We start from the raw sequence: 115,343 nt of genomic DNA, 5'->3' as shown, positions 1-115,343 counted from the left end.
CACCGTGCACCACGAAATCCACTTTACGGTGCAGGAAGGCCTGGACGCGATTCGCGATGTTATCTATCACATCGAAACCTACGACGTGACGACGATTCGCGCGTCAACGCCGATGTACCTGATGTCGCGCAAAATCAAAGCGATGGGCATCAAAATGGTGCTGTCTGGCGAAGGTTCTGACGAAGTATTTGGCGGCTACCTTTATTTCCATAAAGCGCCAAACGCCAAAGAGCTGCACGAAGAGACCGTACGCAAGCTGCAGGCGCTACATATGTTTGACTGCGCTCGCGCCAACAAAGCGATGTCCGCATGGGGCGTTGAAGCGCGCGTGCCGTTCCTGGATAAGAAATTCCTCGATGTGGCAATGCGTATCAACCCGCAGGACAAAATGTGCGGCAACGGTAAAATGGAAAAACATGTCCTGCGTGAATGTTTTGAATCTTACCTGCCGGCAAGCGTTGCCTGGCGCCAGAAAGAGCAGTTCTCTGATGGCGTCGGTTACAGCTGGATCGATACTTTAAAAGAAGTGGCCGCTGAACAAATTTCCGATCAGCAGCTGGAAACCGCCAGCTTCCGCTTCCCGTACAACACGCCATCATCGAAAGAAGCGTATCTGTACCGTGAGATCTTCGAAGAGCTGTTCCCGGTTCCAAGCGCGGCCGAATGCGTTCCTGGCGGCCCTTCCGTCGCATGCTCTTCAGCAAAAGCGATTGAGTGGGACGAATCTTTCAAAAAAATGAACGATCCGTCAGGACGCGCGGTTGGCGTACATCAGTCGGCCTACTAACCGGCGCGGTTTTCCAAACGGACTCTTCGGAGTCCGTTTTTGTTTTGTGCCTTATTTAAGCCGTTAAAAACGATAAATAACCAATAATTGCCGATTATTGCGCCACGCTGTTCGCAACCTAACCAAACAGTTACGTTCAGCCCATTTTCGATGAAAAAGGGGTTGACGCTTCAAGGCTCAATACGCATAATGCGCCCCGCAACGCCGATAAGGTAACGCGCAAAAAGATGGCTACGTAGCTCAGCTGGTTAGAGCACATCACTCATAATGATGGGGTCACAGGTTCAAATCCCGTCGTAGCCACCATCTTTTTTGCGGGAGTGGCGAAATTGGTAGACGCACCAGATTTAGGTTCTGGCGCCGCAAGGTGTGCGAGTTCAAGTCTCGCCTCCCGCACCATTTACTCTTTCGCGTTGGCAGTAAAAGATTTTTGTTGGGGTATCGCCAAGCGGTAAGGCACCGGTTTTTGATACCGGCATTCCCTGGTTCGAATCCAGGTACCCCAGCCATATTTTCGATGTTTGCGGTTCACCGCGACGGTATTGGGGTATCGCCAAGCGGTAAGGCACCGGTTTTTGATACCGGCATTCCCTGGTTCGAATCCAGGTACCCCAGCCATCGAAAATAGAGTAAGATTTTGGCTACGTAGCTCAGCTGGTTAGAGCACATCACTCATAATGATGGGGTCACAGGTTCGAATCCCGTCGTAGCCACCATACAAAGGAATTATTGATTCAGTTCGATAAATCCAAAAGAATTGTTGGGGTATCGCCAAGCGGTAAGGCTCTGGTTTCTGATACCAGCATTCCGAGGTTCGAATCCTCGTACCCCAGCCAATTTTAAAAGTCGCCCACGCTGTGCGCGCACTCGTTGGAGTATTTCCAGGCGCTAAGCCACCGGTTTGACCCCGGTACGAAATGGTCAACGTAAAATTGGGGTATCGCCAAGCGGTAAGGCACCGGATTCTGATTCCGGCATTCCGAGGTTCGAATCCTCGTACCCCAGCCAACAAAAGCAAAAAGCTCGCTTCGGCGGGCTTTTTGCTTTTTGGCGTTTACGCTATGCGCATCACCGTTCCGCACCCCGACCTCACCTTTGCAAGCCGGGGTCTTTCTCGTTACAAACCTAACGCATATTTCAACGCCTGGCGCTTTAATCCGCCGGCGCGCTCGGCCGCCATCAGCCCTAAATTTCGCAGCAAACGCACCGGCGGCAGGTCGTTGCTGAATCCGGCGTAAAACAGATCCATTCCCGACTGCATAATAAAGTTGTCCGCCTGACGCCGCGTCTGGTAGCGCTTAAGTACCGGCAGGCTGGCCCACTCCTCGCCGTGCGCTTTTGCTCTGCCAAGAATATCAAGCAGCGCATCGACATCGCGATAGCCGAGGTTCACCCCCTGCCCCGCCAGCGGATGAATGGTGTGCGCAGCATCGCCCACCAGCGCTAGCCCCGGCTTCACATACTGCAATGCGTGGCGGCGGGTGAGCGGGAAGGCGCCCGCGCTCAGCGGCGTAACCTCTCCCAGCCGCGACGGGAAGTGACGAGTAATTTCCTGCTGTAGCTGAGCCATGCTCATGCCCTGCAGCTGGCGGATCCGCGCCGGCGCGTCGTACCACACCAGCGAAGCCCAATGGTCAAACAGCGGTAAAAACGCGCGCGGCCCCGCTGGGGTGAACTGCTGCCAGGTACTGTCGCCGGGATCGCCCGCGCACTGTACGCTTATCAACATACAGGATTGCTGATACTGCCACGCGTGGATGCCGATTCCGGCCAGCTGCCGCACCTGCGAACTGGCGCCGTCCGCGCCCACCACCAGACGCGCATCGATCTGGCTGCCGTCAGTCAGCGTTAACGACGTGTACATTTCTTCGCGCCGCATCGCCTGGAGCGATATCCCCACCCGCAGCGATATGCGCTCATGGGCTTCCAGCGCCTGCCACAGGGCAAGCTGCAGGACGTTGTTTTCCACCATATAGCCCAGTTCAGGTAGCTTCAGCTCCGCAGCGTTGAAGACAACGTGGGCGCTTTCCCACTCCCAGGTCTCGAGCTGGCGGTAGGCATGGGCGCGCATTTTCCGCACGCTATCCCAGACGCCGAGGCCTCTCAGCAGCCCTACCGATGAGGCGCTGATTGCCGAAATACGCACGTCAGGTGGTGAAGAAGCATCAAAAGCCGGTGGCGCGTTTTTTTCAATAACCGTCACCGTAAAGCCCTGCTGCGCCAGGCCAAGCGCCAGGGCGCCGCCAACCATTCCGCCGCCGACGATAACGACATCTGTTGCATGAATTGTCATGGCTATTATCCTTAAACCCGAATCCCCTCAGTTTACCGGATTTTTATTCGGCTTGTGGTGATTACGGTCGTACTGGTCAGGGCGCGGTCAAAGCATTACAATACGCGCCCTGCAATCCTGGCTTTATATCCGTCACCCTTCACATTGCAGAGCAACATCCGGTGAAGACGCTGACTTTGGGTATACCTAATTAAGCATGAGCAAGTCGATGACAAAAAAACTCCATATTAAAACCTGGGGCTGTCAGATGAACGAATACGATTCATCAAAGATGGCCGATCTGCTGGATGCCACCCACGGGTATCAACTCACTGAAGTGGCGGAAGAAGCGGATGTGCTGCTGCTCAATACCTGCTCAATCCGTGAGAAGGCTCAGGAAAAAGTATTCCATCAGCTAGGACGCTGGAAGCTGCTGAAAGAGAAGAATCCCAATCTGATCATCGGCGTTGGCGGCTGCGTGGCTTCTCAGGAAGGCGACCATATTCGCCAACGCGCCCATTACGTCGATATTATTTTTGGGCCGCAGACCCTGCACCGTCTGCCGGAAATGATTAACTCGGTACGAGGCAACCGCAGCCCGGTCGTCGATATCAGCTTCCCGGAAATCGAAAAATTCGACCGCCTGCCGGAACCGCGCGCCGAAGGCCCAAGCGCCTTTGTTTCCATCATGGAAGGTTGCAACAAGTACTGCACCTACTGCGTGGTGCCTTACACCCGCGGCGAGGAAGTGAGCCGCCCAAGCGACGATATCCTGTTTGAAATCGCCCAACTGGCGGCGCAGGGCGTGCGTGAAGTCAACCTGCTCGGGCAGAACGTGAACGCCTGGCGCTGGGAAAACTACGACGGCACCACCGGCAGCTTTGCCGATCTGCTGCGTCTGGTTGCGGCGATCGACGGTATCGATCGGATCCGCTTTACCACCAGCCATCCGATCGAGTTCACCGACGATATCATCGAGGTTTACCGCGATACGCCAGAGCTGGTCAGCTTCCTGCACCTGCCGGTGCAGAGCGGTTCTGACCGCGTGCTGAACCTGATGGGCCGAACCCACACGGCGCTGGAATATAAAGCGATTATCCGCAAACTGCGCGCGGCGCGCCCGGATATTCAGATCAGCTCCGACTTTATCGTCGGCTTCCCTGGCGAAACCACGCAGGATTTCGAGCAGACCATGAAACTGATCGCCGATGTGAATTTCGATATGAGCTACAGCTTCATCTTCTCTGCGCGTCCGGGAACGCCGGCGGCCGACATGGTCGATGACGTACCGGAAGAAGATAAGAAGCAGCGTCTGTATATTCTGCAGGAGCGTATCAACCAGCAGGCGACGGCCTGGAGCCGGCGTATGCTCGGCACCGTGCAGCGCATTCTGGTGGAAGGCACTTCACGCAAGAGCATCATGGAGCTGTCTGGCCGCACCGAGAATAACCGCGTGGTGAACTTCGAAGGCTCGCCTGAGATGATCGGCAAGTTTGTCGACGTCGAAATCACCGACGTCTGGACAAACTCCCTGCGCGGTAAAGTGGTGCGCACCGAGGACGAAATGGGTCTGCGCATCGCGGAAACCCCGGAGTCGGTGATTGCCCGCACCCGTAAAGAAAACGATTTGGGCGTCGGTATCTACCAGCCATAATCCGTTCAGGCCTGCCGCTCCGGCAGGCCTTGTATTTCCTCTCCTCAACCCAATATCTACAGGGATGCTTGCGCCATATTCCGATGACATGAATAATTTCCTGACAGGCCATCTTCTGGCTACCTATGCATAAGAGGAACAGTTTGAACACAGACACTCGCGAAATCACCCTTGAGCCCGCAGACAACGCCCGTCTGCTGAGCCTATGCGGCCCGTTTGATGACAACATTAAACAGCTGGAACGCCGTCTCGGCATCGAGATTAACCGTCGTGACAACCACTTTAAACTGACCGGTCGACCGATTTGCGTCACCGCTGCGGCGGATATCCTGCGCAGTCTGTACGTCGACACCGCGCCAATGCGCGGCGAGATTCAGGATATTGAACCGGAACAAATTCATCTGGCGATTAAAGAAGCCCGCGTGCTTGAGCAAAGCGCCGAAAGCGTGCCGGACTACGGTAAGGCCATCAATATCAAAACCAAACGTGGCGTGATTAAGCCGCGTACGCCGAATCAGGCGCAGTACATCGCCAATATTCTCGACCACGACATTACCTTCGGCGTCGGCCCCGCCGGTACCGGGAAGACCTACCTGGCGGTCGCCGCCGCGGTGGACGCGCTGGAGCGTCAGGAGATCCGCCGTATTCTTCTGACCCGTCCGGCGGTTGAGGCCGGCGAAAAACTGGGCTTCCTGCCCGGCGATTTGAGCCAGAAAGTGGACCCGTACCTGCGACCGCTGTACGACGCGCTGTTTGAAATGCTCGGCTTCGAAAAAGTCGAAAAGTTGATTGAACGCAACGTGATTGAAGTCGCGCCGCTGGCCTATATGCGCGGCCGTACGCTGAACGACGCGTTTATCATTCTCGACGAAAGCCAGAACACCACCATTGAACAGATGAAAATGTTCCTGACCCGTATCGGCTTTAACTCTAAAGCGGTTATCACTGGCGACGTCACGCAGATTGACCTGCCGCGCAGCACCAAATCGGGCCTGCGCCACGCAATTGAAGTGCTGGCAGAAGTCGATGAGATTAGCTTCAACTTCTTCCACAGCGAAGACGTCGTGCGCCATCCGGTGGTTGCCCGTATCGTTAACGCCTATGAAGCCTGGGAAGAAGCAGACCAGAAACGTAAAGCAGAGCTGGCCGCCGAGCGCAAACGCGAAGCCCAGGAACAGGAGCATAAATGAGTCAGGTCATTCTCGATTTACAGCTGGCTTGCGAAGATAACGGCGGAATGCCGGATGAAGCCCTGTTTCAGCGCTGGGTCGATAGCGTTATCCCGCAGTTTCAGGAGGAGTCGGAGCTGACGATTCGTCTGGTTGATGAAGCGGAAAGCCACGAGCTGAACCTGACCTATCGCGGGAAGGATAAACCGACTAACGTGCTCTCTTTCCCGTTCGAAGCCCCGCTGGGCATCGAAATGCCGCTGCTTGGCGACCTGGTTATCTGCCGTCAGGTGGTTGAACAGGAAGCGAAAGAGCAAGGCAAACCGCTGGAAGCGCACTGGGCGCATATGGTGGTCCACGGTAGCCTGCATCTTTTGGGCTATGACCACATCATCGACGAAGAAGCGGAAGAGATGGAATCCCTCGAAACAGAGATAATGCTTGCTCTGGGCTATGAGGATCCGTACATTGCCGAGAAGGAATAACCCGTTGCCGGCTTTGCCGGCGACTGGCCGCTATGCCGGGCGCTGAGTATACGCGTGACGAGCGACTATTTAATCAACATGAGAACCCATACGACGCCATGAGCGACGACAATTCACACAGTAGCGACACAGTAAACAGCAAAAAGGGATTCTTCTCCCTGTTACTCAGCCAGCTCTTTCACGGTGAACCCAAAAATCGTGACGAACTGCTGGCGCTGATCCGTGATTCCGGGCAAAACGACCTTATCGACGAAGATACGCGCGATATGCTCGAAGGGGTAATGGATATCGCCGACCAGCGCGTCCGCGACATCATGATCCCCCGCTCGCAGATGATTACCCTGAAACGCAACCAGACGCTGGACGAGTGCCTCGATGTGATCATCGAATCCGCCCACTCGCGTTTCCCGGTGATCAGCGAAGATAAAGATCACATTGAAGGGATTCTGATGGCCAAAGATCTGCTGCCGTTTATGCGCAGCGATGCCGAAGCCTTCAGCATGGAAAAAGTGTTGCGCCCGGCGGTTGTCGTGCCTGAAAGCAAGCGGGTTGACCGCATGCTGAAGGAGTTCCGCTCCCAGCGTTATCATATGGCTATCGTTATCGATGAGTTTGGCGGCGTCTCGGGTCTGGTGACCATTGAAGACATCCTTGAGCTGATCGTCGGTGAAATCGAAGACGAATACGACGAAGAAGAAGATATCGACTTTCGTCAGCTAAGCCGCCATACGTGGACGGTGCGCGCGCTGGCTTCAATCGAAGACTTCAACGAAGCGTACGGCACCCACTTCAGCGATGAAGAGGTCGACACCATCGGCGGTCTGGTGATGCAGGCGTTTGGTCATCTGCCTGCCCGCGGCGAGTCTATCGACATTGATGGTTACCAATTCAAGGTCGCAATGGCTGACAGCCGACGTATTATTCAGGTACATGTAAAGCTTCCTGATGATGCCCCGCAGCCGAAGCTGGAAGACTAATCCAACGGGACGATTAACCTAAATGGTATTTGCCTCTCTTATTGAACGCCAGCGCGTACGCCTGCTGCTGGCGCTGTTATTCGGAGCCAGCGGAACGCTGGCTTTTTCACCTTATGACTTCTGGCCGGCGGCGATTATTTCGCTAATTGGCCTGCAGGGTTTAACGCTCAACCGCCGTCCTTTACAAAGCGCCGCGATTGGCTATTTCTGGGGACTCGGGCTATTCGGCTCGGGTATTAACTGGGTTTACGTGAGTATCGCGCAGTTCGGCGGCATGCCCGGTCCGGTTAACGTTTTCCTGGTGATTCTGCTGGCCGCGTATCTCTCCCTTTATACCGGGTTATTCGCCGGTATTCTTTCGCGCCTGTGGCCAAAAACCAGCTGGATACGCGTGACCATCGCCGCGCCGGTGGTCTGGCAAATCAGCGAATTTCTGCGCGGCTGGGTGCTCACCGGCTTCCCGTGGCTACAGTTCGGCTACAGTCAAATCGACGGCCCGCTTAAAGGCCTGGCGCCCGTGATGGGCGTTGAGGCGATTAACTTCCTGCTGATGCTCGTCAGCGGCCTGCTGGTACTCGCTATCGCGCAGCGTAGCTGGAAGCCGCTGATCGCCGCCGTCGTGTTGTTCGCCCTGCCCTTCCCGCTTCGCTATATTCAGTGGTATCAACCGCTGCCGGAACGCGCAACCACGGTTTCGCTGGTACAGGGCGATATCCCCCAGGCGATGAAATGGGACCAGAATCAGCTGCTCAACACCCTGAAAACCTATCTGGATCTCACCCAACCGCACATGGGTAAATCGCAGCTGATCGTCTGGCCGGAGTCCGCAATTCCCGATCTGGAAATCAATCAGCAGCGTTTCCTGAGCATGATGGACGATCTGATGCGGTCGAAAAACAGCGCGCTGATTACCGGTATCGTCGACGCGCGCCTGAACGCGCAGAATCGCTACGATACGTACAACACCATTATTACGCTGGGCAAAGATAACCCATACAGCTACGACTCAAAGAATCGCTACAACAAGAACCATCTGGTGCCGTTCGGTGAGTTTGTGCCGCTGGAATCAATTCTGCGTCCGCTGGCGCCGTTCTTCGATCTGCCGATGTCCTCTTTCAGCCGCGGGCCTTACGTGCAGCCGCAGCTGGTTGCGCATAATATGCGTCTGACGGCGGCTATATGCTATGAGATCATTCTTGGCGAGCAGGTGCGGGATAACTTCCGCCCGGATACGGATTTTCTGTTAACCATCTCTAATGACGCGTGGTTCGGCAAATCTATCGGTCCGTGGCAGCACTTCCAGATGGCGCGGATGCGCGCGCTGGAACTGGCCCGTCCGCTGCTGCGCAGTACCAATAACGGCATTACCGCGGTCATCGGCCCGCGCGGTGAAATACAGGAGATGATCCCGCAGTTCACCCGCGCCGTATTGACCACCAAAGTGACCCCGACTTCAGGGCTGACGCCGTACGCGCGTACGGGAAACTGGCCGCTGTGGGCGTTAACCGCGCTGTTTGGCTTTGCAGCGCTGCTGATGAGCCTGCGCCAGCGCCGTCGCTAATTGCTTCTCCCGCGGCGGCATTCGTCGCCGCGGTCACCTCTCCTTCTTGTCCATTTTGGCACGACCATTGCTTAATAAATTGATGTAGCAGCGCGATCCTTGAGGGTACAACCTGGTTGCACCACCACCGATCGCCATGCTGCGCTATTTTGGTGCAATGGGGGATTTTTGCCTTTAAATGGTGCGGTGCGCTTCGCAAAAATCAACAATATAAGAGCAAAATCTTTACATTAAGCCAAACTAAATGCTAACAAACACATACAAATGCTGCACGCAAAGACGGCAGCAATAAAAAGCACACACATTCACAATGGGTATCAATAGCGTCTGATGGCGCTGAGGATAAGGAGTCGGATATGCAATTACGTAAACTGGCCGCAGCAATGCTGGTCATGGGACTGACCGCCGGTGCGGCGCATGCAGAAGATGCGGCATCCACCGCTGGCCAGAGCACTCTGGATAAAATTGCCAAAAACGGCGTTATCGTCGTCGGTCACCGTGAATCATCCGTTCCGTTCTCTTACTATGACAACAAACAGCAGGTCGTCGGCTACTCTCAGGACTACTCGAACGCGATCGTTGATGCCATTAAGAAGAAGCTGAACAAACCGGATCTGCAGATCAAACTGATCCCGGTCACCTCACAAAACCGTATTCCGCTGCTGCAAAACGGCACTTATGATTTCGAATGCGGTTCCACCACCAACAACCTTGAACGTCAAAAACAGGCAGCGTTCTCCGACACCATTTTCGTTGTCGGTACCCGTCTGCTGGTGAAAAAAGGCGGCGCGATTAAAGATTTCCCGGATCTGAAGGATAAAGCCGTCGTCGTCACCTCCGGCACCACCTCGGAAATTCTGCTGCACAAGCTGAACGACGAGAAAAAAATGAATATGCGCATTATCAGCGCAAAAGATCACGGTGACTCCTTCCGTACTCTGGAAAGCGGTCGCGCGGTGGCCTTTATGATGGATGACGCTCTGCTGGCGGGTGAACGTGCGAAAGCGAAGAAACCGGATAACTGGGAGATTGTCGGTACCGCTCAGTCTCAGGAAGCCTATGGCTGCATGCTGCGCAAAGACGATCCGCAGTTCAAAACGCTGGTGGACGACACGGTTGCCCATGTTCAGACTTCCGGTGAAGCCGAAAAATGGTTCGATAAGTGGTTTAAAAATCCTATTCCGCCAAAGAATCTGAATATGAACTTTGAACTCTCTGACGAAATGAAAGCGCTGTTCAAATCACCTAACGACAAAGCTCTTAACTAATTAAAAAAACAAAGGGCGGGGAATCCTGCCCTCCCGATTGTTGCCACGGCGCGGACAGACTATACGGCGGCTGGTCGTTCCCCAGCGGCCGCGAATACCGAAACAGGCTGAGCAACAATCTTCGAGGGTAGCGCTGCTACCCTTTTTTTTCCAGGAGTCATTTATGTCAATAGACTGGAACTGGGGGATATTCCTGCAACAGGCCCCGTTCGGCAACACCACCTATTTAGGCTGGCTGTGGAGTGGTTTTCAGGTCACCGTCACCCTGTCGGTAACGGCCTGGATTATCGCGTTCTTTGTGGGGTCGCTCTTCGGTATTCTCCGTACGGTCCCGAACCGTCTGCTGTCAACTATCGGCACCTGTTACGTTGAGCTTTTTCGTAACGTTCCGCTTATCGTTCAATTTTTTACCTGGTATCTGGTGGTACCTGAACTGCTGCCGGAAAACATCGGTATGTGGTTTAAGTCCGAGCTGGATCCCAATATTCAGTTCTTCGTTTCCTCGATGCTGTGTCTGGGATTGTTTACCGCCGCGCGCGTCTGCGAACAGGTTCGCTCCGGCATCCAGTCCCTGCCGCGCGGGCAGAAAAACGCCGGGCTGGCGATGGGACTAACGCTACCGCAAACCTACCGCTACGTTCTGCTGCCCAACGCCTATCGCGTTATCGTGCCGCCGATGACCTCTGAAATGATGAACCTGGTGAAAAACTCGGCCATCGCCTCCACCATCGGACTGGCCGATATGGCCGCGCAGGCGGGCAAGCTACTGGATTACTCGGCCCATGCCTGGGAGTCGTTTACCGCTATCACCCTCGCCTACGTGTTTATCAACGCCGTTATTATGCTGATCATGTACGTGGTCGAACGTAAGGTCCGCCTGCCGGGCAATATGGGGGGTAAATAATGTACGATTTTGACTGGAGTTCCATTATTCCTTCCATGCCGTATCTGCTGGCTGGACTGGTTATTACCTTAAAAATTACCGTGACCGCGATTGTTATCGGGATTGTCTGGGGGACGATTCTGGCCGTCATGCGCCTGTCGAGCTTCCTGCCGCTGGCGTGGTTTGCCAAAACCTACGTTAACGTCTTCCGCTCCATTCCGCTGGTGATGGTACTGCTGTGGTTTTATCTGATTGTTCCGGGGTTCCTGCAGAACGTGCTTGGCCTGTCGCCGAAAACCGATATCCGCCTGATTTCAGCGATGATCGCTTTCTCCATGTTTGAAGCGGCGTATTACTCGGAAATTATTCGCGCCGGTATTCAGAGTATCTCTCGCGGCCAGTCCAGCGCTGCGCTGGCGCTGGGCATGACCCACTGGCAATCCATGAAGCTGGTGATTCTGCCGCAGGCCTTCCGCGCCATGGTACCGCTGCTGCTCACCCAGGGCATCGTGCTGTTCCAGGATACCTCGCTGGTCTACGTCCTGAGCCTGGCCGATTTCTTCCGTACCGCCTCCACTATCGGCGAACGTGATGGAACCCAGGTAGAAATGATCCTGTTCGCAGGCGCCGTATATTTTGTATTTAGTCTCAGCGCATCGCTGTTGGTCAGCTGGTTGAAGAAAAGGACTGTGTAATGATTACCCTGAAAAATGTTTCAAAATGGTATGGTCACTTTCAGGTGCTGACCGATTGCTCCACGGAAGTGAAAAAAGGCGAAGTGGTGGTGGTCTGCGGGCCATCAGGCTCGGGTAAATCCACGCTAATTAAAACCGTCAACGGTCTGGAGCCAATCCAGCAGGGTCAAATCATCGTCGACGGCACCACGGTTAACGATAAAAAGACCAATCTGGCTAAGCTGCGCTCGCGCGTCGGGATGGTATTCCAGCACTTCGAACTGTTCCCGCATTTGTCGATTATCGATAACCTGACGCTGGCGCAGGTTAAGGTGCTCAATCGCGATAAAGCCGCTTCACGCGCAAAAGGGCTCAAGCTGCTGGAACGCGTGGGACTTTCCGCTCATGCAGAAAAGTTTCCCGCTCAGCTCTCTGGCGGCCAGCAGCAGCGCGTGGCCATCGCTCGCGCATTGTGTATGGACCCCATCGCCATGCTGTTTGATGAACCCACTTCCGCGCTTGATCCAGAGATGATTAATGAAGTACTGGACGTGATGGTTGAACTGGCGAATGAAGGGATGACGATGATGGTGGTCACCCACGAAATGGGTTTTGCCCGCAAAGTAGCGAATCGGGTTATCTTTATGGATGAGGGGAAAATTGTCGAAGACGCGGATAAAGAAGCGTTTTTCGCTAACCCGCAATCAGAACGGGCGAAAGACTTCCTCGCCAAAATACTGCACTAAGCCTCCGGCGCGCACGCAAAGTGCGCGTCGTCCTTTTATTCCCCTTATCATATTGAATTATAATCACTCGCCCACGCTTAAATAACTGCCACCCATATATTCACACCCCATCGCTGATAATTCACAAGTTGAAATGACCAATTCAAATAAAATTCAGGATTAACATCGTAGCCTCGATAATCCTGCATCGCTAACATAGCACGACTATTTACGAGGACACTGAGTACTTAAAAAATTCGGTTTGGTATTTTATAAAAAATAAAATTCTTAAAATTGAAAACCACGAGCTGCTGGCGAGCTCATAACACCAGTCAGAACAAAACTCAATTTCCTTTACAAGGGCATCATTATCGAATGAAACAAATGGATATTGCTTCATGAAATACAACAATAACAAACTGTTAAACGCGCTTTTTCTTTACTTTATTTTTACTGCCTCCACGTTTGCGGATGTTGCCAACAACACTCATCAAACTGAACAGGATAAAGCTCGCCAGAGCGCATTAAAGCCCGAGCAGCAAGATTATCAATCATCGCGCACTGGCTCGCATAAATATAAACTTATTTTTCCGGTGGAGGAGACCTGCCGGTATATCAGCCACGTCAATATCATCTCCTCAAATGAAAAACTCACGCAACGTCTCCTGCGCAATATCGCCGTCCAGGCAGAAAAGAAATGTCTGGGTATTAAAGGCATTCGCCAACTCGCTACGGCATTACAAAATGAAATCATAGTCCAGGGGTATATTACTTCACTTATTGATATACCTTCACAGTCACTGGAAGATGGCGTTTTAGACATTACCCTCACCTACGGTAAGATAGGCAATATGATATGGTCTGCCGACAGCGGCGCCACGTCCAGCCTGTGGAATGCCATACCTACCGCCACGGGTGAGATCCTCAAACTAACCGACCTTGAGCAAGGGATGGCCAATCTGCAACGGCTACCCGGTTCGTCGGCGCAAATGAAAATCCAGCCAGGGAAAAACAACGCGGAAAGCGATATTCAGATAACGCGTAATCTGGCTAAAAAATGGCAGGTAAGCGCGTGGATGGATGATGCTGGCAGCCGGGAAAGCGGTCGCTATCAGTCCGGGGGTGCACTCTATCTCTATGATATGGCTACGCTTAACGATATTTTCTATGTCTCCGCCGGAGGCGACGTCGAATTTAATCAGCATAATGACGGCAACCACAATAGCAGCCTCTATTATTCGGTTCCTGTCGGGTACTGGTCGCTAAGCCTTTACGGCTCGCAGAGCGAATATCGTCAGCAATTTAAAGCCAACTATTCAACCACCGAATACAAAAGCGAAAACCGTTACGCCAGCGCGACGCTCTCGAGGCTGCTTTCCCATACGCGGCAGCAAAAAACTACCCTGGACGCCCGGATTGCAAAAAGCACGTCTCGTTACTATTTTGGCGGCAGCGAACTCAAGGTTATGCGCAAGCAGAACCCGGTTTGGGAATTGACCCTTCGCCAGCAGCGCTACTTCAATAAAAAAATCATCGATGCCAGCCTGGGCATTCAGCGCAGCTTGCCCTGGCTTAGCTCCATGCCAACCCTTGAGGAAAAAGCGGGTCTCTACAGCCCACTTTCGCGGGTGATACATGCTGATATTCAGGCATTTATGAAATTTGATATTACCGGCGATCGTTTCAGCTACGCGCCGCATATTAATGCTCAGTTTAGTCCCGATATTTTATCCACGGATAATAAATTTAATATCGGCAGCCGCTGGACGGTACGGGGTTTTGATGGAGAAAATTCGCTGTCCGGCAACCAAGGCTGGTACTGGCGTAATGATTTTATCTGGGATATGCCAACCCCGGATCGGCAATTATATTTTGGTCTGGATATTGGCCGCATCACCGGCAGTGAACAATATAGACAGGGTAAAGTTATTTCCGGCGCCGTAAGCGGGCTGCGCGGCCAGCTATTTTCCACGCAGTATGATTTTTTTATCGGTACGCCGTTCATTAAACCCGATCGTTTTCATAGCGATCCGCTCAACCTTGGTTTCTCGCTCAACTGGAGGTATTAACGTCGTTAAGTAAACTAATAAACATTCATCAACTTTTAGGCAATTTATTTAAAGGAATAAACGCAATGTTCAAATTTAAATTTACTTATGTCGCCCTGGCGGCAGCACTCAGTTCGTCTTACGTCTATGCCGATCCGACGGTCTGGACCCACTCATCCGGAGCTACCGTCGTTGATATTGAAACGCCTAACGCAGCGGGCGTTTCTCACAATATGTACCGTGACTTTAATGTCAGTAACAAGGGCATGATTCTCAACAATAGTTCCAGCGATCTTACTCACGACACCTTAGGCAATATCGCTAAAAACAATAATCTGGCTAATGGCGGCGCTTCGGTGATCCTCAATGAAGTGACCTCAAATAAATCCAGCTCGCTCAACGGATTTATTGAAGTCGCCGGTCAAAAAGCCGACGTTATCATCGCCAACCCGAACGGAATCTCCTGCTCAGGCTGTAGCTTTATTAACACCGATCGCGCGGTTTTAACCACCGGCCAGGTAAAGCTCAACGACAGTGGCGCGATTGACAGCTATACCATCTCCCAAGGTCAGATCACTATTGGGCAAAACGGGATGGATGCAACAAATAGCTATGCCGCCCTGCTGGCAAATGCTATTGCCATTAACGGTACCGTCAGCACTCCCAACGCGACGGTAGCCGCAGGAAACTTCACGCTTGACAACAATACAGGGCAAATGACCTCTGCGGGTAAAACGCCTACGGTACTACAGATGCTGATTCCGGAATACAGCATTGATATTAGCAATCTTGGCGGAATTAAAGCTAACAGCATCAGCATGATTGGCAACGACTTAGGTCTCGGCGTACGCAATAAAGGCGCGATTGTCGCCAATAGCACCCTGGCAATGACCAGCAGCGGCTTACTGACCAACGAAGGGTCAATCACCAGCAACGGCATGCTTACGCAAATCGTCGCCGCCGGTAACATTAAAAATTCGGGTAATATCTCGACAACAAACACGACCATTATCAACGGATTACAAACAGTTACCAACAACGGAACCATATCCAGCAGCAAACAGTTGATGGTCAGCGCCTCTGGAAATATCGAAAACAACGGCACCATCAAAAGCAGCACGGCATTAAGCGTAGCGACTAACGGCAACCTGAAAACGGCTTACGGCTCTAATCTTCTTTCTGATAATCAACTGCTAGTATCGGCTCTTGGCAGTATCGATAACGGCGGTTCAACCCGGGCGAAAAATACCAGCATTGCTTTTAGCGGTAGCTCGCTCAAGGTAACCGGTAACATTCACGGAACGGACAATCTCGTGATTCAATCGGTTAAAGATAGAGCGCTCTCATCCGGTGAAATCAGCAACTCGGGAACCTTAAAAGGGGGTAACGTCACCATCCAGACGAGCGGTACGCTGGCGTTAAACCGTGATAGCAAAATACTCGCCAGCAATATGCTGACAACCAACAGCAACTGGCTGAATAACGATGGGGGAACCGTTCGCGGCGATTCTGCGGTCTTAAACTTTAATAACAACGCGATGCAAAACAGCGGAGAAATTATTGGCGGGACCATCAACATTTCCACCCATTCAGATCTGGTAAATAAATGGCTTATGGAATCCTTTGGCGATTTCACCATTGATACCCACAATAAAGGCAACATTATCAACCGCGACAAAATCGTAGCTGGCGGAACGATGACCTTAAATGCAAAACAAGTGGTTAACGGCGGCTATAAATGCGGGTTCCTGAAACTGTTCACCTGCGATGCCGGCTTACTGAGCGGCAATAAACTGGTCCTGAATACTTCTCAGCGATATGCTTCTGAAGTGGGTGGCGAACAGTATTTCAAGTTAACGGAAGTTAACACCACCAAATAAATTATTAACCGCAAACCAGCCATCTTATTGAACTACACTCTGAAATGCCGGCGCTACCAGCGCCGGCATTTTATAAAATTGACATGAGCCGCTGAGTTTATCCGAGGCCCGGTATATTCAACTCCGGGCCTTATCGTTTATGGCTCAAATGGCCGACGCTGGAACTGATCGTGCCCGCATTTGGGGCAACGCGGCAGCACATCCGGCGTATACACCGGCAGATGGTAATGGCACTTCTCACACACCAGATTGCCGAGCCCGACCACTTCGCCGCTATGATAAACGCCGTGGTGGCTGAGGTCCTGGAACACTTCGCGCCACTCAAGCTGGGTTTTGTCGGTAATATCCGCCAGCTCCTGCCAAAGGCTCTCTTTGATCACCCGCATAAAGACGCTGTCCGTTAGCTCATCCTGGCTCTCTTCATAGCTGAGGGCGAACTCTTCCAGATCGCGTCTGACGGCGCGAATAACGTTGTCGATTTCACTCTGCGTTAACTCGCCGGACTGGCTAATCTTGACCCTGGCCTGCTCCACCAGCGCGTCTATATCGCGTTCTCCATTGCGTAACCGCTCGCTGAGCGTCGACACCAGCTCTCGGTAGAATTGAGCAACCTTGTTCATCTTTTCGCCTCCGGTGTGGTTAACTTCTTATAATGGTAGACGTTATCTGCGGATTGCTCTGCAAGCCAAGCCACAGAGTCGCGAAATTTTCTCTACCGCTTTCATCTCGGTAAGTGTGTGAAAGGCTGTTTTGACGTTGGCGTTTGGGCTATGCTATGCCGATCTGAAATAACACATCCATTGGCTACATTTTGTAGCTGTATTGAAAACAGGACCACTGGCTGCCATGCAAGAGCAATACCGCCCGGAAGAGATAGAATCAAAAGTCCAGCAACACTGGGACGAGAAGCGTACCTTTGAAGTTACCGAAGACGAGAGCAAAGAGAAGTATTACTGCCTGTCGATGCTTCCCTATCCTTCTGGTCGACTACACATGGGCCACGTGCGCAACTATACCATCGGTGACGTGATTTCCCGTTACCAGCGTATGTTGGGCAAAAATGTCCTGCAGCCTATCGGCTGGGATGCGTTTGGCCTACCTGCGGAAGGCGCAGCGGTGAAAAACAACACCGCGCCGGCCCCATGGACCTATGACAACATCGCCTACATGAAAAACCAGCTGAAGAAGCTGGGCTTCGGCTATGACTGGAGCCGTGAAGTGGCGACCTGCACCCCGGAATACTACCGCTGGGAGCAGAAGTTCTTTACCGAGCTGTATAAAAAAGGCCTGGTCTACAAAAAAACCTCCGCGGTGAACTGGTGCCCGAACGACCAGACCGTACTGGCGAACGAGCAGGTTATCGATGGCTGCTGCTGGCGCTGCGACACCAAAGTCGAGCGTAAAGAGATCCCGCAGTGGTTTATTAAAATCACCGCCTACGCTGACGAGCTGCTGAACGATCTGGATAACCTGGATCACTGGCCTGACACCGTTAAAACCATGCAGCGCAACTGGATCGGCCGCTCCGAAGGCGTCGAAATCTCCTTCGATGTGAACGACTACGCCGACAAGCTGACCGTCTACACCACCCGCCCGGACACCTTTATGGGCTGCACCTACCTTGCCGTCGCTGCGGGCCACCTGCTGGCGCAGCAGGCTGCCGCCAATAACCCCGCGCTGGCGACCTTTATCGACGAATGCCGCAATACCAAAGTTGCCGAAGCCGATATGGCGACCATGGAGAAAAAAGGCGTCGATACCGGCTACAAAGCCATTCACCCGCTGACCGGCGAAGCGATTCCGGTATGGGCGGCAAACTTTGTGCTGATGGAGTACGGCACCGGCGCGGTGATGGCCGTCCCGGGTCACGATCAGCGCGACTACGAATTTGCCAGCAAATACGGTCTGAACATCAAGCCGGTTATCCTGGCCGCCGATGGCTCAGAGCCCGACCTCTCCGAACAGGCGCTGACCGAAAAAGGCGTATTGTTTAACTCTGGCGAGTTCGACGGTCTGGATCACGAGGCGGGCTTTAATGCTATCGCCGATAAGCTCGCGTCTCTTGGCGTCGGCGAACGTAAAGTGAACTACCGCCTGCGCGACTGGGGCGTTTCCCGTCAGCGCTACTGGGGCGCGCCGATCCCAATGGTCACCCTTGAAGACGGCACCGTGATGCCGACGCCGGAAGATCAGCTGCCGGTTATTCTGCCGGAAGATGTCGTGATGGACGGGATCACCAGCCCAATTAAAGCCGATCCGGAGTGGGCGAAAACCACCGTTAACGGCCAGCCGGCGCTGCGCGAAACCGATACCTTTGACACCTTTATGGAGTCCTCCTGGTACTACGCGCGTTACACCTGCCCGCAGTACGACCAGGGTATGCTGGACCCGGAAGCGGCGAACTACTGGCTGCCTGTCGATATCTATATCGGCGGGATCGAACACGCCATTATGCACCTGCTCTATTTCCGCTTCTTCCACAAGCTGATGCGCGACGCGGGCATGGTGAACTCTGACGAACCGGCTAAACAGCTGCTTTGCCAGGGGATGGTGCTGGCGGATGCCTTCTACTACGTTGGCGAAAACGGCGAGCGTAACTGGGTGTCGCCGAAAGAAGCGACTACCGAGCGCGACGAGAAGGGCCGTATCGTTAAAGCCTTCGACCCACAGGGCCGCGAGCTGGTCTATACCGGCATGAGCAAGATGTCCAAGTCGAAAAACAACGGCATCGACCCGCAGGAAATGGTTGAACGCTACGGCGCGGACACCGTGCGTCTGTTTATGATGTTCGCTTCTCCGGCCGACATGACGCTTGAGTGGCAGGAATCCGGGGTGGAAGGTGCGAACCGCTTCCTGAAACGCGTCTGGAAACTGGTCTACGAACATACCTCCCAGGGCGAAGCCGCTGCGCTGGACGTTGCCAGCCTCAGCGAAGATCAAAAAGCGCTGCGTCGCGACGTGCATAAAACGATCGCGAAAGTGACCGATGATATCGGCCGTCGTCAGACCTTCAACACCGCGATTGCGGCGATTATGGAGCTGATGAACAAGCTGGCGAAAGCGCCGCAGGAAGGTGAACAGGATCGCGCGCTGATGCGTGAGGCCCTGCTGGCCGTGGTTCGTATGCTCAACCCGTTCACTCCGCATGCCAGCTTTACCTTGTGGCAGGAGCTGGGCGGCGAAGGCGATATTGACAACACGCCGTGGCCGGTCGCTGACGAAAGCGCGATGGTTGAAGACACCACTCTGGTCGTGGTCCAGGTAAATGGTAAAGTTCGTGGTAAAATTACCGTTGCGGTGGATGCAACCGAAGAGCAGGTTCGTGAGCGTGCGGGTCAGGAGCATCTGGTTGCGAAATATCTCGACGGTGTGACCGTACGTAAAGTGATCTACGTTCCGGGTAAACTGCTCAATCTGGTCGTTGGCTAAGCGCAGGAGGAAGCGTGCGATATCTGGCAACATTGTTGTTATCTCTGGCGGTGTTAATCACCGCCGGCTGTGGCTGGCACCTGCGTAGCACTACGCAGGTTCCGACCGCAATGAAAACCATGATCTTCCAGTCGGGCGATCCTAATGGTCCATTAAGTCGTGCCGTCCGTAATCAGCTGCGTCTGAACGGGGTTGAACTGGTCGATAGCAGTACGCTGCGCAAGGATATTCCTTCCCTGCGTCTGGAGACATCGTCCATTCAGAAAGATACGGCGTCTATTTTTCAGGACGGCCGTACTGCGGAATATCAGATGGTGATGACGGTAAACGCCAGCGTCCTGATCCCAGGTCATGATATCTATCCCATCACGACCAAAGTCTACCGCTCGTTCTTCGATAACCCGCAGGCGGCGTTAGCGAAAGATGCCGAGCAGGACATGATCGTTCAGGAAATGTACGACAAAGCGGCAGAGCAGCTGATCCGTAAGCTGCCGAGCGTACACGTTGCGGATGTCGAAGCCACCAAAGAGGATGAGAAGCCGGTCGCCACGACCCCAGCCGCTTCCACCTCCGGCAATCGCGTCTCCACCACGCTGGGTAACTGATGATTCGGTTGTACCCGGAACAGCTCCGCGCGCAGCTCACTGAAGGGCTGCGCGCGGCCTATCTGCTGCTTGGCAACGATCCGCTGCTGCTGCAGGAGAGCCAGGACGCCATCCGCGAAGCGGCCGCGACCCAGGGCTTTATCGAACACCACACCGCCACCGTTGATGCCAGTACCGACTGGCCCGCCCTCTTCTCGTTAAGTCAGGCCATGAGCCTGTTTTCCAGCCGCCAGACGCTGCTGCTGATCCTGCCCGATAATGGCCCTAATGCGGCAATTAACGAACAGCTTGCGACGCTCGTCGGCATGCTGCATGACGATTTACTGCTGATCGTTCGCGGTAATAAGCTAACGAAAGCGCAGGAGAACGCCGCGTGGATGACGGCGCTGACCAGCCGGGCGGTGCAGGTTAGCTGCCAGACGCCGGAATATGCCCAGCTGCCGCGCTGGCTCGCCGCGCGCGCAAAGCAGAATAATCTGCAGCTTGATGACGCGGCCAGCCAGCTGCTGTGCTACTGCTATGAGGGTAATCTGCTGGCGTTGGCCCAGGCTCTTGAGCGCCTTTCGCTGCTGTGGCCGGATGGTAAACTGACGCTGCCGCGGGTTGAGCAAGCCGTGAATGATGCTGCGCATTTCACACCTTATCACTGGGTGGATGCGCTGCTGGCCGGTAAAAGCAAGCGCGTTCTCCACGTTCTGCAACAGCTGCGTCTGGAAGGCAGCGAGCCGGCTATCCTGCTGCGCACCCTACAGCGCGAGCTGCTGCTGCTGGTCAACCTGAAGCGGCAATCGGCCCATACGCCGCTGCGTTCGCTGTTTGACAAGCATCGCGTATGGCAAAACCGCCGCCAGCTGGTCAGCGACGCGCTGGCACGCCTGAGCGCCGACCAGCTGCGTCAGGCCGTCACGTTGTTGACCCGCGCGGAGCTTACCTTCAAGCAGGATTACGGGCACTCCGTATGGCCCGAGCTGGAAAGTCTCTCTTTATTGCTCTGCCATAAAGCGCTGGCAGACGTTTTTATTGATGGTTGATATGACTCAGTTACAGGCGATGTACGGCGGCACCTTCGATCCGGTGCATTACGGTCACCTTAAACCGGTGGAAATTCTGGCCAACCTTATCGGCCTCAATAAAGTCACCATCGTGCCCAACAATGTGCCGCCGCACCGCCCGCAGCCCGAAGCCACCAGCGACCAACGCAGGCATATGCTGGCGCTGGCCATCGCGGATAAACCGCTGTTTATCCTCGACGATCGTGAGCTTAAGCGCGACACGCCGTCATATTCAGCGCAAACCCTACGCGAGTGGCGCCAGGAGCAAGGGCCACAGCGCCCCCTGGCGTTTATCATTGGCCAGGATTCGCTGCTCACCTTTACCACCTGGCACGAGTATGAAAGCATTCTTGATAACGTACATCTGATCGTTTGCCGACGCCCGGGTTATCCGCTGACCATGGCGTGCGAGCAGGATCAGCAGTGGCTGGACAAACATCTCACTCATGACGTCGAGCGGCTGCACAGCAGCCCGGCGGGCGTTATCTACCTGGCCGAAACGCCGCGGTTTGATATTTCTGCCACCCTGATTCGCCAGCGTCTTGAAGCTGGCGAGCCCTGCGCGGACATGCTGCCGGAAACCGTGCTCGACTATATCCATGAGCAGAAGCTCTACTGCTAGCCTTGCCACAAGGAGAGTCTTATAGACTCCTTTCGAGAGGGTCATCATGAAGTTATGGTTAGTTCGTCATGGCGAGACCGAGGCCAACGTCGCGGGCCTCTATAGCGGACATGCTCCCACAGCCTTAACCGAACGCGGAATCAGACAAGCGCAAACGCTGGGAAAGCGGCTGCAGGCCGTTCCTTTTCAGCGCGTGTTTTGCAGTGAACTTGAGCGCACCCAGCGTACGGCCAGCCTGCTGCTTGGCGACCGTGACGTCCCTCGCCAGTCCTTCGCCGAGCTCAATGAAATGTTCTTCGGCGACTGGGAAATGCGCCACCATCGCGATTTACAGCATGAAGATGCGGAAAACTACGCCGCGTGGTGCGCCGACTGGCAGCATGCGGCGCCCACTAACGGTGAAGGCTTTCAGGCGTTCGCCGAACGCGTCTCCGGCTTCACCGCCGCCCTCCCTCAGCACCGGGAACTTAGTCATCTGCTGATCGTCGGCCACCAGGGCGTGCTTAGCCTGTTAATCGCTCAACTTCTGAATATGCCGGATTCGGCGATGTGGCACTTCCCCATCGAGCACGGCGCGTGGAGCCTTGTCGATCTCCAGCCCGATTTCACTACCCTGCGCGTGCTGAATAGCCGGGCAGTTTGGCTGGCGGAAGAAGAATTGCGCGCAGACCATTGACAGGGCAAAGCAGGCTGTTATTCTCCGCAGCCAGGCTGCATTTACCATTTGAACTTTGCAGAAATTGTTTTACAAAAATGGCGATGCAATCATCGGCGATGGATGGGATGATAGCGGCCTTAACCGCCCATTTATCGACATTTATCCCGATTTTGCTACCAGTTCAGGTATACTGTCAGGCTGTTTATTATTATCACTCTTCACACACCCAGGGGGAACTCTTGCAGGGTAAAGCACTCCAGGATTTTGTTATCGACAAAATTGATGACCTGAAAGGTCAGGACATCGTTGCCATTGACGTTCATGGCAAATCTAGCATCACCGATTGCATGGTTATCTGCACAGGCACTTCTACGCGCCATGTTATGTCCATCGCCGACCACGTAGTGCAAGAGTCTCGCGCCGCCGGTATGCTGCCGCTGGGCGTTGAAGGCGAAGCCGCCGCGGACTGGATTGTCGTCGATCTCGGCGACGTTATGGTTCACGTCATGCAGGAAGAGAGCCGTCGTCTGTACGAGCTGGAAAAACTCTGGAGTTAACGCGTGAAGCTGCACCTGGTAGCCGTTGGCACCAAAATGCCGGACTGGGTTCAGACCGGCTTTAGCGAATATCTGCGCCGTTTTCCAAAAGATATGCCGTTCGAACTGGTGGAAATCCCCGCCGGAAAACGCGGCAAAAATGCCGACATCAAGCGAATTCTGGAAAAAGAAGGTGAAATGATGCTGGCGGCCGCAGGCAAAAACCGCATCGTCACCCTGGATATTCCGGGGAAACCATGGGATACGCCGCAGCTGGCGCGCGAACTGGAACGCTGGAAACAGGATGGCCGGGACGTCAGTCTGCTCATCGGCGGCCCGGAAGGCCTTTCACCCGCCTGCAAAGCGGCAGCGGAACAAAGTTGGTCGCTCTCAACGCTCACCTTACCTCACCCGCTGGTTCGCGTACTGGTGGCCGAGAGTCTGTATCGGGCGTGGAGCATTACCACCAACCACCCTTACCACCGTGAGTAATGATGACCAGGGTAGACTAAGCAGCGAATGAAATTACAGAATTCTTTCCGCGACTATACGGCTGAATCCTCGCTGTTCGTGCGCCGGGCGCTGGTCGCTTTTTTGGGGATTTTGCTGCTTACCGGCGTATTGATCGCCAATCTTTATAACGTGCAGATTGTGCGTTACACCGACTATCAAACGCGTTCAAACGAAAACCGCATCAAGCTGGTCCCTATTCCGCCAAGCCGCGGCATTATCTACGATCGCAACGGCACGCCGCTGGCGCTCAACCGCACGATTTACCAGCTGGAAATGATGCCGGAGAAGGTCGACAACGTTCAGCAAACGCTGGATGCGCTGCGCGACGTTATCGATCTCACCGATGACGATGTAGCGAACTTTAAAAAAGAGCGCGCCCGCTCCCACCGCTTTACCTCCATTCCGGTGAAAGTCAATCTCAGCGAAGTACAGGTCGCCCGTTTCGCGGTTAACCAGTACCGTTTTCCCGGCGTAGAAGTCAAAGGCTATAAGCGCCGCTACTATCCCTATAATTCAGCCCTGACCCACGTTATCGGCTACGTCTCCAAAATTAACGATAAAGACGTCGATCGCCTGGATAAAGAGGGAAAGCTGGCTAACTACGCCTCCACGCACGATATCGGCAAGCTGGGGATCGAACGCTATTACGAAGATGTCCTGCACGGGCAGACCGGCTATGAAGAAGTTGAAGTAAACAACCGCGGCCGGGTAATTCGCCAGCTGAAAGAGGTTCCGCCGCAGGCCGGGCGCGATATCTATTTAACGCTCGACCTGAAGCTACAGCAGTATATTGAAACGCTGCTGGCCGGCAGCCGCGCGGCGGTCGTGGTCACAGACCCGCGTACCGGCGCCATCCTCGCGCTGGTCTCGACGCCAAGCTACGACCCCAACCTGTTCGTTGATGGTATTTCCAGCAAAGACTACTCCGGGCTGCTTAACGATCCTAATACGCCGTTGGTCAACCGCGCGACCCAGGGCGTTTATCCACCAGCATCAACGGTTAAGCCTTACGTGGCCGTCTCGGCGCTCAGCGCCGGGGTTATTACCCGCAACACCAGCCTGTTTGACCCCGGCTGGTGGCAGCTTCCCGGCTCGGATAAACGCTACCGCGACTGGAAAAAGTGGGGCCACGGCCATCTGAACGTCACTAAAGCGCTGGAAGAGTCGGCCGATACTTACTTCTATCAGGTTGCCTACGATATGGGTATCGATCGCCTGTCGGAGTGGATGGGCAAATTCGGCTATGGCCACTATACCGGCGTTGACCTGGCGGAAGAGCGCTCCGGCAACATGCCGACCCGCGAATGGAAGCTCAAGCGCTTCAAGAAACCCTGGTACCAGGGCGATACCATTCCGGTCGGGATCGGACAGGGCTACTGGACCGCAACGCCTATCCAGATGAACAAGGCGCTGATGATCCTGATTAACGACGGTGTGGTTAAAGTGCCGCACCTGCTGCAGAGCACGGTGGAGGACGGCAAACCGGTGCCGTGGGTTCAGCCCCATGAACCGCCGGTCGGCGATATTCACTCTGGTTTTTGGGAAATCGCCAAAGACGGGATGTTTGGCGTCGCCAACCGCGGCAACGGTACCGCGCATAAATACTTCGCCAGCGCGCCGTATAAAATTGCGGCCAAATCGGGTACCGCTCAGGTCTTCGGCCTGAAAGCCAACGAGACCTATAACGCGCACAGAATCGCTGAACGCCTGCGTGACCATAAACTGATGACGGCGTTTGCCCCTTACAACAACCCCCAGGTTGCCGTGGCCATTATTCTTGAGAACGGCGGCGCAGGTCCGGCAGTCGGTACCATTATGCGTCAGATTCTCGATCATATAATGCTGGGCGATAACAACACCAACCTGCCGAGTGAAAACCCGGCGGTAACGGCTGGGGAGGATCAATAATGACTGATAATCCGAATAAAAAATCGCTATGGGATAAAATCCACCTCGACCCCACCATGCTGCTTATCCTGCTGGCGCTGCTGACCTATAGCGCGCTGGTTATCTGGAGCGCCAGCGGTCAGGACATGGGCATGATGGAGCGTAAAATCGGCCAGATCGCCATGGGGATTGTTATTATGATCGTCATGGCGCAAATTCCGCCGCGGGTCTATGAGGGCTGGGCGCCCTATCTCTATATATTCTGTATTATCCTGCTGGTGGCGGTTGATGCCTTCGGCGCCATCTCTAAAGGGGCGCAGCGCTGGCTGGATCTCGGCATCGTCCGCTTCCAGCCGTCGGAAATCGCCAAAATAGCCGTACCGCTGATGGTGGCGCGCTTTATCAACCGCGACGTTTGCCCGCCATCGCTGAAAAATACCGCTATCGCGCTGGTGCTGATTTTCCTGCCCACGCTGCTGGTCGCCGCGCAGCCGGACCTCGGGACCTCGATTCTGGTCGCCCTGTCCGGTCTATTCGTGCTCTTTCTGTCTGGTCTGAGCTGGCGTCTGATCGGTATCGCCGTGGTGCTGGTCGCCGCCTTTATTCCGATCCTCTGGTTCTTCCTGATGCATGATTATCAGCGCCAGCGCGTAATGATGCTGCTCGACCCGGAAACCGATCCGCTCGGCGCGGGGTACCACATTATTCAGTCAAAAATTGCCATCGGCTCCGGCGGGCTGCGCGGGAAAGGCTGGCTGCATGGAACCCAGTCGCAGCTGGAGTTTCTGCCTGAACGCCATACCGACTTTATCTTTGCCGTACTGGCGGAAGAGCTGGGGCTGATTGGCGTGCTGATCCTGCTGGCGCTCTATATTCTGCTTATCATGCGCGGGTTGTGGATTGCCGCCCAGGCGCAAACCACCTTTGGCCGGGTCATGGCCGGCGGTTTAATGTTGATTTTATTCGTTTATGTCTTCGTAAATATTGGTATGGTAAGTGGTATTTTACCGGTGGTGGGGGTACCTTTGCCGCTGGTCAGCTACGGGGGCTCTGCCCTAATCGTATTGATGGCCGGGTTTGGTATCGTTATGTCGATCCATACTCACAGAAAAATGTTGTCGAAAAGCGTGTAAGGGGTTCGCGATGCGTAAGCAATGGCTGGGGATCTGCATAGCAGCAGGGCTGCTGGCGGCATGTTCGGGTGAAGACGTTCAACAAAAAACGGTCAGCACTCCACAGCCGGCCGTTTGCAATGGCCCGACGGTGGAAATTAGCGGCGCCGATCCGCAGTATGAAACGCCTAACGCAACGGCGAATCAGGATTACGAACGCGATGGCAAAAGCTATAAAATCGTTCAGGATCCCTCTAACTTCACCCAGGCGGGCTTCGCAGCTATCTACGACGCCGAGCCTAACAGCAATCTGACCGCATCGGGTGAAGCGTTTGATCCCACGCAGCTTACCGCAGCCCACCCCACGCTGCCGATCCCAAGCTACGCGCGGATCACCAACCTGGCGAACGGCCGCATGATCGTAGTACGTATCAACGATCGCGGCCCCTACGGTAACGATCGCGTGATTTCACTGTCGCGCGCCTCAGCCGATCGCCTCAATACCTCGAATAACACCAAAGTGCGCATCGATCCGATCGTCGTCGCGCCGGACGGCTCGCTTTCCGGTCCGGGGATGGCATGTACGACAGTGGCCAAACAGACCTATGCCCTGCCTGCCCGCCCGAATCTTGACGGCGATAACAGCGCGGGGATGAGTCAACCCGCACAAACTGACGTGCACGCCATCAGTAACTCAACCCTGAAGCCGGAAGACACTACCGGCGCTCCGGTTAGCAGCGGCGGTTTCCTCGGCGCGCCGACGCCGCTGAATAACGGCGTGCTGGAAGGCAGCGAGCCTGTCGTGCAAACCGCGCCGGTTACCGCACCAGGCTCAGTACAAGGCAGCGTTGCGCCTGCCGTAGCCGCCACTGCCGCCGTGACGCCTGCCGCAGCGGCCAGCGCCGGCGGAGATTTCGTCGTGCAGGTCGGCGCCGTCAGCGATCAATCGCGCGCCCAGCAGTACCAGCAGCGTCTGAGCCAGCAATTTTCCGTCCCGGGCCGCGTCACGCAAAACGGCGCGGTATGGCGGATTCAGCTCGGCCCATTCAGCAGCAAAGCGCAGGCCAGCACGATCCAGCAGCGTCTGCAAAGCGAAGCTCAGCTGCAGTCATTTATTACTCGCGCCAACTAAAGGCATCGCACCCGCGTCCCCTGCTCGTTGCGCATGACAAAGTCATTAACAAAGTCGTGCGCAATGTCGGATGCTGGTTCGTAGTGCGTTTGTTATAGTAAGGCACTTTTTTAACTCCATCACGGATGCCGTTGTTCAGACCATGAAGACCTCTTTTACCGCTCGTTTACTCGTTACGGCGCTCTCCGTGGCAGCGCTGTCCTCCGCTGCCCGCGCCGATGACCTGAATATCAAAACTATGATCCCAGGCGCCCCGCAGATTGACGCCGAATCCTGGATTCTTATCGATTACAACTCAGGCAAAGTACTGGCAGAAAACAACGCCGACTCCCGCCGTGACCCGGCAAGTCTGACCAAGATGATGACCAGCTATGTGATTGGTCAGGCCATGAAGGCGGGCAAGTTTAAAGAGTCCGATCTGGTCACCGTGGGTAACGACGCATGGGCGACCGGCAACCCGGTCTTTAAAGGCTCCTCGTTGATGTTCCTTAAACCGGGTATGCAAGTGCCGGTTTCCCAGCTGATCCGCGGTATCAACCTGCAGTCCGGCAACGACGCCTGCGTGGCGATGGCCGACTACGTCGCCGGTAGCCAGGATGCCTTCGTCAGCCTGATGAACAACTACGTTAACGCCCTTGGCCTGAAAAACACCCACTTCCAGACCGTTCACGGCCTGGATGCCGATGGTCAGTTCAGCTCCGCGCGCGACATGGCGCTTATTGGCCAGGCGCTGGTGCGCGATGTCCCGAACGAATACACCATCTATAAAGAAAAAGAGTTTACCTTCAACGGTATTCGCCAGCTCAACCGCAACGGACTACTGTGGGACAACAGCCTGAACGTCGACGGGATTAAAACCGGCCATACCGACAAAGCGGGCTATAACCTCGTGGCTTCCGCAACCGAAGGCCAGATGCGCCTGATCTCCGCCGTAATGGGCGGCCGTACTTACAAAGGCCGCGAGTCCGAAAGCAAAAAGCTGCTGACCTGGGGCTTCCGCTTCTTCGAAACCGTTAACCCGATTAAAGCCGGTAAAGAGTTCGCCTCTGAACCCGCCTGGTTCGGCGATAGCGATCGCGCCTCTCTCGGCGTGGATAAAGACGTTTATCTGACTATCCCGCGCGGCCGCATGAAAGATCTGAAGGCCAGCTACGTGCTAAATAACGCCGAGCTGCATGCGCCGCTGCAGAAAAATCAGGTGGTCGGCACGATTAACTTCCAGCTGGATGGCAAAACGATCGATCAGCGCCCTCTGGTCGTACTGCAGGAAATCCCGGAAGGCAATTTCTTCGGCAAAATCATTGATTACATTAAGTTAATGTTCCATCACTGGTTTGGTTAAAAATCGACCACTTGAAAGTGTGATTTACATCCCCATATACTAGATATCCTGATAACTCCCACACGTCGTGGGAGTTATTATTTTTTGTTGTAACACCGGAGCTGACATGAAAACCAAACTTAACGAACTGCTTGAATTCCCTACTCCATTTACTTACAAAGTAATGGGACAGGCGTTGCCGGAGCTGGTTGACCAGGTGGTTGAAGTGGTACAGCGCCATGCACCAGGTGATTACTCTCCGACGGTAAAACCCAGCAGCAAAGGCAACTACCACTCAGTCTCTATTACCATCAATGCAACCCACATTGAGCAGGTAGAAACCCTGTATGAAGAACTGGGCAATATTGAAATCGTACGGATGGTGCTGTAAATCGATTCCCCCGCCCCGGCCCTGCGCCGGGTCTTTCTCGCTGTGATATACTCCCCCACTCAAATCATTCTCTCTCTGCGGAGACGTTGTTTTGCAGCACAATAAAATCCTCATCCGCCAGCTCGGCCTGCAACCTTACGAACCTGTCTCGCAGGCAATGCATGAGTTTACCGATAGTCGCGACGATGCCACCCTGGATGAAATCTGGCTGGTGGAGCATCATCCGGTGTTCACGCAGGGTCAGGCCGGAAAGGCTGAACATGTTCTGGTCCCCGGCGAGATACCGGTTATTCAGAGCGATCGCGGCGGACAGGTCACCTATCATGGCCCCGGACAGCAGGTGATGTACGTTCTGCTAAATCTTAAACGCCGCAAGCTGGGCGTGCGTGAGCTGGTGACTCTTTTAGAGCAAACTGTCGTTAACACCCTGGCGGAGTATGGTATTGAATCGCACCCGCGGGCAGACGCGCCCGGCGTCTACGTGGGCGAACAGAAGATCTGCTCTCTGGGTTTGCGCATCCGCAAAGGTTGCTCATTCCACGGTCTGGCGCTGAATATCAACATGGATCTGTCACCATTCCTCAGGATTAACCCATGCGGTTATGCCGGAATGGAGATGACGCAGATGCGCCAGTGGCGGCCTGATGCTCGTACGGATACCGTCGCGCCACGCCTCGCCGCCAATTTGCTGGCTTTACTGAACGATCCGCCGGCGGAATTTATTCAATCCCGCTAGCCATCACGTCCCGTGAGCGCGGGACGTCACATTTTTCCATCAGGCTGGATTAAGTCTTTATTTTTGCAATCAATTATCACTAATAAAATCATTGTGCCCGCTATAATGGTGCTAATCATCACTAGCGGAAATATAGAGTGGACGAAAATAACTCTCAGCCAGAACCAACCGAACGCCTTGACGATCGCCACGATCGACAGATGTTTCGCATTCTGCGTAATATTGATCTCAATTTACTCACTATTTTTGAAGCGGTTTACGTCCATAAAGGTATCGTCAACGCGGCCAAAATACTGAATATCACGCCCTCTGCGATTAGTCAGTCCATCAACAAACTGCGCGCCCTCTTCCCTGACCCGCTTTTTATCCGTAAGGGCCAGGGCGTGACGCCAACGGCTTATGCCTCGCATCTTCATAAGCATATTAGCCAGGGTATGGAAGCATTTCTCAACGCCCTGGATTTAACCGGAAATACCCGTAGCGAGCGGGTGATAACCGTGGCTACCTCGCCGGCCATTGGCGCGTTGATCATGCCGGTTATCACCAGACAGCTGCGGAGCGTCTTTCCCCAGATTTTGCTGCACAATGTCGCCATCACCGACGCGGCCAGCCAGTTAAACCAGCGTCAGGTTGACCTGCTGATTGACAGCTTCCCCCATAGCGGGCAGGCGATTACGCACCATGTGCTGTTTCAGGATAGCGTACATATCTTCTGCCGGGCAGGGCATCCGGCCCTGGCGCTGCCGGCAACCTCAGCAAACCTGAGTCAATATGAATTCGCGCTTCTGCAGCCTGAAGGCCAGCGCTATACGACCATCCTGCGCCACCTGCAGGAGCATCTCGGCGAACGTCGCTATGGGTTCAGCAGCTACAATCTGTTAACTCAGGCAGCCCTGGTCAACGACAGCGATATGCTGGGGCTAATCACGTCCGGAATGTTCTCGCTGGTCGAGAAGATTTGGCCCTTAAAAATGATCGATTTTCCGCCTCTACGGGAAGAAAGAATTGATATTGCGCTGCACTATAACAAGCTCAGCGCGCAGGAGCCCTTGTTGAAAGAGATCGTCGAGACGATTCGCCAGGCTTTTTAGTCGATAAAGCACGTGAGGGAAAAGCATAAAACAACAACTATTTTACAATTTGCCGGCCAGCAGGCTGCTTTATCCCCCGTATCAATGATATACTGCCTGCGTTTAATTCAAAAATAGTTGATAAATGCAACATTTACTTGAATTGATTCGCTTTCCTTCGTCACTCGCAACTGGAACACGCACGCTATGAGTAAACCCATTGTGATGGAACGCGGTGTTAAATACCGCGATGCCGATAAAATGGCCCTTATCCCGGTGAAAAACGTGGCAACTGAGCGTGAAGCTCTGCTCAGAAAACCGGAATGGATGAAAATCAAACTTCCGGCTGACTCGTCCCGTATCCAGGGGATCAAGGCAGCGATGCGTAAGAACGGCCTGCACTCCGTGTGCGAAGAAGCCTCTTGCCCCAACCTCGCGGAATGTTTTAACCACGGAACGGCAACCTTTATGATTCTGGGCGCCATCTGTACCCGCCGTTGCCCGTTCTGCGATGTTGCCCACGGTCGCCCGGTGACGCCGGACGCCAACGAGCCGCAGAAGCTGGCGCAAACCATCGCCGATATGGCGCTGCGCTATGTGGTGGTGACTTCCGTGGATCGTGACGATCTGCGCGATGGCGGCGCTCAGCACTTTGCCGACTGCATCAAAGCGATTCGTGAAAAAAGCCCGACGATTAAAATTGAAACCCTGGTACCGGACTTCCGCGGCCGTATGGATCGTGCGCTGGAAATCCTCCAGGCGACGCCGCCGGACGTGTTTAACCATAACCTGGAAAACGTGCCGCGCCTGTATCGCCAGGTACGCCCGGGCGCCGACTACAACTGGTCGCTGAAGCTGCTGGAACGCTTTAAAGAAGCGCATCCAGAGATCCCGACGAAATCAGGCCTGATGGTTGGTTTAGGCGAAACCAACGCTGAAATCGTTGAAGTGATGCGCGATCTGCGTCGCCACGGCGTCACCATGCTGACGTTAGGCCAGTATTTGCAGCCGAGCCGCCATCACCTGCCGGTACAGCGCTACGTGAGCCCGGATGAGTTCGAAGAGATGAAAGCCGAAGCGATGGCCATGGGCTTTACCCATGCTGCCTGCGGCCCGTTCGTTCGTTCGTCGTATCATGCCGACCTGCAGGCCAAAGGCATGGAAGTGAAGTAACCCCTCCGGCCGCGGCGTAATATTTTTCGCGCTGCGGCCCATCCTGCCGATGCATTCCATTACTCAGTAAAAAACCCGACGCGGTAACAGTTGGTTGCATCTTTTTCGGCGAAACTTCGTGCATATAACATAAAGAGGCCGCAGCGTTAACGCTGCGGCCTCTTTGCCGACGCGGTCTCCCCGTCGGAAGCGAGCCTCCTTCATCAGGAAACTCGTCGCGAATTACTCTTTATGAGAGAGCTTCTGTGCCGGCGCTTCTTCAGCACTGGTCTTCTTCGCACTGTCATCGTCATCGCTCATGGCTTTTTTAAAGCCTTTGATAGCCGAGCCCAGGTCTCCACCCAGCGTGCGTAACTTTTTGGTACCAAACACCAGGATAATCAGCGCTGCGACTACCAGCAGTTTGGTAATACTAATCTCACCCATAGCTAACCTTCTTCTCTAATACAAGCTGCGAATACGCCATCATACACGCATACAATTAACGGCTATTTGACGCGCGGACACAATAGCAATCTGTAACAAGGTGAATCAAGCCTTGTTTAAAAAAACGTCATAATAATTGCGGTGGCGCAAAGCGGCGATTGCGCAACACCGGCAGGCGCTCGCGTACCTGCTGAATATAATCAGCTGAAAGTTCGGCAAAAATCAACTGCGGCCGCTCTCCCGCCCCGGCAAGCGTTGTCCCTAAGGGGTCGATAATACGGCTTTGACCGATATTACGCGTCCCGCACTCTCCTGCGGCGACAATATAGCAGGTTGTATCCAGCGCCCGCGCCGCCAGCAGCGTCGCCCAGTGATGTTCCTTCAGCGGCCCTTTTACCCACGCGGCAGGCAACACTATGAGCTGCGCACCGCTGAGCGCTAACGACAGGGCCAGCTCAGGGAAACGTAAATCGTAGCAGGTCATCAACCCGACGCGCATCCCATCGACTTCGATTAGCGGCGGAATTTGCCGCCCGGCATCGACCAGCCTGGATTCCTGGATATTGAACGCATCATAGAGATGCAGTTTCTGGTATTGCGCCACAATCTTCCCCTGACGCAGGGCCACCAGCGTATTCGTCGCTCGACCTTCGCCGGAAGGGATATGCAGGGTCAGCACCGTCGTCAACGCGCTGTTTTCGCTCTCCGCCAGCAAGAGCTGTAAGAAGCCGCCATCCAGCTGCTGGGCGGATTTAACCGATAAATCCGCATCGTTATCGTCTCGCGCCAGCAACGCCTCAGGCAGAACCAGAAGCGACGCCCCCCGCTCCGCGGCCTGGCGCATCATGCTGACGCAGGTCTGCGCGTTTCCCGTCCAGTCCGGCATTACGGCAAATTGTCCGGCAGCAACAAACATCTTTTCTCTCCCATCAGGTTAGTCGTAGCCAGTGAGGTCTTTCGCGCGCTACACTCGAAGTTTAGTCTCGATCAATAAACAGGGAATGACCGTGTTGCAACTCCTTTTGGCTGTGTTTCTTGGCGGCGGCACCGGCAGCGTTTTGCGCTGGTGGCTGGGTATGAAGTTTAACCCCATGCATCATGCTATCCCCATTGGTACGCTCACCGCTAACCTGCTGGGCGCTTTTATTATCGGCGCAGGGCTGGCATGGTTTAATCGCCTGACGGATATCGATCCGATGTGGAAGCTGCTTATCACCACTGGCTTTTGCGGCGGGCTGACCACCTTCTCCACTTTCTCCGCCGAGGTGGTGTTTCTCCTGCAGCAGGGGCGCTTTAGCTGGGCGTTACTCAACGTACTCGTCAACTTATTAGGCTCATTTGCCATGACCGCCGCTGCGTTCTGGCTATTCTCTCATGCCGCCAGCCGCTAACCGCAGGCAAAAAAAAAACCCGCCATGAGCGGGTTTTTATATTCTACTGACGCGTTGCTTAGATAGGCATTACGTTTGCAGCAGAAGGGCCTTTGGCACCGTTAGTGATTTCGAACTCTACGCGCTGACCTTCAGCCAGAGTTTTGAAACCGTTGGACTGGATTGCAGAGAAATGTACGAATACATCTTTGCTGCCATCTTCCGGAGTAATGAAACCGAATCCTTTGGACTCATTAAACCACTTAACGTTACCTTTAATCTTAGACATCAAAATTACCTTTATATGAAAAAATCGACACTAATACTGTGTCGGGTATCAGTACACCAATTGTGGTACCTTTTGTCCAGCGCAACTTTGCTAAAAAGTGATAAAAGTCTCTATCTTTTTGTACCTCGTTCCCTTTAGTCTTTGTTTTTCCACAAGACAGTCCGCTTATCTCTTTTATGGCTATCAAAATTCGCATCAAAACTGAATGCGCGCCCAGGCAAAGTAAACGTTACCGTTGTTGTAGGTACCGGGTATATAGGTCATCTGGAACGTTGCCGGGCCGTAACCGATGGAAGCCAGGGGCAGCACGACCGGAATCGGGATATATTTCCAGTTATCACGCGCCGTCACGCCAAGCGTGTAGCCCAGACCAAGGTGGAAATTATCGTCCGCCAGCGGACGCCAGGTCTTCTCCCAGCCATAGCCGCCGATAGGCTCCCATTTGTTATAAGAGTCTTTAAACGCCATCAGATAGATGCCATGCCAGTTCCCTTTATCGTCCCAGCGCGAAACCCCGAAGCCGGCGCCCCACGGGCGTTCGTTATAGCGGTCCGTTTTCTCTTTATCGTAGGCGAAACGGGCATGCCAGGTCACCGCGGGGATATAAAGATCGTAGTGCTCAGGCTCATTCCACGTCTGCGAGACGTTATCGCTTAGCGTATTGTAGCCGTCGCGAAGCGTCGAGCTAAACGATGCGTTAGCGGAGGTGGATGATAGCAGCAGGCCCAGGCATCCAAGAAAAAATCCTATAAATCGACGTCGCATTAACACGTTCTCTTACCAGTATCATTTTTAAAGCGGAGTAAGATAGCAAAGATAAACTTAATACTACCTTAACGGAATTAGGCAAACTCTTGATTTGCCCGGTACAAAAAATCTGAAATCCCTCTCGCCTGACGTTTAACTATGCGGGCCTTGTACCGTCAGAGAGAGATTCTCATCGATTTATTGATTTGCATCAGCGAGTTTCGCCCGTTTTTTAGGCACATTCGCTCACTTAATTTTTCCTTCGCTTTATTTATCAGCAGATTCTTTGGGTTAATGGTTTAGGGGTAAAAGAATGCTTACGCTAGTAGAGATCCTGATTGGGATTGTGGTCATTGTGGGCGTCGCCCGCTACATCATTAAAGGCTATTCCGCCACCGGCGTGCTGTTCGTCGGTGGCTTAGTATTACTCATCGCCAGTGCGCTAATGGGGCATAAGATTTTACCTGGCGACGCAAAGAGCACCGGTTACTCCGCCACCGATATTGTTGAATATATCAAGATACTGCTTATGAGCCGCGGCGGCGACCTCGGCATGATGATCATGATGCTCTGCGGGTTCGCGACCTATATGACGCACATCGGCGCCAATGACATGGTGGTGAAGCTGGCGTCGAAACCGCTGCGCTTCATTAACTCACCCTATCTACTGATGATCGCCGCCTATTTCGTTGCCTGCCTGATGTCGCTGGCCGTCTCCTCGGCAACCGGTCTGGGGGTGCTGCTGATGGCGACGCTGTTCCCGGTCATGGTCAACGTTGGCATCAGCCGCGGTGCCGCCGCCGCTATTTGCGCCTCTCCGGCGGCGATTATTCTGTCCCCGACCTCCGGCGATGTCGTGCTGGCCGCTAAGGCCGCCGAAATGCCGCTGATTGACTTTGCCTTTAAAACCACGCTGCCTATCTCGATTGTCGCCATTATCTGCATGGCGATCGCTCACTTTTTCTGGCAGCGCTACCTGGATAAAAAAGAAAACGTCGCCCATGAAATGCTCGATGTAAACGAGATAACCACCACCGCTCCCGCCTTCTACGCCATTTTGCCGTTTACCCCGATAATCGGAGTACTGATTTTCGACGGCAAATGGGGCCCAGAGCTGCATATCATCACTATCCTTGTTCTCTGCATGCTGCTGGCGGCGGTTCTGGAATTCTGCCGCGGCTTTAACACCAAAAATGTGTTTAACGGCCTGGAGGCGGCGTATCGCGGCATGGCTGACGCGTTTGCCGGAGTGGTGATGCTGCTGGTTGCCGCCGGCGTCTTTGCTCAGGGGCTGAGTACCATTGGCTTTATTAACGGCCTGATCTCCATTGCGACTTCTTTCGGCTCCGCCAGTATTATTCTGATGCTGGTACTGGTCATTCTGACCATGCTGGCGGCGATGACCACAGGCTCTGGTAATGCCCCCTTCTATGCTTTCGTTGAGATGATCCCGAAGCTGGCGCACTCTTCCGGTATCAATCCGGCTTATCTTTCGATTCCGATGCTGCAGGCGTCTAACCTTGGCCGAACCATTTCGCCGGTATCCGGCGTGGTGGTCGCCGTCGCCGGGATGGCAAAAATTTCGCCGTTTGAGGTGGTAAAACGGACCTCTGTCCCTGTTCTGGTGGGTTTGTTAGTGGTGATTATCGCCACCGAAGTGCTGGTTCCCGGCAGCGCAATCCGCTAACGGTGAAACCCTGTGAAAAGGCGCCTGTTGGCGCCTTTTTTATGCTTTAATAACGCAATGTTATCAATGACCATTCGTCATCAGGAATAAAAATGTTCAGGAAGGATTTCGTCGCCATTGCCCTTTTGCTTAGCGCCGCCCAGGTCAGCGCGGATCCGCTGATCGCCACGCAATACGGTGATTTTGACCGCTACGTGCTGGCTCTCTCCTGGCAAACGGGGTTCTGCCAAAGTATGCAAGACCGAAACCGCGGCGAGCCGGAAGAGTGTCGCCTGCAGCAGGAACTCAGCAATAAAGCCGATTTCCTCACCGTTCACGGCCTGTGGCCGAGCCTGCCAAAATCCATTGCCGCGCGCGGAGTGGACGAGCGCCGCTGGATGCGTTTTGGCTGCGCGACCCGCCCTGTTCCCAACATGCCTGAAGCGAAAGCCGGGCAAAAATGTCGGGCGGCGGAAACCGGTCTATCGCTGGAAATGGCAAATAAACTTAACGGCGTCATGCCGGGTTCGGGCGGCAACTCATGCCTTGAACGTTATGAATACGCCAAGCATGGCGTTTGCTTTGGGTTTGATCCTGACAACTATTTCGGCGCCATGGTGCGCCTGAACGGCGAAATTAAGCAAGGGCCTCTTGGCGCTTTCCTGGCCAAACATTACGGGCAAACCGTTAGCCGGGATGACTTCAACGCCGCGGTCGCTCAGGCCTATGGAAAACAGAACGTTAAGGCGTTCAAGTTGACCTGCAACGGCAACCCCGCCTATCTGACAGAGATGCAAATCTCCATCAAAGCCGCGGCCATCAATGCCCCGTTATCCGCTAACTCACTCTTACCCCAGCCCCATCCGGGAAACTGCGGTAAGCAATTTCTGCTGGATAAAGCCGGCTAGGTTTTATACGACTTAGCTATCGTTCGTTAATGAATGTGCGTTTAATCACTTCAAACCACCAGCAAGTCTCAGTATGATGAGAGGACATTAACCCTTGCCATTTTCGGTGAGGGTTTTCTTTTACGGACAGGTTCCTGGATAACATGGAGTATGAGATGACCAGACCCGCAATCATCATTAATGAACTTGACGCAGAGCGCATTGACAGGCTGCTGGAACAGCCGGCTTTCGCCAACTCGCCGGTCGCGGACGCGCTAAATGACGAGCTTGACCGCGCGCAAATGCTGGCCCCTGAAGCCATGCCGCATGATGTTGTCAGCATGAATAGCCAGGTCAGGTTTCGCGATTTAACAACCGGCGAAGAGCGCATCCGCACCCTGGTTTTCCCGGCCCAGGTAACGGATAGCGCCACTCAGCTATCGGTTATGGCCCCGGTTGGCGCCGCCCTGCTGGGATTAAAAGTCGGCAGCGCGATCCACTGGGAATTACCGGGCGGCACCTCAACGCACCTTGAAGTGCTGGAACTGCTCTATCAGCCGGAAGCCGCTGGCGATTTCCACCGTTAACCCCCTTCCTGCCTGAGGCGTTTCACGCTTTATCCAGAGGATGTATCTACATCCTCTTTCTGAGCTTTTCACTCTTCACTTCTCATTTGACAAACTTTTACGCCGCACTCCAGCCGATCTGACAATTTTGCGACCTGAATGGCACAATACTTTCCTATAATGTGTTGATATAAAAGCAGACGAACAAGGAGGAATGCATATGTATAAAACAATCATTATGCCCGTTGATGTCTTTGAAATGGAGTTAAGCGATAAAGCCGTTCGCCATGCCGAGTTTTTAGCCCAGCAGGACGGGGTTATCCATCTTCTCCACGTACTACCCGGCTCATCAAGCTTCACGATGAGTCGTTTTACCGCCGACCTGCGCCGCTTTGAAGAGCACTTGCAGCACGAAGCAGAAACGCGCCTGAAAACGATGGCCGGACATTTCAGCATTGACCCGTCGCGAATCAAAATGCACGTCCGCTTTGGCAACGTGCGCGATATGGTCAATGAACTGGCCAATGAAATAAAAGCCGATGTGGTCGTGATTGGCTCCCGCAATCCTTCCATCAGCACGCACCTGCTGGGCTCCAACGCCTCAAGCGTGATTCGTCATGCCCATATTCCGGTGATGGTGGTCAGATAACTCCAGCGAGCTAAAAAAAAGAGGCTACCCAAGGGTAGCCTCTTTACTGTGCAGGTTGAGTCTTACTTTATTATGAATTATGCAGTTTTAGTGCGAATCAGGTAATCGAACGAGCTCAGCGACGCCTTCGCACCTTCGCCGGTGGCGATAATGATCTGTTTATACGGAACGGTCGTGCAGTCGCCGGCGGCGAAAACGCCCTTCACGTTGGTTTCACATTTCGCATCAATGATGATTTCACCCATGCGGTTGCGCTCAATCGCACCTTCCAGCCAGGTGGTATTCGGCAGCAGACCTATCTGAACGAAGATCCCCGCCAGCGCCACGTGGTGTTCATCGCCGCTCACCCGGTCGCGGTACTGCAGGCCGGTGACTTTGCTGCCGTCGCCCACCACTTCTGTGGTCTGCGCGTTAAGGATGATATCGACGTTTTTCAGGCTACGCACTTTATCCTGCAGAACCTGGTCGGCCTTCATTTCCGGCGCGAACTCCAGCAGAGTAACATGCTCAACAACGCCTGCCAGATCGATTGCCGCTTCCACACCGGAGTTACCGCCGCCGATCACCGCCACGCGCTTGCCTTTAAACAACGGGCCGTCGCAGTGCGGGCAGTAGGTTACGCCCTTGGTACGATACTGATCCTCACCCGGCACGTTCATGTTACGCCATTTCGCGCCGGTGGCAATGATCACGCTGCGCGCTTTCAGCACCGCGCCGGAGGCGGTTTCAATCTGATGCAGACCGCCTTCAACCGCCGCAGGGATCAGTTTTGAAGCGCTCTGGGAATCGATAACATCAACATCGTATTCGCTAACGTGCGCTTTTAATGCGCCAGCCAGTTTCTGGCCTTCCGTTTTAGGTACTGAGATATAGTTTTCGATATCCACGGTATCCAGCACCTGGCCGCCAAAACGCTCGCCCATCAGGCCGGTACGAATGCCTTTGCGCGCGGAGTAAACGGCTGCAGCTGCGCCGGACGGGCCGGAACCGACGATTAAGACATCGTAGGCTTCACGTTTATTCAGCTCTTCCGCCGCACGTTTTTCCGCACCGGTATCCACTTTAGCCACGATTTCAGTCAGCGTCATGCGGCCCTGACCAAATTCCTTACCGTTCATAAATACCGCCGGTACGCCCATCACGTTGCGTTCGGTGATTTCATTTTGATACGTTCCGCCGTCAATCGCCGTGTGCTTGATGCGCGGGTTCAGTACCGCCATCAGGTTCAGCGCCTGAACCACATCCGGGCAGTTATGGCATGAAAGCGAATAGTAGGTTTCGAATTCAAAATCGCCGTCGATATTGCGGATCTGCTCCAGCAGGGTCTGGGCTTCTTTTGACGGATGACCGCCGGTCCACAGCAGAGCCAGAACCAAAGAGGTGAATTCATGTCCCAGCGGAGAGCCAGCAAAGCGCGGCCCCTGGCTGGAGCCGGGGTTGGTAATCAGGAATGACGGCTTACGCACCGCCAGGCCGTTATCTTCTTTGAAGGTGACTTTATCTGAGAGTTCAGCAATTTCAGCCAGCAGTTCCCTGATTTCTGCCGATTTAGCGCCGTCATCCAGCGTGGCAATCAGCTCAACAGGTTTAGTCAGCTTCTCAAGATAAGCCTTGAGCTGGGTTTTCATGTTGGTGTCGAGCATTTTTATCTCCTGGGCTTAAAACATCATCATGCAAGCGGCCTTGTCCAGGCAGCCTGAATACGCTTGCATCATGATGTTGGAATAAAACGGGCGCCGGTGCGCCCATGACTGAAATAATTTCCAAAGTATTTCGCGTCAGAGCAAGGCGGCGAGCCTGAGAATCCCCGGGAGCTTACTGAAGTAAGCTCCCGGGGTGAGCAGGCGACGCCAACGCAGCTATGGCGTGAAAGACGATGGAAATTTAGATTTTGCCGACCAGGTCCAGGGATGGAGCCAGAGTCGCTTCGCCTTCTTTCCACTTAGCCGGGCAAACTTCGCCTGGGTGAGAAGCTACGTACTGAGCTGCTTTGATTTTGCGCAGCAGGTCAGACGCGTCGCGGCCGATACCTTCAGCGGTAACTTCGATAGCCTGGATAACACCCTGCGGGTCAACAACGAAGGTGGCGCGATCTGCCAGACCTTCATCTTCACGCATGTTGTCGAAGTTACGGGTCAGGGCGCCAGTCGGGTCGCCGATCATCGCGTATTTGATTTTGGCGATGGTTTCAGAGCTGCTGTGCCACGCTTTGTGGGTGAAGTGGGTGTCGGTAGAGACGGAGTACACGTCTACGCCCAGCTTCTGCAGTTCTTCGTAATGGTCTGCGACGTCGCCCAGTTCGGTCGGGCAAACGAAAGTGAAGTCAGCCGGGTAGAAGAAGAAGACGCTCCAGCGGCCTTCGGTATCTTTCTCGGTTACTTCGATGAATTCACCGTTTTTGAACGCCTGGTTTTTGAAAGGTTTGATTTTGGTATTAATTAAGGACATCTATACTTCCTCCGTGTTTTCGTTGAGGTCTAAGTTAACGAATTTTTCCTGACTCGACCAATGCGTTTGCATTATCGAATCAATAAGCGTTATCTAACAACCGGAACAAGACAACTTTGTGAACCTGTCAACGCGATGGCAAACTTCTGCCGCGTTTCGCATGATATGCGCTGAAAAGTAAAAAGGCCGCCCTCGCAGGCGGCCCCGTTACCTGAAACACCCGCAGGTAGGTTCAGCGCCAGTAGCTGGCAATGTGTTGCGCTCTACACCTTAATGTAACAGCTCAGCGATTACATCACCCGCTGAACGAAAGGGCAATCCATGCGTCTTCAGGTCTTACCTATGGCTGTAATAGGTTTTACCGCAGCCCTGGCTTTTATCATTGATTTTACAGGTCTTCACTAAATTGCCCCCTGTTCATACGGATCTGAATCCCCGGCTTCCGCGATGAGCTTCCTCCCGGCCGGCACATAGGAAGCGCCTTAATGACCCTCATCGGTTGATAAACGATACCGGCGTCAACGTCATAGCGGCAATTGACCCTATGATAACGAAAATAGGCTTCAACACGCGATTAGGCCGCAGATAAAGAAAAACTACAGATTATGAAGGAGGTAAAGTCAGACTTCATAAACGCCCTTCAGCCTTAGGCGTTGCGGTAAACAAAAGGATCTGGCGGAATGTACGACGGTGGTATATATTTAGATAAACTTAATGACGCCGAGAGTAATAAATAATAAAAAACAAATATTCACCCAGCAAATATGATGCGACCATATAATAATCTATTTTTCTTACCGCCAGCTTAACAGGACGTTGAAAATGGCTAATCTTTACGATCTCAAGAAATTCGATCTGAACCTACTCGTTATTTTTGAATGTATTTACCAGCACTTAAGCATCAGTAAAGCGGCGGAAACGCTATTTATTACCCCCTCTGCCGTCAGTCAATCACTCCAGCGTCTACGTAACCAGCTCAATGACCCGCTATTCGTTCGTTCAGGTAAAGGGATAACGCCGACTACGTTAGGCGTTAATCTGCATCATCATCTGGAAAAAAATCTAAATCAATTAGAACAAACTATTTATCTGACCAATCGTTCTGAATTAAAGAAACGTCTTGTGGTTTATGCCCCGCAGCTTTTTATTACCCCTAAAACAACCAATTTGCTTCATATGTTATTAAATGATTCAAACCTGTACGTTGAGCATCACGATCTGCTGGCATCAGGAGAGTCGGTAGAAAGCTTGTTATCCTACCGTAAAGCCGACCTGGTATTCAGCACTCTGCCGCTGTCATCGCGAGCCACCGTCTGTAAACGCATCCAGGAAATGGACATTTCGCTGGTGTGTAATGAAAACCATCCCAGGCTGGCATCACTGACCACGACGAAGGCCATACTGCAGGAACGATTTACTTATTACCTGTCTAACGATCAGGGAACTAAATCCTTTCAGAACCAGGCTGCCGGCATTCTTGCTGATAGAAAAATCGCTTTCAGTAGCGATTCATACACTGCCATACTTAATGTTATTCAACAAACTGATTTAATCGGTTTTGTGCCGACCTGTATTTTAGAATACATTAGCTTTCAAAATAAGTTTAAAATTATAGAGGCGCCGTTTAAGATCCCCGCCATCAACATTTACATGATTTACAACCGGGTAAATATAGACGATCCAAAGTTTGCAAAATTTATCGATGACTTCGAAAGAAATAACGCCATCGAATAATTAAAATAATTTCATTAAATTGATGAATAATAACCAACCTCTTGATTACAAAAAGAGTATGATATAAGTAAAAAGTATCTTTCGCATTAAAGGAATAATAGCTGTGTCTTTTATAAAACTTCCATTACCAGAGTCCGTTCTGCAGGCTAGCCAGCAAAGAATAGAGTGGGTAATGGAAAACTTCTCCCGTATTTGCGTCTCTTTTTCTGGCGGTAAAGATTCAACAACCATGCTGCATCTCACGGCGCAGCATGCCCGCCATACAGGCAAAAAGATTTGCGTCCTGTTTGTTGATTGGGAAGCGCAGTTTTCCTGCACCATTGCGCATTGCGAAAGGATGCGCGAAGAGTATCGCGACGTTATTGAGCAATTTTTCTGGGTGGCGTTGCCCCTCACCACGCAAAACTCGCTGACCCAATACAACCCCGAATGGCAGTGCTGGGAACCCGGTGCGAACTGGGTGCGCCAACCGCCGAAAGATGCGATTACCGATCCCGGCTATTTCCCGTTTTATCAATCGGGTATGAGCTTTGAAACGTTCGTCCGCGAATTTGCCGATTGGTTTTCGCAAAACCGTCCCGCGGCGGTTATGGTCGGCATCCGCGCCGATGAATCGCTTAATCGGTTTATCGCCATCTCCTCGCAGCGTAAGCTTCGCTTTGCCGACGATAAACCCTGGACCACCTCAGCGCCGGGCGGTCACGCGTGGTACATCTATCCTATCTACGACTGGAAAACCGCCGATATCTGGACCTGGTTTGGTAAAAGCGGCCTGTCCTATAACCCGCTCTATAACTTGATGTATCAGGCGGGCGTTCCGCTGCGCTATATGCGTATTTGCGAACCCTTTGGCCCGGAACAGCGCCAGGGGCTGTGGCTCTACCATGTGCTGGAGCCTGAACGCTGGGCTGCCATGTGCCAGCGCGTCAGCGGCGTCCACTGCGGCGGGGTCTATGCCGGTCACGATAATCAGTTCTACGGTCATCGGAAGCTGGATAAGCCGGAGCACCACACGTGGAAAAGCTATGCCCTGTTCTTGCTCGATAGCATGCCGGAGAAAACGGCGGAACACTATCGCAATAAAATCGCTGTTTATCTGCACTGGTACCAGAGGCGGGGAATGGCGGATATTCCGGATACCCAACCGGCGGATATTGGCTCCAAAGATATCCCCTCATGGCGGCGCATCTGCAAAGTTCTCCTGAACAATGATTACTGGTGCCGCCAGCTCTCTTTTAGTCCGACCAAATCTCATCAATATAAACGCTATCGCGAGCGTATGAATAAGAAGCGCCAGCAATGGGGAATACTATGCAACGACAATTAATCCAGGCTATTGAACGCTATCTGCAATCGCTGGAAGATGAAGAGGAAAAGATTACTGCGCTTAACGCCTTCCGCCAGACTCTGCATAAATATAGTCCCTTCAAATCACAACCGGTTGATTGCGTACTGTGGGTCAAACAGGAAAACGTTTTGCCTAATGATTACAACCCAAATAACCTTGCGCCGCCAGAAAAGCGCCTGTTGTTCACCTCGCTGGAAACGGACGGCTTCACGCAACCCGTGGTGGTGTTGAAACAGGAGCATGAGCGCTACGCCATTATCGATGGTTTTCATCGCCATGAGCTGGCCAGCGGCAAAGCGGCGCTGAAAAAACGGCTGAAAGGCTATCTGCCCATCGCCTGCCTGGAAAATAACGGCGCTAAGCGTGATTCTCTGATGGCCGCGACCATTCGCCACAACCGGGCGCGGGGGCGGCATCAGATTCATGCGATGTCGGAAATTGTCCAGGAACTGACGCATCTCGGCTGGTCCGACGCGAAAATCGGCAAAGAGTTAGGTATGGATTCAGACGAAGTATTGCGCCTGAAGCAAATCAACGGTCTGGTGGAGATGTTCGGCGACCGTCAATTTTCTCAGGCGTGGACCGTTAAATAACTACAGACGACACAAACGTTCCGCCGCAGCCAGCAGCGTTGCTGGCTGTTTGGCAAAGCACAGGCGTATCAGCTTATGCGGGAACGGATCGGCGCAGAACACCGACAGCGGGATCGCCGCGACGCCGATTTCAGTGGTTAACCAGCGGCAGAAGCTGACATCATCCAGATCCGAGACGGCGCTATAGTCCGCCAGCAGGAAGTAGGTCCCTTCGCAGGGCAAAATTTCCAGGCGGCTGGAACGCAGCGCATCAATAAACAGATCCCGCCGCTCGCGGTAAAACGCCGGAAGCTGCCGGTAATGCTCCGGTTCGCGACGCAGCATATCGGCAATCGCCAGCTGCGCGGGCGTATTGACGGCAAAAGTCAGATACTGATGCACTTTCCGCAGCTCGCCGCTAATGGCGGCAGGCGCCACGCAGTAGCCAACCTTCCAGCCGGTCATATGAAAGGTTTTGCCAAATGAAGAAACCGCTACCGCCCGTTCGCGCAGCTGCGGATGCGCCAGCACGCTGGCATGGCCTTCGGCGGCAAAGCAGATATGTTCATAAACTTCATCGCTAAGCACGTAGATTTCACGATCGGCAATCGCCTGCCATAGCGCGGCAAAATCTTCACGCAGCCACACCGTTGCTGACGGGTTGTGCGGCGTATTGAGGATAACCAGTCGGGTTTTGTCGCTGAGGCTCGCGGCGAACTGCTGCCAGTCAACGCGAAAATGTGGCGGCTGGAGGGCAATACGCTTCAGCACGCCGCCCGACAGCTCAATCGCCGGGGCATAGCTATCGTAGCTTGGGTCAAAGCAGATAACCTCGTCGCCGGCGCGCACCAGGGCGGTAATCGCCGCATACAGCGCTTCCGTCGCTCCGGCGGTCACGGTCACGTCGCTGTTGGCATCGGGACGGTAGCCGTACAGCTCTTCGGTTTTATCGACGATGGCTTCGCGCAGCGCGGCCACGCCGGTCATCGGCGCATACTGATTGGCCCCCTGCGCCACATGATATGCCAGTCGCTCCTGCAGATAGCGTGGGCCGTCGAAATCCGGAAACCCCTGCGACAGGTTAATCGCCTGATGCTGCTGGGCCAGGGCGCTCATTTGGCTAAAAATGGTCGTGCCCAGTGAGGGGAGTTTACTCTCAGGAATCAGTGGCTTATTGCTCATTCTTTTTGTACCGTTTGTGATGCTGTTGTTGAAGCCACTATAACACGATGTTAATATTTGGCAATCAAGACGCTTAGACGTCTAAATGATAACGTTATTTCGCTTATGATTGAAAAACCGCTATCAACACAACGCCACCGTCAGCACGACCTACCGTTCACTCTGGAGAACTCATGATCCGCGCTATCGTGACCGATATTGAAGGCACCACCAGCGACATTCGCTTCGTCCACAACGTTCTGTTCCCGTACGCCCGCGAACGCCTGGCCGGTTTCGTTACCGCTCAGCAGTTTGTCGAGCCGGTGAAGACCATTCTCGATAACCTGCGCGAAGAGATCGCCCAGCCGGCGGCTGGCGCCGAAGAACTTATTGCTACCCTCTTCGCCTTTATGGATGAAGACCGCAAATCGACCGCCCTCAAGGCGCTGCAGGGCATTATCTGGCGCGATGGCTACGTTCATGGCGACTTTACCGGCCACCTGTATCCGGATGTTCTGCCGGCGCTGGAAAAATGGAAGTCACAGGGTATTGATTTATATGTATATTCCTCAGGCTCCGTTGCTGCGCAGAAATTGTTATTTGGCTACAGCGATGAAGGTGATATTACTCATCTGTTCAACGGCTATTTCGATACCCTGGTAGGTGCCAAGCGTGAAGCGCAGTCCTACCGCAACATTGCTGAGCAACTGGGACAGCCTCCTGCCGCCATCCTGTTCCTGTCCGATATTCATCAGGAGCTGGATGCCGCGGAAGAGGCCGGTTTCCGCACCCTACAGCTGGTGCGCGGCGACCGCGACCCGGCCAGCCACCATCCGCAGGTTCAGCGTTTTGACGATATTCATCCGGAGCAGATCCCAGCATGAGCGCATTAACCATTTTTTCCGTGAAAGACCCGCAAAACTCGCTCTGGCACAGCACTAACGCCGAAGAGATCCAGCAGCAGCTCAACGCCAAAGGCGTCCGTTTTGAGCGCTGGCAGGCCGACCGTGATTTAGGCGCGGCGCCAACCGCAGAAACGGTTATTGCCGCCTATCAGCATGCGATTGATAAGCTGGTAGCAGAGAAAGGCTATCAGAGCTGGGACGTGATCAGCCTGCGCGCGGATAATCCGCAAAAAGAGGCGCTGCGGGAAAAGTTTCTCAACGAGCATACCCACGGGGAAGACGAAGTGCGCTTCTTCGTCGAGGGAGCCGGTCTGTTTTGCCTGCATATTGGCGATGAGGTGTTCCAGGTCCTGTGTGAGAAGAACGACCTGATTTCGGTTCCCGCGCATACGCCGCACTGGTTTGATATGGGTTCTGAGCCCAACTTCACCGCCATCCGCATCTTCGACAACCCGGAAGGCTGGATTGCCCAGTTTACCGGGGACGATATCGCCAGCGCCTACCCGCGGCTGGCGTAATGCCGCGACTCAACGGGTGAACAGGCTTATCACCACTCTCATGGCGTTTTCCCGGAGGCCGCGCGTGGCGCGCCTGTCCGGGCTAGCCGACCCGCAGACGGCGATGATCCTGTAGGCCGGGCAAGGCGGCCAGCTATCGCCCGGCGATTCCCTGCGTCTAAGCGCCAATAAACCTCGGCGGATCGAAAGCGGTCACCGGCGGCAGCGCCTCGCGCCATGGCTCAATTTCCACCCAGCAACTCTGGGCGCTACAGCCCTGCCCCAGGCGCGAACTGCCGCGATCCTCGGTGAGCACGTTGGGATTACCGTGCTTATCCAGCGATCCCTTTTCATTCGGATCCAACGGATCGTACCAGGCGCCGGTCGACATCTGCACCACCCCCGGCAAAATCTGCTCGCTCAGGTGCACGCCGGCGAGAATCGCGCCGCGGGCGTTATAAACCTTGACCACGCTGCCTTCGCGGATATCCCGCGCCTGCGCATCCTGCGGGTGCATCCACAGCGGTTCGCGTCCCTCAATTTTCGTCGCCCGGCTCACGCTGCCGTGATCGTACTGGCTATGCAGACGGGTGCGCGGCTGGCTGGAGAGCAGGTGCAGCGGCCAGCGCGCCGCTTCCTGCCGCTGCCGCTGCGCCTCCTGCTCATCCCACCACGGGTGGCCTGGGCACTCGCGATAGCCAAATCCGGCGATAGTTTCTGAAAAAAGCTCAATCTTGCCGGACGGCGTGGCGAGCGGATAGCGCTGCGGGTCGGCGCGAAAATCCGCCAGAAAGACCTGCGGTTTCTCCGGCGCGCTATACTCCAGCACTCCCTGCTGCCAGAACGCGTCAAACGACGGCAACGCGATCCCTTCTTCCTGCGCGCGCGGCCGCGACGCTTCGTAGATTTGCCGCAGCCACTGCCCGGCGTCGCGCCCCTCGCTAAAACGCTCAGCGAACCCCAGCCGTTCGGCGAGATCGCAGAAGATGGCGTAATCATCGCGCGCTTCGCCCACCGGCGGGATCTGCGCGCTCATGGCGATCATAAAGCCATCGTGACCGCCGCTGCCGATATCTTCCCGCTCCAGCGAAGTGGTGGCCGGCAAAACGATATCGGAAAATTTGGCCTGCGCGGTCCAGAACTGCTCATGTACCACTACCGTTTCCGGCCGCCGCCAGGCTTCGCACAGGCGGTTAAGATCCTGATGATGATGAAACGCATTGCCGCCCGCCCAGTAGACGAGACGAATATCGGGGTAGCGCAGATGCTGGCCGTCAAACTCGTACGCTTCGCCCGGATGCAGCAGCATATCGGAAAGACGCGCCACCGGAATCACACTGTTCACGGCGTTATCCCCGGCCGGAAGACGCGGCCCGGAAAAGGCCTTCCGCGCCGCCCCAGCCAGATTAGTACAGGCGTAGCCAAATCCTAATCCGCCGCCCGGCGTACCGATTTGCCCCAGCAGCGCGGTGAGCGCCACCGTCGCCCAGTAGGCCTGCTCGCCCTGGCGCGCCCGCTGAATCGACCACGAGATATTGACCATCGTGCGCAGGCTCGCCATCTCGCGCGCCAGCGCGGCAATCCGCTGCGCCTCAATACCGGTTATCGCCGCCGCCCATTCCGGCGTTTTTGCGACGCCATCGCGCTCCCCCATCAGGTAGGCGCGATAAGGCGCGAAGCCCACGGTATGGCTGGCGACAAAAGCGCTGTCGTAGAGGGATTCAGTAATCAGCACGTAGCAGAGCGCCAGCAGCAGCGCGGTGTCGGTCCCCGGACGAACCGCAAGCCACTCTGCGCTCTCCACGGCGCTCAGGTCATTGCGCACCGGGCTGATATTGATAAAGCGCGTCCCCTGCTCCTGCATCTTTTCCAGCCAGTATTTCAGCATATGATCGTTGGCGCCGCCGCCGTTGACCTGCGCATTACGCAGCGGCAGGCCGCCGAACGCGACGAACAGCTGACACTCGCGCGCCAGCTCGGAAAAGTGGGTATGCTGGCGGTGCAGCGGGCTCAGCGGACCGAGTATATGCGGCAGGATGCGCTCGCCCGCCGCGCTGCTGTAGGTATTGGTGCTGGCGGTATAGCCGCCAAAGCACTTAAGGAAGCGATGCAATTGGCTTTGCGCGTGATGGAAACGCCCGGCGCTGGCCCAGCCGTAGGAACCGCCGAAAATCGCTTCATTGCCGCAGCGCGCTTTGACCGAATTCAGTTCACGCGCCAGCAGATCGAGCGCCACCTCCCAGCTCACCTCCACAAACGGCTCTTTACCGCGCCCCTCGCGGGAAGCCGGGCCATTTTGCAGATAGCCGGCGCGCACCGCCGGACGGCGAATGCGCGTCTTGCTGGTGACCGCATCCGGGAGCGACTGCCCAATAGGTGAGGGATTTTTATCCCACGGCACCGGCGTCACCGCCTCAATGTTGCCGTCACGGGCCTGGACCTGCCAGGTCCCCCAGTGCATCACGGTCAGATTATGTTGTTTTTTCATAGTGCCTGTTGTTTGTCACCCGATAATGGTCGCTATAATAAATCGCCGGAACAATAAAAATAAAACATCGGCAGCCATACAATCCACTGCATCAAAGGCATTATCCATTAAGAATGACTCAAGGTTATTGCATAAAGCGATATATTAAAGAGCCACATTAATAATAATTAAGCAGCAATAGTGTATTGAATAAATAATACTGGCAAGCAAATTAAACCCACAAAATAAAAATGGATAAAGCCGCATCATGAAATATTTTCAGGTTGCCGATGACAAATTTAAGTTTTCCTCAGGCAAATCTGCGATATAACATTGTTGATATAACTTAGACATATTTTGTATTTGAGGTTGCGTGGCGGTTATTGTCATGCTACTGCTCCGCAGCCACCTCCATCACAGGACCATAATAACAATGTCGCAGAAAATGAAATTATTGCCCATCGCGCTGGGCCTGCTCTCGCTTGCCTCCGTTAACGCTCTGGCGGCAGAGGCGTTATCGCTTCAGGGAAAAACCATCGGCGTCGCCGTGGTCGGCACGCAGCACTTCTGGGATCGTGAAGCCTATAAGGGTGCGACCGAAGAGGTAGAGAAACTGGGTGGTAAAGCGATCGGCGTCGACGGCGGCCGCGATAACCAGGTTCATGCGAATAATCACGATATTTTACTGTCGCGTAAGGTTGATGCGGTAATTAGCATTCTGGGCGACAGCGCCGTTGAGCCTAAATTCAAAGCGCTACGCGATGCCGGCATTCCGGTATTTACCGTAGACCACGTTTCGAAATATTCGGTCAATAACACCACCTCAGATAACTACACTTTAGGGTCAACCATTGGTCGTTATATGGCCGATGAACTGGGCGGCAAAGGCAACGTCGCGGTATTTAATGCATTCTCCAGCTCCCTGCGTATTTGCGGCATTCGTTACGACCAGTGGAAATATGTCCTTAAAGATTACCCGGATATTCATATTATTCAGCCGGAGCTGGCCGAACAGTTTGCCAACTCCCCGGAAGACGCGCGGAAGAAAACCCTCGAACTGCTGAGCCAGTACCCGAAAGGTAAGCTCGACGCAATTCACGTGGCCTGCTGGGATCAGCCGGCAATCGGTATTGTTCAGGCGCTGGAAGAGACCGGACGCGATAAAGACGTGAAAGTCACCGCCATCGACGCCGGCCCGGAAACCCTGGAGATCATGGCCGAACCGGGCAGCCCGTTCGTCGCCAACGTCGCCCAGCAGCCGCACCTGATTGGCCAGACCTCCGCCGATAACGTCGCGCGCTACTTCGACAAACAGAAGCTGCCGCTGCAAACCTTTATTCCGGTAGTCCCGGTGAAAGGCCCGCAGGAGGCGAAAGCGGTCTACAAACAGCTGGGATATGGCGAACTGCAGTGATCACTCAATCCTCCGGCGGGACGAACCCCGCCGCTGGCCTGGCGATGAACCAGATCAGCAAAAGCTTTGCCAACGTGACTGCATTAAATGCGGTCACGCTGCTTCTGAACCCCGGTGAAATTCACGGCCTGATCGGCGAGAACGGCGCGGGAAAATCGACGCTGATAAAAATCCTCGCTGGCGTCTACCGGGCCGATAGCGGCAACGCCACGCTGGACGGCGCGCCGCTGCCGCTCGGCAATCCCGCGGCGATTGAAGCGCTGGGCATCCGCGTTATTCACCAGGAGCTCAACCTGATCCCGCACTTTACCGTGGCGGAATCGGTGTTCCTCGGCCAGGAGTATCGCACCCGCTGGGGTGCGCTGGACCGACGGCGAATGAACGCCGCCACCCAGGCGTTTTTTCGCGACAGCTGGCAGTTGGACATCAATCCCCGCCGCCTGATCCGCGACCTCAGTCTCGCCGAGCGCAAGCTGGTGCAAATCGCCAGGGCGCTGATCGACGGCGCGGCAAAGCTGGTGGTCTTCGATGAGCCCACCGCGCCGCTGGAGGCGCAGGAAGCCAGCCTGGTCTCCTCAGCGATTCTGCGCCTTCGCGAGCAGGGGATCGCGATCCTCTATATTTCCCACTATCTCAACGAAATCGCCGCCCTTTGCGATCGCGGTACGGTGCTGCGTAACGGCGAGGTCGTCGGCTATCCCGACCGGGACCTCCTGCAGAATACCGACGCGCTGATTAAAATGATGGTCGGTCGCGACATTGAACAGCTCTATACCCCTCGCCAGAGCAGCGCGCATCAGGTCGATGCCGCCGCGCCGGTGCTATCGGTTCGCCATCTCAGCGACGGTCAGCAGCTGCACGATATTAGCTTTGATATTCAGCCGGGAGAGATCGTCGGCGTCGCCGGGCTGCTGGGCGCCGGGCGTGACGTGCTGGTCGATCTGCTTTACGGGCTGCGCCGCCCCCGCAGCGGCACGATAAGTATCGACGGCCAGGCGAAGCGGCTGCGGACGCCGTATCAGGCGACCCGCGCCGGACTGGCGCTGGTGCCGCGCGACCGTCGCCATCAGGGGCTGATTCTCCCCTTCTCCACCGCCGACAATATCAATCTGGCTTCGCTACCGGAAACCGCCACTTTCGGCTGGGAGCATCGCGGCAAAGCGCTGGATAAAGCGCGCGGCTGGATCGAACAGCTCGCCATCCGCCCCGGCCGTCCGGAACTGCCGGTACGTTTTATGAGCGGCGGCAACCAGCAAAAGGCGATTCTCGCCCGCTGGCTGGGCACCGATGCGCGGCTTTTCATTCTCGATGAACCCACCCTCGGGGTGGATATCGGCGCGCGCAGCGATATCTATCAGCGTACCCGCGAGCTGGCGGATCGCGGTCGCGGCGTGCTGGTCTCATCCAGCGACGCGCCGGAGCTGCTGGGCCTTTGCGACCGCATCCTGGTGATGTGGCGCGGCGAGCTGGTGGCCAACCTCCCGACCCGCGGGCTGACGCTGGACGCGCTGCTGGTGACGATTAACGGTGGACAGGAACAACAGGTATGAGTGCAGGTATCCAGCGCCGCCCCCTTCCGGGCATCACGACGCTTATCGAAAAATTTCCCCTGATTCTCTTTTTTGCGCTGCTGGTCTGGCTCAGCCTGCAGTCGCCTTTCTTTTTAAGCTGGCAAAATATCAGCATGATGCTGGTGCAGAGCGTGCCGCTGGCGATCCTCTGCTTTGGCCTGGTCTGCGTGATTGCCGTCGGCGGCGATGATGTGGTCTCCGGCGGCATCGACCTGTCGCTGCCCGCCATCGCGGTGCTCGGCGTCGCGCTGCTCAGCCTCGGCATGGCCGAGTGGAACACCCCGTACCTGGCGCTGTTTTTACTGCTGATTGCCGTGAGCCTGGCCTGCGGCGCGGTCAACGCTACGCTGGTGCTGGCGGCGGGTCTGCCGCCGCTGCTGGCGACCCTGTCAACCTCGGTGGCCTTCACCGGGCTGACCGACCTGCTGACCGGACAGCGGCGCATCGCGGTGAACGACCCGCTGATGGTGGCTTTTCGCGATAACGATCTCTTCGGCATTCCCTTGCCGCTGATCTACCTGCTGGCAGTCTTCGCGTTGTTTCAGTTTTTGCTCCACCACTCCCGCTTCGGCCAGCATTTACAGGCGGTGGGCGGTAACCGCGATATGGCGCAGATGAGCGGGCTCAACGTCCGCCGTTTGACCATTATCGTCTGGCTGCTGGCGGGCATCGCCGCCGGCCTGGCGATTTTGCCGCTGCTCAGCCAGGGCTCCGGCAGCAGCAGCGGCACGGCGACGCCGCTGCTGCTGGAAACCGTCCTCGCTACCTTTATCGGCGCGGCGTTTTCGCGGCGTCGGGTGGTCTCCATCTGGGGGGCGCTGCTCGGCGCGGTACTGGTCAATGCGCTCTCGAACGGGCTCGGCCTGCTGGGGGTGAATATTTTCTGGATGGGCGCGATCAAAGGCGGCCTGATCCTCGTGGTGCTGGCGGCGTCGGCGGTCAGACATAAAGGAGGCAACTGATGAGCCAGATGACGCTCAAGACCCCATCAACGAGTCAAACCGGCAGCAGCCCGCTGGCGTGGCTTTCCCGGGCGGGATTCGGCGGGATTACCCTGCTGGCGATTGCCCTGTTCGGCTGGGCGAACCCGGTATTTTTGACCTTCGATAACTGGGCCAATCTGCTGCAGGGCAGCGCGATTTTGCTGATCGTGGCGATGGCAATGACCCTTATCGTTAGCGCCGGGGCGATTGACCTCTCCGTCGGCGTCGCGCTTGATTTCGGCGCCGCCTTTGCGCTGGTGGCGCTCAAAACCTGGCACCTGCCGTGGCAGGCGGCGGTGGGCTGCGCGCTGCTCGGCGGGGTGATTATCGGCCTGCTGAACGCCTTCCTGATCCTGGTCTGCCAGATTCGCCCGTTCCTCGCCACCCTCGGCACCTGGTTTATCGCCAGCAGCGCCGAACGCATCTATACCGACGGCGGCGGCTCTATCTCCTACCGCCGGATGGCGCCGGAGTATCACGATCTGGCGGTCGGCAATATCGCCGGTATTCCAACGCCGGTGGTGATTGTGCTGGCGCTGTGGCTGGCGGCCTGGCTGATGACCGAACGCACGCTGTTCGGCAAATACGTACGCGCTATCGGCCAGAACGGCGAAGCGGCGCGGATCGCCGGGATCCGCGATCGCCGGACCATGCTATGGGTGCTGGTGGCGGCCTCCGCGCTGTGCGCCGTCGGCGGCGTCATTCTCTCCGCCAACCTGCGCCAGTTTACGCCGCTGGCCGGCCAGGCCTACCTGATGGACGCCATCGCCGCGGTCTTTATCGGCACCGCCTTCAACCGGCTGGGTCGGGTCAGCATCGCCGGCACCCTCGGCGGGGTGCTATTTCTGGCGATCATCGATAACGGCCTGAACCTGATGGGGCTGAACTACCTGGTGAAAGACGCGCTGGTTGGCGTGATTCTGGTGGTGGCGCTGGCCCTCTCCTTCTGGCAGGCGCGTCTGCGCCAGACCCATCGTTAAGCGGAGCTCTCATGACAACCTTTGACGCCGTCTTTGTCGGCCTGACTATTCTTGATATCGCCGGTCGTCCGGTTATCGACATCCCGCCGCGCGGCGGGGTAGCCTTTATCGAACAAATCCGCCTTAACCCTGCCGGAACCGCCGCCGGGGCCAATATTAACGCCGCGAAGCTGGGCATTCGCACCGCCGCGGTGGCCTGCCTCGGCAAAGATGAAAAAGCCGATTTTATCCTCGCCAGCTACGCGCGCCTGGGGATCGACTGCTCGCTGATCCAGCGCACCGCGCAGCAGGAAACATCGGCGACGATCCTGCCCATCCGCCCCAACGGCGAGCGCCCGGCACTGCACTGTCGGGGGGCCTCCGATGCCCTTTTCGTCGGCGAAGAGGAGTTTGACGCGATCCTTGATTGCCGCTTTCTGCACCACGGCGGCAGCGGCCTGCTGGCGGCGATGGATGGCGGGCAAAGCGCGCTGCTGCTACAGGCGGCGAAAGCCCGCGGCGTCACCACCAGCTTTGATTTAATCGCCCCCGACGCGCGCACCCTGGATCTGCTGCGCCCGCTGCTGCCGTCGGTGGACTACTTTATGCCTTCCCTTGAAGAAGCGGCGTATCTCTCCGGGGAAACCCAGCCGGAAGCGATCGCCCGCTTCTTCTTTGCGCTTGGCGTCGGAACCTGCATTCTGAAGGACGGCGAGAACGGCTCCTGGCTGCTGACCCGCGACGGCGCCGTCGAGCATATCGCGCCGTACCGGGTCGATGCCGTAGATACCACCGGCTGCGGCGACAGCTACTGCGGCGGCTTTATTGCCGCGCTGGCCCGGGGGTTAAGCGTCAAAGCGGCGTGCGAGGTGGCTTCCGCCGTCGCCGCGCTGGTGGCGACCGGGATGGGATCGGATGCCGGCGTGGTGGACTGGCAGCATACGCAGGCGTTTATGGCGACCCACCGTCGCGGATAACAAGCTTCGCCGCCGCATTGCGCGGCGGCAAGCGCGGCTTAACGCCACTGATAGAGCAGCGGCTCTCCGGCGACATAGCGCTGGAGGTCGGCGGCAATCATCGCCGTATGCTTAGCAATGCTCTCCCGGGTCGCCCCGGCGATATGCGGAGTAATAATCACGTTATCAAACTCGGTGACAAACGGATGGTCGCGCCACAGCGGCTCGCGATGGTAGACATCCAGCGCCGCGCCGCCCAGCGGGCCGTGGCGCAGCGCGTGAATCAGCGCTTCTTCGTCCACCACCGCCGCGCGCGAGGTATTAATCAATAGCGCGCCCGGCTTCATGCTATTCAACAGCTGCGCGTTCACCAACCCATCGCTGTGCGGGCCACTGCTCAGATGCAGGCTCACGATATCCGCCTCGCGGAATAGCCCTTCAAGCGTCGTTTTCTGCAAACCCGGTTCGTTGATATCTTCGGCGGCGACAAACGGGTCCACCACCAGTACCGCCATGCCAAAGGCGCGGGCGATACGCGCCACCCGGCGGCCAATATTACCGTAACCGATCAGCCCCAGGGTTTTGTTGCGCAGCTCGCTGCCTTTAAACACTTCATAGGGGCTTTGCGGACTGACGTCCCACACCACATCGCGGCGCAGCCCGCTCTGGGTGGCCTGCGCGGCGTTCTCGGCGTGGGTAAATTCGCCGCGCTTTAGCGCCGCGTGCGATTGCGGAATATGCCGCGCCAGGCTCAGCATCAGCCCCAGCGTCAGCTCGGCGGCGGCGTCGGCGTTGCGCCCCGGCGTATAGAGCACGCGGATACCGCGCGCCTGGGCGGCTTTGGTATCGATGTTCACCGGATTGGCGCGCGTGCAGGCGATCACCTGTAAACGCGGGCAGGCGGCGATCACCGCTTCCGTCACCTCATCATAGCTGGTCACCAGCACCTCGGCGTCGTGGGCCAGTTCGATCAGCTGGCCTGCGCTCAGCTTCGGCTTGCCCAGCGCCCAGCCTTCCACCCGCAGTTCGCCCAGTTGCTGAAAAGCGCTGAGGTCGCCGGCGTGTTCGGCGGTAAAAACAATTTTCATATGCGTTATTCCTGAGAAATACGTTGAAGCGCCTCGCGGCGGGCCTGCCACACCGGGAGCATCTGCTCGCGCAGCAGGCGGTAAACCGGATAGAGCGCAGCGTAGCGGCTATGCGCCTGCGGATTGGGCCGATAGCGGGTCTGCTCCAGCGCCGGATAGCGGCTGAGGGCATCGACGCTGCGCGCCGCCAGAATCGCCGCGCCGCGCGCGCTAAGCTCGTTGAAAGGACTGGAAACCACCGTTCTGCCGGTACAGTCGGCAATCATTTGCAGCCAGGTCGCCGAAGCCGCGCCGCCGCCGGTCAGGTACAGTTCGCCGCCCTGCGGGTAGCCCTGAAGCGAGTCGACGATGGCGTAGGCCAGCCCTTCGAACACCGCCCGCTGCAGCTCCGCGCGGGTGGTGTGCTGGCTAATGCCGAAATAACCGGCCCGCGCCTCGGGGCTAAAGAACGGCGCGCGTTCGCCGTTGAGGTAGGGCTGCCAGAAGACGCCGCCGCTGCCCGGTTCGACGCTGGCGATATTCTGTTCCAGCTGCCGTAAATCCGGCTCCAGCGAGATTTGCTGCTGGAGCCAGTCGATGTTCGGCGTCCCGGCCTGCATCGGAAAAAGGTTAATAAAGCTGCCCGCTTCGGTGTGGGTGACGTAGCGCGTCCCCTCGTTGACCGACTGGCGACCGTGGCAGACGATACCGGTGCAGCAGGTGGTGCCGAGAATGGTGTAGATATCGCCGTCGTTGACCGCGCCGCAGCCCAGCGCCGCGCTGCAGACATCCAGCGCGCCGGCCGCCACCGGCGTGTCCGCAGGCAGCCCGGTGAGCGCCGCGACTTCTTCACGCAGCGCGCCCGCCTGCGCGTCCGGCGCCAGCAGCGGCGGGAACAGATGTTGTAAATCTGCCAGGCCCATCTCATTGAGCACCACCGTGGAGAGCTTCCCGCTCTGCTGATTCAGCAAAGAGGTGCTGGCATCGGTGAGATCCAGCGCCGCGACGCCGGTGAGGCGAAAGCGGATCCAGTCCTTGGCGAAAAACAGATAGCGGGCCGCCGCCAACCGCTCCGGCTGGTGATGCTTGAGCCAGCACAGCTGCATGCTGGTGTTGCAGGGCTGCAGGTGGGTGCCGGTATCGTCAAAGAAACGGCGGTCAAAGCCGGGGCGGCTGAGCAGTTCGCTCATCAGCTCGCGGCTGCGGGTGTCGCTCCACAGAATACCCGGCCCGACCGGTTCGCCTTCGGCGTCGCTGAGCCACACCCCTTCGCCCTGCCCGGCGAGGCCGATGGCGCGTAAACGCCCGTTTTGCAGCGCCGGATGCCGGGCGATATCGCGCAGAATCGCCACCACCGATTGCCATAGCTGGGCCATGTCCTGCTCGGCGTCACCGTTGGCCGACAGCCGCGGGCCGGTGTTCTGCGCCGCGCTGGCGCACGCCTGAAAGCGTTGATCAAACAGCACCGCTTTCACGCGCGAAGTGCCGATATCGATTCCGAGATAAAAATCCATGCCTGACCCGTTGGTGAAGAGAAATTTAGTCGCGTTCGTAGCGGCGGCGCATCAGCTCGCATTCGAAGAGAAACTCCAGTCCTTCCAGCTGGCGACGGGCCTCGTTAATGTCTTTGCCCCAGCAGGTCAGGCCGTGGCCGCGCAGCAGGAAGCCGTAGCGCAGCGGGTGGGTCTGGGCATAATCTTCAATACGCGCCGCCAGAGCGTCGATATCCTGGTCGTTATCAAAAATGGCGACCGGTACGGTGTCGAGATGGCTGTGCTGGCCGGTCAGGGTTTTCTGCATTTCATAGCCCTGCAGCGCCAGGGTGGCGCCTTTTTCAATCCGCGACAGCACGGTGGCGTTGACGGTATGCACGTGCAGAACCACGTTCGCCTCCGGGAACAGGCGATACACCAGGGTATGCAGGCCGGTTTCAGCGGAGGGTTTACGCCCGGAAGGCGCTGTGTTGCTGGCGATCTCCACCTGCAGGAAATCCTCCGTCGTCAGGCTGCCTTTATCGCGCCCCGACTCGCTGAGCCAGCACCAGGTCTCATCCTGACGCACCGACATATTGCCGCCGGTAGCCGGCGCCCAGCCTTTCGCGCCGATCCAGTGACAGGTGGTGACCAGTTGCGCGAGTCTTTCTTGCCACATAGCAGTTCCTTAGTTTAGCGATATTATATTTAGCCGTCTAAATGGCTATTCACCCGATACTAACATCGCCAGCGCAAGCGAACAATATTTCAGGAAAGACTTACTTTGATAATGGTTATATCAGAAAAGAATATGAAATTACGGTTTTTAACAACAATACAACTGAGCATTTTCATGGCACCAAAATTACCGGCTGCGGGCGGTCAAAAAGATGGGGGATCGTGCCACCGGAAAACGGCGCAAAATTGGCCGCATTTGTCGATTTAGCCCTCCCCGCAGTTCGCGCCACCCGACAGGAATGCGCGCGCAATAGCGCAATCCCCCTGCTCCACGGCGGTGCAAAACACGTCACTGTGCACACATTTATGGCAAACATCGGCTAAATAACGCCATTTTATGTGCACACTGCCCACCCCATTGTGTTACCCCTGCCCCGCTTTTTCTGGCACACCTCTTGCTACCCCTCAGTGATCGCTTTTCGGATAGCCACTCAGAGGTTCCACCATGTCAAACAGCAATGATTTTCCGCTCGTCGAAGCGCCCGCCTCCGGGCGTAAAGGCGTATTTTCCATCTCGATGGTTCTGTTCAGCTTTACCTTTTTTACCGGCACCATGTTCGCGGGCGGCAAGCTTGGCGTCTCTTTCTCCATCGTTAACCTGCTGTGGATTGCGGTAATCGGTAACTTTTTGCTGGCCCTGTACGCCGCGTCGCTCGGCTGGATCGCCGCGCGCAGCGGGCTGAATACCGTGCTGATGGGCCGTTTTTGCTTCGGTGAAATCGGCAGCAAGCTCGCCGATTTTATTCTCGGCTTCGCCGAGCTGGGCTGGTACGCCTGGGGCACCGCGACGGTCGCCATCTCGCTGGTCAAAATCCTCGCCCTGCCTGAGGCGACGACCATTCCGCTGATGATCCTGTTCGGCATCCTGTTCTGCGTCACCGCGCTGGTGGGCTATAAGGGGCTGGATGCGCTGTCGCGCGTGTCGGTACCGCTGATGTTTATTCTGCTGGTGGTGTCGATGTATCTCGCCGCCCATCATGCCGGCGGCTGGCAGGCGATGACCCAAATCGAACCGGGCGAAACCATGACCTGGTCGGCGGCCATCACCATGGTATTCGGCACCTTTGCCAGCGGCGCGACCCAGGCGACCAACTGGACGCGGCTGGCCAACTCCAGCCGTACCGCCATCGTCGCCAGCATGAGCAGCTTCCTGATCGGCAACGGGCTGATGATTATCGCCGGCGCCTGGTGCGCCATCGTCTACCAGCAGGCCGATATCGTCGAGGTGCTGATTCTGCAGGGGCTGTCGGTCGCCGCGGTGGTGATGCTGTGCCTCAACCTGCTGACGATTCAGGGGCCGACGATCTATAACGTCTCGGCCGCCGCCTGTCATCTGCTGCGCAGCGAGCGTCGCCGCACCCTGACCGTGGTCGCCGCCGGCGTCGGGATTTTGCTGGCCATTGGCGGTATGTATGAAATGCTGATCCCTTTCCTGGTGCTGCTGGGCAGCATCATTCCGCCCATCGGCGGCGTTATCCTCGCCGACTACTGGTTTTATCGCGGCGGCCGCTATCCGCTGCTGCACACCGCCCGTTTGCCGCGTTTTAACTGGCTGGGGCTGGGCGCCTACGCCGTGGGCGCGGTGGTGGCTTACCTGTCGCCGTGGATCGCCCCGCTGGTTGGCATTAGCGTGTCCGCGCTGGCCTATATCGCGCTGACTCGCCTGAGTAAACGCCAGCCCGCCGCTGATTCGGTCGCGGAGCAGTAGCCATGAGCCTGACGGTCGGCGAAATCCTCGCCCTGGAGGGGCTCTCCGCCATGCGCCTGCGCGCCGGTAAACAGGGGCTGCAGCTGGCGGTTCGCTGGTACTACGTGGCGGAAAATGAAAATATCGCCGAATGGATCATGGGCGGGGAGCTGGTGTTTATCACCGGGATCAACCATCCCCGCGATGAAGACAACCTGATCCATTTGCTGATGGAGGGCAAGCAGCGCGGGATCGCCGGCATGGTGATCCTCACCGGCGACGTCTTTATTCAGGCGATCCCGCCGCGCCTGATCGCGCTGGCCGACGCGCTGGGCATTCCGCTAATCGAACAGCCCTATCTGCTGAAGATGGTGATCGTGACCGAACGCATCGGTACCGCGCTGGTGCGCAGCGAAAACGCCCTGCAATCGCAGCGCGATATTCTGCTGCAGCTGTTAACCGGCGACTATCCCGACCTGCAAATTCTGCATCAGCGCGCGCTCCACCAGCAGTTGGATTTTACCCGCCCGCTGCGGGTGGCGGCGCTGCGCCTTGAGGGGATACCGCGTCTGTTTCGCCAGTTTCCGCCGGAGCAGGCCGAAGCCTGGCTGCAGCAGGCCCGCCGCACCGTGCGCCAGCGTCTGCAGCAACAGCTCAATCAGCAGGGCAATCCCTACCCTCTGGTCGAACGCAGCAATATGTTTCTCTTCCTCCTCCCGGATGAAGACGGCGAGTTTTATCAGCAGAAAACCTGGCTCCAGGCGTGGCTGATTGCGCTAGCGGAGAGCGAAGACGGGCTTTCGCTGCTGTGCGGCCTTTCGGCGCCGGTGCAGCAGTTGCAGGGATATCAGCGCGCGCTGTCGCAGGCGCGCCAGGCGCTGGACCTCAGCGATAACCTGCGTCCGGCCCAGCGCATCAGCGACTACCAGCAGCTGGGGTTTATCAAGCTGCTCTCCGCCGTTAGCGACCCCGCCCTGCTGAGCGATTTTATGCACGACACCCTCGGCTGCCTGATTGAGCCGGATCGCAAAAGCCCCTGGCTGCTGCTGGAGACGCTGGAAACGCTGCTTCAGGAGAGCGGCAACGTGGTCAGGGCCGCCGAGCGGCTGGGCATTCACCGCAACACGCTGCATCAGCGTATTCAACGTATTGAAAAGCTGACCGGCTATCCGGTCAGCCATCCGCAATTTCATCTCAACGCCTCGGTCGCCTTAGCGATCTGGCGTATGTCGCAAAACCATTTACGGGAACAACCATGAAAATTATCAACGCGCGCCTGCGCCATCAAGAAGCGCTCTATACCCTCGACTTACAGGACGGCGTGATTAAAAGCATCAGCGCGCAGGCCGCGGCGCAGACGGCTGAAGCCAGCGATATCGATGCCCAACAAAAGCTGGTTATCCCGCCATTCGTCGAGCCGCATATCCATCTTGACGCCACCCTGACGGCGGGCGAGCCGGAGTGGAACATGAGCGGCACCCTGTTTGAGGGTATCGCCCGCTGGAGCCAGCGCAAAGCGAGCGTCACCGTCGAAGATACGCGCCAGCGGGCGCTGAAAACCATCGGCATGCTGCGCGACAACGGCGTGCAGCACGTGCGTACCCACATTGATGTCACCGACCCTTCCCTGACCGCGCTTGAGGCGATGCTGAGGGTGAAAAAAGAGGCGGCCCATCTTATCGATCTGCAGATCGTCGCCTTTCCGCAGGAGGGCATTGAGTCCTTTCCCGGCGGACGCGAACTGATGACCCGCGCCATCGAAATGGGCGCCGACGTGGTGGGCGGCATTCCGCACTACGAAAACACCCGCGATAAGGGCGTCAGCTCGCTGGTTTTTCTGATGGATCTGGCCGAGCGCCACGGCTGCCTGGTGGACGTACACTGCGATGAAACCGACGACCCGCAGTCGCGCTTTCTGGAGGTACTGGCGGAAGAGGCCCGGGTGCGCGGCATGGGCGCGCAGGTCACCGCCAGCCATACCTGCGCCATGGGCTCCTACGATAACGCCTACTGCTCGAAGCTGTTCCGCCTGCTCAAAGCCTCGGGCATTAACTTTATCTCCTGCCCGACCGAAAGCATTCATCTGCAGGGGCGCTTCGACAGCTGGCCGAAACGCCGCGGCGTGACGCGGGTGGCGGAGCTGGACCGCGCCGGGATCAACGTCTGCTTCGCTCAGGACTCGATTCAGGACCCGTGGTATCCGCTGGGCAACGGCAACATCATGCGTATCCTCGACGCCGGGCTGCATATCTGCCATATGCTGGGATACGAAGATTTGCAGCGCTGCCTCGATCTGATTACCGAGAACAGCGCCCGCACCCTGTGCCTCGGCGACAACTACGGCATTGCCGAAGGACGCCCGGCGAACCTGCTGATCCTCGATGCGCAAGACGACTATGACGCGCTGCGCCGCCAGGCCAAAGTGCTGACCTCCATTCGACATGGCAAAGTTATTTTGCAGCGCCAGGCTGAGCAGATTCGCTACCCGGCATAAGCCTGACGTTGACGCGGCGCGCATCCCGCGTCAACCCGCTGCTCGCGCACGGATTTATGTGGTACCTTCTTACTACTTTTTCCGTGCCGGCCTTGGGCTCCAGCGTCGGCGCGGGCTCACTGAGAACAACCCGTACCCTGATACTATGAGCGAAAAAAAATGGATTAAGGCAGAGGACGTTGCCCGGCTCGCTGGCGTCTCCCGTTCCGCGGTTTCCCGTACCTTTACGCCCGGCGCATCGGTGGCGGAAAAAACCCGCCAGAAGGTCCTCGCCGCGGCGGAAACCCTGGGCTATCAGGTGAATATCATCGCCCGCACGATGAACACCGGCAGCAGCAACTTTATCGGCATCGTCACCGCCGGGTTTGATAACCCGTTCCGCAGCAAGCTGCTGTCGCCGCTGGTCCACCAGCTGGCGCTCAACGGTTTTATGCCGCTGCTGATGAACGCCGACGATCCGCAGCAGCTCGCCCCGTCGCTCAGGCAGCTGCTGAGCTATCACGTCGCGGGGGTCATTATCACCTCCGGGGCGCCGCCGCTGTCGCTGGCGGAGGAGTATCTGGAGCGAAAAATCCCGGTGACCCTTATCAACCGCCACGCCGAGCTGGCCGGCTGCGACCGCGTGTGCAGCGACAACGCGCAGGGGGCGAAACTGGTGGCCGAGCTGTTTGCCCAGCGCCAGTGGCGACAGGCCGGGTTTATCGGCGAAAGCCTGGATAACTTCAGCACCCGCCAGCGCTACGAAGCGTTTGTCGCCCACACCCAGGGCACGGAAGTTGCCGCGCACTTCTGCGACAGCGCCGGCTATCAGGCGGGGTTTGCCGCCGCCAGGCAGCTGCTCGCCGCGCATCCGCGGCTGCAGGCGCTGTTCTGCGCCACCGATATGCTGGCGCTCGGCGCGCTGGACGGCCTGCGGGCGGACAATCCCACGGCTTCGCTGCCCGCGATTATCGGCTTCGACGATATCCCGCAGGCGGACTGGCAGCCCTATCAGCTGACCACCGTGCAGCAGAATACCGCCCTGCTCGCCCACCATGCGGTGGATCTGCTGGTGACGAGGATCGCCAAATTCAGCCTGCCGTCACGCCACCGTGAAGTACCGGTGAAACTGATCGTTCGTCAAAGCGCGAAATGAAAAATTCATTTTATGCCGGAGCGATCACAGAATAATTTTTTTAATCCATCCACACTCATTTTGCCCTTCGGGGCTGTTTTTTTCAGGCAATTTGCACACGTGTGCAAAATAGGGAGTTATGATGAAATCACTGGAATCAAATGAACTGCAGGCCCGCTACCGTTTAGCCTGCGAGCTGGCGAAAGCCGGCGCTGAGCTGGCGTTCGAATACTATCAACAGCGCGACCGGCTGGCGGTGGATCATAAAGGCGACGACTTGCAGGACGTGGTCAGCGTCGCCGATAAGCGGGTCGAAGCGTTTGTTAAGCAGCGCATTATGGACGCCTTCCCGCAGGACGGTTTTCTCGGCGAGGAGAGCGGGACGCAGATGCCGGACGCGCGCGTGCTGTGGGTTGTCGATCCCATCGACGGCACCAGCTGTTTTCTCAACGGCCTGCACACCTGGTGCCTGTCGCTGGCCATCCTTGCCGACGGCGAACCGGTTATCGGCGTGGTGTACGACCCCAACCATCGCGAGCTGTTCCACGCCCTGAAAGGCCAGGGCGCATGGCTTAACGATGCGCCCATCGCGCCACATCCGGCGGCGACGGTCAAAGAGGGGGTGATGGGCGTCGGCACCTCGCACCGCGTGACGCCTGCGCTCTTTCTGCCCTTCCTTGATGCGCTGCTGAGCGACGGCGGGATGTTTATCCGCAACGGCTCCGGGGCGCTGATGAGCGCCTGGGCGGCGGCGGGCAGGCTTATCGGCTACTACGAACCGCATATGAACCCGTGGGACGGGCTGCCGGGGCTGGTGCTGATGCGCGAAGCGGGCGGCCTCAGCAATGACTATCTGACAAACGACGGGATTCGTCACGGCAACCCGCTGCTGCTGGCCAGCAAGACGCTCTACCCACAATTAAAAAACATGCTTTGTCACCCATTACCTTAACCGTATCGGGTCAGGCTTTATCTGATTATGTACTCTACACAACGACGATAAACCTCACGGACGAACCACACTAATCAGTCAGGCCTCCGACCTTCGGAGATACCATTATGTCTGGAAGAATTATCGCATTTTTTCGCGCTTCGCCGCCCAAAGCGGGCGGAGAGTTCGATGAACAGCGCTTTCGCAGCGTGCGCTGGCAAACCTTTATTACCATGACCCTGGCGTACGTCACCTTCTACGTTTGCCGGCTGTCGTTCACCGTCGCCAAAAGCGCGCTGGTGGAGCTCGGCATTACCCCGACGGAGCTGGGCATGATCGGCTCAACGCTGTTTTTCAGCTACGCCATCGGCAAGCTGGTCAACGGCTTTATCGCCGATCATGCCAACGTGGTGCGCTATATGAGTCTCGGGCTGCTGCTGAGCGCCGGGATGAACCTGATGATGGGGATGACCAGCAACGCCATGCTGCTGGCTATCTTCTGGGGGATCAACGGCTGGGCGCAGTCGATGGGCGTCGGCCCCTGCGTGGTATCGCTGGCGCGCTGGTACGGCTGTAAAGAACGAGGCACCTTTTACGCCATCTGGTCGACGGCGCATAACATCGGCGAAGCGATGACCTATATGGTGATCGCGGCGGTGATTGCCGGGTTCGGCTGGCAAATGGGCTACCTGTCGACCGCCGCGCTCGGCGCCGCCGGGGTGGTGCTGATGCTGTTGTTTATGCGCGACTCGCCGCAAAGCTGCGGCTTCCCGTCAATCAACGTGATTCGCGACGAACCGCTGGAAGAGACGGAAGCCCGCGGCTCGGTGTTTAAGAACCAGCTGCTGGCGCTGCGCAACCCGGCCCTGTGGACGCTGGCGCTGGCCTCGGCGTTTATGTATATCGACCGCTACGCGGTGAACTCATGGGGAATTTTCTTCCTCGAACAGGATAAAGCCTATTCTACCCTCGAGGCTTCCGGGATTATCGGGGTCAACGCCATCGCGGGTATCGCCGGAACCATTATCGCCGGGATGCTCTCCGACCGCTTCTTCCCGCGCAACCGCAGCGTGATGGCCGGCTTTATCAGCCTGCTCAACACCGCCGGCTTCGCGCTGATGCTCTGGTCGCCGCACGGCTACTACACCGATATTCTGGCGATGATTATCTTCGGCGCCACCATCGGGGCATTGACCTGCTTCCTCGGCGGATTGATCGCCGTCGATATTTCATCGCGTAAAGCGGCGGGCGCCGCGCTCGGCACTATCGGTATCGCCAGCTACGCGGGGGCGGGACTCGGCGAGTTTCTCACCGGCATCATCATCGATAAAACCTCGATGATCGAAAACGGCAAAACGCTGTATGACTTCAGTACGCTGTCGCTGTTTTGGGTAGGCACCGGCCTCGTGTCCGCGCTATTCTGTTTTACCACCGCTGCGATTGTCGCCAGGCGACACGCGATAGAACGTCAGACCTCATTCTCATCATAACTCTTTAACCGATAAGGAATATTTTATGATGCCTGTACGACATCAGGTTTTGCTACGCCTGCTGCTCGCCTGCGCCCTGCCGCTGCTGGCCGCGCCGGGGCACGCCGCCGCGCAGTTTGCGCTGGAAAAGGTGGTTGAACTCAGCCGCCACGGCATTCGTCCGCCGACGGAGGGCAACCGGGAGGCCATCGAAGCCGCGACCCAGCGCCCGTGGACGCAGTGGACCACCCGCGACGGTGAGCTCACCGGCCACGGCTATGCCGCCGTCGTCAATAAAGGGCGCGATGAAGGCGCGCGCTATCGCCAGCTCGGTCTGCTGACGGCGGGCTGTCCGGCGAACGGGGAGATTTACGTTCGCGCCAGCCCCCTGCAGCGCACGCGGGCCACCGCCCAGGCGCTGGTGGACGGCGCATTTCCCGGCTGCGGCGTGGTGATTCATCACGTCAGCGGCGACGCCGACCCGCTGTTTCAGACTGATAAATTTGCCGCCACGCAACCCGATCCCGCCCGCCAGCTGGCGGAAGTGAAGAAGAAGGCCGGCGATCTGGCCCAGCGTCGGCAGGCGCTGGCCCCGGCCATTCAGCTGCTGAAAAACGCGGTCTGCGTAGCCGACAAGCCCTGCCCGGTGTTTGATCTACCATGGCAGGTGGAGCAGAGCAAAAGCGGCAAAACGTCGATTAGCGGTCTGAGCGTAATGGCCAATATGGTCGAGACGCTGCGCCTGGGATGGAGCGAAAACCTGCCCCTCAGCCAGCTGGCGTGGGGCCATATTACCCGCGCCAGCCAGATCACCGCCCTACTGCCGCTGCTGACGGAAAACTACGATCTGAGCAACGACGTGTTTTATAGCGCGCAAAAACGCGGCTCGATTCTGCTCAACGCGATGCTGGAAGGGGTACAAGAAGGCGCCGCGCCGAACGTGCGTTGGCTGCTGCTGGTGGCGCACGATACCAATATCGCCATGGTGCGTACGCTGATGGATTTTAGCTGGCAGCTGCCGGGGTACAGCCGCGGCAACATCCCGCCGGGCAGCAGCCTGGTCCTCGAGCGCTGGCGCGATACCCACAGCGGGAAACGCTACCTGCGCGTCTACTTCCAGGCGCAAAGTCTGGACGATTTACGCCGCCTGCAAACGCCGGATAATCAGCATCCGATGCTGCGCCAGGAGTGGCGTCAGGCGGGCTGCCAGACCACCAACGTCGGAACGCTGTGCCCTTACCAGGCTGCGCTGACGGCGCTCGGCAAGCATATCGACCGGCAGTCCGCTCCGGCGGTAGAGATGGTGCTGCCATAAGTTGAAGGCGAAGCGAGGGAGATCGCTTCGCCTTTTTCGCTCAGGTTCAGGCCTTTTCTGGCTTGAACGCCCCGGCGGCGACCTGCTCCGGGGTCACCACGCCGCTATCCAGCACCCAGCCGCTGATTAACGATGCGGGCGTGACGTCGAACGCGGGATTGTAAACCGCGGCCTCTTTCGGCGCCCACTGTACCGCGCCAAAGCTGCCGGCGACGCCGGTCACTTCGGCGGCCGCCCGCTGCTCAATCGGAATCGCCGCGCCGTTCGGGCAATGGCGGTCCAGGGTGGTCTGCGGCGCGGCCACGTAAAACGGGATCTGATGATACTTCGCCAGCACCGCCAGCGAATAGGTGCCGATTTTATTGGCTACGTCGCCGTTGGCGGCAATACGGTCAGCGCCCACCCAAACCGCGTCGACCTGGCCCTGCGCCATCAGGCTGGCGGCCATCGAATCGGTAATCAGCCGGTACGGCACGCCCAGCTCACCCAGCTCCCAGGCGGTCAAACGTCCGCCCTGTAACAGCGGGCGCGTTTCATCCACCCAGACGTTGGCCACGTTTCCCTGCTGATGCGCCAGCGCAATCACCCCCAGCGCGGTGCCGACGCCCGCCGTCGCCAGACCGCCGGTATTGCAGTGGGTCAACAGGCGGCTGCCCGGCGTCACCAGCGCGCTGCCCGCCTCGGCGATGCTGGCGCAAAGCTGTTTATCTTCTGCGATCAGGCGCAGCGCCTCCGCTTCCAGCGCCTGCGGATAGCGCTCCTCCGCCAGCGCCAGCTTCATGCGGTCCAGATTATTCATCAGGTTTACCGCCGTCGGCCGCGCGGCGCGCAGCGTTTCCAGCGCCTGAGACAGCTCATCGCGGGTCAGACCACGCTGCGCCAGCAGCGCCAGCAGCAGGCTCGCCGACAGGCCAATCAGCGGCGCGCCGCGCACCCGCAGGGCGTGAATATGCTCCACCAGCAGCGCCACGTTATCCGCCGCCAGCCAGCGTTTTTCCTGCGGTAAGGCCTGCTGGTCAAGAATAAAGAGCTGATTTTCGCTTACCCGCAGGCTGGTGGTCTGTAGTGTCTGCATTTAGTTAAATCCCTGTTGCGTTGTTGTATCACATTGTGTCAGGATGGAATCCAGAAGTATAGACGTCTGAACGGCTTAATCAGAATTTTGAGGATCGAGGCAATGTCGCAATACCATACTTTCACGGCCAGCGATGCGGTGGCTTACGCCCAACAATTTGGCGGTATCGAAAACCCGTCAGAACTGGTGTCCGCGCAGGAAGTGGGCGATGGTAACCTCAACCTGGTATTTAAAATTTTCGATACCGAGGGCGTGAGCCGGATCATCGTCAAGCAGGCGCTGCCCTACGTGCGCTGCGTGGGTGAATCCTGGCCGCTGACCCTTGACCGCGCGCGCCTTGAGGCGCAAACCCTGGTGGCTCACTATCAGCACTGCCCGCAGCATACGGTGCAGATTGTGCATTTCGACCCCGAGCTGGCGGTAATGGTGATGGAAGACCTCTCCGATCACCGCATCTGGCGCGGCGAGCTGATTAACAACGTTTATTACCCGCGCGCCGCCGGCCAACTGGGGGAATACCTGGCCCAGGCGCTGTTCCACACCAGCGACTTTTATCTGCATCCTCACGAGAAAAAGGCCCAGGTGGCGCAGTTTATTAACCCCGAGATGTGCGAAATCACCGAGGACCTGTTCTTTAACGACCCGTATCAGGTTCACGAGCGCAACAGCTATCCAGCCGCGCTGGAGGCCGACGTCGCCGCCCTGCGCGACGATACGCAGCTGAAGCTGGCGGTGGCCGCGCTCAAGCACCGCTTCTTCTCCCATGCCGAAGCGCTGCTGCATGGCGATATCCACAGCGGCTCGATTTTCGTCGCCGAGGGCAGCTTTAAGGCCATCGACGCCGAGTTCGGCTTTTTCGGCCCGATAGGCTTCGATATCGGTACCGCCATCGGCAACCTGCTGCTCAACTACTGCGGTCTGCCAGGCCATCTGGGGATTCGCGATGCCGCCGCCGCTCGCGAACAGCGCCTCAGCGATATCCAGCAGTTCTGGACCACCTTCGCCGAGCGTTTTCAGGCGCTGGCGGCGGAGAAATCCCGCGATGCCGCGCTGGCCTGGCCCGGCTATGCCTCCGCGTTTCTGAAGAAAGTCTGGGCCGACGCGGTGGGCTTCTGCGGCACCGAGCTGATTCGCCGCAGCGTCGGACTGTCGCACGTGGCGGATATCGATACTATCCAGGACGAAGCCATGCGCCATGAATGCCTGCGCCACGCCATCACGCTGGGTAAAGCGCTTATTCTTATTGCCGACCGTCTCGATAATGTCGAAGAACTGATTGCGCGAATTCGTCAGTACGGTTGAATTCTCTATCCTGTCGTTCCCGGCTCGCGCTGCGCTTAGCCGGGCTACGGGTTCACCACCGTCTGTGATCCGGTAGCCCGGCTAAGGCGTTTACGCCGCGAGCCGGGAAGTAACAACCCACCATCCCCTACCCCAGATACTCAATCACCGACAGCCCGCCGTTATAGTCGGTGCTGTAGATTATGCCCTGCGCGTCAACGAACACGTCGCAGGACTGGATCACCCGCGGACGACCGGGCCGGGTATCCATCATCTTCGCCGGCGCGGCGGGCACCAGCGCCCCGGTTTCCACCGGTCGATAAGGGTTGGAGATATCGTAAGCGCGAACGCCCGCGTTCTGATAAGTGGCGAAAATCAGCGTTGAGCTGACAAAGCTGCCGGGGCGATTCTCATGCAGGTTATGCGGGCCAAAGTGCGCCCCTTTCGCCACGTAGTCAGCTTCATCCGGCTGCGGGAAAGTGGCGATACTCACCGGATTCGTCGGTTCGCGAATGTCGAACAGCCAGATCAGCTTCTCGCCGTCCTGCTGGTTATCCAATACCGCCTCATCGAGCACCACCAGCAGCTCCCGGTCCGGAAGCGGCAGCGCGGTGTGGGTACCGCCGCCAAACGGCGGACTCCAGTTACGGTGGCTAATCAGCTTCGGCTGCGCGCGGTCCTGCACATCGAGCAGCGTCAGGCCGCCGTCGCGCCAGCTACCGTAGGCGGTGTCGCCGGCGATAATCGCATGATGCAGCGCATAGCGCTTACCTTCCGGCCACTGCGGCGTTTCCCCCGTCGCCTGGTTCATTCCCGGCAGCCACCAGCGCCCGGCGACTTCCGGCTTACGCGGGTCGGCCAGGTCGATAGTCAGGAAAATATAGTCGCTAAAGCCGTCGATCAGCGCGGAAACGTAGGCCCAGCGTCCGCCGACGTACCAGATGCGGTGAATGCCGATGCCGTTAAGCGACAGGAAGCTGATTTCACGCGGTTTATCCGCAACCGAAATATCAAAAATCCGCAGCCCGGCGCTCCAGCCCTTATCCTCCACGTCGCTGACCGTCTCGCCCACCGAACGGGTGTAGTAAACCTTTTCGTCGGCAAAGCGGGCATCGGCGAACAGATCCCGGGCGTTGATCACCAGCAGCAGATCGTCGTGCGCCTGTAAATGAACGTTCCAGGTACCGGGCGGCGCGGCGATGTAATTGACCGTTCGCGGATTTTTCGGGTCGCGCACGTCCACCACGGAAAAGCCCTGTGAGACCATATGGCCGATATAGGCAAAACCACGATGGACCATCAGCTGGACGCCGTCCGGGCGTCCCCCCTGATCGCTATGTCCAATCAGCCGCATATTGCGGCTGTATTCTGGTGTGGGCAAAACACTCATTTGTTTTTCGCTTCCAGGGTAGCGAACCACGGGGCGATAAAGTCTTCGGTCTGGCCCCAGCCCGGGATAATTTTACCCAGCGAGGCGACGTTCACCGCCCCCGGCTGCGCCGCCAGCAGCGCCTGCGGGATCGCCGCCGCTTTAAAGTCGTAGGTCGCAGGCGTCGGTTCCCCGGCAATCTTATTGGCGATCAGGCGCACGTTGGTGGCGCCGATAAGCTTCGGATCCACCGCCACGCTCACCTTCCACGGGCTGCCGGATTCGCGCATCAGCTGCAGATCCTGGTTGGAAATATCGATGCTGTAGAGTTTGATCTCGGTGCGGCCGTTCTCTTTCAACGCTTTATACGCGCCCTGGCTGAAGGCGTCCCAGGTTCCCCAGATAGCATCAATTTTGCCTTTCGGATATTTCGCCAGGATCGCGCCGACCTTGTTGGCGGTATCGCCCTGCACGTCGGAAGAGACCGCGCCGATGGATTCCAGCTCTTTGATGCCGGGATTTTGTTTAAGCAGCGTCTGGTAGGCCGCCTGGCGGCGCTCCATCGGCGGGAAACCCGCGACCCACAGTTTGACGATATTGGCTTTGCCGTTGAAATCTTTTACCAGTTGGCCAAAGGAGAGTTCGGTCAGCGAAGCGTCATCCTGCTGGGTAACGGTAACGCCCGGGATCTCGCCGTTTACCGCGGTATCGAAGACCGATACTTTGATCCCGGCGTCCACCGCTTTTTTCACCAGCGCGGTGGCGTAGGGGTCGCGTCCCTGAGAAAGAATAATGCCGTCGTATTTCTGGCTAATCGCCTGGTTAACGAAGTCCTGGAATTTGGCGTCATCACCGTTGCTGAGGAAGGTGCTGATTTTAAACCCAAGCTTTTTCCCCTCCTGGATCGCCCCGGAGACAAACTGGGTGGTGTTATCGTCGGAGCCCAGATTGCGGATCACCGCGATGCGAATCGGCCCGCTATGTTCGGCAATCGCCGCCGGAAGCGGCGTCGGGATTTCAGCAAAGGCCGCCGCAGCGTTGAACAACCCCAGTGCGATGAGTGAAAACGTTATCTTTTTCATAGTGTTTACCCTGTAAAATATTAGGTGCGGCGCTGAAAATAGGTCAGTGCGAGCGCGCCAGCCAGCACCAGCCCTTTAATAATGTCCATTGCGTAGTACGGCACCGAGAGCATCACCAGGCCGTTGGAGAGCACGCCCAGGATCACCGCCCCCACTAGCGTACCGAGCGCGTTCGGTTTACCTGAACCGGCCAGCGAGAAGCCAATCCACGCCGCCGCCACCGCATCCATCAGGTAGCCGCCGCCGGCGTTCACCTGCGACGAGCCGATACGCGAAGCCAGCAAAATGCCGCCGAGCCCCGCCAGCAGGGAGGCGATCACGTATGCCGCCACCTTATAACGGGTGATCCGCAGGCCGGAGAGGCGCGCCGCTTCCGGGTTGCCGCCGATGGCGTACATCCGCCGCCCGTGGGTGGTAAAAGAGAGCGCCAGTTGAGCGATAACGGTCACCACCAGCATTATGATCACTATCGTCGGCACCTGCCCCAGCGAACCGAACGCCGCCGGGATCGCGCCTTCCGCCATATCGCCGCTCGGCAGCACCATATTTTCGGTAATTGACCCGCCGTAGCTGTAGGTCATCGCCACGCCCTGAATCACGAACAGGCTGGCAAGCGTCGCCAGCATGTCGGGAATACGCAGGATCACGATAAGAAACGCGTTAAACAGCCCCACTAAGGTACAGAGCGCCAGGGTGACAACAATCGCCTCGGTGGTGCCGAAGCCGTGCCAGACAAACAGCGAAATCACCAGCGCATTGGCCAGCGAGGCGGTGGAGCCTACGGACAAATCGAAGCCGCCGATGGTCAGCGATATCGACACGCCGATGGCGATCACCGTCACGATGGCGATGGAGCGCAGGATGTTGATGATGTTAAACGGGTCGAGGAAGTTGTCCGACGCGAGGCCAAAAACGGCGATCAGCAGGACGACGGTCAGCAACATGCCCCATTTGTAGAGAAAATCGAAAAATCGCTGACGGCCCGATACCGTCGCGTTCACTGCCAGGGCTTTACTCACGCTGCTGCTCCTCCGGTGGAGTAATAAAGAATGTTCTCTTCCCGGGCCTCTGCGCCCGGAATTTCCGCCACGATGCGCCCGTCCCACAGCACGCAGATGCGATCGCACAGCCCGACCAGCTCGGAGAATTCGCCCGAGGCGTAAATCACCCCTTTACCTTCCCGCGCCAGGCCGTCAATCACGTTGAAAAGATCCGTTTTGGCTTTGACATCGACCCCTTTGGTCGGCTCATCGAAAATCAGGACATTGGCGTTGCCGCGCAGCCATTTGCCAATCGCCACTTTTTGCTGATTGCCGCCGGAGAGACGGCGCAAGGTTTGCGCCGGACCCGATGTCCGTATCCCCACCCGGGCGATCACTTCTTCCGCCCACCGCCAGGCCTGACGATGGCCAAACAGGCTCCAGCGAGAGAAGCTGCTGTCGGCGCTAACCGCCAGGTTCATCGCCACCGGCTCTTCGATAAAAATACCCTCCTTGCGCCGCTCTTCCGGCACCAGCGCCAGACCGCGCGCCACCGAATCCGCCGGGTCGCGCGGTCGCCACGGCTGGCTGTTCAGCTCGCCGCGCGTCAACCGGCTTTTGCTGGCGCCAAACAGCGCCTTGCACAGCTCGGTTTTGCCGGCCCCCGCCAGCCCGGCGATCCCCAGAATCTCCCCCTTACGCAGGCGCAGCGAGATATCCTGCAGCAGCCCTTCGTCGTGCAGCCCTTCAACCTGTAACAGCACCTCATCGCTATGCGGCGGCCGCTTCGGCGGGAAGATATCGCTCAGCTCATGGCCGAGCATCTTTTCGACGATCTGCTCGCCGCTCAGATCGGCCATCGGCCCGCTCTCAATCAGACGACCGTCGCGCAGCACCGTCAGGGTGTCGCAAACCGCGTTTAATTCATGAATGCGGTGCGAGATAAACACGATGCCTATGCCCTGAAGCTGCAGGCGGCGCACCACCGCAAACAGGCGCTCGCTTTCGTGTTGATCCAGCGGCGCGGTCGGTTCATCAAGGATAAGAAAGCGGCAGTGATGCGACAGCGCGCGGGCCAGCAGAATTTGCTGTTTTTCCGCCAACGTGCAGCCGTCGATGGAGCGACGTACGTCGAGGCTGACGTCAAGCTGGGCCAGGGCCTCGCGCGCCAGCTGGCGCAGCCGTCCCCAGCGAAAAGCCAGCCCCGGTTCAGCCAGCCTGTCGAGCATGATGTTTTCCGCGATGCTCAGGCCCGGGACCAGCGCGACGTCAACCTCCTGCTGCACCAGGTGAATCCCCAGCTGTTTGGCGTCGCGCGGCGAGCGAATGCTGACCGGCTGATTGTTAATCACTACTTCGCCTTCGTAATGGGCGTGCGTGCCGCACAGCACCGCCATGAGCGTTGACTTACCCGCGCCGTTGGCGCCGGTGAGCGCGTGCACCGAGCCCCCCTTCAGGGTAAAAGACACGTTGCTCAGCGCCCGAAAGCCGGAAAAGGCCAGGCTAATATTTTGCATCTCAAGGCGATTGCCGGTCATCCCCTGCACCCTGTCGATTAATGTTCTGATTTAACGAATTTTTCATAGCCGCCCTTGACTGACAAATGCATAAAAGGCATAAGTTAAAGCGAAATAATATTAGCCATCCGGATGTCCAGACATAACATCGGGTTAGCGAAACAGCACAAGGACAGCATTGATGAGTCACAGCGATATCCGCGTGGTCCCCGGCCCCGCCAACTACTATTCCCATCCCGGCAGCCTTGCCCGGCTGCAGGATTTTTATAGCGAAGAACAGCTTTCACGCGCGGTGTGGGTGTACGGCGAGCGGGCTATCGCAGGCGCGCAGGCTTTTCTGCCGGCAGCGTTTAACGTTGCTGGCGCCAAAAAAATCGTATTTAAAGGCCACTGCAGCGAAAGCGACGTCAGCGAGCTGGCCCGCGCGTCCGGCGACGATCGGTCGGTGGTGATTGGCGTGGGCGGCGGCGCGCTGCTCGATACCGCCAAGGCGCTGGCCCGCCGCCTCGGCCTGCCGGTGGTGGCCATCCCGACCATCGCCGCCACCTGCGCGGCGTGGACGCCGCTGTCGGTGTGGTATAACGATGCCGGTCAGGCGCTGCAGTTTGAGATTTTCGACGACGCCAACTTCCTGGTGCTGGTGGAGCCGCGCATTATTCTTAACGCGCCGGCGGAATACCTGCTGGCGGGCATCGGCGATACGCTGGCGAAATGGTATGAAGCGGTGGTGCTGGCTCCGCAGCCGGAGACGCTGCCGCTCACCGTGCGCCTTGGCATCAACGGCGCGCTGGCGATCCGCGATGTGCTGCTGGACAGCAGCGAAACGGCGCTGGCTGACCAACAGCGCGGCGAGCTGACCCAGGCCTTCCGCGACGTGGTGGATGCGATTATCGCCGGCGGCGGTATGGTGGGGGGATTAGGCGAGCGCTATACCCGCGTCGCCGCCGCGCACGCGGTGCATAACGGGCTGACGGTACTGCCGCAGACCGAGAAGTATCTGCACGGGACCAAAGTCGCCTACGGCATTCTGGTCCAGAGCGCCCTGCTCGGCCAGGACGAGGTGCTGGCGCAGCTGGTGCAGGCGTATCAGCGCTTTAACCTGCCGACCACGCTGGCGGCGCTGGAGGTGGATATCTACAACCGCGAACAGCTGGATCAGGTGATTACCCATACCCTGCGCCCGGTAGAGTCCATCCATTTTCTGCCGGTTGAACTGAACGCCGAAACCCTGCGCGCCGCGTTTGAAAAAGTCGAACGTTTCGCCGGTTAATCCCCCGTTTTATTCGCCTCTGCCGCCCGGCGGAGGCGCTTTCGAGCCGCCTCGCAAAGCGGATGTTTCTGTCTTTATTCCGCATAAAATCTGCATTATCGTCTCCTATAAGATAATTTAAATTTACTTATAATCTTATTATTTACTTATAATGAGCTTTGACTTAAAGTGGAGGTCAGGATGATCGTTTTTTGGTCGAAAAGCGCAGAAAAACAGCTCGCCGCAATAGATTCCCGCTATCAGGAGAGAATCAAAGAAAAGCTACGCACCATGGATGATAAAAATGCGCCGGCTCCGGACATTAAAAACTCAAGCAGTCGGGATCCGAAGATCATTATCGATTGCGTGTCGGTGATTATCGCATCATCTTCACACAGTTTGAGGGGCTATCTGAAAGCTGCTATGTCGTAGCGATAAAACGAAGAACCTCAACAACCTATCTTCACGAGGAGGCAACGCCTTATGGCAGTGCAACTCATTAAGGACGACGAGGGCAACCCGCAGTATGTGGTGATCCCCTATAACGAATACTTCCAGATGCGTCTGAAAATGGCGGAATACGATGATGAAAAAGAGGAAGAGTGGGAAGACGTCCCCTACGAATCGGATGAATACGACGATATTCCCTTACCTGACAGCGTCTGCGACATCATGGATAAAGAGAAAGTCAGCCTGCAGGCGGCCTGGCGCATTTTGCGCGGCCTGTCGCAGCAGGAGGTGGCCGATAAGCTCGGAATTAGCCAGTCTGCGGTTTCCCAGCTAGAAGCTATCGACTCCCGCCCGCAAAAGCGCACCCGCGAAAAGCTGGCGGCGATATACGGCTGTACGCAGGAGCAGATCAGCCTGTATTTGCCGAAAGAGGGTTAGCAGCACTTCGCGCCGCCTTTGCCGCCGTAGCGCGCGTCCTGACGCTCGCGAAAAAACTCTTCGTAAGTCATCGGCGTTTGTTCGGGATGGGTCGCGCGGATGTGCTCCACGTAGTTGTCGTAATCCGGGACGCCGATCATCATTTTCGCCGCCTGGCCTAAATATTTTCCTGCTTTCGAAAGGGTATCAAACATTTTCAACTCTCATAATCGCCCCCCTTCTCTCAAAGAGGGGCGATAACGTGATGGCTTAGTGAGCGCGTTTCGCCTGGGTCACCAGGCTATCGGCATCAGCAGGCATCGCCTGGTACGGGGTCTCTTTCGCCGTCGGTTTGTCCTCTTTCAGCGCCGCCAGCGCGGTCTTAATCGAGAACAGCGCCAGCACCACGACCACCACCATAAAGAAGATGGTCAGCCCGGCATCCAGACGGTTGTTAAACACCAGCTGCGCCAGCTGCGACTCGGTGTACTGCGGCGGAATATTACCGCTGTCGATCATCGCCTGGAACTTGTTGGCAATCGCCAGGAAGCCGACTTTGGTGTCGGTGCTGAACGACTTCTGCCAGCCCGCGGTCAGGGTACAAATCAGCAGCCATGAGGTCGGCAGCAGCGCGACCCATGCATAGCGCTGGCGCTTCATCTTAAACAGTACCACCGCGCACAGCATCAGCGCCATCCCCGCCAGCATCTGGTTGGCAATACCAAACAGCGGCCACAGCGTGTTGATGCCGCCGAGCGGGTCAACTACGCCCTGATGCAGGAAGTAGCCCCACGCCAGCACGCACAGCGCCGTGGCGAGAAGGTTCGCCGGCAGCGAGCTGGTTTGCTTCAGCCCGGGGCTTATCACCCCCAGCAAATCCTGCAGCATAAAGCGCGCCGCGCGCGTACCGGCATCCACCGCGGTCAGGATAAATAGCGCCTCGAACAGAATGGCGAAGTGATACCAGAAGGAGACATCCATCAGGCCGCCCAGCGAACCGTGCAGAATGTAGGCCATGCCTACCGCCAGCGTCGGCGCGCCGCCCGCGCGGGAGATAATCGACTGCTCTCCCACTTCGTGAGCGATCTGGTTAAGGGTATCCGGCGTCACGGTAAAGCCCCAGCTGCTCACCACCTGCGCCGCCGACGCCACCACATCGGTCACGCCCGCCGGAGCCAGCACCGCCATCGGGCTGTTCATCGCGAAATAGACGCCCGGGTCGATAATACAGGCCGCCACCAGCGCCATAATCGCCACGAAGGACTCCATCAGCATGCCGCCGTAGCCGATAAAGCAGGCCTGGCCTTCATTGGCCAGCATCTTCGGCGTCGTGCCGGAGGCGATCAGGGCATGGAAGCCGGAAACCGCGCCGCAGGCGATGGTGATAAACAGGAACGGGAACAGGCTGCCGCTCCACACCGGGCCGGTGCCATCGATAAATTTGGTCAGCGCCGGCATCGTCAGCGTTGGGCGCATGATCAGGATACCGATCGCCAGGCCGACGATGGTGCCGATTTTCAGGAAGGTGGAGAGGTAGTCGCGCGGCGCCAGCAGCAGCCAGACCGGCAGCACGGCGGCGATAAAGCCGTAGCCCACCAGAATCCAGGTGAGCTGCACGCCGGTATAATCAAACCACGGCGCCCAGGTCGGGCTTTCCGCCACCCAGCCGCCGGAAATAATGGCGAACACCAGCATCACCAGGCCAATCACCGACACTTCGCCAATGCGCCCGGGGCGCAGATAGCGAATATAGATCCCCATGAAAATCGCCAGCGGGATGGTGAAGGCGACGGTGTAAGTCCCCCACGGGCTGTGGGTCAGCGCTTTCACCACAATCATCGCCAGTACCGCGAGGATAATCACCATGATCATAAAGCAGGCCACCAGCGCCAGCACGCCGGCGGTCGGGCCCATCTCCTCTTTCACCAGCTCGCCGAGCGAACGTCCGTCGCGACGGGTGGAGACGAACAGCACCATGAAGTCCTGTACCGCCCCGGCCAGCACCACGCCCGCAAGGATCCAGATCATTCCCGGCAGGTAGCCCATCTGCGCCGCCAGCACCGGGCCAACCAGCGGCCCCGCGCCGGCAATAGCGGCAAAATGGTGGCCGAACAGCACCTTCTTGTCGGTTGGAACATAGTCGAGGCCGTCGTTGTGACGCACCGCCGGGGTCATGCGCGTCGGGTCGACCGCCAGTACATTTTTGGCGATATAGAGGCCGTAGAAGCGATAGGCGATCAGATAGACGCAGACTGCCGCGACGACAATCCACAGCGCGTTGATCTGTTCACCCCGGTTTAGCGCGATATAGCCCAGGGCAAAGGCTCCGATAACGGAGAGCAGTGTCCAGATGAGGTATTTCCCTGAATTATTCATCATTGTGTTCCACTGGTAGGGTAATCAGGATGTTACAAGTTGTTTCTAGAACATAATGTGAATTTTAACAACTTTGAAACGTTGCAGATGTCGCCTGACGGCAAGGATTTATCTCACATTGCAAGCGAGATCACTTCTGGCAGGAAAAGAGATGAAAACGGGGAGGATAATCTGTAACTGCATCGCAGTCTGCTTCCCCGGAGGCGGCGCTTGACGCGCCTGTCCGGGCTACCGGTCCGCAGACGATGGTGAACCCGTAGCCCGGTCAGCGCAGCGCCACCGGGGAAGCACACCGCAGATGACGGTGAGTTGTCCGGAACCACAGACGGCGCGTTACCCGTAGCCCGGGTAAGCGCAGCGCCACCCGGGAACAGGCTATGCCTCAGCCGAGGACCGCCGTGCCCAGACGGCAGGTGCAGCAGCGTCGTCCCCGCTCGTCGAACACCGCAATTTCCCAGCTCTGGCCCTGACGCCCCAGGTGCAGCGGTCGGCACTCGCCGCGCACTTTGCCGCTGGAGACCGCCCGGTGATGGGTGGCGTTAAGTTCGGTCCCCACCACGCACTGGCCCTCTTCGGTCATCAACCATCCGGCCATTGAACCGAGGGTTTCCGCCAGCGCCGCGGAGGCGCCGCCGTGTAGCAGCCCGAACGGCTGATGGGTTCGCGCATCGACCGGCATTTCCGCCTCCAGCACGCCCTCTTCCAGCCGGGTATACACTATCCCCAGATGCGCCACCATCGTATTCGCGCTGGTCGCATTAAGCGCATCCAGCGTCAGCTGACGTTTCCAGGCCATTTATGCCCCCAGCGTCGAGCCGCCGTCCACCACGATATCCTGCAGCGTGATATGGCTGGCGTGAGCGGAGGCGAGAAACAGAATGGTATTGGCAATCTCCTGCGGACGGGCGATTTTGCCCAGCGGAATGCCCAGCTTAAACTGCTCGCCGAAACCGCGAATGCGCTGCTGTTCAGCGTCATCGCTGACCCACAGCGTGCGCTGCATATCGGTGTCAGTCGAGCCAGGAGAAACCAGATTACAGCGTACCCCGCTGCCCGCCAGCTCAAGGCCAACGGTCAGCGCCAGGCTCTTCAGCGCCGCCTTTGATGCGCCGTAGGCGCTCATGCCGATGCGCGGAGTATGCGCAGCATCGGAGGCCACCGTCACAATTGCCCCGCCTTTCTGGCGGCGAAACTGCGCCATCGTCTGCTGGAACAGGTTAAACGCCCCGCCGACGTTGACGGCGAAGGTCTGCTGCCAGTCTTCCTGGCTCAGCGCATCGGTCGCCCCCATCCGTAAAATGCCGGCGGCATTGACCAGCACATCCAGCCGTTCAATGCCAGCCAGCAGGCGGCCACATACCTGCGCCACCTGCCGCGCGTCGGCGACGTCCAGCGTCTCGGTGGCGAACGGATAGCTTTCACCGTCGAACGCCAGATCAAAGCCGGTTACCTGCGCGCCGGCCTCAACGAACGCCAGGGCGGTGGCGTAGCCGATCCCCTTGCCCGCCCCAGTGATCCACACGGTCTGGCCGTGAAAATCGAGTCCGTTCATTATTTCACCTCGCGGGACAGCAGCGCCCACCAGGCGTCGATAGTCGGGTTTTTCGCCAGCACCACGAAGTCGATATCGCCGTACACTTTACGCCAGCGCGCGGCGAGCGCCATCATACGCACCGAGTCGAGGCCGTAATCGATCAGGTTTTCATCGTCCATCGGCTCGTCGCTTTCATCCAGCAGCGGCAACACCAGCGCGCGCAGCGCCGCTTTTGACGCCGGCAGCGGCAGCAGCTCTTCGGTCATCACCACGCGACCGGAGCGGCCCGCCACGTAGTTGAGCGCCATCAGATGCTCTTCACGGCTGAAATCGGCCAGCGCATCGGCGACAAAGAACGGCTTAATATCGCGCATAAACGCATCGGTCGCAGTGGTCATACAGCCGATATGGGCGTAAACGCCGGTGATGATCAGCTGATCGCGCCCTGCCTCTTTCAGCATCTCCTCCAGCGGCGAGCGATGAAACGCGCTGTAGCGCCACTTCACCAGTACGGTGTCGCTGTCGTCCGGCGCGAGCGCGGCAATCACCTGCTGCTGTTCCGGCGAACGGGTCAGGCCCGGTCCCCACATATCGTTCAGCAGCGCGCGGTCTTCATCGCTCTGCTCTTTCGGCTGAGCGGTGTAAAAGACCGGAATATGGTTCTGTTTGCAGAACTCGCGCAGGGCGGCGATGTTGGCCACCACTCTCTCCATCATCGGGCTGTTTTCGCCCCAGAAGTTGAGGAAATACTCCTGCATATCGTGAATCAACAGCGCGGCGCGGGACGGCTCAAATGCCCAGTTCACTTTGTTCGCCGGGATATCGCTGGCTTCCGGCAGCGCGTAAGCCTGTAATTTTGGGATTGCCATTCTGTCTTCTCCTTCAGCCCAGCTTGCGTTCAGCCAGCCACTGACGTAATTGTTTTTTATCGACTTTGCCCACCGGCGTCAGCGGCAGCGCATCAACGCACTCCACGCGGTCCGGAAGTTTAAATTCTGCGACCCCTTGTTCACGCAGGAAGCGGCGCACCGCTACCGCGCGCAGAGGCTCCTTCACCACCAGATACGCACAGCTCTTCTCACCCAGCAGGCTGTCTTCCATGCTGACCAGCGCCGCGTGGATCGCCGCAGGATGACGCAGCAGCAGGTTTTCGATCTCTTCCGCCGCGATCTTCTCGCCGCCGCGGTTGATCTGATCTTTTTCCCGCCCCTGCACGGTGATATAGCCATCTTCATCGATCGAGATCAGATCGCCAGAGCAGTAGAAACCATCGGCATCAAAGGCTTCGGCATTATGCTGCGGGCTCTTGTAGTACCCGCGGAAGGTGTACGGCCCGCGGGTCATCAGGCGCCCGACTTCGCCGCGCGGCAGCGGATTACCATCGGCATCGGCCACCCACACTTCGTCATCCGGGCACATCGGGCAGCCCTGGGTGTTGATGATGCGCTCGGGGCTGTCGTTGAGGCGGGTATAGTTCACCAGCCCCTCCGCCATGCCGAAGACCTGCTGCAGCTGGCAGCCAATTTCCGCCGGAATGCGCGCGGCGAGGGTCGCTGAGAGGCGCGCTCCGCCCACCTGCAGCAGCCGCAGCGATTGCAGTTGAGCATTGCTGCCGGCGTCATGGATCTCCTGTAGCCACAGGCTGACCGCGGGGGGAACCAGCGAGGTCAGGTTGATCTGGTGCTTTTCGATCAGCGGGAAGCAGAGGGTCGCGCTCGGGTCGTGCGCTAACACCACCACGCCGCCGGCGAGGAACACGCCTAATGAACCCGGCGAGCTCATCGCGTAGTTGTGGGCGGCGGGAAGCGCGTTCAGGTAGCGCGTTTCGGCGCTTACGCCGCACAGCTCGTTGCTGCGGCGAATGCTGTAGTCGTAGTCGTTATGCGTACGTGGGATGAGCTTCGGCGTCCCGGTACTGCCGCCGGAAAGCTGGAAAAAAGCCACTTCGTCGGCAGGCGTCGGATGCGCAACGAAACTATCGTCAGCGCGCTCGATGGCCGCCGTCAGGCTCTGCTCGCCGTCGTCGTTCAGCAGCAGCGCCACGCGTACCGACGGATGCTGCGCAACAAAAGCGTTAAGAAAATCATCATCGGCAAACAGCGCATGTGCGCGGTCGGCAATCAGTAAGGCGGGTTCAATTTGCGCGGCGTAGGCGTTCAGCTCGCTACGCTGGTGGCTGAACAGCGCGTTGACCGGCGCCACGCCGATGCGCAGCAGCGCGAAAAAGGTAATATAGAATTCCGCGACGTTGCCCAGCTGCACCAGCGCCGTTTCGCCGCGCTTCAGGCCAAGACGCTGCAGCGAGGAAGCGAGGTTATCCACCAGGCGGTTGAATTCACGGTAGCTGTAGCTTTTGTCGCCGTCGATAATCGCCGGGGCGTCGTTTTCCGCATGACGGGTTATCAGTTGAGTTAATGGCAGATCCTGCCAGTAGCCTTTTTGCCGATAGCGGGCCGCGAACGCTTCCGGCCAGCGGGTAAATTCGATCATCATCGTCCCTTATTGCAAGCCGAATACGTTCAGCATGGTGGTCAGTTTGACGCCGGTTTCGCGCCACTCGCCCAACGGCGAAGAGGCCGGAACGATACCTGCGCCGGCAAATAGCCGCAGGGTGCTCTGCTGCAGGCGCGCGCAGCGGATGGTGACCACCCACTCGCCGTTGCCTTCGTCATCACACCAGCCGACAATGCCGCCGAATAGCTGGCGGTCGAACGGCTCCAGTTCGCCGATCAGGCGTTTCGCCGCCTGATGCGGGAAACCGCTCAGCGCCGGAGTCGGATGCAGCAGGCAGGCCAGCGACATGGCATTCTCGTTTGCCAGCGCGGTGCCCTGAATCTGCGTCGCCAGATGCCACAGGGTCGGCGTGGTGATCAGCTGCGGAGAGTCCGGCAGGGAGAGTTCGCTGCTGCGCGGCGCTAATACGGCCTTCATCGCCTGAGTCACCAGCTCATGTTCATGGCGATCTTTTTCCGACGCCAGCAGCCTGTGCCCCGCTTCACGATCCAGCACATCGTCCGGCTGGCGGCGGGCGGAACCGGCCAGCGGCAGAGAGCTGAAATGCGCGCCTTCTTTACGCAGCAGCAGCTCTGGGCTTGCGCCCAGCAGCACGCCGCCGTCTGAGAGCGGCACGTGGAAGTTAAAGCTGGCCGGATTCTGGGCGATCAGGCGCTCGAGCAGCGCCCCGCTATCGACCCGTTCGCGGGTGGTGATATCAATCAGGCGCGACAGGACCACCTTGTCCACTTCCGGCGTCGCGGTGAGGGCCGCCGCGCGCGCCACCATCGCCATAAAGGTGTCCTGCTCGGGGATCTCCCGGCGCTGCACGACATCCATCGGATTTTGCCCCGACGCATAGCGCGCGGAGTGCTGCTTTTCAGTGCGGGAGAACGCTGTCCAGCTCGCGGGGATAAACAGCTCGGAGGGCTCGCTGGTATCGAACGGAATGGCGCCGACCATCACCGGTCTGGCGATCCCGGCAGTGCGCGCCGCTTTAAAGGCGGCGGCCATTTTTTGCTGAAACTCTCCGTCCGGATCATCGCCGTCGGCGGCGGGATGAGAGAATCGGCTAAAGCAGCCAGCGGTGGTGAAACTGCGGTACGGCGACATAAAGAAGAAGCTTTCCGGCGGCAGGGTCATTTTTTTCTCCCGAACTTCCTCAGCCAAAGACGTTTCCATATCATCCTCCAAAAACGATAAAGATATTACGAATAATTATCATTTATATTTTGGTTGGCTAACCTAAAAGGTATTGCGCTTTATGTCAACCGTACAGGTAGCATGTTGTGCGACTTAAGCTTGCATCGACAGCGCACAAAGTTGAAAATGAGAAGCATTTATCACACATTGCAGGCAACGAGCGTTTTTCTGCAATCGCCCGGCGGCCCTTCGCCTGCGCGGGCCTACGGCAGCCTCGTCGCCTTGTGATGTCAGGGTTTTTGTCGGCCGGGTAAGGCGCAAGCCGCCACCCGGCGGAAACGCGAGCGCCATAGCGAGCACAGGTCTGTTATCAACCTCATTTATCACCACTCAATCAGGATGCGAATACGTGAATTTCTCCACCTTTTGCCGCCGTACCCTCCTCGCCAGCGGCCTGGCGATTTTAGGAATGAGCTCAGCGCTGGCGGCAGACTGGCCGCGCCAGATAACCGACAGCCGCGGAACCCATACGCTGGAAAGCCAGCCGCTGCGCATTGTCTCCACCAGCGTGACGCTGACCGGTTCGCTACTGGCGATTGACGCGCCGGTGGTGGCCAGCGGGGCCACCACGCCCAACAACCGCGTCGCCGATGGCCAGGGTTTTTTGCGGCAGTGGAGCGAGGTGGCGAAAGCGCGCAAGCTGGCGCGCCTCTATATCGGCGAACCGAGCGCTGAGGCCGTCGCCGCGCAAATGCCGGATTTGATTCTGATTAGCGCCACCGGCGGCGATTCGGCGATGACGCTCTACGACCAGCTTTCCACCATCGCCCCGACGCTTATCATTAACTACGATGATAAAAGCTGGCAGGCCCTGCTGACCCAATTGGGGAATATCACCGGCCATGAACAGCAGGCCGCTGAAAGAATCGCGGAGTTTGATAAAAAGCTGGCGGCGCTGAAAGAGCAGATGAAGCTGCCGCCGCAGCCGGTCACCGCGCTGGTCTACACCGCCGCGGCCCATAGCGCCAATATCTGGACCAAAGAATCCGCTCAGGGACAGCTGCTCGAACAGCTGGGCTTTACCCTCGCCGACCTGCCAGGCGGGCTGCATGCCAGCCAGAGCCAGGGAAAACGGCATGATATCGTGCAGCTGGGCGGGGAAAACTTAGCCGCCGGGCTTAACGGTCAGAGCCTGTTCCTGTTCGCCGGCGACCAAAAGGACGCCGACGCGATTAACGCCAACCCGCTGCTATCGCATCTGCCCGCCGTTGAAGGGAAACGCGTTTATCCGCTGGGGACGGAAACCTTCCGCCTGGATTACTACAGCGCCGTGCTGGTGCTGCAGCGTTTAGCAGCGCTCTTTGCCTAAGCCGATCTCCCGGGGCGGCGCCAGGCGCCTTGCCTGGGCTACCGGACCGCCGGGAAAGCCCAGCGGAGTTAACTTTCGCTGACCGCTTCCGGGCGCTGAAAGCGGCGCAGTTCGCGTAACAGCCCCACCAGCACCGCGCCCACAATCACCAGCGCCCAACCGCTGGCGCTCGCCGAGGCCACCGGCGTCAGGATCGCGCCCAGGCCGCCGAGCAGCGCCGCGCCTATCGCATCGCCGGTCACGTTCTGCGCGGTCCACAGACCGTTGATGCGCCCGAGCATATTTTCCGGGGTCTGGGTCTGAATCAGCGTATATTGCAGCAGCGAGCTTATCGCGCTTAGCCAGCCAAACAGCGCCAGACACAGCGCGCCCAGCTCCCACACCGGCATCAGGCTGAACAGCGCAATCGCCACAAACGAGCCGACGGTGGTCGCCAGCATCAGCACGCCCGGCTTCGCCGTCTGCGCCAGTTGCCCGCTGGTTAGTGCCCCGAATGCCGCGCCCAGTGGGATCGCAGCATAGAGCAGGCCAATCTGCGACGCCGACATCTGCCAGCTTCCGGCCAGCGCCGGATAGAGCACGCGCACCGCGCTGGCCATCGTCAGCAGACCGCCAAGCAGCGCGATGCCGCCGATAAGCGGGCTGTTAAACAGAAACTTCAGCCCCGCGTTCAGCGATTTCAGCGGGTGCTCGCGCGGCTGCGGCGGCGGCGCCAGCAGCGGTAAACGCAGCAGAGTCAGCGTGGTGATAAAGGTTCCCGCCGCCGCCAGACCGTAGTTCCAGGCCACGCCGCCGGTTGCCAGTAGCAGACCGCCGATCATCGGCGAAATCACCGAGCCCAGCCGCACCGTCAACATGGTGATCGCCCCGGCCTGCATCAGATTTTCCCGGCCAACCAGCGCCGGCGTCGCCGCCAGCAGCGCGGTCACGCCAATAGAGGCGAACAGACCGTCCCAGATACCGAGCAGATAGATGGCGATTAACGACGGCTCCGGCAGCATGGCGTTCAGGCACAGGCCGACGAAACCAATCCCGCAGGTGCCGCGCGCCAGCAGGATCAAACGCTTACGCTCATAGCGGTCGGCAAGCACGCCGCCGATCATCAAACCGACAAACATCGAAGCGCCGGTCAGGGTCACCGACAGCCCCACTTGCCAGGTTGAATGGGTCATCATCTGGATTTGCACCGGGATCGCCACGCCCAGCAGGCCAAGCGACAGGATTGAAATAAAGCGGGCGATAAAGACGGCGCGAAAGGCCGGGTGAGTTTTCAACAAGCTGAGATTCAGCAGCCAGGATTGTCGGTTCATGACAGCGCCTTGTTATTATTTTCCATACCATTTTTATGGGTGCACATGCTAACATAACTGAATAGAATCGATAACGATAATTACTATCATTATCATGCCAGGGATGTAAGCCATGTCGTGTTCCACGACCGCGGCGCGCGCCTTTGCCGTGCCGGGTCTTTTAATCGTTTTAATCATCGCCGTTGCGCTCAGCCTGCTGATCGGCGCCAAACCCCTACCGTTTAGCGTCGTCCTCGATGCCTTCACCGGCACCTGCCAGAGCGCCGATTGCACCATCGTCCTTGATGCCCGGCTGCCGCGAACCCTCGCCGGGCTGCTGGCCGGCGGCGCGCTGGGTCTGGCCGGCGCGCTGATGCAAACGCTGACCCGCAACCCGCTGGCGGACCCCGGGATCCTCGGCGTCAACTCCGGCGCCAGCTTCGCTATCGTGCTGGGCGCGGCGCTGTTTGGCCTTTCTTCGCCGCAGGAGCAGCTGCTGATGGCCTTTTGCGGCGCGTTCGGCGCCTCGCTGCTGGTCGCCTTTACCGGCAGCCAGGGCGGCGGCCAGCTCAGCCCCGTGCGCCTGACCCTCGCGGGGGTCGCCCTGGCGGCGGTGCTGGAAGGGCTTTCCAGCGGTATCGCGCTGCTTAATCCCGACGTCTATGACCAGCTGCGCTTCTGGCAGGCGGGTTCGCTCGACGTGCGCACCCTGCAAACCCTGAAAATTGTGCTGATCCCGGTGCTGATTGCCGGTCTGGTGACCCTGCTGCTGAGCCGGGCCTTAAACAGCCTGAGCCTCGGCAACGATACGGCCACCGCGCTCGGCAGCCGGGTCGCGCGGACTCAGCTTATTGGTCTGCTGGCGATTACCGTTCTGTGCGGTAGCGCCACGGCGGTGGTGGGGCCGATCGCCTTTATCGGCCTGATGATGCCGCATATGGCCCGCTGGCTGGTGGGCGCGGATCATCGCTGGTCGCTGCCGGTGACCCTACTGGCGACCCCCGCCCTGCTGCTGTTTGCCGACGTGCTGGGGCGCCTGCTGGTGCCCGGCGAACTGCGGGTTTCAGTGGTCAGCGCCTTTATTGGCGCGCCGGTGCTGATCTGGCTGGTGCGCCGCCAGCCGCGCGGAGGTGGCATGTGATTGCGCCTTCTCGTCGCCTGATATTGAGCTGTTTGCTACTGCTGGTCGCCAGCGTGCTGGTCTCCCTGTGGGGGCTGGGTAGCGGCCTGGTGCCGTTAAGCGTTGAGCAGGTTATCTCCGCGCTGCTCGGCGATGCGCCGCGTAACGTCACCCTAGTGGTGACCGAGTGGCGTCTGCCGCGCGTGCTGATGGCGCTGCTGATCGGCGCCGCCCTTGGCGTCAGCGGCGCGATTTTCCAGTCGTTGACCCGCAACCCGCTGGGCAGTCCGGACGTGATGGGGTTCAACACCGGGGCCTGGAGCGGCGTGCTGGTGGCGATGGTGATGTTCGGCCAGAACCTGGCGGCCATCGCCATGGCGGCAATGGTTGGCGGTATTCTCACCGCTCTGGTGGTCTGGCTGCTGGCGTGGCGCAACGGCATTGAGACCTTTCGCCTGATTATTATCGGCATCGGCGTGCGGGCCATGCTGGTGGCGTTCAATACCTGGCTGCTGCTGCGCGCTTCGCTGGAAACCGCCCTCTCCGCCGGGCTGTGGTATGCCGGTTCGCTTAACGGTCTGACCTGGGGGAAAACCTGGCCCTCCGCGCCGCTGATTCTCTTGATGCTGGCGTGCGGGGCGCTGCTGGCGCGGCGTATGCGGCTGCTGGAGATGGGCGACGATACCGCCTGCGCGCTGGGCGTGCGGGTTGAACGCTCGCGGCTGCTGCTGATGCTGGTCGGGGTGGTGCTGACCGCCGCCGCTACCGCCCTCGCCGGGCCGATTTCCTTTATCGCCCTCGTGGCCCCGCATATCGCGCGGCGCCTTAGCGGTACCGCCCGCTGGGGGCTGGCCCAGGCGGCGCTGTGCGGCGCCCTGCTGCTGGCGCTGTCTGACTACTGCGCGCAGCGTCTGTTTATGCCCTATCAGTTACCGGTGGGCGTGGTGACCGTCAGCATTGGCGGCCTCTACCTTATCGGGTTATTAATTCAGGAGTCCCGCAAAAAATGACCGCTGTCACCTCCCGTTTGCGCGGCGACCAGTTGACCCTGGCGTACGGCAAAAAAACCATCGCCGAATCGCTGAACGTCACCATTCCCGACGGCCACTTTACCGCCATTATTGGCCCCAACGGCTGCGGTAAATCGACGCTGCTGCGCACCCTGAGCCGCCTGATGACGCCCGCCAGCGGTCATGTTTATCTCGACGGCGAGCAGATCCAGCGTTACGCCAGTAAAGAGGTGGCAAAGCGCATCGGCCTGCTGGCGCAGAACGCCACCACGCCGGGGGATATAACGGTTCAGGAGCTGGTGGCCCGCGGGCGCTATCCGCACCAGCCGCTGTTTACCCGCTGGCGCAAAGAGGATGAAGAGGCGGTCAGCAGGGCGATGAAGGCCACCGGCATTACCGACCTCGCGCGGCAAAGCGTCGATACCCTCTCCGGCGGCCAGCGCCAGCGGGCGTGGATCGCCATGGTGCTGGCCCAGGAGACGGCGATTATGCTGCTCGATGAGCCTACCACCTGGCTGGATATCAGCCATCAGATCGATCTGCTTGAGCTGCTAAGCGAGCTGAATCAGCAGAAGGGCTATACGCTGGCGGCGGTGCTGCACGATCTGAACCAGGCCTGCCGCTACGCGACCCATTTGATTGCCCTGCGCGAGGGTAAAATCGTCGCCGAAGGCGCGCCGAAGGAGATCGTCAGCGCGGAGCTCATTGAAAAGATTTACGGTCTGCGCTGTACGATCATAGAGGATCCGGTGGCGCATACGCCGCTGGTGGTGCCGCTGGGTCGCCGATAGATATTCCCGGCTCGCGCTGCGCTTAGCCGGGCTGGCAGAAACGGTAGCCCGGGTAAGGCGTTTACGCCGCAACCCGGGAGTTTTTCTATCCTTCCCCGAGGATCTCCCTGACCACCGGGCCAATCGCCTCAAAGGCCTGCGGGGAGATAATATCCACGTGGGCGCAATCCTGGCTAAACACCTCCAGCTCGCCGACCCACGGCCCCCAGACCCTCTGCGGCTCCATCCCGGGCTGACGGGTTTTCTCCGCCACGAACAGCGTCGCCTTACCGTCAAACTTCGCGCTGTGCGCGGTGGTCAGCAGGCGCACCGCGTCGGCGTAGTTACCCTCGATAACGCTGAACAGCTCACCGGAAGCCTGCCCCTGCTGGGCGGCCAGAAACGCCTCGCGCTCGCGGGCGATCTCCGCCAGCACCTCAGGGTCCAGACCGTTGGCCTCTTTCTCCGCCCAGTTCTGCGTTTCCGGCGGCCAGGTATCCAGCAGGCCGAGAAACGCCACCGCTTCGCCGCGCTGGCGTAAGCGGGCGGCTATTCCCTGCGCCAGGGTGCCGCCGAGCGAATAGCCCAGCAGATAATAGGGGCCGTGGGGCTGCTGCGAAAGCAGGGTTTGCAGATGATGCTCGCAGACCGCATCCAGATCCGCCGCCGTCGCCATCGGCCCGTGCGGTCGCGGCGACTGAATGCCGACGATCGACCAACGCGGGCTTAAATAACGCGCCAGCACGCTGAACTGCCAGGCAAAACCGGAAGCTGGATGGAAGCAAAACAGCGTCGGGCCGTCGCTCTCGCGCAGCGGCAGGATCGCGTCGAAGCCCAGCCGTTGCGCCTGCTCATCGCTGAGATCCGATGCCAGCAGCGCGCTCAGCTTGCCGACGGTAGAAGCGACCATCACCTGCCCCGGCGTCACCTGGCGTTGCAGTTCGCGGCCGAGCGTCGCCGCCAGACGCATCGCCAGCAGCGAATGGCCGCCAAGGGCGAAGAAATCGGCGTCGATATCGTTCACCTCGCAGCCCAGCAGCTGGCTGAACGCCGAGGCGACGGTGGTTTCCACGCCCGGCTCCGGCGGACGACCGCGGCTTACGCGGCTCAGCGTCGGCAGCGGCAGCGCTTTGCGATCCAGCTTGCCGTTGGCGCTCAGCGGCAGCGCCGGCAGTTGAATCAGCACCACCGGCACCATATGCGGCGGCAGCTGTTCGCCAAGCCGCGCTTTAAGCGCCTCGGTATCCAGCGGCAGGCCGGATTCAGAAACCAGATAGCCCACCAGCTGGCGGGCATCGCCCCCGGTCGCCGCCGCCTGGTTGAAGACGCAGGCGTGAGCCACCGCCTGCGCAACGTCCGGCAGCGCCGACATTGCGCGATCAATTTCCCCGAGTTCGATCCGCTGGCCGCGGATTTTTAGCTGGTCGTCGCTGCGCCCGAGATACTCGACCGCGCCGTTATCCAGCCAGCGGGCAACGTCGCCGGTGCGGTACATGCGCTCGCCCGGCGCGTAAGGGTCGGCGATAAAGCGGCTGGCGGTTAAATCGGGGCGCCCGAGATAGCCCTGCGCCAGCTGAATGCCAGTCAGGTAGAGATCCCCCGCCACGCCCGGCGGTACCGGGCGCATCGATGCATCGAGGATGCGTAAGCCGGTATTCCACACCGGCCAGCCAATCGGCACGCTGGCGCCGGTTACCGCCGCCAGTTCAGGCCCGCAGGCCGGATACCAGCTGACGTCCACCGCCGCTTCCGTCGGGCCGTACAGGTTATGCAGCGGCGCGCCGGTCAGCTCCTCCCACTCCCGGCACAGCGCCGTCGGCAGCGCTTCGCCGCTGCAGAAGACCCGGCGCAGGGTATGGCACGAGGCGACGTTTTCCGTATTCAGCGAGGCGACAAACGCCGCCAGCATCGAGGGGACAAAGTGGGTGGTGGTCACGCCGTAGCGGGCGAAGAACTGCTGCATCGCCAGCGGATCGCGATGGGCCTCCGGCTCGGCCATCACCAGCTGCGCGCCGGCGATAAACGGCCACCAGAACTCCCAGACCGATACATCAAAGCTGCACGGCGTTTTCTGCGCCACCACATCATCGGCGGTGAGCGGATAGTGGTCCTGCATCCACAGCAGGCGGTTGACGATGGCGGTTTGCCCGACCATGACCCCTTTCGGTCGCCCCGTCGAGCCGGAGGTGAAGATGATATACGCGGTATGCTCCGGCTGCGAGAGCGCCAGCGGCGCGGCATCCGCCGCCGCCAGCGGGTGTTGATAGCACAGGCTTTCGAGGCCGGGGATATCGCTAAAGCGCGCCCGCTGATCTTCAGAGGTAATCAGCAGCGAGGGACGGGCGTCTTCCAGCATCATCCGCAGACGATCGTCGGGATAGCCGGTATCCAGCGGCAGCCACGCGGCGCCGGCTTCAACGATGCCGTGCAGCGCCAGGGTCAGGAATACCGAACGCGGCAGCGCCACCGCCACGCTATCGCCCGGCTTGACGCCCCGCGCGCGAAGCTGTTCAGCCAGCGCCACCACCTGCTGGCGCATCTCGCGGTAGCTAAACTGCCAGCGGCCGTCCGCCAGCGCCGGGGCATCCGGGGTTTTCGCCGCCTGTTCCGCCACCCGCGCGCTCAGGGTGGTGAGCGGCAGATCGACGGCGGTGGCGTTCACCCGCTGTAGCTGCTCCGCTTCCGCCGCCGATAGCATATTCACGTCGCCGCAGCGCAGGGCCGGATTATCGGCAAATTGCGCCAGCAGCGCGGAAAGTCGGGCGATATGGTTGCCCAGCGTCTGTTTATCGTAACGCTGCTTATTGGCCAGCACCTCCAGCGACAGGCCGCCGGCTTCATCCGGGAACAGCGCCAGCTCAAGGTCGTTGACCGGACCGGTCGCCAGGGTATGGGTAATCGCCTGTACGCCATCGATATCCAGCTGATAATCAAAAACTTTAATATTAAGCACCGGGCCAAACAGCGGTTCGTCGCCCGCCGCCTTGCCGCTGTCGCGGACAATCTGTTCGGCGTCATAGCGCTGATGGCGGCGCATTTTCTTCAGCTGTCCGGCAAGACGCGCGGCCAGCTCCGCCAGCGTTTCCCCGGCGTCAATGGTGACCGCCAGCGGCAGAACGTTGAGCACCGGACCGGTGGCGGTGAGCGCCGCGGAGCCCATACGACGCATAAAAATAAAGCCTGCGGCATACTCCGTTCGGCTGCACAGCCGTCCCAGCCACAGGGCGGTCAGCGCCAGAGCCAGGTCCGCGCGCTGGCACTGCGGCGCGCTTGCCGCCAGCCGGCTAAAGACGCCGGCATCCACCTCCAGCTTCATGCGCCAGATATCGCTGCTGGTCGCCCTTCCCGCCAGCGGCGCATCCGACAGCGAGGCCGGAGACGGCAGCGCCTGACGCTGCGCCTGCCAGAACGCTTTGTCGCGCTGCCAGGCATCGCTGCCGTAATAGCGCTGGTACTCTTCCACCACCTCGGCAAAGGGCGTAAACGGCGAGGCGGGCGTCTCTTCGCCGCGCTGCCAGGCGCGATAAATCGCGGCGATCTGGCGGGTAATGGCCGGGAAGCTGAAGCCATCGACCAGCAAATGGTGGTAACGCTGATACCAGTACCAGCGGTTATCGCCTACCCGCAGCAGCTGATGGCAGACCAGCGGATTACCGCCGTCCACCCGCAGATTCTGCCCGAGGTCGGCCTGCATCCTCGCCAGCGCGGCGGCGTGCGGGTCGCTCGCCGCGCGCAGATCCTGATAGTCCGGTTCGGCAAAAACGCGGCGTTCATCAACCCACTGCCAGGCTTCGCCGCTATCTTCACAAAAGCGCATGCTGAGGGTGTCGGCCTGAGAGAGCCCTGTGATAATCGCCCGCCCGAGCAGGACTGGGTCAATATCGCCGCGCAGCTCAACATAGTGGGCGACGCTCCATGCGCCGGGCAGCGTCGAGAGGCGCTCCGCCATCCAGATCCCCGGCTGCGCCGCAACCAGCGGTAAACGTGTGGTCATTATCGGCTCCTCAGGACGCATGGTGGGCGGGGGTCAAGGTAGACCAGTTCGCCGCCAGCCAGGCGTTGCACGCCTCTAACGACTGCGGCGGGCACTCTACCGACCAGCCTTGCGGCAGCGCGCAGTGGCGCGGCCACAGGCTGTACTGCTGCTGCTCATTGCGCAGGATGTAAAACTGCCCTTGTGGATTGTCGAAGGGATTACTGAATTGCATGTCAAATTCCTCGTAAAGCGCGCGTTGCTACTCGTCACGGCATAAAGGTTGCCACAGCTGGATGAGCCCCGCCGTCATCCCGCCGCGCCAGCACAGCGCATCATGCCCGCCATCAACCTGACGCCAGAAAATCGTCTGCTGTTCCAGATGCGCCAGCAGCGCCTGGTTGGCGCGAAAAATGATCGGCTCGCGAAGACCGGCTTCCAGCCAGATACGTAGCCCTTGCGGATGTAATTCGCCGCGGCTCAGGCGGTCAATCAGCAGGCCCGTCTGCGCGCCGCCGCGATGCGGCCACCAGTAGGAGCCGGACTGGCTGAGCACGCAGCCAAAGCGCCGGGGCCAGTAGAGGGCGGCGAACATCGCGGCCAGGCCGCCAAAGCTCTGGCCTGCCACCACGGTTCGGTCGGCGCGATCGCTGAAAGGTGCTAGTCGGTGAACCATTGGCAGCAGCTCTTCCTGTACCGCCAGCCAGAACGCGTCATTGCAGGGCAACTCTGCGGCCCGGTGCGGGTTATCAATCGCGTCAATCAGCAGATAAACCGCCGGCGGCAGCCGTTTTTCGCGGGTTAAGCCTGCCAGCGGCGACCATACCGGCATACTTTCGGCCCAGAACTGGCCGTCGAGCAGGATCGCCAGCGGGCGCTGCTGCGGCTGCGCGTCGCCGGTGGCGTAAACCCATATTCGTCTGCGGTTGCCGAGCCGCTGGCTGCGCCACTCAATGCAGATCGGAGGCTGATAAGGTTCTTCACCCAGCGCCCAGCCCGGCTGCTCCGGGGCTTCCGGCAGCTCCAGCGCGGAGACCGCGTGACCGCGCCCGCCCTTCCAGCTTTGCGGATTGAGCGGGTCGGCAATCGCCCGCGGCAGCAGCCTGCGCCAGCCTTCGCGCAGCAGCGCGCGGTCCGGGCCGTCGCCGTTAAAAAGCTGAGGAGAAAAGTCGTCGTCGCGCGCGGAAGGGATAAAGCAGTAGCTGCCGCGCCAGGTGGGAGAAAGCGTGGTTTGCCAGCGCCAGGCATCGGTGCCGGGAATGCGCTGCAGCGTTTGCGGCACGGCGTTTTTATGATGGTCAGTCACGCCGGTAATATAAATCCACACCCGGCGGGTTGCCGAAGACGCTTCGTCGCCCGCCGGATCGCGCCACCAGAAGGTCACCCGATACGCGTCGTCCACGGCCTCTATTTGCGGACCGGAGATAGTGCGCCACCAGTCGTCGCATCCTGTCTTATGCATTCCTTTTCAACCCTATGTTTATCGTGACATTTATCAACAAACGCATTAATAAACGCAATATTTATTGATAATATTATTGATAACTATTTTCATTTGCAATAGCGTATTAGCGCGCTGTGGGAAGCGCGTCTTTCAAAAATAAACATGTCAGAGAGGGCTCATTTAGCCAGCGACGGAATGCCTTTGCCCTCTACCGGCACTATTGATTCCGCCTCCCCTCCCGACGGGAAGGGCCTTTGGGGAAGGCGGCGACGAAAAGCAGGAATTACAATGAATAACAGGATCAAATCCCTGGCCTTGCTGGTCAATCTGGGAATCTACGGGGCTACCTTTCCGCTGAGCGCGGCGGAAACGGTCTCCGATAGCAAAGCCGCATCCGCTGATGAAACCATGGTCGTCACCGCCGCCGAGCAGAACCTGCAGGCCCCCGGCGTTTCAACCATTACCGCGGATGAAATTCGTAAACGCCCGCCCGCGCGCGACGTGTCGGAAATTATTCGTACCATGCCCGGCGTTAACCTGACCGGCAACTCCACCAGCGGCCAGCGCGGCAACAATCGCCAGATTGATATTCGCGGCATGGGCCCGGAAAACACCCTGATCCTGATTGACGGTAAGCCCGTGACCAGCCGCAACTCCGTACGTCTGGGCTGGCGCGGTGAGCGCGATACCCGCGGCGATACCTCATGGGTACCGCCGGAGCTGATCGAACGTATTGAAGTCATTCGCGGCCCGGCGGCCGCGCGCTACGGCAACGGCGCGGCGGGCGGCGTGGTCAATATCATCACCAAGAAGAGCGACGGCGAATGGCACGGTTCATGGAATACCTACATGAACGCCCCGGAGCATAAAGACGAAGGCTCGACTAAACGCACCAACTTTAGCCTCAGCGGCCCGCTGGGCGGCGATTTCAGCTTTCGCCTGCTGGGCAACCTCGACAAAACCCAGGCCGATGCCTGGGATATCAACGACGGACATCAGTCCGAGCGTACCGGCGCCTATGCCAATACCATGCCTGCCGGGCGCGAAGGGGTGAAAAATAAGAACATTAACGGCGTCGTACGCTGGGATTTCGCGCCGATGCAGTCGCTGGAGTTTGAATCCGGCTACAGCCGTCAGGGCAACCTCTACGCGGGCGATACGCAGAACACCAATACTAACGATCTGGTGAAAGAGAACTACGGTAAAGAGACGAACCGCCTCTATCGCCAGACTTACTCCGTCACCTGGAACGGCGGCTGGGATAACGGCGTGACCACCAGCAACTGGGCGCAGTACGAACGTACCCGTAATTCGCGTAAAGGCGAAGGTCTGGCGGGCGGCACGGAAGGTATCTTCAACAGCAACCAGTTCAGCGATATCGACCTCGCCGACGTGATGCTGCACAGCGAAGTCAGCATTCCTCTGGATCTGGTGTTCAACCAGAACCTGACGCTGGGCACCGAGTGGAATCAGCAGCGGATGAAGGATCTGGCGTCAAATACCCAGACCTTTATGGGCGGCGATATCGATGGCTATGACAGCACCGGCCGTAGCCCGTACTCGAAGGCCGAGATCTTCTCCCTGTTTGCCGAAGACAACGTGGAGCTGACCGACACCACCATGCTGACGCCGGCGCTGCGTTTCGATCATCACACGATCGTCGGCAACAACTGGAGCCCGTCGCTCAACCTGTCTCAGGGTCTGTGGGATGACTTCACGTTAAAAATGGGCATCGCCCGCGCCTACAAAGCGCCGAGCCTGTACCAAACCAACCCGAACTATATTCTCTATAGTAAAGGCCAGGGCTGCTACGCCAGCGGTAACGGCACCGGTTGCTACATGATGGGTAACGATGATCTGAAAGCCGAAACCAGCATCAACAAAGAGATTGGCCTTGAGTTTAAGCGCGATGGCTGGCTGGCGGGGGTGACCTGGTTCCGCAACGACTACCGCGATAAAATCGAAGCGGGCTACGCGCCGATTTCGCACACCGCGAAAGGTAACGTCAAAACCGATATCTATCAGTGGGAAAACGTGCCGAAAGCGGTGGTTGAAGGTCTGGAAGGCACCCTGAACGTGCCGGTCAGCGAAACGGTGAACTGGACCAATAACATCACCTATATGCTGCAAAGTAAAAACAAAGAGACCGGCGATCGTCTGTCGATTATTCCGGAATACACCCTGAACTCCACCCTGAGCTGGCAGATTCAGGAGGATATTTCCGTACAGTCGACCTTCACCTGGTACGGCAAGCAGCAGCCGAAGAAATATAACTACAAAGGTCAACCGGCGGTGGGTTCTGAAACGGACGAAGTCAGCCCGTACAGCATCGTTGGCCTGAGCGCCACCTGGGATGTGACCAAAAACGTCAGCCTGACCGGCGGCGTGAATAACGTCTTCGACAAGCGCCACTGGCGCGCGGGTAATGCGCAAACCACCGGTAGCCTGACCGATGTTTCGTATATGGCTGGCGCTGGCGCCAATACCTATAACGAATCAGGCCGCACCTGGTATCTGGGCGTCAATACCCACTTCTGATTGTCTGGCCGTTCCCTCCGCCCTCTTCTCCTGGAGGGCGGACGGGAGAATCTGTTAACATCGCCTGATGCACATCCAACACTCGATCATTCAACTTGCCGGTCACTCGCTGCAGCGGGTGGATTTCGACCCGTTGACCTTCCAGCCTGAAGACCTCCTCTGGCTCCCGCATCATGCCCGGTTAAGCGGCTGCGTCCGCAAGCGGCAGTCCGAGCATCTCGCCGGGCGTATCGCCGCGGTTTACGCGCTGCGGGAAGTGGGCGAAAAAGGCGTCCCTGCCATTGGCGACCAACGCCAGCCCCTGTGGCCGGCCCCGTGGTACGGCAGCATTAGCCACAGCGAACGCAGCGCGCTGGCGGTGGTCTCCGCCCGGCCGGTCGGCGTTGATATCGAACGAGTCATGGCGCCTTCGCTGGCGGCGGAGCTGGAAAGCAGCATCATCAATAGCGCGGAAAAAAAACGGCTGGACGCCAGCGGCCTGCCGCCTGAACTGGCGCTGACGCTGGCGTTTTCGGCGAAAGAAAGCGCGTTTAAGGCCAGCCATTCGGCTATCCAGGCCAGGATGGGTTTCAGCGATTTTGAAGTGACGTATATAAAGGAAGAAAATCTGCGGCTTCGGCTCTCCGCCGGGGAGTATCGGCTGCAATGGATTAAGGCCGGTGAATACGTCATCACGATCTGCGCGCCGTAAAAACATAACCCGCGCGGTAGCCGCACGGGTTATCGGTTTAAGGCGCCGTAAAATCAGCGCATTTTCTGCGCCAGTTCGGCGACGGAAGCGGCATCGAAACCGTGGTGTTTACGCAGCCAGCCGCGATCTGCCGCCGCCGCATACTCGCCATCCGGGATCCCCAGACGTTTGAGCGGGATTCCCGCGCCGGCTTCAGCCAGCACTTCCGCCACCAGGCTCCCAAGGCCGCCGTTGACGTTATGCTCCTCCACCGTTATCACCGCCTTGCACGGTTTCAGGGCCGCCAGCAGCGCGGCGGTATCGCAAGGACGAATGGACGGCACGCTCACCACTTTGGCCTGAATTCCCGCGTCGGCCAGCCTCTGCGCGGCATCGACGATTTCGTGCACCGTCGATCCGGTGGCGACCAGCGCGATATCTTCGCCTTCCCGCAGCGTGACGACCGCTCCCGGCACAAAGCGATAGCTTTCATCGTGCAGCTCCGGCAGCGCCTTACCGTCAAGACGAATATAGACCGGCCCCTGATAGCCGATGGCGTAATCGATAATCTGTCGACATTCGCGCGGCGAAGACGGGGCGAAAATCTGGATATTGCCGAAACCGCGCATCACCGCCAGGTCATCAATCGCGTGATGGGTGCTGGCCAGCGGGCCGTAGCTGGCGCCGGCGTTGAGGCCAAATAGCTTAACGTTGGTGTTGTTGTAGCAAACGTCGACTTTAATCTGCTCATTAGCGCGGGAAATCAGGAACGGCGCGGCGTTACAGGTAACCGCCACTTTCCCCCCCAGCGCCAGGCCCGCCGCCGTCCCGACCATGCTCTGCTCGGCGATGCCCACGTTCACCAGACGCCCGGGGAACTGTTTAATAAACGGCGCGATTTTGGCCGTTGAGGTGGAGTCAGCGACGACCGGCACCAGATCGACGCCGCGGTCAACCGCATCAATAAAGGCCTGAACCATCACGCTCGCCAGGTGTTCTGCATTACTCATCTTTCAGTTCCTCCAGTGCCAGTGCAATCTCTTCGCCTTTCGGTACCCGGTGGTGCCACTCCGGGCGCCCCTGAATAAAGGAAATACCGGCGCCTTTGGTGGTGTTGGCGATAACGACGTTCGGTTTACCTTCCTGCTTCAGCCCTTCCAGGGTCGCGACAACCGAGGCCATGTCGTTGCCCTGACATTCGGTGACCGTCATCCCGAAGGCCTTCCATTTGTCGGCCAGCGGATCGGTATTCATAATTTCGCGCGTCGGGCCCGCCAGCTGGAGATTGTTCTTGTCATTAATAATGATCAGGTTATCAAGGCCGTAGTGCGCCGCGGCCAGCGCCGCTTCCCAGTTACTGCCCTCCGCCAGTTCGCCATCGCCGGTAATTAAAAAGATGCGGCGGGTGCTGTTGCTTTTTTTTGCCGCCAGCGCCAGCCCCACCGCAACAGGCAAACCGTGGCCCAGCGCGCCGGTGTTGAGCTCAATGCCCGGCGTTTTCTGACGAACCGGGTGACCGGGAAGATGGGAATTGGCATGCTGATAGGTGTCCAGCCAGTCAACCGGGAAGAAGCCCGCCTCGGCCAGCACGCAGTAGTAGCAGCCCACCGCATGGCCTTTCGACTGGATGTAGATATCGCGCTGGTCATCAGCAAGGCGCTCCGGCGCGACGTTCAGAATGCGGAAATAGAGCGCGGTGAGCAGTTCAACCTGCGACAGGTCGGCGCCGGTGTGCCCACCCGCAGGGCTGTTGGCGTTCAATCTGACGATATGGCGACGTACGGCGCGGGCTTTGCGCTCGAGTGCCTGGACATCATAGCTATAGGGATTCATTTAATACCTCTGAATTTATTTTCAACTTGGAATATTTATTCCGTCAGGGACTAAAAAAACCAGACATCCCCAGGCAACGCATCGTAAGGCTTACGCCGCTGCATCATACTCAGGAACATTCTGCCTCCTTACCACCGGGCGTGACGTCACCCGGGCACTTTTCAGTTGACCTGAAATCGCTATGAATATATATTCAATATCGACTCTTTATTCAATTATGCGGCTACTGTTCTGTTTTTGTCCATAGCTGATTTTGAGGATTGGCGAAAGTTAGATATCCATCACACTTAACTGTCTTTTCTTTTCGCGTATGATAATGAGCTCTAAGATAATGGCTGCACGTAAATGATTTTCGGGGAAATATATGGCTAAGCAGGATGAACAACGGCTATTAGTTAAGATTGCCACGCTCTACTATCTCGAAGGACGAAAGCAGTCCGATATTGCTCAAATTCTCTCCCTTTCTCAGTCATTTATCTCCCGAGCGATCGCCCGCTGCCAAAAAGAGGGCGTGGTCAAAATCAGCGTTGTTCAGCCATCGAATATTTTCCTCAATCTTGAAAAGGGCCTCGAGGATCGCTACGGAATTAAGCAAGCCATCGTCGTGGATACCGAAGAAGACGCCAGCGATCACACCATCAAGCGCGCCATCGGTTCCGCCGCCGCCCACTATCTCGAAACGCGATTAAGACCAAAAGATCTGATTGGTGTCTCTTCGTGGAGTTCGACTATCCGCGCAATGGTTGATGAGGTCCACGCGCAAAACCTGAAGGCCAACGGCGTGATTCAACTGCTCGGCGGCGTGGGCCCAAATGGTAACGTGCAGGCGACTATCCTCACCCAGACTCTGGCGCAGCATCTGAACTGCGAAGCCTGGCTACTGCCTTCCCAGAGCATTGAAGGCTCCACTGAGGAGAAAAATCGCCTCGTGGCCAGCAAAGATGTCGCCGACGTCATTGCCCGCTTCGATGAAGTCGATATCGCCATCGTCGGCATTGGCATCCTTGAGCCTTCGCAGCTGCTCAAAACTTCCGGTAACTACTATCACGAAGATATGCTCCAGGTGCTGGCGGAACGCGGCGCCGTGGGCGACATCTGCCTGCACTACTACGATAAAAACGGCAGAGCGGTGTTACGCGATGATGAAGATCCTGTGATCGGCATGGCGCTGGAGAAGGTGAAAAAGTGTCCTAATGTGGTGGCCCTTGCCGGTGGCAGCGAGAAGGTCGCGGCTATCAAAGGCGCGCTTTCGGGCGGTTATATCGATGTTCTGATCACCGATTACCCAACGGCCAGACTGCTGATTGCCGGTTAATTTCCTCACTCAAACGCTTTCCCACAACCTTTACGCTTTCTCCGAAGCGTAAAGGTAACGCAAATAAAACATTATATTTCAATAACATAAAACCTTAAAATCACCTCATTCCCCATCCGTACCTGAACGCTTCGCCGATCGGATAAGTGTGATTGCCAGCACAATTGATAACTTTTCCAGTAGCCCGACGGGAAGTTTCTGGCTAAGGTATCAAATAAATAATCACTATCGAATATATATTCAGTGATTAAAAAAGTGAATACGAATTGTCACATCATGGCCTGCTAAGAAGCAATGCGATCAAGAGGAGTGCCTACCTTCCCCCTCCGCGCCAGGACGAAGTGTGACTCAGGAGACTACCTAATGCAGGCAACACGTAAAGAGTTCATCATTGCGCTGGATGAAGGCACCACCAATGCCAAAGCCGTCGTACTCGATAGCCGCGGCCAGGTCGTGGTGAAATTCTCTCAGCCGCTGGCGATCCAAACGCCGCGTGAAGGCTGGGTCGAGCAGTCGGGAGAAGTCCTGGTTGACGCTTCGCTGGAGGTTATCGCGAAAGCGGTAGCGCACGTTGGCGCAGAAAACGTCGCGGCATTAGCCATTAGCAACCAGCGCGAGACCGCGATCGGCTGGTATCGCCAGAGCGGTAAGCCAATCAACGCCGCGATCACCTGGCAGTGCAGCCGCAGCGCCGCGTTTTGCGATGAACTGCGCCACAGCGATAAAGAGCAGCAAATCAAGGCCGTGACCGGCCTGCCGATCGCGCCTCTGTTTTCGGCCTCGAAAATGCGCTGGCTGCTGGAATCCCTTCCTGAGGGGCGCGCGCTGGCTGAGCGCGGAGAAATCTGCCTCGGCACTATCGACAGCTGGCTGCTGTGGAACTTAACCCAGGGCGATGCGTTCTCCTGCGATTACTCCAATGCCGCGCGTACCCAGCTGCTGAACCTGCAAACCGGCCAGTGGGACGACGACATGCTGGCGCTGTTCCAGATCCCGCGCGCCGCGCTGCCGGAGATTAAACCCTCCAGCGGATTGTTTGGCTATACCCGGGGGTTGAACGCTATCCCTGACGGTATTCCGGTGATGGCGATGGTCGGAGATTCCCACGCCGCGCTGTTTGGTCACGCGCTGGGCGAACTCGGCTGCGTTAAGGCCACCTACGGTACGGGGTCATCGGTGATGGCGCCGGTAAAATCCGCACAGTGCGATATCGACGCGCTGGCCACCACCATCGCCTGGCACGACGGCGACAGCATCACTTACGGACTCGAAGGTAATATTCCGCATACCGGCGATGCCGTAGCGTGGATGGCGGACAGCACCGGCTTGAGCGAACTTTCCGATGCCGAACTGGCGCATGAACTCAACACCCTGCCCGCCTCCGTGGACTCCACGCTGGGCGTCTATTTTGTGCCGGCGTTAACCGGCCTGGGCGCCCCGTGGTGGGATGACAGCGCCCGCGGCGTGATTTGCGGCCTGAGCCGCGGCGTCAAGCGCGCCCATCTGATTCGCGCCGCGCTGGAATCCATTACCTATCAAATCGCCGATGTCGTGGTGGCGATGCGCCAGCAGGACGACTTCCACTTGACGGCGCTGATGGTCGACGGCGGCCCAACCAAAAATGACTGGTTAATGCAGTATCAGGCTGACCTGCTCGGCTGTCCGGTGATGCGCAGCGACGTTGCCGAGCTGTCGGCGATTGGCGCGGCCCTGCTCGCGCGCAAAGCCCTGAATCCCGGATCGGTGACCGACCTGAAAGCGTTTTTAACTGAACACAGCGAATTTATCCCCGATATGGCCCGCCACCAGCGCCTGCAGAAAAGATGGCAGGAGTGGCGCCATGCGGTGAACAGAACATTATGGAAACCGGCAACGTCCGCCTGACGCCCACCAGGGAATCGAACGCGTGACGCACCTTACTCATCAACAAAAGGAGACCCCCGGCCCATAAATTTGATTTACAGGCCTTACGTTGTTTCACCGTACCCGACAATAACAACCAAGAGAGAAAATTGTCATGAAATTACGTTTAACGCTTTTAACCGCTGCTACCCTGACCGCCTTTTCTTTCGCTGCCCAGGCGGCAGAAAAAGGCACCATCATGATCATGGTAAACTCGCTGGATAACCCCTATTACGCCTCTGAAGCCAAGGGCGCCAGCGAGAAAGCCAAAGAGCTGGGATATCAAACCACCATTTTGTCGCATGGCGAAGATGTCAAAAAACAGAATGAGCTGATCGATACCGCCATCGGTAAAAAAGTTCAGGGCATTATTCTGGATAACGCCGACTCCACCGCCAGCGTCGCCGCCATTGAAAAAGCGAAGAAAGCGGGTATTCCGGTGGTTTTAATCAACCGCGAAATTCCTGTCGATGATATTGCGCTGGAGCAAATTACCCATAATAACTTCCAGGCCGGTTCTGAAGTCGCCAACGTATTTGTCGAGAAAATGGCCGAGAAAGGAAAATACGCCGAGCTGACCTGTAACCTTGCGGATAATAACTGCGTGACCCGCTCTAAATCATTCCACCAGGTGATTGACCAGTACCCGGATATGGTCAGCGTCGCTAAACAGGACGCGAAAGGCACCTTAATCGACGGCAAACGCATTATGGACAGTATTCTGCAGGCGCATCCCGACGTTAAAGGCGTGATTTGCGGCAACGGTCCCGTCGCCCTCGGCGCCATTGCCGCACTGAAAGCGGCGAATCGCAACGACGTGGTGGTGGTCGGTATCGATGGCAGCAACGATGAACGCGACGCGGTCAAAGCCGGCACCCTGCAGGCCACCGTGATGCTTCAGGCGCAGGCCATCGCCGCTCAAGGGGTGACCGACCTCGATAACTACCTGCAAAAAGGCGAAAAACCGGCCAAGCAGCGCGTGATGTTCCGCGGCATTCTGATTACTCAGGACAATGCAGACAAAGTGCAGGACTTCAATATCAAATCCTGATTTCGGGTTGTTGCGCCCCTTGCGGGGCGCACAGGAGCGTATTATGTATAAAAAAATCTCGCTGATGCTGGTCGTTCTCGCGCTCGGAGGCTGTCGTATCGTCTCTCAGCAGGAACTGGCCGATCTTAAATCTCCGCCCAATCCGCATATGGCGGATATCGATCGGACATGGCAAGACCAGCTGGTTCCCCAGGTTGTGGCTAAAGCTCGCCCCGTCGCCGAGCTGATGACCGCCCTGCGCGCGGCGAAAGATATTGATAGCGCCTGCAAAGCGTTAGGCTATCGCGCTCAGGACGAAAACCCGTGCGTGTTTTACGTCAAAGTCGAAGGCAATATCAGCAAAATTGATTCCGCCTCGCGCAGCGGAAAAATGACGATTGAGGATACCCGCGGCGGCAACGTGGTGGTGCAAATTGGCCCGACGCTGCGCGGCACATTATTACGCGACGGCTATCAGGGCGCCAGCTATCAGGACTTTAACGATCAGGTGCTGTTTGGCGAATATAGCCGGAAGATTAACGAACACGCGGTAAAAATGATCCAGACGGCGCAGGTGAAAACCGGTGAAGCAGTCCAGGTGTACGGCGTATTCTCGGCCTGGGATATTCCACAGAACATTCCTGATATTACGCCAGCAAAAATTGTTCGTTTGGGAGGACAATAACATGCAGCGGCAAGAACTCGTCAATTCCCAACCAGTCGACTCTGAAGTTATTATCGAAACCCGCGAATTATCTCGCGTTTATCCGGGGGTTGTCGCCTTAGATAACGTGAATTACCGGGTCTATCGAAATAAAGTAAACGTTCTGATCGGTGAAAATGGTGCGGGTAAATCCACCATGATGAAAATGCTTGCTGGCGTTGAAACACCCTCCTCCGGTCAAATTATTCTTGATGGCGCGCCGGTGACCCTTAGCTCGACGCACCAGGCTGAAAAGCAGGGAATCAGCATCATATTTCAGGAATTAAATTTATTCCCAAATATGAACGTCATGGATAATATTTTTATGGCTAACGAATTCTTTCAAAAAGGGAAGATTAACGAAAAATATCAATATGAGTTAGCCAAATCATTACTGGAAAGGCTGGAACTTGATGTCGATCCCTACACCCAGCTCGGCGAATTAGGCATCGGCCATCAGCAGCTGGTGGAAATTGCGCGCGCGCTTTCAAAAGACACCCGGGTATTAATTATGGATGAACCCACTTCCGCGCTCAGCCAGTCGGAAGTCAAAATCCTGTTTAACGTCATTGAACAACTTAAACGCCGCGGCGTCACCATTATCTATATTTCCCACCGTCTGGAAGAGCTGATGGAAATTGGCGACCACATCACCATTTTCCGCGACGGACGCTTTATCAGCGAGCGCGAGGTCAGCGACGCCAGTATTCCGTGGATTATCGAACAGATGGTCGGCGATAAGAAAAAACATTTCGACTACCGGCCGGCGCCGAAAGGCGAAGCGGTACTTGCGGTTGAAGGTCTGACGGCGCTTCATTCCAGCGGCGGCTATAAGCTCAACGATGTGACCTTTACCTTAAGTAAGGGAGAGGTGATCGGCATCTATGGCCTGCTCGGCGCCGGGCGCACGGAGCTGTTTAAAGGCCTGGTCGGTCTGATGCCCTGCCAGGGCGGGAACGTCCATCTCAACGGCGAAAATATCGACAAGGCGCCGTTCCAGGCGCGGCTGAAAAAAGGGCTGGCGCTGGTGCCCGAAGACCGTCAGGGCGAAGGCGTGGTGCAGATGATGTCGATTCAATCGAATATGACCCTCTCTGATTTCAGCCTGCAGGGCTTTCGCCGGGCGTGGAAGTGGCTGAATCCGCAGAAAGAAATCGCCTGCGTCAAAGAGATGATTCGCGAACTGGCGATCAAGGTCAGCGACCCCGAGCTGCCCATCACCTCGCTCAGCGGCGGCAACCAACAGAAAGTGGTGCTTGGCAAAGCGTTGATGACGAAGCCGGAGGTGGTGTTTCTCGACGAGCCCACTCGCGGTATCGATGTCGGCGCGAAAACTGACGTTTATCACCTGATCGGCAAAATGGCCCAACAGGGTCTGGCGGTGATGTTCTCTTCATCGGAGCTGGATGAAGTGATGGCGCTGGCGGATCGCATCCTGGTGATGGCCGATGGCCGGATTACCGCCGATTTACCGCGTCATGCGGTAACCCGCGAAAAGTTAATCGCGGCTTCAACACCTCAAGATTAATCAGGCTGGAACCCATCATGAACCAGAAATATATGATTTATATGTACCTGCTGAAGGCCAGAACGTTCATCGCTCTGCTGCTGGTTATCGCGTTCTTCAGCGTGATGGTACCGAATTTCCTGACCACATCTAACCTGCTGATTATGACCCAGCACGTGGCCATCACCGGCCTGCTGGCCATCGGCATGACGCTGGTTATCCTGACGGGCGGTATCGATCTTTCCGTTGGCGCCGTGGCCGGCATCTGCGGCATGGTGGCCGGGGCGCTATTAACTAACGGCCTGCCCTTGTGGAACGGCAGCGTCATCTTTTTTAACGTGCCGGAAGTGATTCTGTGCGTCGCGCTTTTCGGCGTGCTGGTCGGCTTTGTGAACGGCGCGGTGATCACCCGCTTCGGCGTCGCGCCCTTTATCTGCACCCTGGGCATGATGTATGTCGCCAGGGGTTCAGCGCTGCTGTTCAACGACGGCAGCACCTACCCGAACCTTAACGGCATGGAAGCGCTGGGTAATACCGGTTTCTCCACCCTGGGATCCGGGACGCTGATGGGCATTTATCTGCCAATCTGGCTGATGATCGGCTTCCTGCTGCTGGGCTACTGGCTGACCACCAAAACCCCGCTGGGCCGCTATATCTACGCCATCGGCGGTAACGAATCCGCCGCTCGTCTGGCCGGCGTGCCTATCGTTAAGGCAAAAATCTTCGTCTACGCCTTCTCCGGCCTGTGCTCGGCGTTCGTTGGCCTTATCGTCGCCTCCCAGCTGCAAACCGCGCACCCGATGACCGGCAATATGTTCGAAATGGACGCCATCGGCGCCACCGTGCTCGGCGGAACCGCGCTGGCGGGCGGTCGCGGCCGGGTGACCGGCTCAATCATCGGCGCGTTCGTCATCGTCTTCCTCGCCGACGGCATGGTGATGATGGGGGTCAGCGATTTCTGGCAGATGGTCATTAAGGGCGTGGTTATCGTCACCGCCGTCGTCGTCGACCAGTTCCAGCAAAAACTGCAGAACAAAGTCATCCTGATGCGTCGTCATGAGGAGAAGCTGGCTGCGGCAGGCGCCACCAGTTAATCACGTCTTTATTACCCCGCCGGACGCTCTGCCGTCCGGCCTCTATAAGGGATGAAAAATATGCAAAGAAATTTCACACATAAAACGGTGGTTATCACCGGAGCCTGCCGCGGAATTGGCGCCGGTATTGCCGAGCGCTTTGCTCGCGACGGCGCGAATCTGGTGATGGTCTCTAACGCCGAGCGCGTTCATGAAACCGCGGAAACCCTGCGCCAGCGCTACCAGGCCGATATCCTGTCGTTACAGGTTGATGTCACCGATGAAGCGCAGGTGCAGTCGCTGTACGAGCAGGCGGCGGCGCGTTTCGGCGCCATCGACGTCTCTATCCAGAACGCGGGCGTGATCACCATCGACTATTACGATCGCATGCCGAAAGCCGACTTTGAAAAAGTGCTGGCGGTTAACACTACCGGCGTCTGGCTGTGCTGCCGCGAGGCCGCCAAATATATGGTCAAACAGAACCACGGCAGCCTGATCAACACCTCTTCCGGCCAGGGCCGCCAGGGGTTTATCTACACCCCGCACTATGCCGCCAGCAAAATGGGCGTGATCGGCATCACCCAGAGCCTGGCCCACGAGCTGGCGCCGTGGAATATCACCGTCAACGCCTTCTGTCCGGGCATTATCGAAAGCGAAATGTGGGATTACAACGACCGCGTCTGGGGCGAAATCCTCAGCACCGAGCAGAAACGCTACGGTAAGGGCGAGCTGATGGCGGAGTGGGTCGAAGGCATTCCGATGAAGCGCGCCGGTAAACCGGAAGACGTTGCCGGGCTGGTGGCGTTTCTCGCCTCCGACGATGCGCGCTACCTCACCGGACAGACCATCAATATCGACGGCGGCCTGATTATGTCGTAATGCGGTCCCCCGGGTTGCGGCTGATGCCTTACCCGGGCTTCCGGTCGGCACAATTTTGTAGCCCGGATAAGGCGTTTACGCCGCAATCCGGGTAAATAACAGATCAGCACCGTCTGGTAGCCCGGACAGGCGCAACGCGCCGCCTCCGGGAACGCCAACTCCGGGCATGCTAAAGAATATTTTTTAGAGAGTGATAACTATGATCGCAAAAGATTTCGCCCAACAGCTGTTTAATCTGCAGGACCGCGTGGCCTTTGTAACCGGCGCGGGCAGCGGCATCGGTCAAATGATTGCTTACGGCCTCGCCAGCGCGGGCGCTCGGGTCGTCTGCTTCGATCTCCGCGAAGACGGCGGCCTTGCCGAAACCGTCAAAAATATCGAAGCCATCGGCGGCGAGGCCTGTTTTTACACCGGCGATGTACGCCAGCTCAGCGACCTACGCGCTGGGGTGGCGTTGGCAAAAAGCCGCTTCGGCCGCCTTGATATCGCCGTCAACGCCGCCGGTATCGCCAACGCCAATCCGGCGCTGGAGATGGAAACCGAGCAGTGGCAGCGGGTAATCGATATTAACCTCACCGGCGTGTGGAACTCCTGTAAAGCGGAAGCCGAACTGATGCAGGAAACGGGCGGCGGTTCGATTATTAATATCGCCTCGATGTCCGGCATTATCGTTAACCGCGGCCTCGATCAGGCCCATTACAACTGCTCCAAGGCGGGCGTTATCCACCTGTCGAAAAGCCTGGCGATGGAGTGGATCGGCAAAGGGATTCGGGTCAACTCCATCAGCCCCGGCTATACCGCCACGCCGATGAACACCCGCCCTGAGATGGTTCATCAGACCCGCGAATTCGAAAGCCAGACGCCGATCCAGCGTATGGCGAAGGTTGAGGAGATGGCCGGCCCGGCGCTGTTCCTCGCCAGCGATGCCGCGTCGTTCTGTACCGGCGTTGACCTGGTGGTCGATGGTGGTTTTGTCTGCTGGTAGAACGGACCGAATGCCAGTATGGATGTCAATATACTGTCAGCGACCGGCGAAGCAGTATGCAGGGTGGCGGCGCGATTGTTTTAACCGGTCGATGTTCTCTCGCCGTCCATCCTGCCCCCATAAGCAGAAAAAAGGTGCCTTAAGGTTCCTTACCCAGCCTGCGGATAAGCGGGGATAGCTCCCCGCATACCGGCTACTTCTTCGTTTCGTAAGCGAGAACGGCCTTAAACTCCATACTACGTTCTTTGATGCTCAGCTCGCACAGCGAGTCGCGCACCATTAACGTCACTCCCAGCGCTGTCAGACACAGCACGATGATTGCCACCAGGGCGTATTTTGTCAGCATCTCGTTGCCTCCATGCGAAGAAGAGGCTACTATCCAACGTGCTAGGGTTGGATCGTGAGCCTCAGGTTGATGGGAACATCTCCTGGGGCTTCGTCTTTCTGAATCCTCACCTAAGCCTGAACGCAGAAAGCCTCAGGCACCCGCCGCCATCATACGCTTCCCTACGCTTTTCACTGTATACTTAACCAGCTCAATCCCTTTTTCAGAAAACGTTTAGACGGCCTACATTCCGGGGAAGGTCACGCTGTTGCCCGGCGCTTCGCGATGCAGATGAATAAAGTTCAGATGGCGCTCGTACTGGTCAAGAATATCGGTGATCACCTGCTCTTTGCTGTAGTCCATCAGGTCGTTGCCCTGACTCCCCTCCAGCAGGAAGGTCTCCAGACGATAGTAGGTCGACTTCCCGCTGCGCGCCCGGTAGGTAAAACCGGGAATGGAGTACTGCTGCGGCCAGATCTGATAAACAAAGTTCTGCTCGTCGCCCATATGCACCAGCAGGTCGAGATGGCCCAGGCTGTCCCCCTCTTCCGGAGGCAGACTTTTCAGCTCGACGTAAGCGCCGCGCAGCTTCAGCTCCTGCGCCACCTCTTCCATCGCCGGGAAGCACACCGTCTCCATCATCTGGCGGGTATAGCGCGTGCCGGGATAGTTCATCAGCCGCGACAGGCGCTTCTTCCAGCTCAGGCGATCCTGCACGCCCAGCGGTCGCGGGGCGGTGTCGCGGTTGGCGCTCTCGCGGCGATAATCCTCAACCTTCAGCGACTTATATAACCCCGCCATCACGAAGAAGATCACGAAGCTAAACGGCAGCCCCATAATCACCGTCGCGTTCTGCAGAGCGGAAATGCCGTTAGTCATCAGCATCCCCAGGGTCAGCAGGCCGATGACCACCGACCAGAAGATGCGCAGCCAGTTTGGCGCATCGCTGTTGATATCCTTCAGCTTCGAAGTGAAGTTACCCAGCACCAGCGCCCCGGAATCCGCGGAGGTCACGTAGAACAGCAGGCCGGTAATGGTGGCGACCGAAGCGCTAAAGGTAAACGCCGGATACTGCGCCAGCAGGTTATAGAAGCCGCGCTCCGGGTGGGCGACCGCCTCGGCGGCGAAGGCCGCATTGCCGTGGATGATTTCATACAGCGCGCTATTGCCGAACACCGACAGCCACAGCAGGGTAAAGGTGAACGGGATAATCAACGTTCCCACCACAAACTGACGAATGGTGCGTCCACGTGAAATACGCGCCAGGAACAGACCGACAAACGGCGACCACGCCACCCACCACGCCCAGAAGAACAGGGTCCAGTTGTTCATCCACTCGACCGGGCGATCGAAAGCGAAGCTGTTGAGGGTCATGCCCATAAAACGATTCACGTAGTCGCCAACGTTAAGCACCAGCGCGTTGAGCAGGAACTCGGTATCGCCCATAAACAGGATGAACAGGATTAGCCCAAGGGCCAGCACCACGTTAAGCTCGGAAAGAATACGGATGCCTTTATCCACCCCGGAGGTCACCGAGATGGTGGCGATTATCACCGACAGTACGATCAGCGCCGCTTTCGCCCCCAGCGAATCCGGAATATTGAACAGCACGCTGAGGCCGTAGTTAAGCTGTACCACGCCAATTCCGAGGGTAGTGGCGATACCGAAGATGGTGCCGATCACGGCGGCGATATCCACGCTGTGGCCAATCGGCCCATTAATCTTCTTGCCGAAGATCGGATAGAGCGCGGAGCGGATGGTCAGGGGTAAATTATAACGATAGCTAAAGTATCCCAGCGCCATCCCCATCAGGGCATACATCGACCATCCGGTCAGCCCGTAGTGAAACAGCGTCCACACCATCGCCTGGCGCGCCGCCTCCATGGTCTGCCCCGCCCCTTCCGGCGGCTGCATATACTGGGTCACCGGCTCGGCGACGGAGAAGAACATCAGGTCGATGCCGATACCGGCGGCGAACAGCATTGCCGCCCAGCTGAGCACGCTAAATTCCGGCTTCGAGTGCTCCGGCCCGAGCTTCACCGAACCGAAACGCGAGCAGGCGATGCACACCACAAACACGATATAGAGCGTCGCGGCCAGCAAATAGTACCAGCCGAAGGTGCGGGAAACCCAGTTCAGGGTGCGGCCAATCCAGGCCGCGGAAAAATCGCTGAAGAAGAGAGTCATCAGGGAAAACAACAAAATCAGTCCGGCGGAAGTGTAAAAAACCACCGGATTGATTTTGTCCTTTTCTCTGCTCGGCGAAAGGTCTGTCATCCATTCTCCTTACTGTTTTTGCAACTATTAGAACCAAAATCGGCAACAATTAAGACACATTTTATATTGAACGTCCAATCAAAAACCGCTTTAATAGATAAACAAAGCTGATGAATGGAGTCTGAGAAATGCCCAAACTGGGGATGCAACCGATACGGCAGCGGCAGCTGATTGACGCGACCCTGGCCGCCATCAATGAAGTGGGAATGCACGATGCCACCGTCGCGCAGATCGCCCGACGGGCTGGCGTATCGACCGGCATCATCAGCCACTATTTCAAGGATAAGAACGGGCTGCTGGAAGCGACGATGCGCGATATCACCGGCCAGCTGCGCCAGGCGGTGTTGAGCCGCCTGCACGCCCTGCCCGATGCCGGCCCGCGGGAACGCCTGCGCGCCATCGTGGCCGGCAACTTCGACGACAGCCAGATAAGCAGCGCGGCGATGAAGGCCTGGCTCGCCTTTTGGGCCAGCAGTATGCATCAGCCGATGCTCTATCGCCTGCAGCAGGTCAGCAGCCGACGACTGCTGTCGAATATCGTCTATGAATTCCAGCGCGCCCTGCCGCGCGAAGAGGCGCAGGAGGCCGGATACGGTCTCGCCGCGCTGATCGACGGGCTGTGGCTACGCGCGGCGCTGAGCGGTAAACCGCTGGATAAAGCCCGCGCAGAAACGCTCGCCGAGCACTTCATCAGCCAATATCTGCCACCGACTTCTCAATAATGGAGGACCCATGTCCCGAATGGCCGAACAGCAGCTTTACATCGACGGTGGTTATGTTTCCGCCACCAGCGGTAAAACCTTCGAGACGATTAACCCCGCTAACGGGGAAGTGCTGGCGACCGTCCAGGCCGCCGGCCGCGAAGACGTCGACCGGGCGGTAAAGAGCGCTCAAAAAGGGCAAAAAATCTGGGCGGCGATGAGCGCCATGGAACGTTCGCGCATTCTGCGTAAAGCGGTCGATATTCTGCGCGCTCGCAACGACGAACTGGCGCGTCTGGAAACTCTCGATACCGGCAAACCGCTGAGCGAAACCGCCGCCGTTGATATCGTCACCGGCGCAGATGTGCTGGAGTACTACGCGGGCCTGATCCCGGCGCTGGAAGGCAGCCAAATCCCGCTGCGCGACAGTTCATTCGTTTATACCCGCCGGGAACCGCTGGGGGTGGTCGCCGGGATCGGCGCCTGGAACTACCCGATCCAGATCGCCTTATGGAAATCGGCCCCGGCGCTGGCGGCCGGTAACGCGATGATCTTTAAACCGAGTGAAGTCACCCCGCTCACCGCCCTGAAGCTGGCGGAGATCTACCGCGAAGCGGGCCTGCCGGCGGGCGTATTTAACGTGCTACCGGGCACGGGCGCCGAAACCGGTCAGTATCTCACCGAGCATCCGGATATCGCCAAAATCTCCTTTACCGGCGGCGTCGCCAGCGGCAAAAAAGTGATGGCTAACGCCGCCGCTTCTTCACTGAAGGAAGTGACCATGGAGCTGGGCGGTAAATCGCCGCTGATCGTCTGCGAAGACGCCAGCCTCGACCTCGCCGCCGACATCGCGATGATGGCTAACTTCTACAGTTCAGGCCAGGTCTGCACCAACGGCACCCGGGTATTCGTTCCGACGCGCCTGAAAGCGGCGTTTGAAGAGAAAATCCTCGCCCGCGTGGCGCGTATCCGCCCCGGCGATCTGTTCGCTGAAAGCACCAACTTCGGGCCGCTGGTGAGTTTTCCGCACCGCGATAACGTGCTGCGCTACATCGAGACCGGTAAGCAAGAAGGCGCGCGCCTGCTGTGCGGCGGCGAAGCGCTGAAAGGCGAAGGCTTCGACCGCGGCGCGTGGGTCGCCC

At 57.8% G+C, this 115,343-nt stretch carries 102 protein-coding genes, 7 tRNA genes and 1 pseudogene (2 of these 110 only partly in view); 77 read left to right on the top strand and 33 right to left on the bottom strand.

Annotated features, from left to right (window positions below):
* The 8 genes from asnB to BWI76_RS08145 all read left to right on the top strand — a co-directional run.
* On the top strand, positions 1-787 hold the 3' end of the coding sequence (gene asnB / locus BWI76_RS08180) for an asparagine synthase B (protein ID WP_004130452.1). 875 nt of this gene lie to the left of the window's left edge; 787 of the gene's 1,662 nt are visible here — the last part of the coding sequence; its start codon lies off the left edge, out of view; the stop codon is at positions 785-787.
* A gap of 229 nt (positions 788-1,016) precedes the next feature.
* Positions 1,017-1,093 (top strand) — tRNA-Met (locus tag BWI76_RS08175).
* An 8-nt stretch (positions 1,094-1,101) separates the two neighbouring features.
* Positions 1,102-1,186 (top strand) — tRNA-Leu (locus tag BWI76_RS08170).
* Between the two features lie 35 nt (positions 1,187-1,221).
* Positions 1,222-1,296, top strand: a tRNA-Gln gene (locus BWI76_RS08165).
* 34 nt (positions 1,297-1,330) lie between these two features.
* A tRNA-Gln gene (locus BWI76_RS08160) sits at positions 1,331-1,405 on the top strand.
* A gap of 21 nt (positions 1,406-1,426) precedes the next feature.
* Positions 1,427-1,503: transfer RNA gene (locus BWI76_RS08155), tRNA-Met, on the top strand.
* A gap of 45 nt (positions 1,504-1,548) precedes the next feature.
* Positions 1,549-1,623: transfer RNA gene (locus tag BWI76_RS08150), tRNA-Gln, on the top strand.
* 97 nt (positions 1,624-1,720) lie between these two features.
* A tRNA-Gln gene (locus BWI76_RS08145) sits at positions 1,721-1,795 on the top strand.
* A 109-nt stretch (positions 1,796-1,904) separates the two neighbouring features.
* Here BWI76_RS08145 and ubiF read toward each other — a convergent pair.
* A complete protein-coding gene (ubiF, locus tag BWI76_RS08140) occupies positions 1,905-3,080 on the bottom strand; it encodes a 3-demethoxyubiquinol 3-hydroxylase (RefSeq protein WP_049085345.1) in 1,176 nt (391 codons plus the stop codon).
* Positions 3,081-3,288: 208 nt separating this feature from the next.
* Between ubiF and miaB the strand changes: the two genes are divergently transcribed.
* The 11 genes from miaB (at position 3,289) to BWI76_RS08085 (ending at position 16,383) form a co-directional block, all read left to right on the top strand.
* Positions 3,289-4,713 (top strand): tRNA (N6-isopentenyl adenosine(37)-C2)-methylthiotransferase MiaB, encoded by a 1,425-nt coding sequence (miaB, locus tag BWI76_RS08135; protein ID WP_064371446.1) that lies wholly within the window; start codon positions 3,289-3,291, stop codon positions 4,711-4,713.
* 143 nt (positions 4,714-4,856) lie between these two features.
* On the top strand, positions 4,857-5,903 hold the full coding sequence (locus BWI76_RS08130) for a PhoH family protein (protein ID WP_004134159.1): 1,047 nt from the start codon (positions 4,857-4,859) through the stop codon (positions 5,901-5,903).
* The gene (gene ybeY / locus BWI76_RS08125) at positions 5,900-6,367 is read left to right on the top strand and encodes an rRNA maturation RNase YbeY (RefSeq protein WP_049089698.1); all 468 of its coding nucleotides are present in this window, start codon (positions 5,900-5,902) and stop codon (positions 6,365-6,367) included. The genes BWI76_RS08130 and ybeY overlap by 4 nt, the downstream gene beginning before the upstream one ends.
* A gap of 98 nt (positions 6,368-6,465) precedes the next feature.
* Positions 6,466-7,344 (top strand): CNNM family magnesium/cobalt transport protein CorC, encoded by an 879-nt coding sequence (gene corC, locus BWI76_RS08120; protein WP_004130445.1) that lies wholly within the window; start codon positions 6,466-6,468, stop codon positions 7,342-7,344.
* A gap of 22 nt (positions 7,345-7,366) precedes the next feature.
* Entirely contained in the window at positions 7,367-8,905 is a 1,539-nt protein-coding gene (lnt, locus tag BWI76_RS08115; RefSeq protein ID WP_004134166.1) for an apolipoprotein N-acyltransferase, read from the top strand.
* Positions 8,906-9,261: 356 nt separating this feature from the next.
* Complete coding sequence (locus tag BWI76_RS08110; RefSeq protein ID WP_004134168.1) at positions 9,262-10,173, top strand: amino acid ABC transporter substrate-binding protein; 912 nt, start codon at positions 9,262-9,264, stop codon at positions 10,171-10,173.
* Positions 10,174-10,336: 163 nt separating this feature from the next.
* Complete coding sequence (locus tag BWI76_RS08105; protein ID WP_004111387.1) at positions 10,337-11,077, top strand: amino acid ABC transporter permease; 741 nt, start codon at positions 10,337-10,339, stop codon at positions 11,075-11,077.
* Positions 11,077-11,751 carry a glutamate/aspartate ABC transporter permease GltK gene (gltK, locus tag BWI76_RS08100; protein ID WP_004130439.1) on the top strand — a complete coding sequence of 225 codons (675 nt, stop codon included), beginning with the start codon at positions 11,077-11,079 and terminating at the stop codon, positions 11,749-11,751. The genes BWI76_RS08105 and gltK overlap by 1 nt, the downstream gene beginning before the upstream one ends.
* Entirely contained in the window at positions 11,751-12,476 is a 726-nt protein-coding gene (locus BWI76_RS08095) for an amino acid ABC transporter ATP-binding protein (RefSeq protein WP_004100186.1), read from the top strand. The genes gltK and BWI76_RS08095 overlap by 1 nt, the downstream gene beginning before the upstream one ends.
* A gap of 377 nt (positions 12,477-12,853) precedes the next feature.
* On the top strand, positions 12,854-14,524 hold the full coding sequence (locus BWI76_RS08090) for a ShlB/FhaC/HecB family hemolysin secretion/activation protein (protein WP_004134170.1): 1,671 nt from the start codon (positions 12,854-12,856) through the stop codon (positions 14,522-14,524).
* A gap of 65 nt (positions 14,525-14,589) precedes the next feature.
* Complete coding sequence (locus BWI76_RS08085) at positions 14,590-16,383, top strand: filamentous hemagglutinin N-terminal domain-containing protein (protein ID WP_004134172.1); 1,794 nt, start codon at positions 14,590-14,592, stop codon at positions 16,381-16,383.
* A 137-nt stretch (positions 16,384-16,520) separates the two neighbouring features.
* On the opposite strand, the gene BWI76_RS08080 is transcribed toward BWI76_RS08085, so the two are convergent.
* A complete protein-coding gene (locus BWI76_RS08080; protein WP_004134173.1) occupies positions 16,521-17,003 on the bottom strand; it encodes a zinc ribbon-containing protein in 483 nt (160 codons plus the stop codon).
* Between the two features lie 226 nt (positions 17,004-17,229).
* On the opposite strand from BWI76_RS08080, the gene leuS reads away from it, so the two are divergent.
* The 15 genes from leuS to lipA all read left to right on the top strand — a co-directional run bounded on the left by leuS (position 17,230) and on the right by lipA (position 32,620).
* Positions 17,230-19,812, top strand: coding sequence for a leucine--tRNA ligase (leuS, locus tag BWI76_RS08075; RefSeq protein ID WP_102136207.1), 2,583 nt, complete (start codon positions 17,230-17,232; stop codon positions 19,810-19,812).
* Positions 19,813-19,826: 14 nt separating this feature from the next.
* Positions 19,827-20,417, top strand: coding sequence for an LPS assembly lipoprotein LptE (lptE, locus tag BWI76_RS08070; RefSeq protein WP_004134176.1), 591 nt, complete (start codon positions 19,827-19,829; stop codon positions 20,415-20,417).
* Complete coding sequence (gene holA, locus BWI76_RS08065) at positions 20,417-21,448, top strand: DNA polymerase III subunit delta (RefSeq protein ID WP_004134178.1); 1,032 nt, start codon at positions 20,417-20,419, stop codon at positions 21,446-21,448. Before lptE ends, holA begins: the two co-directional genes overlap by 1 nt.
* Positions 21,441-22,091, top strand: coding sequence for a nicotinate-nucleotide adenylyltransferase (gene nadD / locus BWI76_RS08060; RefSeq protein WP_064371448.1), 651 nt, complete (start codon positions 21,441-21,443; stop codon positions 22,089-22,091). Before holA ends, nadD begins: the two co-directional genes overlap by 8 nt.
* Before the next feature lie 46 nt (positions 22,092-22,137).
* On the top strand, positions 22,138-22,767 hold the full coding sequence (locus tag BWI76_RS08055) for an adenosylcobalamin/alpha-ribazole phosphatase (RefSeq protein ID WP_049085342.1): 630 nt from the start codon (positions 22,138-22,140) through the stop codon (positions 22,765-22,767).
* A gap of 221 nt (positions 22,768-22,988) precedes the next feature.
* On the top strand, positions 22,989-23,306 hold the full coding sequence (rsfS, locus tag BWI76_RS08045) for a ribosome silencing factor (RefSeq protein WP_004100162.1): 318 nt from the start codon (positions 22,989-22,991) through the stop codon (positions 23,304-23,306).
* A gap of 3 nt (positions 23,307-23,309) precedes the next feature.
* Positions 23,310-23,777: a 23S rRNA (pseudouridine(1915)-N(3))-methyltransferase RlmH gene (gene rlmH, locus BWI76_RS08040; RefSeq protein WP_004100160.1), complete on the top strand. Its 468-nt coding sequence runs from the start codon at positions 23,310-23,312 to the stop codon at positions 23,775-23,777.
* 27 nt (positions 23,778-23,804) lie between these two features.
* Complete coding sequence (mrdA, locus tag BWI76_RS08035; RefSeq protein ID WP_004130417.1) at positions 23,805-25,706, top strand: peptidoglycan DD-transpeptidase MrdA; 1,902 nt, start codon at positions 23,805-23,807, stop codon at positions 25,704-25,706.
* A complete protein-coding gene (mrdB, locus tag BWI76_RS08030; RefSeq protein ID WP_004100156.1) occupies positions 25,706-26,818 on the top strand; it encodes a peptidoglycan glycosyltransferase MrdB in 1,113 nt (370 codons plus the stop codon). The genes mrdA and mrdB overlap by 1 nt, the downstream gene beginning before the upstream one ends.
* 10 nt (positions 26,819-26,828) lie before the next feature.
* Complete coding sequence (gene rlpA, locus BWI76_RS08025) at positions 26,829-27,929, top strand: endolytic peptidoglycan transglycosylase RlpA (RefSeq protein ID WP_004134184.1); 1,101 nt, start codon at positions 26,829-26,831, stop codon at positions 27,927-27,929.
* 142 nt (positions 27,930-28,071) lie between these two features.
* On the top strand, positions 28,072-29,271 hold the full coding sequence (gene dacA / locus BWI76_RS08020) for a D-alanyl-D-alanine carboxypeptidase DacA (protein WP_004134186.1): 1,200 nt from the start codon (positions 28,072-28,074) through the stop codon (positions 29,269-29,271).
* 106 nt (positions 29,272-29,377) lie between these two features.
* The gene (ybeD, locus tag BWI76_RS08015) at positions 29,378-29,641 is read left to right on the top strand and encodes a DUF493 family protein YbeD (RefSeq protein ID WP_004100153.1); all 264 of its coding nucleotides are present in this window, start codon (positions 29,378-29,380) and stop codon (positions 29,639-29,641) included.
* A 91-nt stretch (positions 29,642-29,732) separates the two neighbouring features.
* Positions 29,733-30,377 (top strand): lipoyl(octanoyl) transferase LipB, encoded by a 645-nt coding sequence (gene lipB / locus BWI76_RS08010; RefSeq protein ID WP_024358813.1) that lies wholly within the window; start codon positions 29,733-29,735, stop codon positions 30,375-30,377.
* 137 nt (positions 30,378-30,514) lie between these two features.
* Entirely contained in the window at positions 30,515-31,468 is a 954-nt protein-coding gene (locus BWI76_RS08005) for a YbeF family transcriptional regulator (protein ID WP_004134190.1), read from the top strand.
* Positions 31,469-31,654: 186 nt separating this feature from the next.
* Entirely contained in the window at positions 31,655-32,620 is a 966-nt protein-coding gene (lipA, locus tag BWI76_RS08000) for a lipoyl synthase (protein WP_004130412.1), read from the top strand.
* Between the two features lie 222 nt (positions 32,621-32,842).
* Here the strand turns inward: lipA and tatE are convergent, their stop codons facing one another.
* Together tatE and BWI76_RS07990 are read right to left on the bottom strand one after the other, a co-directional pair.
* Positions 32,843-33,046, bottom strand: a complete 204-nt coding sequence (tatE, locus tag BWI76_RS07995) for a twin-arginine translocase subunit TatE (RefSeq protein WP_004100149.1) — start codon at positions 33,044-33,046, stop codon at positions 32,843-32,845.
* A 127-nt stretch (positions 33,047-33,173) separates the two neighbouring features.
* Entirely contained in the window at positions 33,174-33,962 is a 789-nt protein-coding gene (locus tag BWI76_RS07990; protein ID WP_004872397.1) for a deaminated glutathione amidase, read from the bottom strand.
* A gap of 91 nt (positions 33,963-34,053) precedes the next feature.
* Here BWI76_RS07990 and crcB point away from each other — a divergent pair, with 91 nt between their 5' ends.
* Positions 34,054-34,437, top strand: a complete 384-nt coding sequence (gene crcB / locus BWI76_RS07985) for a fluoride efflux transporter CrcB (protein WP_024358815.1) — start codon at positions 34,054-34,056, stop codon at positions 34,435-34,437.
* 58 nt (positions 34,438-34,495) lie between these two features.
* Here the strand turns inward: crcB and cspE are convergent, their stop codons facing one another.
* Together cspE and pagP are read right to left on the bottom strand one after the other, a co-directional pair.
* Positions 34,496-34,705, bottom strand: a complete 210-nt coding sequence (cspE, locus tag BWI76_RS07980; RefSeq protein WP_004100146.1) for a transcription antiterminator/RNA stability regulator CspE — start codon at positions 34,703-34,705, stop codon at positions 34,496-34,498.
* 195 nt (positions 34,706-34,900) lie between these two features.
* The gene (pagP, locus tag BWI76_RS07975; protein ID WP_162685303.1) at positions 34,901-35,476 is read right to left on the bottom strand and encodes a lipid IV(A) palmitoyltransferase PagP; all 576 of its coding nucleotides are present in this window, start codon (positions 35,474-35,476) and stop codon (positions 34,901-34,903) included.
* 289 nt (positions 35,477-35,765) lie between these two features.
* Here pagP and dcuC point away from each other — a divergent pair, with 289 nt between their 5' ends.
* The 4 genes from dcuC to uspG all read left to right on the top strand — a co-directional run bounded on the left by dcuC (position 35,766) and on the right by uspG (position 39,220).
* Positions 35,766-37,139, top strand: a complete 1,374-nt coding sequence (dcuC, locus tag BWI76_RS07965; RefSeq protein WP_024358817.1) for an anaerobic C4-dicarboxylate transporter DcuC — start codon at positions 35,766-35,768, stop codon at positions 37,137-37,139.
* A gap of 92 nt (positions 37,140-37,231) precedes the next feature.
* Positions 37,232-38,026 (top strand): ribonuclease I, encoded by a 795-nt coding sequence (rna, locus tag BWI76_RS07960; RefSeq protein WP_024358818.1) that lies wholly within the window; start codon positions 37,232-37,234, stop codon positions 38,024-38,026.
* A gap of 155 nt (positions 38,027-38,181) precedes the next feature.
* Positions 38,182-38,592, top strand: coding sequence for a nucleoside diphosphate kinase regulator (gene rnk, locus BWI76_RS07955; protein ID WP_004111326.1), 411 nt, complete (start codon positions 38,182-38,184; stop codon positions 38,590-38,592).
* A gap of 199 nt (positions 38,593-38,791) precedes the next feature.
* Positions 38,792-39,220, top strand: coding sequence for a universal stress protein UspG (uspG, locus tag BWI76_RS07950; protein ID WP_004100140.1), 429 nt, complete (start codon positions 38,792-38,794; stop codon positions 39,218-39,220).
* Positions 39,221-39,297: 77 nt separating this feature from the next.
* Here uspG and ahpF read toward each other — a convergent pair whose 3' ends face one another.
* Together ahpF and ahpC are read right to left on the bottom strand one after the other, a co-directional pair.
* Entirely contained in the window at positions 39,298-40,863 is a 1,566-nt protein-coding gene (gene ahpF, locus BWI76_RS07945; protein ID WP_004135389.1) for an alkyl hydroperoxide reductase subunit F, read from the bottom strand.
* Positions 40,864-41,104: 241 nt separating this feature from the next.
* Positions 41,105-41,668: an alkyl hydroperoxide reductase subunit C gene (gene ahpC, locus BWI76_RS07940; RefSeq protein WP_004130404.1), complete on the bottom strand. Its 564-nt coding sequence runs from the start codon at positions 41,666-41,668 to the stop codon at positions 41,105-41,107.
* Between the two features lie 822 nt (positions 41,669-42,490).
* On the opposite strand from ahpC, the gene citR reads away from it, so the two are divergent.
* The 3 genes from citR (at position 42,491) to BWI76_RS07925 (ending at position 45,343) form a co-directional block, all read left to right on the top strand.
* A complete protein-coding gene (gene citR / locus BWI76_RS07935; RefSeq protein WP_004135392.1) occupies positions 42,491-43,402 on the top strand; it encodes a DNA-binding transcriptional repressor CitR in 912 nt (303 codons plus the stop codon).
* A gap of 103 nt (positions 43,403-43,505) precedes the next feature.
* Positions 43,506-44,729, top strand: coding sequence for a phosphoadenosine phosphosulfate reductase (locus tag BWI76_RS07930; RefSeq protein WP_004135394.1), 1,224 nt, complete (start codon positions 43,506-43,508; stop codon positions 44,727-44,729).
* The gene (locus BWI76_RS07925; RefSeq protein WP_004135395.1) at positions 44,714-45,343 is read left to right on the top strand and encodes an IbrB-like domain-containing protein; all 630 of its coding nucleotides are present in this window, start codon (positions 44,714-44,716) and stop codon (positions 45,341-45,343) included. Before BWI76_RS07930 ends, BWI76_RS07925 begins: the two co-directional genes overlap by 16 nt.
* On the opposite strand, the gene BWI76_RS07920 is transcribed toward BWI76_RS07925, so the two are convergent.
* The gene (locus BWI76_RS07920) at positions 45,344-46,489 is read right to left on the bottom strand and encodes a pyridoxal phosphate-dependent aminotransferase (protein WP_162685305.1); all 1,146 of its coding nucleotides are present in this window, start codon (positions 46,487-46,489) and stop codon (positions 45,344-45,346) included. It lies immediately after the preceding gene.
* Between the two features lie 188 nt (positions 46,490-46,677).
* Here BWI76_RS07920 and mtnC point away from each other — a divergent pair, with 188 nt between their 5' ends.
* Entirely contained in the window at positions 46,678-47,367 is a 690-nt protein-coding gene (mtnC, locus tag BWI76_RS07915) for an acireductone synthase (protein WP_024358822.1), read from the top strand.
* The gene (locus BWI76_RS07910) at positions 47,364-47,906 is read left to right on the top strand and encodes a 1,2-dihydroxy-3-keto-5-methylthiopentene dioxygenase (RefSeq protein ID WP_004135399.1); all 543 of its coding nucleotides are present in this window, start codon (positions 47,364-47,366) and stop codon (positions 47,904-47,906) included. The genes mtnC and BWI76_RS07910 overlap by 4 nt, the downstream gene beginning before the upstream one ends.
* Before the next feature lie 157 nt (positions 47,907-48,063).
* Here BWI76_RS07910 and BWI76_RS07905 read toward each other — a convergent pair whose 3' ends face one another.
* Complete coding sequence (locus BWI76_RS07905) at positions 48,064-50,373, bottom strand: molybdopterin-dependent oxidoreductase (protein WP_004135400.1); 2,310 nt, start codon at positions 50,371-50,373, stop codon at positions 48,064-48,066.
* 412 nt (positions 50,374-50,785) lie between these two features.
* On the opposite strand from BWI76_RS07905, the gene BWI76_RS07900 reads away from it, so the two are divergent.
* From BWI76_RS07900 to BWI76_RS07880, 5 genes are read left to right on the top strand one after another with little or no spacing between them, the layout of a single operon-like run.
* Entirely contained in the window at positions 50,786-51,766 is a 981-nt protein-coding gene (locus BWI76_RS07900) for a sugar ABC transporter substrate-binding protein (protein ID WP_004135401.1), read from the top strand.
* A gap of 44 nt (positions 51,767-51,810) precedes the next feature.
* Positions 51,811-53,316 carry a sugar ABC transporter ATP-binding protein gene (locus BWI76_RS07895; protein ID WP_024358824.1) on the top strand — a complete coding sequence of 502 codons (1,506 nt, stop codon included), beginning with the start codon at positions 51,811-51,813 and terminating at the stop codon, positions 53,314-53,316.
* Positions 53,313-54,299 (top strand): ABC transporter permease, encoded by a 987-nt coding sequence (locus tag BWI76_RS07890; protein WP_004135402.1) that lies wholly within the window; start codon positions 53,313-53,315, stop codon positions 54,297-54,299. Before BWI76_RS07895 ends, BWI76_RS07890 begins: the two co-directional genes overlap by 4 nt.
* Positions 54,299-55,300: an ABC transporter permease gene (locus BWI76_RS07885; RefSeq protein WP_004135403.1), complete on the top strand. Its 1,002-nt coding sequence runs from the start codon at positions 54,299-54,301 to the stop codon at positions 55,298-55,300. The genes BWI76_RS07890 and BWI76_RS07885 overlap by 1 nt, the downstream gene beginning before the upstream one ends.
* 11 nt (positions 55,301-55,311) lie before the next feature.
* Positions 55,312-56,256, top strand: a complete 945-nt coding sequence (locus BWI76_RS07880) for a carbohydrate kinase family protein (RefSeq protein WP_004135404.1) — start codon at positions 55,312-55,314, stop codon at positions 56,254-56,256.
* A gap of 38 nt (positions 56,257-56,294) precedes the next feature.
* Here BWI76_RS07880 and BWI76_RS07875 read toward each other — a convergent pair whose 3' ends face one another.
* The 3 genes from BWI76_RS07875 to BWI76_RS07865 are packed head-to-tail and all read right to left on the bottom strand — an operon-like array spanning position 56,295 to position 59,453.
* Positions 56,295-57,323, bottom strand: a complete 1,029-nt coding sequence (locus tag BWI76_RS07875) for a 2-hydroxyacid dehydrogenase (RefSeq protein ID WP_004130378.1) — start codon at positions 57,321-57,323, stop codon at positions 56,295-56,297.
* Positions 57,324-57,328: 5 nt separating this feature from the next.
* On the bottom strand, positions 57,329-58,816 hold the full coding sequence (locus BWI76_RS07870; protein ID WP_004135407.1) for an FGGY-family carbohydrate kinase: 1,488 nt from the start codon (positions 58,814-58,816) through the stop codon (positions 57,329-57,331).
* Between the two features lie 25 nt (positions 58,817-58,841).
* The gene (locus BWI76_RS07865) at positions 58,842-59,453 is read right to left on the bottom strand and encodes a methylthioribulose 1-phosphate dehydratase (protein WP_004135408.1); all 612 of its coding nucleotides are present in this window, start codon (positions 59,451-59,453) and stop codon (positions 58,842-58,844) included.
* A 41-nt stretch (positions 59,454-59,494) separates the two neighbouring features.
* Here BWI76_RS07865 and BWI76_RS28030 point away from each other — a divergent pair, with 41 nt between their 5' ends.
* From BWI76_RS28030 to BWI76_RS07830, 8 genes are all read left to right on the top strand, one after another.
* Positions 59,495-59,836 (top strand): hypothetical protein, encoded by a 342-nt coding sequence (locus tag BWI76_RS28030; protein ID WP_133116568.1) that lies wholly within the window; start codon positions 59,495-59,497, stop codon positions 59,834-59,836.
* Positions 59,837-59,957: 121 nt separating this feature from the next.
* Positions 59,958-61,220: a cytosine permease gene (codB, locus tag BWI76_RS07860; RefSeq protein ID WP_004135409.1), complete on the top strand. Its 1,263-nt coding sequence runs from the start codon at positions 59,958-59,960 to the stop codon at positions 61,218-61,220.
* Positions 61,221-61,222: 2 nt separating this feature from the next.
* Positions 61,223-62,458, top strand: a complete 1,236-nt coding sequence (locus BWI76_RS07855) for a PucR family transcriptional regulator (protein WP_004135410.1) — start codon at positions 61,223-61,225, stop codon at positions 62,456-62,458.
* Positions 62,455-63,693, top strand: coding sequence for a cytosine deaminase (gene codA / locus BWI76_RS07850; RefSeq protein ID WP_004135411.1), 1,239 nt, complete (start codon positions 62,455-62,457; stop codon positions 63,691-63,693). The genes BWI76_RS07855 and codA overlap by 4 nt, the downstream gene beginning before the upstream one ends.
* Positions 63,694-63,838: 145 nt before the next feature.
* On the top strand, positions 63,839-64,828 hold the full coding sequence (locus tag BWI76_RS07845) for a LacI family DNA-binding transcriptional regulator (RefSeq protein ID WP_004135413.1): 990 nt from the start codon (positions 63,839-63,841) through the stop codon (positions 64,826-64,828).
* A gap of 121 nt (positions 64,829-64,949) precedes the next feature.
* Positions 64,950-65,759: an inositol monophosphatase family protein gene (locus tag BWI76_RS07840; protein ID WP_004135414.1), complete on the top strand. Its 810-nt coding sequence runs from the start codon at positions 64,950-64,952 to the stop codon at positions 65,757-65,759.
* Positions 65,760-65,866: 107 nt separating this feature from the next.
* Positions 65,867-67,228 (top strand): MFS transporter, encoded by a 1,362-nt coding sequence (locus BWI76_RS07835; protein WP_004135416.1) that lies wholly within the window; start codon positions 65,867-65,869, stop codon positions 67,226-67,228.
* 25 nt (positions 67,229-67,253) lie between these two features.
* A complete protein-coding gene (locus BWI76_RS07830; protein WP_049086621.1) occupies positions 67,254-68,522 on the top strand; it encodes a histidine-type phosphatase in 1,269 nt (422 codons plus the stop codon).
* Between the two features lie 46 nt (positions 68,523-68,568).
* On the opposite strand, the gene mtnA is transcribed toward BWI76_RS07830, so the two are convergent.
* Positions 68,569-69,597 carry an S-methyl-5-thioribose-1-phosphate isomerase gene (gene mtnA, locus BWI76_RS07825; RefSeq protein WP_004135421.1) on the bottom strand — a complete coding sequence of 343 codons (1,029 nt, stop codon included), beginning with the start codon at positions 69,595-69,597 and terminating at the stop codon, positions 68,569-68,571.
* A 102-nt stretch (positions 69,598-69,699) separates the two neighbouring features.
* Here mtnA and mtnK point away from each other — a divergent pair, with 102 nt between their 5' ends.
* Positions 69,700-70,899 (top strand): S-methyl-5-thioribose kinase, encoded by a 1,200-nt coding sequence (mtnK, locus tag BWI76_RS07820; RefSeq protein WP_024358832.1) that lies wholly within the window; start codon positions 69,700-69,702, stop codon positions 70,897-70,899.
* 127 nt (positions 70,900-71,026) lie between these two features.
* Here mtnK and BWI76_RS07815 read toward each other — a convergent pair whose 3' ends face one another.
* From BWI76_RS07815 to BWI76_RS07800, 4 genes are read right to left on the bottom strand one after another with little or no spacing between them, the layout of a single operon-like run.
* Entirely contained in the window at positions 71,027-72,268 is a 1,242-nt protein-coding gene (locus BWI76_RS07815) for an LVIVD repeat-containing protein (RefSeq protein WP_004135425.1), read from the bottom strand.
* On the bottom strand, positions 72,265-73,329 hold the full coding sequence (locus tag BWI76_RS07810; protein WP_004135426.1) for a sugar ABC transporter substrate-binding protein: 1,065 nt from the start codon (positions 73,327-73,329) through the stop codon (positions 72,265-72,267). The genes BWI76_RS07815 and BWI76_RS07810 overlap by 4 nt, the downstream gene beginning before the upstream one ends.
* 20 nt (positions 73,330-73,349) lie before the next feature.
* Positions 73,350-74,348 carry an ABC transporter permease gene (locus BWI76_RS07805; protein ID WP_004130353.1) on the bottom strand — a complete coding sequence of 333 codons (999 nt, stop codon included), beginning with the start codon at positions 74,346-74,348 and terminating at the stop codon, positions 73,350-73,352.
* Positions 74,345-75,847 (bottom strand): sugar ABC transporter ATP-binding protein, encoded by a 1,503-nt coding sequence (locus BWI76_RS07800; protein ID WP_024358835.1) that lies wholly within the window; start codon positions 75,845-75,847, stop codon positions 74,345-74,347. Before BWI76_RS07800 ends, BWI76_RS07805 begins: the two co-directional genes overlap by 4 nt.
* 160 nt (positions 75,848-76,007) lie before the next feature.
* Between BWI76_RS07800 and BWI76_RS07795 the strand changes: the two genes are divergently transcribed.
* The 3 genes and pseudogenes from BWI76_RS07795 to BWI76_RS07785 all read left to right on the top strand — a co-directional run bounded on the left by BWI76_RS07795 (position 76,008) and on the right by BWI76_RS07785 (position 77,963).
* A complete protein-coding gene (locus BWI76_RS07795; protein WP_064371449.1) occupies positions 76,008-77,096 on the top strand; it encodes an oxidoreductase in 1,089 nt (362 codons plus the stop codon).
* A gap of 180 nt (positions 77,097-77,276) precedes the next feature.
* Positions 77,277-77,578: pseudogene (locus BWI76_RS07790) on the top strand (type II toxin-antitoxin system RelE family toxin).
* Positions 77,559-77,963 carry a helix-turn-helix domain-containing protein gene (locus tag BWI76_RS07785; RefSeq protein ID WP_004135430.1) on the top strand — a complete coding sequence of 135 codons (405 nt, stop codon included), beginning with the start codon at positions 77,559-77,561 and terminating at the stop codon, positions 77,961-77,963. The pseudogene BWI76_RS07790 and the gene BWI76_RS07785 overlap by 20 nt, the downstream one beginning before the upstream one ends.
* On the opposite strand, the gene BWI76_RS07780 is transcribed toward BWI76_RS07785, so the two are convergent.
* From BWI76_RS07780 to entC, 7 genes are all read right to left on the bottom strand, one after another.
* Positions 77,960-78,157, bottom strand: coding sequence for a YbdD/YjiX family protein (locus BWI76_RS07780; RefSeq protein WP_004130340.1), 198 nt, complete (start codon positions 78,155-78,157; stop codon positions 77,960-77,962). The two genes, BWI76_RS07785 and BWI76_RS07780, sit on opposite strands and share 4 nt — an antisense overlap.
* A gap of 55 nt (positions 78,158-78,212) precedes the next feature.
* Positions 78,213-80,318, bottom strand: a complete 2,106-nt coding sequence (gene cstA, locus BWI76_RS07775; RefSeq protein ID WP_004135432.1) for a pyruvate/proton symporter CstA — start codon at positions 80,316-80,318, stop codon at positions 78,213-78,215.
* Between the two features lie 382 nt (positions 80,319-80,700).
* Positions 80,701-81,114 carry a proofreading thioesterase EntH gene (entH, locus tag BWI76_RS07765; RefSeq protein ID WP_004135433.1) on the bottom strand — a complete coding sequence of 138 codons (414 nt, stop codon included), beginning with the start codon at positions 81,112-81,114 and terminating at the stop codon, positions 80,701-80,703.
* Entirely contained in the window at positions 81,115-81,870 is a 756-nt protein-coding gene (gene entA / locus BWI76_RS07760; protein ID WP_004135435.1) for a 2,3-dihydro-2,3-dihydroxybenzoate dehydrogenase EntA, read from the bottom strand.
* Positions 81,870-82,721: an enterobactin biosynthesis bifunctional isochorismatase/aryl carrier protein EntB gene (gene entB / locus BWI76_RS07755; RefSeq protein ID WP_024358840.1), complete on the bottom strand. Its 852-nt coding sequence runs from the start codon at positions 82,719-82,721 to the stop codon at positions 81,870-81,872. Before entB ends, entA begins: the two co-directional genes overlap by 1 nt.
* A 13-nt stretch (positions 82,722-82,734) precedes the next feature.
* Complete coding sequence (gene entE, locus BWI76_RS07750) at positions 82,735-84,342, bottom strand: (2,3-dihydroxybenzoyl)adenylate synthase EntE (protein WP_064371450.1); 1,608 nt, start codon at positions 84,340-84,342, stop codon at positions 82,735-82,737.
* A 9-nt stretch (positions 84,343-84,351) separates the two neighbouring features.
* Positions 84,352-85,527, bottom strand: a complete 1,176-nt coding sequence (gene entC / locus BWI76_RS07745) for an isochorismate synthase EntC (protein WP_064342334.1) — start codon at positions 85,525-85,527, stop codon at positions 84,352-84,354.
* 370 nt (positions 85,528-85,897) lie between these two features.
* On the opposite strand from entC, the gene fepB reads away from it, so the two are divergent.
* On the top strand, positions 85,898-86,857 hold the full coding sequence (gene fepB, locus BWI76_RS07740) for a Fe2+-enterobactin ABC transporter substrate-binding protein (protein WP_049087193.1): 960 nt from the start codon (positions 85,898-85,900) through the stop codon (positions 86,855-86,857).
* 68 nt (positions 86,858-86,925) lie between these two features.
* On the opposite strand, the gene entS is transcribed toward fepB, so the two are convergent.
* Complete coding sequence (entS, locus tag BWI76_RS07735; protein ID WP_024358844.1) at positions 86,926-88,167, bottom strand: enterobactin transporter EntS; 1,242 nt, start codon at positions 88,165-88,167, stop codon at positions 86,926-86,928.
* A 112-nt stretch (positions 88,168-88,279) separates the two neighbouring features.
* On the opposite strand from entS, the gene fepD reads away from it, so the two are divergent.
* The 3 genes from fepD to fepC are packed head-to-tail and all read left to right on the top strand — an operon-like array spanning position 88,280 to position 91,067.
* Entirely contained in the window at positions 88,280-89,287 is a 1,008-nt protein-coding gene (fepD, locus tag BWI76_RS07730) for a Fe(3+)-siderophore ABC transporter permease (protein ID WP_004135441.1), read from the top strand.
* A complete protein-coding gene (fepG, locus tag BWI76_RS07725) occupies positions 89,284-90,276 on the top strand; it encodes an iron-enterobactin ABC transporter permease (protein ID WP_004135443.1) in 993 nt (330 codons plus the stop codon). The genes fepD and fepG overlap by 4 nt, the downstream gene beginning before the upstream one ends.
* Complete coding sequence (gene fepC, locus BWI76_RS07720) at positions 90,273-91,067, top strand: iron-enterobactin ABC transporter ATP-binding protein (RefSeq protein ID WP_004135445.1); 795 nt, start codon at positions 90,273-90,275, stop codon at positions 91,065-91,067. Before fepG ends, fepC begins: the two co-directional genes overlap by 4 nt.
* An 85-nt stretch (positions 91,068-91,152) precedes the next feature.
* Here fepC and entF read toward each other — a convergent pair whose 3' ends face one another.
* From entF to fes, 3 genes are read right to left on the bottom strand one after another with little or no spacing between them, the layout of a single operon-like run.
* Positions 91,153-95,040, bottom strand: coding sequence for an enterobactin non-ribosomal peptide synthetase EntF (gene entF / locus BWI76_RS07715; RefSeq protein ID WP_064371451.1), 3,888 nt, complete (start codon positions 95,038-95,040; stop codon positions 91,153-91,155).
* 10 nt (positions 95,041-95,050) lie between these two features.
* Positions 95,051-95,254 carry an MbtH family protein gene (locus BWI76_RS07710; RefSeq protein WP_004135449.1) on the bottom strand — a complete coding sequence of 68 codons (204 nt, stop codon included), beginning with the start codon at positions 95,252-95,254 and terminating at the stop codon, positions 95,051-95,053.
* 27 nt (positions 95,255-95,281) lie between these two features.
* Positions 95,282-96,481 (bottom strand): enterochelin esterase, encoded by a 1,200-nt coding sequence (fes, locus tag BWI76_RS07705; protein WP_064371452.1) that lies wholly within the window; start codon positions 96,479-96,481, stop codon positions 95,282-95,284.
* Positions 96,482-96,751: 270 nt separating this feature from the next.
* Between fes and BWI76_RS07695 the strand changes: the two genes are divergently transcribed.
* Both BWI76_RS07695 and entD read left to right on the top strand, forming a co-directional pair.
* The gene (locus tag BWI76_RS07695) at positions 96,752-99,001 is read left to right on the top strand and encodes a TonB-dependent siderophore receptor (RefSeq protein ID WP_004135453.1); all 2,250 of its coding nucleotides are present in this window, start codon (positions 96,752-96,754) and stop codon (positions 98,999-99,001) included.
* Positions 99,002-99,068: 67 nt separating this feature from the next.
* Positions 99,069-99,692, top strand: coding sequence for an enterobactin synthase subunit EntD (entD, locus tag BWI76_RS07690; RefSeq protein WP_004135455.1), 624 nt, complete (start codon positions 99,069-99,071; stop codon positions 99,690-99,692).
* A gap of 53 nt (positions 99,693-99,745) precedes the next feature.
* On the opposite strand, the gene BWI76_RS07685 is transcribed toward entD, so the two are convergent.
* Together BWI76_RS07685 and BWI76_RS07680 are read right to left on the bottom strand one after the other, a co-directional pair.
* The gene (locus tag BWI76_RS07685) at positions 99,746-100,681 is read right to left on the bottom strand and encodes a transketolase family protein (protein WP_014228346.1); all 936 of its coding nucleotides are present in this window, start codon (positions 100,679-100,681) and stop codon (positions 99,746-99,748) included.
* Positions 100,674-101,504 (bottom strand): transketolase, encoded by an 831-nt coding sequence (locus tag BWI76_RS07680; RefSeq protein ID WP_024358849.1) that lies wholly within the window; start codon positions 101,502-101,504, stop codon positions 100,674-100,676. Before BWI76_RS07680 ends, BWI76_RS07685 begins: the two co-directional genes overlap by 8 nt.
* A 364-nt stretch (positions 101,505-101,868) precedes the next feature.
* On the opposite strand from BWI76_RS07680, the gene BWI76_RS07675 reads away from it, so the two are divergent.
* From BWI76_RS07675 to BWI76_RS07640, 8 genes are all read left to right on the top strand, one after another.
* Entirely contained in the window at positions 101,869-102,819 is a 951-nt protein-coding gene (locus tag BWI76_RS07675) for a sugar-binding transcriptional regulator (protein WP_024358850.1), read from the top strand.
* Positions 102,820-103,182: 363 nt separating this feature from the next.
* Positions 103,183-104,703, top strand: a complete 1,521-nt coding sequence (locus tag BWI76_RS07670) for an FGGY family carbohydrate kinase (RefSeq protein ID WP_004135470.1) — start codon at positions 103,183-103,185, stop codon at positions 104,701-104,703.
* A 133-nt stretch (positions 104,704-104,836) separates the two neighbouring features.
* Entirely contained in the window at positions 104,837-105,772 is a 936-nt protein-coding gene (locus BWI76_RS07665; protein WP_004130307.1) for a D-ribose ABC transporter substrate-binding protein, read from the top strand.
* A gap of 43 nt (positions 105,773-105,815) precedes the next feature.
* Entirely contained in the window at positions 105,816-106,436 is a 621-nt protein-coding gene (locus tag BWI76_RS07660; protein WP_004135472.1) for a DUF2291 family protein, read from the top strand.
* A 1-nt stretch (position 106,437) separates the two neighbouring features.
* Entirely contained in the window at positions 106,438-107,982 is a 1,545-nt protein-coding gene (locus tag BWI76_RS07655; RefSeq protein WP_004135476.1) for a sugar ABC transporter ATP-binding protein, read from the top strand.
* A 17-nt stretch (positions 107,983-107,999) separates the two neighbouring features.
* A complete protein-coding gene (locus BWI76_RS07650; protein WP_004100048.1) occupies positions 108,000-109,055 on the top strand; it encodes an ABC transporter permease in 1,056 nt (351 codons plus the stop codon).
* 60 nt (positions 109,056-109,115) lie between these two features.
* Positions 109,116-109,913, top strand: coding sequence for an SDR family oxidoreductase (locus BWI76_RS07645; protein WP_004132240.1), 798 nt, complete (start codon positions 109,116-109,118; stop codon positions 109,911-109,913).
* Positions 109,914-110,112: 199 nt separating this feature from the next.
* Positions 110,113-110,898 carry an SDR family oxidoreductase gene (locus BWI76_RS07640; RefSeq protein ID WP_004130297.1) on the top strand — a complete coding sequence of 262 codons (786 nt, stop codon included), beginning with the start codon at positions 110,113-110,115 and terminating at the stop codon, positions 110,896-110,898.
* Positions 110,899-111,091: 193 nt separating this feature from the next.
* Here BWI76_RS07640 and BWI76_RS07635 read toward each other — a convergent pair whose 3' ends face one another.
* The gene (locus tag BWI76_RS07635) at positions 111,092-111,244 is read right to left on the bottom strand and encodes a Hok/Gef family protein (RefSeq protein ID WP_004132237.1); all 153 of its coding nucleotides are present in this window, start codon (positions 111,242-111,244) and stop codon (positions 111,092-111,094) included.
* A 222-nt stretch (positions 111,245-111,466) separates the two neighbouring features.
* Positions 111,467-113,500, bottom strand: coding sequence for a choline transporter (locus BWI76_RS07630; RefSeq protein ID WP_049087075.1), 2,034 nt, complete (start codon positions 113,498-113,500; stop codon positions 111,467-111,469).
* Between the two features lie 128 nt (positions 113,501-113,628).
* Here BWI76_RS07630 and betI point away from each other — a divergent pair, with 128 nt between their 5' ends.
* On the top strand, positions 113,629-114,222 hold the full coding sequence (gene betI, locus BWI76_RS07620) for a transcriptional regulator BetI (RefSeq protein WP_004132233.1): 594 nt from the start codon (positions 113,629-113,631) through the stop codon (positions 114,220-114,222).
* Between the two features lie 10 nt (positions 114,223-114,232).
* Positions 114,233-115,343: the 5' portion of a betaine-aldehyde dehydrogenase gene (betB, locus tag BWI76_RS07615; protein ID WP_004132232.1), read on the top strand. Its footprint extends 362 nt past the window's final position; only the first 1,111 of its 1,473 coding nucleotides appear in the window; the start codon lies at positions 114,233-114,235; its stop codon lies beyond the right edge, outside the window.

The sequence above is a fragment of the Klebsiella sp. M5al genome (assembly GCF_002090195.1).
Lineage (GTDB): Bacteria > Pseudomonadota > Gammaproteobacteria > Enterobacterales > Enterobacteriaceae > Klebsiella > Klebsiella grimontii.
The sequence above is the reverse complement of the archived record's forward strand: the minus strand, read 5'-3'. Positions and strand labels throughout refer to the sequence as shown.

Bases quoted from the DNA above. Each gene is read 5' to 3' on its own strand.
- ubiF (WP_049085345.1), bottom strand. From the start codon at position 3,080: ATGACAATTCATGCAACAGATGTCGTTATCGTCGGCGGCGGAATGGTT.
- miaB (WP_064371446.1), top strand. From the start codon at position 3,289: ATGACAAAAAAACTCCATATTAAAACCTGGGGCTGTCAGATGAACGAA.
- ybeY (WP_049089698.1), top strand. From the start codon at position 5,900: ATGAGTCAGGTCATTCTCGATTTACAGCTGGCTTGCGAAGATAACGGC.
- corC (WP_004130445.1), top strand. From the start codon at position 6,466: ATGAGCGACGACAATTCACACAGTAGCGACACAGTAAACAGCAAAAAG.
- lnt (WP_004134166.1), top strand. From the start codon at position 7,367: ATGGTATTTGCCTCTCTTATTGAACGCCAGCGCGTACGCCTGCTGCTG.
- BWI76_RS08110 (WP_004134168.1), top strand. From the start codon at position 9,262: ATGCAATTACGTAAACTGGCCGCAGCAATGCTGGTCATGGGACTGACC.
- BWI76_RS08105 (WP_004111387.1), top strand. From the start codon at position 10,337: ATGTCAATAGACTGGAACTGGGGGATATTCCTGCAACAGGCCCCGTTC.
- gltK (WP_004130439.1), top strand. From the start codon at position 11,077: ATGTACGATTTTGACTGGAGTTCCATTATTCCTTCCATGCCGTATCTG.
- BWI76_RS08095 (WP_004100186.1), top strand. From the start codon at position 11,751: ATGATTACCCTGAAAAATGTTTCAAAATGGTATGGTCACTTTCAGGTG.
- BWI76_RS08090 (WP_004134170.1), top strand. From the start codon at position 12,854: ATGAAATACAACAATAACAAACTGTTAAACGCGCTTTTTCTTTACTTT.
- BWI76_RS08085 (WP_004134172.1), top strand. From the start codon at position 14,590: ATGTTCAAATTTAAATTTACTTATGTCGCCCTGGCGGCAGCACTCAGT.
- BWI76_RS08080 (WP_004134173.1), bottom strand. From the start codon at position 17,003: ATGAACAAGGTTGCTCAATTCTACCGAGAGCTGGTGTCGACGCTCAGC.
- leuS (WP_102136207.1), top strand. From the start codon at position 17,230: ATGCAAGAGCAATACCGCCCGGAAGAGATAGAATCAAAAGTCCAGCAA.
- holA (WP_004134178.1), top strand. From the start codon at position 20,417: ATGATTCGGTTGTACCCGGAACAGCTCCGCGCGCAGCTCACTGAAGGG.
- nadD (WP_064371448.1), top strand. From the start codon at position 21,441: ATGGTTGATATGACTCAGTTACAGGCGATGTACGGCGGCACCTTCGAT.
- BWI76_RS08055 (WP_049085342.1), top strand. From the start codon at position 22,138: ATGAAGTTATGGTTAGTTCGTCATGGCGAGACCGAGGCCAACGTCGCG.
- mrdA (WP_004130417.1), top strand. From the start codon at position 23,805: ATGAAATTACAGAATTCTTTCCGCGACTATACGGCTGAATCCTCGCTG.
- mrdB (WP_004100156.1), top strand. From the start codon at position 25,706: ATGACTGATAATCCGAATAAAAAATCGCTATGGGATAAAATCCACCTC.
- rlpA (WP_004134184.1), top strand. From the start codon at position 26,829: ATGCGTAAGCAATGGCTGGGGATCTGCATAGCAGCAGGGCTGCTGGCG.
- dacA (WP_004134186.1), top strand. From the start codon at position 28,072: ATGAAGACCTCTTTTACCGCTCGTTTACTCGTTACGGCGCTCTCCGTG.
- ybeD (WP_004100153.1), top strand. From the start codon at position 29,378: ATGAAAACCAAACTTAACGAACTGCTTGAATTCCCTACTCCATTTACT.
- lipA (WP_004130412.1), top strand. From the start codon at position 31,655: ATGAGTAAACCCATTGTGATGGAACGCGGTGTTAAATACCGCGATGCC.
- tatE (WP_004100149.1), bottom strand. From the start codon at position 33,046: ATGGGTGAGATTAGTATTACCAAACTGCTGGTAGTCGCAGCGCTGATT.
- BWI76_RS07990 (WP_004872397.1), bottom strand. From the start codon at position 33,962: ATGTTTGTTGCTGCCGGACAATTTGCCGTAATGCCGGACTGGACGGGA.
- cspE (WP_004100146.1), bottom strand. From the start codon at position 34,705: ATGTCTAAGATTAAAGGTAACGTTAAGTGGTTTAATGAGTCCAAAGGA.
- dcuC (WP_024358817.1), top strand. From the start codon at position 35,766: ATGCTTACGCTAGTAGAGATCCTGATTGGGATTGTGGTCATTGTGGGC.
- rna (WP_024358818.1), top strand. From the start codon at position 37,232: ATGTTCAGGAAGGATTTCGTCGCCATTGCCCTTTTGCTTAGCGCCGCC.
- rnk (WP_004111326.1), top strand. From the start codon at position 38,182: ATGACCAGACCCGCAATCATCATTAATGAACTTGACGCAGAGCGCATT.
- uspG (WP_004100140.1), top strand. From the start codon at position 38,792: ATGTATAAAACAATCATTATGCCCGTTGATGTCTTTGAAATGGAGTTA.
- ahpF (WP_004135389.1), bottom strand. From the start codon at position 40,863: ATGCTCGACACCAACATGAAAACCCAGCTCAAGGCTTATCTTGAGAAG.
- ahpC (WP_004130404.1), bottom strand. From the start codon at position 41,668: ATGTCCTTAATTAATACCAAAATCAAACCTTTCAAAAACCAGGCGTTC.
- citR (WP_004135392.1), top strand. From the start codon at position 42,491: ATGGCTAATCTTTACGATCTCAAGAAATTCGATCTGAACCTACTCGTT.
- BWI76_RS07925 (WP_004135395.1), top strand. From the start codon at position 44,714: ATGCAACGACAATTAATCCAGGCTATTGAACGCTATCTGCAATCGCTG.
- mtnC (WP_024358822.1), top strand. From the start codon at position 46,678: ATGATCCGCGCTATCGTGACCGATATTGAAGGCACCACCAGCGACATT.
- BWI76_RS07910 (WP_004135399.1), top strand. From the start codon at position 47,364: ATGAGCGCATTAACCATTTTTTCCGTGAAAGACCCGCAAAACTCGCTC.
- BWI76_RS07905 (WP_004135400.1), bottom strand. From the start codon at position 50,373: ATGAAAAAACAACATAATCTGACCGTGATGCACTGGGGGACCTGGCAG.
- BWI76_RS07900 (WP_004135401.1), top strand. From the start codon at position 50,786: ATGTCGCAGAAAATGAAATTATTGCCCATCGCGCTGGGCCTGCTCTCG.
- BWI76_RS07895 (WP_024358824.1), top strand. From the start codon at position 51,811: ATGAACCAGATCAGCAAAAGCTTTGCCAACGTGACTGCATTAAATGCG.
- BWI76_RS07890 (WP_004135402.1), top strand. From the start codon at position 53,313: ATGAGTGCAGGTATCCAGCGCCGCCCCCTTCCGGGCATCACGACGCTT.
- BWI76_RS07885 (WP_004135403.1), top strand. From the start codon at position 54,299: ATGAGCCAGATGACGCTCAAGACCCCATCAACGAGTCAAACCGGCAGC.
- BWI76_RS07880 (WP_004135404.1), top strand. From the start codon at position 55,312: ATGACAACCTTTGACGCCGTCTTTGTCGGCCTGACTATTCTTGATATC.
- BWI76_RS07875 (WP_004130378.1), bottom strand. From the start codon at position 57,323: ATGAAAATTGTTTTTACCGCCGAACACGCCGGCGACCTCAGCGCTTTT.
- BWI76_RS07870 (WP_004135407.1), bottom strand. From the start codon at position 58,816: ATGGATTTTTATCTCGGAATCGATATCGGCACTTCGCGCGTGAAAGCG.
- BWI76_RS07865 (WP_004135408.1), bottom strand. From the start codon at position 59,453: ATGTGGCAAGAAAGACTCGCGCAACTGGTCACCACCTGTCACTGGATC.
- BWI76_RS28030 (WP_133116568.1), top strand. From the start codon at position 59,495: ATGGCTATTCACCCGATACTAACATCGCCAGCGCAAGCGAACAATATT.
- codB (WP_004135409.1), top strand. From the start codon at position 59,958: ATGTCAAACAGCAATGATTTTCCGCTCGTCGAAGCGCCCGCCTCCGGG.
- BWI76_RS07855 (WP_004135410.1), top strand. From the start codon at position 61,223: ATGAGCCTGACGGTCGGCGAAATCCTCGCCCTGGAGGGGCTCTCCGCC.
- codA (WP_004135411.1), top strand. From the start codon at position 62,455: ATGAAAATTATCAACGCGCGCCTGCGCCATCAAGAAGCGCTCTATACC.
- BWI76_RS07845 (WP_004135413.1), top strand. From the start codon at position 63,839: ATGAGCGAAAAAAAATGGATTAAGGCAGAGGACGTTGCCCGGCTCGCT.
- BWI76_RS07840 (WP_004135414.1), top strand. From the start codon at position 64,950: ATGAAATCACTGGAATCAAATGAACTGCAGGCCCGCTACCGTTTAGCC.
- BWI76_RS07835 (WP_004135416.1), top strand. From the start codon at position 65,867: ATGTCTGGAAGAATTATCGCATTTTTTCGCGCTTCGCCGCCCAAAGCG.
- BWI76_RS07830 (WP_049086621.1), top strand. From the start codon at position 67,254: ATGATGCCTGTACGACATCAGGTTTTGCTACGCCTGCTGCTCGCCTGC.
- mtnA (WP_004135421.1), bottom strand. From the start codon at position 69,597: ATGCAGACACTACAGACCACCAGCCTGCGGGTAAGCGAAAATCAGCTC.
- mtnK (WP_024358832.1), top strand. From the start codon at position 69,700: ATGTCGCAATACCATACTTTCACGGCCAGCGATGCGGTGGCTTACGCC.
- BWI76_RS07815 (WP_004135425.1), bottom strand. From the start codon at position 72,268: ATGAGTGTTTTGCCCACACCAGAATACAGCCGCAATATGCGGCTGATT.
- BWI76_RS07810 (WP_004135426.1), bottom strand. From the start codon at position 73,329: ATGAAAAAGATAACGTTTTCACTCATCGCACTGGGGTTGTTCAACGCT.
- BWI76_RS07800 (WP_024358835.1), bottom strand. From the start codon at position 75,847: ATGACCGGCAATCGCCTTGAGATGCAAAATATTAGCCTGGCCTTTTCC.
- BWI76_RS07795 (WP_064371449.1), top strand. From the start codon at position 76,008: ATGAGTCACAGCGATATCCGCGTGGTCCCCGGCCCCGCCAACTACTAT.
- BWI76_RS07785 (WP_004135430.1), top strand. From the start codon at position 77,559: ATGGCAGTGCAACTCATTAAGGACGACGAGGGCAACCCGCAGTATGTG.
- BWI76_RS07780 (WP_004130340.1), bottom strand. From the start codon at position 78,157: ATGTTTGATACCCTTTCGAAAGCAGGAAAATATTTAGGCCAGGCGGCG.
- cstA (WP_004135432.1), bottom strand. From the start codon at position 80,318: ATGAATAATTCAGGGAAATACCTCATCTGGACACTGCTCTCCGTTATC.
- entH (WP_004135433.1), bottom strand. From the start codon at position 81,114: ATGGCCTGGAAACGTCAGCTGACGCTGGATGCGCTTAATGCGACCAGC.
- entA (WP_004135435.1), bottom strand. From the start codon at position 81,870: ATGAACGGACTCGATTTTCACGGCCAGACCGTGTGGATCACTGGGGCG.
- entB (WP_024358840.1), bottom strand. From the start codon at position 82,721: ATGGCAATCCCAAAATTACAGGCTTACGCGCTGCCGGAAGCCAGCGAT.
- entE (WP_064371450.1), bottom strand. From the start codon at position 84,342: ATGATCGAATTTACCCGCTGGCCGGAAGCGTTCGCGGCCCGCTATCGG.
- entC (WP_064342334.1), bottom strand. From the start codon at position 85,527: ATGGAAACGTCTTTGGCTGAGGAAGTTCGGGAGAAAAAAATGACCCTG.
- entS (WP_024358844.1), bottom strand. From the start codon at position 88,167: ATGAACCGACAATCCTGGCTGCTGAATCTCAGCTTGTTGAAAACTCAC.
- fepD (WP_004135441.1), top strand. From the start codon at position 88,280: ATGTCGTGTTCCACGACCGCGGCGCGCGCCTTTGCCGTGCCGGGTCTT.
- fepC (WP_004135445.1), top strand. From the start codon at position 90,273: ATGACCGCTGTCACCTCCCGTTTGCGCGGCGACCAGTTGACCCTGGCG.
- entF (WP_064371451.1), bottom strand. From the start codon at position 95,040: ATGACCACACGTTTACCGCTGGTTGCGGCGCAGCCGGGGATCTGGATG.
- BWI76_RS07710 (WP_004135449.1), bottom strand. From the start codon at position 95,254: ATGCAATTCAGTAATCCCTTCGACAATCCACAAGGGCAGTTTTACATC.
- fes (WP_064371452.1), bottom strand. From the start codon at position 96,481: ATGCATAAGACAGGATGCGACGACTGGTGGCGCACTATCTCCGGTCCG.
- BWI76_RS07695 (WP_004135453.1), top strand. From the start codon at position 96,752: ATGAATAACAGGATCAAATCCCTGGCCTTGCTGGTCAATCTGGGAATC.
- entD (WP_004135455.1), top strand. From the start codon at position 99,069: ATGCACATCCAACACTCGATCATTCAACTTGCCGGTCACTCGCTGCAG.
- BWI76_RS07685 (WP_014228346.1), bottom strand. From the start codon at position 100,681: ATGAGTAATGCAGAACACCTGGCGAGCGTGATGGTTCAGGCCTTTATT.
- BWI76_RS07680 (WP_024358849.1), bottom strand. From the start codon at position 101,504: ATGAATCCCTATAGCTATGATGTCCAGGCACTCGAGCGCAAAGCCCGC.
- BWI76_RS07675 (WP_024358850.1), top strand. From the start codon at position 101,869: ATGGCTAAGCAGGATGAACAACGGCTATTAGTTAAGATTGCCACGCTC.
- BWI76_RS07670 (WP_004135470.1), top strand. From the start codon at position 103,183: ATGCAGGCAACACGTAAAGAGTTCATCATTGCGCTGGATGAAGGCACC.
- BWI76_RS07665 (WP_004130307.1), top strand. From the start codon at position 104,837: ATGAAATTACGTTTAACGCTTTTAACCGCTGCTACCCTGACCGCCTTT.
- BWI76_RS07660 (WP_004135472.1), top strand. From the start codon at position 105,816: ATGTATAAAAAAATCTCGCTGATGCTGGTCGTTCTCGCGCTCGGAGGC.
- BWI76_RS07655 (WP_004135476.1), top strand. From the start codon at position 106,438: ATGCAGCGGCAAGAACTCGTCAATTCCCAACCAGTCGACTCTGAAGTT.
- BWI76_RS07650 (WP_004100048.1), top strand. From the start codon at position 108,000: ATGAACCAGAAATATATGATTTATATGTACCTGCTGAAGGCCAGAACG.
- BWI76_RS07645 (WP_004132240.1), top strand. From the start codon at position 109,116: ATGCAAAGAAATTTCACACATAAAACGGTGGTTATCACCGGAGCCTGC.
- BWI76_RS07640 (WP_004130297.1), top strand. From the start codon at position 110,113: ATGATCGCAAAAGATTTCGCCCAACAGCTGTTTAATCTGCAGGACCGC.
- BWI76_RS07635 (WP_004132237.1), bottom strand. From the start codon at position 111,244: ATGCTGACAAAATACGCCCTGGTGGCAATCATCGTGCTGTGTCTGACA.
- BWI76_RS07630 (WP_049087075.1), bottom strand. From the start codon at position 113,500: ATGACAGACCTTTCGCCGAGCAGAGAAAAGGACAAAATCAATCCGGTG.
- betI (WP_004132233.1), top strand. From the start codon at position 113,629: ATGCCCAAACTGGGGATGCAACCGATACGGCAGCGGCAGCTGATTGAC.